Origin of the sequence: Gordonia aurantiaca (genome assembly GCF_039939235.1) — a bacterium.
Taxonomy (GTDB): domain Bacteria; phylum Actinomycetota; class Actinomycetes; order Mycobacteriales; family Mycobacteriaceae; genus Gordonia.
Genome location: NZ_JBDUUF010000012.1, coordinates 57,672 through 147,773, shown reverse-complemented (window position 1 = coordinate 147,773; position 90,102 = coordinate 57,672). Strand labels below are relative to the sequence as shown.

The following is a 90,102-nucleotide window of genomic DNA, read 5'->3' as shown; positions in this document are numbered from 1 at the left end:
CGGAGGACTTCGCCTAGACCGGCCCCAGGGGGGGTGGAGGCTCAGAAGATATGAGCCTCCACCCCCGGGGGCATCGCCTCGCGCCACAACAGATCCACCCGCGCAGCCTCAGCGCGAGAACGGCCCTCAGCCACAGCCCGCACCTCAGACAGCGACGGCACCCACAGACCAGACAACACACGCTCAACAGCAGACATACCACTCACGGTAACCGCCGACACAGCGGATCGGCTACGCCGATCCGCAAGAGTTACGAGAATTCGAACGCCGCATGGCGTTCGTGCGAGTCAACGAACTCGACCGAAACCCCGACCTGGTCACCGGCGACTTCGACTTCCCACATTTGCAGCGGATCCGTTTCATGTGGTGCACTTGGCCGCCGACAAGCTCACGGTGTGTCGTCAACGCGTGCAACAGGATACGTGCGGACACCGCGGCCGTAGCGGGGACCCGCTCTACGGCATCCGCCGCCCCCTGCTCACCCGAATCGGCTTGTTGACCGACAAGCAGAAGACCCGCATCACCAACGGCCTCCAAGCGCGTGAGGAACATCTGGCGGTCGCGGTCACCTACGCCGTCTATCAGGACCTGATTGACGCCTACGACCAGCCGCACAAGCGTGACGGGAAGATCGCGATGTACAAGCTGCTCAAACGCATCCACACCGGCGTGCCGAAAGAACTCGCCGAACTCGCCCAACTCGGCCGCTCGCTGTGGGCTCGACGGACCGAGATCCTGGCCTACTTCGACACCGGTGCCTCCAACGGCCCGGTCGAAGCGATCAACGGACGCTTGGAACACCTACGCGGGATCGCGCTCGGCTTCCGCAACCTCAACCACTACATCTTGCGGTCACTCATCCACTCCGGCGGCCTGGCAGAACGCTTGCACGCACTCTGAATCAGGAAGAGCCTCGAAACTACCCAAGGTCGCGGAGCATCTCGACGCAGCGCGAGCGGACCTGCTGGCGTTCACCGCGTTTCCGAAGCAGATCTGGCGGCAGATCTGGTCGAACAATCCGCAGGAGCGGCTGAACAAGGAGATCCGGCGTCGCACCGATGTGGTCGGGATCTTCCCCGACCGGACTGCATTGATCCGACTGGTCGGAGCGGTGCTCGCCGAACAGCACGACGAGTGGATCGAAGGGCGTCGCTATCTCGGACTCGACGTCCTTGCCCGTTCCCGCAGCAACACACCCGCTCAGACCGTCACCGAACCGACGGAGGAGGTGACACCGGCGTTGACTGCATAACCCGACGACGAGGAATCACGCGAGGACCTCGCACACCACCTCACGGGACTTGACCCTTCGCGAGGCGGGCGCCACTACACGCGGGTAGTACCGGTGATGGGCAGATCGATAGTGAAACGTGCTCCGCGCCCGGGACCGTCACTGGCGGCCCGGATCCGGCCTCCGTGTGACTCGACCAGCGCGCGAGTGATGGTCAGGCCGATGCCACTGCCACCGTGGCGGCGGTTGCGGGCGAGGTCGGCTCGGTAGAAGCGGTCGAAGAGGTGGTCGAGGTGTTCGGCGGCGATCCCTTCTCCGGTGTCGGCGACGACAATCTCGGCGTGGGTGGGACCGGCCTGCCGGCAGGTAATGGTGACGGTGCCCCCGTCGGGGGTGTGGCGCAGCGCGTTGTCGAGCAGGTTGCCCAGTACCTGTCCGAATCGGTCCGGGTCGACGGTGACCGGCACGGATCGGTCGATGCGGGTCTCGAGGGTGACGCCATTGTCGTCGTATCGCGTTCGGGCCGCTTCGACGGCGGCGTTGATCAGGGTTGCGGTGTCGGTGGGCACCGGGGTGATGCGGGTGAGATGTTCCTCGGCGCGGGAGACAGCGGTGATGTCCTGGGCGAGCCGGTCGAGTCGATGGGTGGCGGAACGCAGGATTTGCAGGGTGTCCTCGTCCGGGCTGCGGACGCCGTCTTCGAGGGCTTCGAGGTAGGAATCGAGAGTGGCGATCGGGGTGCGCATCTCGTGGCCGAGGTCGGCGAGCATCCGGCGTCGGGTGGTTTCGGTGGCCTCGAGACGGCGGGCGAGTTCGTTGACGGTCACGGTCAGCTGGTCGAATTCGCGGCCGAGGCCGGGGCTGTGCATGCGGGTGTCGTAGTGGCCGGCGGCGATCTGCGCGGTGGATGTGGTCACCGCGGTCAGCGACCGTTGGACGCGCCGGGTGATGTACCAGCTCACCGCCAGTGACAGCAGCACCGCGATGGCAATGGCCAGCCCCCAGGCGAGGATGATCGCCCAAGTGAAGGCTTCTTCGACGTGACCGGCCTGGCTGGAGTTGTGGTCGATTCCGGCCTGCCCGAGATGATCGTGAAAGATGCCGGGCGCGAGCGCGGAGGCCACGATCCAGGCGCTGACGGCGCAGCCGAGCACCACCACGGTCAGGGCGAGGAACAGTCGGGTACCGAAACTCGAGGCACTGGCGGTGCGGCGCAGGGACCCACCCGGTGCGGATGATCGGCCGGTCATGATCCGGTGCCCATTCGGTAGCCGACACCGCGGACGGTGCGCACGTACCGGCCGCGTGCGGCATCGTCGCCGAGTTTGCGGCGCAGGTGCCCGATGTGCACGTCGACCAGGTGTTCGTCACCGACCCAGCTCGGCCCCCACACCGCCTCGATCAGCTGGGCGCGGGTGAGGACCACGCCGGGATCACGCGCGAGGGCGGCGAGGATGTCGAATTCGGTGCGGGTCAGCGCGACCGATTGCCCGGCGACAGTGACCTCGCGGCCGTTGACGTCGAGGCTCAGGTCCCCGAAACGACGCGGTGGCGACACGGCGGTGGCTGGGGCTGCGGCGGTGGTGGAGCGGGGGCGGCGCAACATGGCCTGGATGCGGGCGGTCAGTTCGCGGGGGCTGAACGGTTTGGTCATATAGTCGTCGGCGCCGACGGACAGTCCGATCAGGGTGTCGATCTCTTCCGTGCGGGCGGTGAGCATCACGACGTAGGCGTCGGAGAAGGTCCGCAACTGCCGACACACCTCCACCCCGTCCAAGCCTGGCAACCCCAGGTCGAGGACCACCACATCGGGATCGACCTGCCGGGCGAGGGGAACGGCCTCGGAGCCGTCACCGGTGATCGCGACCTCGAAACCGTCCCGCTCGAGATAGGAGCCCACCAGATTCGCCAAAGACGGTTCGTCCTCGACGACCATCGCCCGCAGACCGGTCGAGGGTCGCGCCGGTGTCGCCGGGTCGCTGCCGGATGCGGGTGGGCGAGCAGGGGAGGACGTCATGGGGTCCATCATCGCCAGCACCGTCCCGGCGCCGGCGCCGCGGCGGGCTTCTTGAGCAAATCTTCATACGACCTCCACCGAACCTGGGGGTGGGTGCCCGAGGCTGAAGGTACGAAACCGAAGGATGGAGGCGACCATGATGGGTTGGGTCGGTGACGTCGGGTGGGCGGGATGGGCCGTCATGACGGTGTGCATGCTCGTGTTCTGGGCGGTGGTGATCTATCTGGTGGCCACCTTGTTCCGTACCGACCGCGCAGACGGTCCTGCCCACACCGAGCAGCAGGACGATCCACTTCGGACGCTCGAAAAGCGTTTCGCCCGTGGCGATATCACATCCGATGAGTTCGTGTCCCGTCGACGGACGTTGACGCAGTCCGGTGGCGCCGCCTCGACCGGTGAGCAGCAGGAGCAGGCCCGTGGTTAGGGTTCCCCGCCGGGCCTTTCTGATCGGCTCGATCCTCACCGGTGCTGGGGTTCTCGCCTCCTGTTCCGCGTCGGGAGCCGCGACCGGCGTCCCGGTGACCGCCACGTCACCGGCGGTGCGTCGTCTCGAACAGCAGCGCCGCTCCCCGGGCCAGCAGGTGGCCTCGGCCCGGTTGACACCGCGTCCGGTCGAGGTGGACCTGGGCGGCCGCATCGTGTCTACCTGGTCCTATGACGACCAGGTGCCGGGGCCACTGCTCCGCGCCCGCGCCGGGGATCTGCTGCGGGTGGAGGTGGACAACCAGCTGCCGGTGGAGACGAGTGTGCACTGGCACGGGCTGGCGTTGAGCAACGATATGGACGGGGTGCCGGGGCTGACGCAGGACCCGATCGCTGCCGGAGACAGGTTCGTCTACGAGTTCACCGTCCCTCATGCGGGCACGTACTTCTATCACTCGCATTCGGGTCTGCAACTCGACCGCGGGCTCTACGGCGCGCTGATCGTCGATGATCCGGCCGAGCCGGGCGACTACGAGCACGAGTGGATCGTGGTGCTCGACGATTGGCTCGACGGCACCGGACGTACCCCCGACGACGTGGCCCGCGAGCTCGGCATCGGCACCGGAATGGGCGGGATGGATCACGGCGCCATGGACATGGGCGGTATGGACATGGGTGAGGAAACGATGCTCTCACCGCTCCTCGGCGGTGCCGGGGACGTGAGCTATCCCCACTTTCTGGTCGGCGGGCGCGTGCCGGATGATCCGATGGTCTTGACCGCCGCACCCGGACAGCGGGCACGGATCCGGTTCGTCAACGCCGCCGCCGACACCGCCTTCCGGGTCGCGTTGGGCGGTCACCGGATGACGGTCACCCACACCGACGGGTTCCCGGTGGTACCGCAGGACACCGACGCACTGCTGATCGGCATGGGCGAGCGATTCGACGTGCTGGTTACCCTCAGCGACGGGGTGTTCCCGCTGTTCGCTCAGGCCGAGGGCAAGACCGGGTACGGACAGGCGGTGGTGCGCACCGCCTCCGGCGAACTGCCGATCCAGCCTCGCCCCGACGAGCTGGATCGGCGGGTGCTGCTCGGCACCGATCTTGCGCCCCGGGAGTATGTGCGTCTGGCCGAGCGTGATCACGATCTGTATCACAGTGTGGATATGGGCGGGACGATGTCGCCGTACCGCTGGACCCTCAACGGCCGCGCCCACCCGAACAGCGCGCCGCTGAACGTCAACGAGGGACAGCGGGTGCGCATGCGGATGCGCAACATGTCGGACATGTTCCACCCGATGCACCTGCACGGACACACTTTCGCGCTCACCGACACCGGTCTGCGCAAGGACACCGTCACCATCGGGCCGATGCGCACCGTCGAGATCGAATTCGACACCGACAACCCCGGCCAATGGGCACTGCACTGTCACAACGCTTATCACCAGGAGGCCGGAATGATGACGACCGTGTCCTACCTGGCGTGACCCGGGCCCGCCGTCCGGCGGTGCCGAGCTGCGCCATCACGATGCCTGTGCTTGTCCGAGAAAGGAACACCCCTTGATGAACAAGAAGACCCTCGCCGTCGGCGCCACAGCCCTGGCCGTGGTATTCGCTGCAACCGCGTGCAGCGATTCCGACTCCGACACCGGCACCACGGTCGCGACCTCGACCGCGCCGGCCTCGGCGGGCACACCCGCCGAACAGGCCACAGCCCACAACGACGCCGATGTGATGTTCGCGCAGATGATGCTCCCGCACCACAGCCAGGCCATCGAGATGAGCGACATGCTCCTGGCCAAGGACAACATCCCCGCCGAGGTCACCGCCCTGGCCGAGCAGATCAAGACCGCCCAGGGCCCGGAGATCGACCAACTCGAGAGCTGGCTCGACCAGTGGGGCGAACCCACCAAGATGCCCGAGAGCGACCACGACATGCCCGGCATGGACGGCGGTATGGCCGAGATGGAGGGGATGATGAGCGAGGAAGACATGCAAGCGTTGGCGGATGCGCAGGGCACCGACGCGGCCCGCCTGTTCCTCGAGCAGATGATCGCCCACCACGAAGGCGCCGTCGACATGGCGCAGACCGAGATCGAGGACGGGCAGTTCCCCGACGCGGTGGCGATGGCCCGCACCATCGTCGATACCCAGCAGCAGGAAATCGACACCATGCGCCAGCTGCTGACCACCCTGTAACCGGCCGACCCCCGGCCGGTTCCTCTCGGCCCGCCACCCAGGAGGCTTTCGATGTCGCACCCGGAGCACGGACACACCCGCCCGGCTCAGGCGCCCACCGGGCACGAGCACAGCGCCGACGTACAGAGCCCGCCCCCGCAGCCGCACGATGCGCACGCCGGATACGGCGAGCATCTCGCGCATGTCGGGTCGGACCCTCATGCCGGCCACGGCGATCATGGTGGGCACGGCACGCACGGAGAGATGTTCCGACGGCGTTTCTGGGTGTCGCTGATCCTGTCGATCCCGGTCGTGGGATTCAGCCACATGGTTGCCGAGTTGCTCGGCTACCCCATGCCGGACTTCCCCGGCGCCATGTGGATCCCGCCGGTGCTGGGCACGGTGATCTTCGTCTACGGCGGCATGCCGTTCCTCACCGGAGGCTGGGCCGAACTGCGCTCGCGCCGACCGGGAATGATGCTGCTGATCGCGATGGCCATCAGCGTCGCCTTCGCCGCCTCGTGGATCACCACCCTCGGCCTCGGCGGTTTCGACCTGGACTTCTGGTGGGAACTGGCGCTGCTGATCGTGATCATGCTGCTCGGGCACTGGCTCGAGATGCGCGCCCTCGGCTCGGCCTCGGGAGCCCTCGACGCGTTGGCGGCGATGCTGCCCGACACCGCCGAGAAGGTCACCGACGACGGCACCGAGGAGGTGCCGTTGTCGGAGTTGGCCCTCGACGACGTGGTGCTCGTGCGGGCCGGGGCCCGGGTGCCCGCGGACGGCACCGTCGTCGCCGGCCGCGCCGAGGTCGACGAATCGATGATCACTGGCGAATCGAAGACCGTCACCCGCGGAAGCGGCGACACGGTGGTCGCCGGTACCGTCGCCACCGACAGCGCCCTGCGCGTGCGGATCACCGCCGTCGGTGAGAACACTGCCCTGGCCGGTATCCAACGCATGGTCGCCGACGCTCAGGCGTCCTCGTCGCGGGCGCAGGCGTTGGCGGACAAGGCCGCGGCGTTCTTGTTCTACTTCGCCGCGATCAGCGGTCTGCTCACCTTCGTGGTGTGGGCGTTGCTCGGCAACGTCGACGAAGCGGTGGTGCGCACGGTCACCGTGTTGGTCATCGCGTGTCCCCACGCCCTGGGGTTGGCGATCCCGCTGGTGATCGCGATCTCCACCGAACGCGCCGCCAAGGCCGGTGTGCTGGTGAAGGACCGTCTCGCCCTCGAACGCATGCGCACCGTCGAGGTGGTCCTGTTCGACAAGACCGGCACCCTCACCCAGGGCCGGCACCAGGTCACCGGCGTCACGACCGCCCACGGAATCAGCGAATCGTATCTGCTGGCCCGCGCCGCCGCAGTCGAAGCCGACAGCGAACATCCCGTCGCGCACGCGATCGTGGCCGCGGCGGGCACCAGTGTCCCGACGGGCGAGAAGATCACCGCCACCGACTTCCGATCGCTGCCCGGCCGTGGCGTGCGCGCGGTCGTCGACGGCACCGAGGTCACCGTCGGCGGACCCGCGATGCTGACCGACCTGTCGTTGTCGGTACCGGCCGAGGTCACCGCCGTCACCGAACAGTGGGTGCAGCGCGGAGCGTCGGTGCTGCACATCGCCGAAGGTGATCGGGTGCTCGGTGCCGTGGCGCTCGAGGACGCGGTCCGTGAGGAGTCCCGCCAGGCGATCGACGCCCTGCACGCCCGCGGAGTCAAGGTCGCGATGATCACCGGTGATGCCCGGCAGGTCGCCGACGCGGTGGCCGCCGATCTCGGCATCGACGAGGTCTTCGCCGAAGTGCTGCCCGAGCACAAGGACGCGAAGGTCACCGAACTGCAGCAACGCGGGCACAAGGTCGCCATGGTCGGCGACGGCGTGAACGACGCCCCGGCCCTGGCTCGGGCGGATGTGGGAGTGGCCATCGGTGCCGGCACCGATGTGGCGATCGAATCCGCCGGGGTGGTGCTGGCGGCGAACGATCCGCGGGCGGTGCTGTCGATCATCGAACTCTCCCACTCCAGTTACCGGAAGATGTGGCAGAACCTGGTGTGGGCGACCGGCTACAACATCATCGCCGTGCCCCTGGCCGCCGGTGTGCTCGCCTTCGCCGGGGTGGCGATCTCCCCGGCGGTGGCCGCGGTGCTCATGTCGGTTTCGACCATCGTCGTTGCCCTCAATGCACAACTGTTGCGCCGCCTCGACCTCGACCCCGCCCACCTGGCCCGCACCTGACCTGCGTGGCCCTGCCCCAGAGAGAAAGTTCTTCTGCGTCCATGTGGATATCGTTCGCGCGCCCCTGCCGGGGTGTGCTCGTCGCCGCTGCCCTGACCGTGCTCGTCGGATGCTCGACCCAGCAGCCCGGTACGACACCGACCCGATCGGGGTCTGTCCCGACCGCGGAGGTGCCCGCGGTGGCATTGACCCCTGCCCTCGATCACCTGCACGGGCTGCACCTCGGTGCCGACGGCACGATCCTGGCCGGCACCCACACCGGCCTGGTCACCCTCGGCATTGACGGGCACACCAGCCGGGTCGGCACCTCCGACGACGACTTCATGGGACTGACCGGGGTGCCCGGCACCGATCGGCTCTTCGCCTCCGGGCATCCCGGACCATCGAGTTCGGCACCGAACCCGCTCGGATTGATCGACAGTACCGATGGTGGTCGCACCTGGACCCCGAAATCCCTTGCCGGAGAAGTGGATTTCCACGCTCTGGCCACCGACGGGACGGTGCTCGTCGGTTTCGACGGGACCACCGGGCTGTTGGTCTCCACCGACGCTGGCGCCACCTGGAGCGCCGGAGCCCCGCTGGCCGCCGCAGCCCTGGCCGTTACCGACGATGGTGTCTGGGCGGCCACCGCCGACGGGTTGCAGCACAGCACCGACGGTGCCCGGACCTTCACCGCCGTTCCCGAAGCCCCCACGCTGGTGTTGCTCTCCGCCGCCGGTGACGGCTCCCTGTGGGGTGTCGACACTGAGGGTGTCGCCTGGCGCAGCCACACCGGCCGAACATGGGAACAGAAGGCCGTGGTCGGTCCGGTCGAAGCGTTGCTGGCCGTCGATGCCGACACCGCCTATGCCGCCACCGCGCACGATCTCTACGCCCTCGAGTGATCCGGCACTGCCGGGCGCGTCCCGACACTCAGCGACACCGACCGAGTAGGGCGGTAGCAGCTGCGGGGCCGCGTCGGCCTCGGTGAGTCAGTGGAGGACAACAGGCGCCACCCTTTCGAAAATGTCGGTGCGGTACTACTACTTCAGATGGCGATACAGCGTCGTGCGACCGACTCCGAGGATCTCCGCGATTTCGGTCTGACTCATCCCGTTGTCGCGCATCAACCTGGCCTGCTTGATCTTCTTCGGCGTCATCTTCGGCGGCCGCCCCCCGACCCGACCGCGAGCCCGGGCTGCGGCGAGGCCGGCCGAGGTGCGTTCGCGGATGAGGTTGCGTTCGAACTCGGCGAGCGCGCCGAAGATGGAGAAGATCAGCTTGCCGCCGGCGGTGGTGGTGTCGATCGATTCGGTCACCGACCGGAAGCCGATGCCGCGCTCTTCGAGGTCGGTGACGACCTGAAGCAGATGTGGCAGTGAGCGGCCGAGTCGATCGAGTCGCCACACCACCAGGGTGTCCCCAGGCCGAAGGTGAGAGAACAGGTCATCGAGTTGCGGCCGGGCAGTGGTGGCACCGCTGGCGGTCTCGGTCCAGATCCGCGAACTACGCGACAAGCGAGTCGAGCTCGAACAGATCAAGTCGGCTATCGCCGCCGAAGCGAGCACACCCGAAGCGCAGGCTGCGCGTGCAGCCGCAGCCGAACGACTCAAAGTCGCCGGCCGTCAACCCGGCTGGTCGCTGCAGTGGAACCCGACCAACTACACAGTCGAGGAAGCCGGCCTCAACTCCCGCGAGGAGTACCGCGTCGCGGCGCAACGCATTGAGGAAAGTCGCGCCGCCGCGTACGCGGCAGAGAAGAACCAAGCGGAAGCTCAACTGCACGTCCCCGCCGCACAGTTCGACGGCCTCCCCGGCGCCCGGCAACCCATGACCCCGGCACAACGTGCCGCAGCAGTCGCCTCGCGGGGAATCGCACGCACCTCGCCAGTGGCCGGAGCACGACCGGCACCAGGTGCTGCAACAGACCGCCGTGATCCCCATCGGCAACGAGATCACAACGGCCCCTCCCGGTAGTACCACGGTCTGCCCATCTGGCCCCGTCGAGACAACGATCTCGGCGGGGCCAGATGCATTTCACGGCCCCAGGCCGGCATAGGCCGCCGGCCCCTGCCCTCACCGCCACCTGTGGTGAGCCGAGAGCATCACCCGAACCCCCCGTTACCTTCTTCGTAGTCCCGCACCGCGGGGCCACGAAGAAGGTAACGGGGGGTCAGCGCTCGGGTGAATGCTGCGCTCGTTCGTCGGGACTCCTGAATGCGGTGAGGGTGATCAAGATGGCAGCGCCGCCGACGATGAATGTGTCAGCGAGGTTGAACGTTGGCCACCAACCGGTGTGGAGATAGTCAGTGACCACTCCGTCGGGGAACCGATCGATGAGATTGGCGCTTGCCCCGCCGAGGATCGCTGCTAACCCCAGCCGCCCGAGGTGCCCGGTGCCTGGCGCCATCCGCCAGGAGGTGACCGCGACGATGAAGGTGATGATTCCGGTGACTGTGGGCAGCACCCATGCCGGGGCATCGGCGGCGATCGAAAACGCCGCGCCCGGATTGAATGCCAGCCGCAGCTGCACCGGCCCCGTTCCGATGACTGCGCCGTCCGCGAGCGCGCTTGTGGCCCATGCCTTGACGGCCAGATCGGTGGCCGCGAGTCCGACAGCGACGGCCAGCAGCCCGCACCGCCGTGTGAGGCGTACGCGGCGGTGCGCCACCGGAACCGCGGTGATCACTGCCCGACCGTCACTACGGACGGAGTCCGCTGGCCAGTTCCGGTCCTCGCCCGGGCTAGCGCTTTGACCCGGCCGGCGCGGACTCCGTTGGCGATGACGACGATCTCGGCGAGTTCGTGGACGGCGACGACGGCGGCGAGGCCGAGTATCCCGAACAGCGCGAGAGGGATGAGGATCGCGATCAGGGCGAGGGACAGGCCGACGTTCTGCAGCATGATCTTCCGGGCGCGGCGGGCGTGATCGAGTGCCTGCGGGAGGGTGCGGAGGTCTTCGCCCATGAGGGCGACGTCGGCGGTTTCGATCGCTACGTCCGATCCCATTGCGCCCATGGCGATGCCGAGGTCGGCGGTGGCCAGGGCGGGAGCGTCGTTGATGCCGTCGCCGACCATCGCGGTGAACGAGTTCGTTCGGAGGTCGCCGATGATGCGGGCCTTGTCTTCGGGGCGGAGGTCGGCGTGTACGTCGTCGATGCCGGCGATCTTCGCCAGCGCGTTGGCGGTGGCGGTGTTGTCGCCGGTGAGCATCGCGACCGTGGCGCCGATGCGGTGCAGGTGCTCGATTACCGCGCCGGCTTCGGGGCGAAGCTCGTCACGGACGGCGACCGCGCCGATGACCTGACCGTCGTGTTCGATCAGGACGGCGGTGGCGCCGTCGGCCTGCATGGCCGCGACCCGCTCATCGAGCGGGCCGGGCTCGATCCAGTCGGGACGGCCCAGCCGCGCGGGCCGTCCGTCGACGAGGCCGGTCAGGCCGGCCCCGGGAACAGCCTGCACATCGCGCGCGGCGGTGGTCTCGCCGTGGGCGGCGAGGATCGCGCGGGCGAGCGGGTGTTCGCTGTGCGCTTCCAGCGCCGCGGCGACGGCGAGCACCCGCTCCTGGCCCGGAGTGCGGTCGCCCAGGCTGCTCCCGGTGCTAGGAGCAGCGGTGTCGGTGGGGGTGGTGGCGATGTCGACGACGGTGGGCCGGTTCGCGGTCAGAGTGCCGGTCTTGTCGAGGGCGACGGTGCGGACCCGGCCGAGGGCTTCGAGGGCGGCACCTCCTTTGACCAGGACGCCGATCTTGCTGGCGGCGCCGATCGCCGCGACCACGGTCACCGGCACAGAGATCGCCAGCGCACACGGCGACGCGGCGACGAGCACGACCAGGGCCCGTTCGATCCACGTGGCCGGGTCACCGAGCAGGGAGCCGAGGATCGCAATGGCGGCGGCGAAGATCATGATCGCCGGTACCAGGGGCTTGGCGATCCGGTCGGCGAGGCGTTGCGCGTCGCCCTTGCGGGACTGTTCGGCCTCGACGATCTGCACGATCTTGGCCAGCGAGTTGTTCTCCGCCGTGCTGGTGACATGCACGCTCAGGGCGCCGGTGCTGTTGATCGACCCGGCGTAGACCTGCGTGCCGGGTCCGGCTTCGACAGGCACGGATTCGCCGGTGATCGCCGAAACATCCAGTGCGGTGCGGCCTTCGGTGATGGTGCCGTCGGTGGCGATCCGCTCGCCGGGTTTGACCAACATCTGGTCCCCGACGGCCAATTCCGCCGGGGAGACGGTGACCGGGGTGCCGTCGCGGAGCACGGTCGCGGAGTCCGGGACCAGATTTAGTAGCGCCCGCAGCCCGCGGCGGGTGCGGGCGACGGCGTACTCCTCAAGGCCTTCGCTGATGGAGAACAGCACAGCGAGCATCGCGGCTTCGCCGACCTCGCCGAGGATCACCGCGCCGACCGCAGCAATCGTCATCAGGGTGCCGACGCCAATTTTGCCCTTCGCCAACCGGCTCAGGGTCGAGGGGACGAATGTCCACGCCCCGATCAGCAGCGCCACCCACTCCAGGGCGAGCGCGACCGGTTCGGGGCCGCCGGACCAGCTGGTGATGTACGCGGCGAGCAGGAACACCGCGGCCGCGGCGGCAGCCTGCAGCTCCCGCACCTGCCACCAGTGCTCCGGAGCCTGCTCGTCCTCACTGGCCGGTTCGTCGTGCCCGCATCCGCATGCGTCGCTCATCGCCGCACCCCCGCCTTCGTGTCGCCCGTTGTGCAGCAGGAGGTGGTGGCGTCGGTGCCGTAGTTCGGGCACAACACAACCGCGTTTCCGGTCGCTGCCAGGAGGGTTTCGGCGGCGGCGAGCACGTCCATCAGCTCCGGTCGGGCCAGGCTGTAGAACACCTGCCGCCCCTGCGGGCGGCCTTCGACGAGCCCACAGTCCCGTAAGCACGCCACGTGCGCGGAGACCGTCGATTGCGCCAACCCCAGCTCCGCCATCAGATCCGCCACCCGGGCCTCGCCACCGTGCGCGAGGCGGGTTGCGATTGCCAGACGGGTCCCATCGGAGAGGCTGTGGAACAACGCCACCGCGGGATCGAGGTCCGCCCCAGTCGCCACCGAGCACTCATTCATCGTCATATGACGATGATAGCGGCATTGTGTGCTGTAATCGAATCATCACGAAGAAGTGGCAGCAGGCGCGGCCGGGCGAGAGGTGGGAGCTGTTGGTATGCCGTCGATGTCGACGATCGAGTCTCTGTTCTGCCGCAGCGCACCGTGGCAGGCGGCCACCGGCAGGTGGGTACTCCCGTGGGCGCTGCAAGGCATCCATCCCCGAGGCCGGGTCCTTGAAATCGGTGGCGGCGCCGGCGCGATGACCGAGCAGATCCTCACCACCAACCCCGACGAACTCGTGGATGTGACCGTCACCGACTTCGACCCGGTCATGGTCGCCGCCGCCAGCGATCGGCTGCAGGGTTTCGGGGCCCGCGCTCACGCCCAGGTCGCCGACGCCACAGCCCTGCCGTTCGAGGACGGAAGCTTCGACACCGTCGTCTCGTTCATCATGTTGCACCACGTCATCGACTGGGAACGCGCACTCGCCGAGGCCGCCCGAGTGCTCGCGCCCGGCGGAATGCTGGTCGGCTACGACCTGCTCGGCAGCGCACCGGCGCGGCTGCTGCACAACCTCGAAGGGGCACCGCACCGGTTCATCCCCCGTGGCGAACTCCGCCTGCGCCTGACGTCTTTGCCTCTGACCGACATCACGGTCCGCGAGAACCCTGCGCTCGCCCGGTTCCGTGCCCGCCGTGCCGGTGACCGATGACCACGCCACCACTGCACGGGCATCACCATGGCCCTCCCTCGGACGAGCTCGCCGAGCTCGAGCAGCGTGACGTCGCGGTGGCGTTCGTCGACCTCGCCGGATACAGCGTGTTCACCGAGTTCTGCGGCGACCAGGAAGCCGCAGAACTGGCCATACGGTTGGCCTCTCAGACCTGGCAGGCAGGCTCTATGACCGGGCACGCGGCTGGTCAAGGCCATCGGCGATGCGGTGATGCTCACCGCCGACGCCCCCCAAGTGATCCTCGCCACGATCACCGCCCCCGCGGCCGCGGCCGCCGGTCAAGACGGATTCATCGCCCTACGCGCCGGGATCGATCCACTACGGCAGCGCAGTCGTCCGCGACGGAGACCTGTTCGGGCACGCGGTCAGCGTCGCCGCCCGCATCACCGCCCTCGCTGGCGCCGGCCACGCCGTGATCACCGATCCGATCTGCCCGCCACCAGCCGAGCTGGATTGCTCGCCATGCTCGCTGACCTGCTGAAAGACACCGGAGTTGGCCTGCCAAAAGGACACCCGGATAAGGCTCGCTCAGTTCGTGCCGTCGCCGTTCAACAGCAACCCGTCGTAGCGCTGAGAACGTTGCGTAGTGCTTCCAACGAGTCCGGTTGCGCTCGGTAGTAGACGTTCATGCCGCGGCGCTCGGGGGTGACCATGCCGGCTTTGCGGAGCTGCCCCAGGTGGTGACTGGTGGTGGCTTCGGTGAGGCCGACCGCGGTCGCGAGGTCGCAGGTGCAGGTCCCGTCACCGGTGTCGGTAAGCAGGATTGAGACGAGTTTGATCCGAACGGGATCGGCCAGGGCCTTGAGTCGCAGAGCGATTTCTAGGGCGGTGTCGTCATCGAGCGGAGCCGCGGATACCGGTGCGCAGCAGATCGGGGCGCTGATGTCGACCATCGGCAAGGGCTTCGGCATGACCAGATCGTACGCCCCTACTTGACATATGTCGAAAAGGTGGCACCCTGCATGTGTCAGTAGTTCGATATATGTCTCACAGGTGAAGGTGATGGTCATGTCCCGTATGCAGCTCGCGCTCAACGTCGATGATCTCGATACCGCGATCGAGTTCTACTCCAAGCTGTTCAACACCACCCCGGCCAAACGCAAGCCGGGATACGCCAACTTCGCGATCGTCGAGCCGCCCCTGAAACTGGTGCTGCTAGAGAACCCCGGCCAGGGCGGCACGATCAACCACCTCGGCGTCGAGGTCGAATCGAGCGAGAAGGTGCACGCCGAGATCGCCAGGCTGTCCGGGGAGGGCCTGTTCACCCAGGAGGAGATCAACTCCACCTGCTGTTTCGCAACGCAGGACAAGGTCTGGGTGACCGGACCGGCGAACGAGAAGTGGGAGGTCTACACCGTGCTCGCCGACTCCGACACGTTCGGGACCAGCCCGAAACTGTTGGAGCAGAACGCCAACGATGACGTCGAGCAGGGTTCGGTGTGCTGCGGTGGCAGCGCCGCCGAACCGGCTGAGGTGCGCACTGCTTGCTGCTGAGGGGTCGTGGCTTGCGCTCTCGCCTACCGCGCGATGCGGTCGGCGAGGGCGCGGATCCGGTTGGTGATGTCGTCGCGGATTAGTCGCATCCGTTCGATACCGTCGATGCCCCGTTCGGAGGGTTCGTCGGTGTTCCACACTTCGAGGGCGACGCCGTCGGGTGGGGTGACGTCGGCGGTGCCGACCACCACGACGAGATCTGCAGTTTGCATCAGTTCGTCGGTGAGTTGCCGCGGCTGATGCCCGTCCACGGTGGCGCCGACTTCGGCGAGCGCCTGGGCGGACAGGTCGTTGACCTGGCCGCCGATTTTCGCGCTGGTGCCGGCCGAGGACGGGGTGATCCGGTCGGTGACTGTCGGTGTGAGGTGTTCGGCCATCACCGATTTGCCGCGGTTGGACACGCACACGAACAGCACCTGCGGTGGTGTGCTCACTGGCCGACCTGCTGGTTAGCGGGGAGCAGTTCGTCGAGGAGGTCCGCGACCAGTGCGCGGATCTGATCGCGGATCGGGCGGACCGCGTCGATGCCTTGGCCGGCGGGGTCGTCGAGGGCCCAGTCGCGGTAGCTGACGCCGGGGAATACTGGGCATGCATCGCCACAGCCCATGGTGATCACCACATCGGAGGATTCGACGGTGTCGGGGGTGAGGACCTTGGGTGACTGTGCCGAGATGTCGATACCGACTTCAGCCATCGCCTCGACCGCGGCTGGATTGATTGAGTCGGCGGGCGCAGATCCGGCGGAGCGGACCTCGACACTGCCCTGGCTGAGCGCGGTGAGGAACCCCGCGGCCATCTGTGAGCGGCCGGCATTGTGGACGCACACGAACAGCACGCTAGGTCGAGAGGAAGACATGAGACACAGTCCCTTTCAGCTGTGGAGGAATGCTCGGAAAGTCACAGATGGTTGGCCGTGAGCTCGGCAAGGAGCTCGCGAACCCGGGCGTCAAGGTCATCGTGGATCGCGCGAACCTCGCCAAGTGGACGGCCTTCAGGATCGGAGACCGTCCAATCGAGATACCGCTTGCCGGGATAGATCGGGCACGCGTCGCCGCAGCCCATCGCTACGACCACGTCAGCGGCGGCGACCACATCGTCGGTGAGTGGTTTGGGGTACTCGGTACCCAGGTCGACGCCAATTTCTGACATCGCTTCGACGACGGTCGGGTTGATCGAATGAGCCGGCACCAATCCGGCCGAGCGCACATGTACCCGACCTGTGGCGTGGTGGGTCATCAATCCGGCAGCCATCTGCGAGCGGCCGGCGTTCTGGAGGCAGATGAACAGGACTTCGGGCACATCCTTGGGTACCGCCCCCTCAGCCTGGGCGAGGGCGCGTAACCGATCGGCAGCGAACCGGCCCGCCAAGGTCGTCAGATGCGTATGCACCCGGGAGGTGCGCCGTAACGCGGTGTAGGACTCGAAGACACAGCGTTCTACCGTCTGTCGAGACACCACCCCTTCGTACTTGGCGGCCAAGTCAGCTGCGGTACGGGCGAGCACGGTATGCGGCATCAGCAGCTCGGGTTGGGCGCGGTGTTCGCCGCGACTCAGCTGTTCGTCCAACACATTCTCAGACATCGCGAACAGGCTCCTTCGACACATCTGGGCTGGAGGCGGTCGTCGGACTGGTGAAGCGTTTCCGCAACGCCAGAGACACATAGACCAGCGCGACGAGGACGGGCACCTCGATGAGTGGGCCGATGACTCCGGCAAGAGCCTGACCGGAGGTCGCACCATAGGTCGCGATCGCAACGGCGATGGCGAGCTCGAAGTTGTTGCCGGCAGCGGTGAACGCCAGCGTGGTGGTCCGTGCGTAACCCAGCCCCATCACGGCGCCGAGGACGAATCCGCCACCCCACATCACCGCGAAGTAGATCAGCAGCGGCAGCGCGATCCGCACGACGTCCCACGGGTGAGAGGTGATCTGCTCCCCCTGCAAGGCGAACAGGATGACGATGGTGAACAGCAGACCGTAGAGGGCCCACGGCCCCAATCGCGGGAGGAACGAGGACTCGTACCATTCGCGGCCTCTGGCCCGTTCACCGATGCGGCGGGTGAGATAGCCGGCAACCAGCGGGATTCCGAGGAAGATCAGCACCGACTTCGCGATCTGCCACGGCGAGGTGTCGATGGTCGTCTGTTCCAGGCCGAGCCATCCGGGTAGCACCGAGAGGTAGAACCAGCCCAGCACGGCGAACATGATCACCTGGAACACCGAGTTCAGTGCGACGAGGACGGCAGCGGCTTCACGGTCGCCGCACGCCAGGTCGTTCCAGATGATGACCATCGCGATACAGCGCGCCAGACCGACGATGATCAGCCCGGTCCGGTACTCCGGTAGGTCGGGGAGCAAAAGCCAGGCCAGCGCGAACATCAACACGGGTCCGACGATCCAGTTCAGCAGCAGCGATCCCAGCAGCAGGCGACGATCGCCGGTGACCGAGTCGAGTCGGTCGTAGCGCACCTTCGCCAGCACCGGATACATCATGATCAGCAGTCCGAGAGCGATCGGCAGCGAGATACCGTCGATCTCCACGGCCGCCAGGGCGTCTCCCAGGCCGGGAACGTTGCGGCCCAGCAGCAGGCCGGCGACCATTGCTGCGCCGATCCACACCGGCAGGAATCGGTCGAGCATCGACAACTTCGCCGCGACCGCGGTGTCGGCGGTGGTCACTGGTCGGCCTCGCACGAACGAGTTTCCCCCACAACCATGGCGAGATCGCCCAGCAGGACCGACAGTTGTTGCAGTGCTTCGGTGTTCACACGGTAGTACACCCAGGTCGCGCGGCGTTCGCTCGTCACCAGACCCGCCTGACGCAGCACCTTGAGATGATGCGAGATCGTCGGCTGCGACAGCTCGAACGGCCCGGAGATGTCGCACACGCACGCCTCACCTCCCGGATGCGCGGCGACCTCCGACAGCAACCGCAGCCGAACCGGATCCGCGAGCGCCTTCAGCAGCGGGGTAACCGCTCCGGTCTCGTCACCACTCAGGCCGCGGCCTGGCAAGAGAAGCAAGTTCTTATTCGACACCCGTCAATATTGACATACATCGATTCAACGGGACAAGGCCCTCCGATACCCGGGAGCGCACTTGCGTTCCCGCATTGAGATCCACGCTGCGCAACGTCGTCGGCGGCATGACCCTCGAGGACACCCTGACCTCCCGCGACTCGATCAACGCCCAGTTGCGCGGCGTGCTCGACGAGGCGACCGGGCGCTGGGGCCTGCGCGTCGCCCGCGTCGAACTGAAGTCGATCATGCCGCCGCCGTCGATCCAGGAGTCGATGGAGAAGCAGATGAAGGCCGACCGCGAGAAGCGGGCGACCATCCTCGCCGCGGAGGGCCAGCGGGAATCGGCGATCAAGACGGCCGAGGGCAACAAGCAGTCCCAGATCCTCGCCGCCGAGGGCGCCAAGCAGGCGGCCATCCTGGCTGCGGAGGGTGAGCGGCAGTCCCGCATCCTGCGTGCCCAGGGTGACCGGGCCGCCGCCTATCTACAGGCACAGGGCGAGGCGAAGGCCATCGAGAAGACCTTCGCGGCCATCAAGACGGCCAAGCCCACCCCGGAACTCCTTGCGTACCAATACCTTCAGCAGCTGCCGGAGATGGCGAAGGGGGAGGGCAGCAAGGTCTGGGTGGTGCCGAGCGACTTCGGGTCGGCGCTGCAGTCCTTCGCGAAATCCTTCGGCGTGCAGGGCGAAGACGGGGTGTTCCGCTACGAGCCGTCGGACTCCGAGCCGTCGGAGGTCGACGAGGAGGAAACCGAGGACTGGTTCTCGCTGGCCCCGGATCCCGAGGTCGCACAGGCCGTCGCCGAGGCCGAGGCGGTCGCGCGCACGCCGGTGGCCCCAGAGATCGCGACCGCCGGGCAGCCGGAGATCGGCGGCGGCGCACCGGATCAGGCGTCGCTCGACGCCGGGCGCCACGCCGCCGGAACGCCGGCCCGGCCGCATCAGCCCGGGTCGTAGCCGCACAGGATCGCGAGTTCACCCGCCCAATCGCGGGTTCCGGCCTGCGATTCTGCGCTCAACCTGCGATTTTGGGGTGCTCGGGTGCTCGGGTGCTCGGGTGCTCGGTGCACGGACGGGTCAGTGGGTGAGCAGGTGCTCGACGCCGGCCATGCCGATCGCCCACAGGACCGACACGAAGGTGCCCATGATGAACTGCTCCGACGCCTGCGGCGCACGCAGCTCGGGATAACGCGCGAGGCCCTTGACGGCGAGGATGATCGCAAGTCCTTCGGGCCACGACGCCATCAACGTCGACACGACCGCGAGGCGTTCCAGGTAGCCGATGACCCGGCCGCCGCGCAGGGGACCGGCCTCGATACTCGGCGTGCCCTCGTCCGTGCCGGCATCGGCGTGGTCGTCGCCGGGGTCCGCGGCGGCGTCGCCGTTCTCGCTTGCACCGTTCTCGTCGGCGCCGCTCCGGCTCTCTCCCGGGCGTGCCGCAGGGGTCGGTCGCACCCCGCCGAACCTCAGCACCGCGCGCACGATCGGTCCGCCACCGGTCACCGCGGCCACGGCCGCGATCACCGGCGCGGTGTGCGCCCAGAACCCGGCCACCGGTCCGGCTGCGGTCGCGACGATCGCGGTCGCCGCGGCGAGACCCAGCAGCAGCGCCAGGCCGACGCCGCGCAGCAGGGTCGCGGTCTCGGAGAACCCGAAGACCGTCCGGCCGTGGGCGGCCCGATCCGCCCCGAACCACACCACCGGCGCGAGCGCGGTGAGCACGAACAGGGTGAGGGCGGAGACGGTCATCGTGTCGCTCCCGAGGTGGTGGCGCGGTCGGCTTCGGCCAGGGCGTCGGCCAGCAGGTCGAGGGAATCGGCCTCGAGGTCCCATCCCGCCGCGCGCAGCCGCTGGCTCATGGCCTGCGGAGAGATGCCCAGGCGTTCGGCCGCCTCGGCCTGGGTCAGTCCCCGGCGCATCAACGTCACCGCCTCGACGCCGGCCTCGCTGCGACCGGCGACCACGTCGGCGATGAGCCGCCCGGCCGTCTGGGCGTGACGGCACCAGCGGGTGTCGGGTCCGCGGACACACAGCGGGATGCGTTGGCGTTTGGCCGCCTCGACCGCGTCGCGCGCGTGTATGAACGCGGGCCCGCGGCCGGCGCGGGTGGAGTCGGGGAGCGGCCGCTCGACGTCACCGGTGCCGATCCCGACGCTCCAGTGCCCGTTCGCGGTCAACTCGACCGCGAGCTGCGCGCACACCGTCGGGTCGTCGAGGACGCCCTGGACCTCGTCGCCGGCGGTCCGCTCGAACCGCCGCACGGTGTCGACGGCGGAGAGCCCGGACAGCAGGGCGTCGACGCGGTCGACGTCCTTACGGCTCCCGCGCTGGTCGACGGTCATGACGAACATGACTCAAGGCTAAAGACTTGAATGCATCGTATCAAGCCTTTTGGCTGGATTGATCAAGGTTTGAATCTTGATTGTCCGCGATCAGGTCTCCGGGCTTGTCGGCGGGTGCCGGTGTGGAGACCGGCAGCCGGGCGTCGAGGACGAGACCCGCGATGCCGACGGCGAAGAGCGCGCCGCTCACCACCAGTTGCAGCGGGTGCGTCTCACCGGTGAGCGAGTCGCCCAGCATCACCACCGCGGCGGTGCCCGGGGCCATGCCCAGGACGCTCGCCACGGTGTAGGGAAGCGCACGCACCGACGACAGCGCCGAGCAGTAGTTTGCGACCGAGAACGGGCACGCCGCGATCAGTCGCAGGGATCCGACCGCGAGCCATCCACGGCGTTGCAGGCGATGGTCGACGGTCCGCACGACCGGCTTCTTCAGGAACGGCTGCACCCGGTCGCGTCCGAGGGCACGCACGAGGCCGAAGGCCGCGACCGCCGCGATCGTCGACGCGATCATCGCCCCGGCGAAACCCACCAGCGGGCCGAACAGGATTCCGGACATCACCGTGAACGTCGACCGTGGGATCGGGAAGATCGTCACCACCGCGTACGCGGCGAAGAACGCCCACACGAACGCCGGGCCCAGGTCGTCGCCCCAGGCGCGAACGCTGGCGATCGAGGGGAGCGGGACCAGGTAGGAGCAGAGGAGCACCACCGCGACGGCCGTCGCGGCGACAAGTGCACGGCGCACCACCCGACGGTCGAAGGAGACGCGGCCGAGGGTCACCCGCCGGAAGGATGCGGGGGGCGCCGCGACCTCGGTCATCTCGTCGGCGGGGGCGGGCTCGGGCACCCGGACACTCTACTCCGCGGCTCCCCCGGTCGAGCCGGACATTCCCGACGTTCCTCACACCCGGAACCCGTGGGTGGCGTAGGTCACCCAGGCCGCGTTGTCGGGCCGAGCGAGCGATCGGCTAAGGTCGTGTACGCGCTCGCACAGAGCACTCACGGAGGTGTGCTTCCCCACATGCCACAGCAAACTGACCAGTCCCGTTCCGGGTCGGATCTCGCCACGACCGACATCGACCAGGCCTATCAGGCATGGTCGAAGGCCGCCGCGGCCGTGTTGGCCAAGGCGCGTCGCGTCGAGGTCGACGAGCTCCCCGACACCCCGGAGGCCCTGCTCTCGACCACGACCGAGGACGGGCTGACCATCCGGCCGCTGTACACGCGTCGTGACGAGACCGATGAGCCCGGCCTGCCCGGCAGGTTCCCGTTCGTCCGCGGCGCCGACCCCAAGCGTGACGTCACCGCCGGCTGGCGCGTCACCGAACGGTTCGGCGACGACACGACCGGTGCGGCCGACGTCAACGAACTCGTCCTCGAGGCGATGGCCAACGGCACCAGCGGACTCTGGCTGTCCGTCGGCAAGCCCGGCGGCGCGCTCGGTGTCGCCGACCTGGCCACCGTCCTGCGTGGCGTCTACCTCGACCTCGTGCCGGTCACGCTCGACGCCGGTGCGGAGGGCATCGCCGCCGCTCGTGAGCTGCTCGCCCTCAAGGAGAAGGCCCAGGCCGCCCCGGTCGCGGCCGAGCCGACCGCGGCCACCACGATCTCGTTCGGCCTGTCGCCGCTGACCGCCGCGTACTCCGGCCGTCCCACGGTCGACGCCGACGAGGCCACCGCGCTCGGCGCGTCCGGCCTGCCCGCCGGCGTGCGCGCGTTCCGCGTCGACGGCAGCGACTTCGCGACCGCCGGCGCCGACAACGCGCTCGAACTCGGCCTCATCGCCGCTGCCGCCGTCGCCCACCTGCGCGATCTCACCGCGGCCGGCCTGTCCGTCGAGGCGGCCCTCGGCCAGATCAGCTTCGGGGTCTCCGCCGACGACGACCAGTTCGCGACCATCGCCAAGTTCCGCGCGCTGCGCAAGATCTGGGCCCGGGTTGCGCAGGTCGTCGGCGCACCCGACGCCGGCGCCGCACTGACCCACGCCGTCACCGACCTGTCGATGTACACCCAGCGCGACCCGTGGGTGAACATGCTGCGCAGCACCATCGCCGCCTTCGGTGCGGGTGTCGGCGGCGCCGACCAGCTCACGGTGCTGCCGTACGACGTCGCGATCCCCGCCGACAAGCGCACCTCGAGCCCGTCGTTCTCGCGACGCATCGCGCGCAACACCCAGCTGCTGCTCCTCGAGGAGTCCAACATCGGCCGCGTCCTCGACCCGGCCGGCGGCTCCTGGTACGTCGAGTCGCTCACCGACGATCTCGCCGCCAACGCGTGGTCGGTGTTCACCGAGGTCGAGGCCGCCGGCGGCTACCGCGCCGCCCTCGACAGCGGCTGGATCGCGGAGAGGATCGACGCCGCGCTGGCCCGTCGCGACGAGGAGGTCGCGCACCGGCGCGTCTCGGTCACCGGTGTCAACGAATTCCCGAACATCGACGAGCGCGTGCTGTCGGACGCGCAGGGCGCCACCGCGTCCGGTGTCACCGACGTCGTGACCGGCACCCCGAGGCTCGCCCGCGTCGGCCGTGCCTTCGAGGCGCTGCGCGACCGCTCCGACGTCGTGCTCGCCGAGACCGGCGCCCGCCCGTCGGTGCTGCTCATCCCGCTGGGCAGCATCGCCGAGCACAACGCGCGCACCACCTTCGTGACCAACTTCCTGGGCGCCGGCGGCATCGCCGCCGTCAACCCGGGTCCGCTGGCCGCCGACCAGATCGCCGACGCGGTCGCCGGGGCGAAGAGCCCGATCGCCGTCATCTGCGGCACCAAGGCGCGTTACGCCGAGGACGGTCCCGCCGCCCTGGCCGCCGCGCGTGCCGCAGGTCTGGCGACGGTTCTGCTCGCGGGCCCGGAGAGGGAATGGCCCGACTCCGACGATCGTCCCGACGGTTCGCTGCGCATCGGCATCGATGCCGTGGGCACCCTCGGTGAACTCCTCGATCAGCTGACCTCGACGGGAGCGACGGCATGACGCAGACCGAACCGAATCCCACCCAGTCGATCCCGAGCTTCGCCGGGGTCGATCTCACCCCCGAGGTGACCCCCGAGCCGACCGGCCCGGGCACGAAGGTCGCCGAGGAACTCGCCGCCGCGCACGGCTATTCGGTCGACCAGGTCACCTGGAACACCCCCGAGCAGATCGACGTCGTGCCGGTTTACACTCGCGCCGACCGCAACTCGATCCTCGACGACCCGGAGCACCCGTACCCGCTCGACTCGGTGCCGGGTCAGGCGCCGTTCATCCGCGGCCCATACCCGACGATGTACGTCAATCAGCCGTGGACGATCCGCCAGTACGCGGGCTTCTCGACCGCGGCCGAGTCGAACGCCTTCTACCGCCGTAACCTGGCCGCCGGCCAGAAGGGCCTGTCGGTGGCGTTCGACCTCGCGACGCATCGCGGCTACGACTCCGACCACCCGCGCGTGGCCGGTGACGTCGGCATGGCCGGCGTGGCGATCGACTCGATCCTCGACATGCGTCAGCTCTTCGACGGCATCGACCTGGGCAACGTCTCGGTGTCGATGACGATGAACGGCGCGGTGCTGCCGATCCTGGCGCTCTACGTCGTCGCGGCCGAGGAGCAGGGTGTGCCGCCGGAGAAGCTGGCGGGGACCATCCAGAACGACATCCTCAAAGAGTTCATGGTCCGCAACACCTATATCTATCCGCCGAAGCCGTCGATGCGGATCATCTCGAACATCTTCGAGTACACCAGCCAGAAGATGCCGAAGTTCAACTCGATCTCGATCTCCGGCTACCACATCCAGGAGGCGGGCGCGACGGCCGACCTGGAGCTGGCGTACACCCTCGCCGACGGTGTCGAGTACATCCGCGCCGGCCTCGACGCCGGCCTGGACATCGACAAGTTCGCGCCGCGTCTGTCCTTCTTCTGGGGCATCGGCATGAACTTCTTCATGGAGGTCGCCAAGCTGCGCGCCGCCCGCCTGCTGTGGAGCGAGCTCGTCGCCGGGTTCGACCCGAAGAACCCCAAGTCGCTGTCGCTGCGCACCCACTCGCAGACCTCGGGCTGGTCGCTGACCGCGCAGGACGTGTTCAACAACGTCGCCCGCACCTGCATCGAGGCGATGGCCGCGACCCAGGGGCACACCCAGTCGCTGCACACCAACGCGCTCGACGAGGCGATCGCGCTGCCGACCGACTTCTCGGCCCGCATCGCGCGCAACACCCAGCTGCTGCTCCAGCAGGAGTCGGGCACCACGCGCCCGATCGACCCGTGGGCGGGCTCGAACTACGTCGAGTGGCTCACCCACCAGCTGGCGCAGAAGGCGCGCAAGCACATCCGCGAGGTCGAGGAGGCCGGCGGCATGACGCAGGCCATCAACGAGGGCCTGCCCAAGCTGCGCATCGAGGAGGCCGCGGCCCGCACGCAGGCCCGCATCGACTCCGGACAGCAGCCGCTGATCGGTGTGAACAAGTACCAGGTCGCCGACGACGAGGAGATCGAGGTCCTCAAGGTCGACAACTCGAAGGTGCGCGCCGAGCAGCTGGAGAAACTGAAGAGCCTTCGCGCGCAGCGCGATTCGGCTGCCGTCGAACGTGCCCTGGCCGACCTGACCCGCGCCGCGGCGTCCAGCGAGGGCGGCATGGAGAACAATCTGATGGCCCTGGCCATCGAGGCCGCCCGTCACCAGGCGACCGTCGGTGAGATCTCCGAGGCGCTCGAGAAGGTCTACGGTCGCCATCAGGCGGAGATCAAGACCATCAGTGGTGTCTACCGGAATGAGGCGGGCGAGGTGAGCAACATCGACGCGGCCATGGAGGCGGTGCGCAAGTTCGCCGACGCCGAGGGCCGCCAGCCGCGTGTGCTGGTCGCGAAGATGGGCCAGGACGGCCACGACCGCGGTCAGAAGGTGATCGCGACCGCCTTCGCCGACCTCGGCTTCGACGTCGACGTGGGCCCGCTGTTCGCGACGCCGGAAGAGGTGGCCCGGCAGGCCGCCGACAACGACGTGCACGTGGTGGGCGTGTCGTCGCTGGCAGCCGGTCACCTGACCCTGGTCCCCGCCTTGAAGAAGGCGCTCGAGGAGGTCGGCCGCGACGACATCATGATCGTCGTCGGCGGCGTCATCCCTCCGGGTGACTTCGACGAGCTGTACGCCGCCGGCGCGGCCGCGATCTTCCCGCCCGGGTCGATCATCGCCGACTCGGCCGTGGAGCTCATCGGCAAGCTGTCGGATCAGCTCGGCCTGGACCTGGATCTGTCCGATGCCGGGGTGGCCGCGAACTGATGGCCGACCGACCTCGGCGTCAAGTCGACGTCGACGCCCTGGCCGAGGCCGTGCTGGCGGATAGCCGCGCCGATCTGGCGCGTGCGATCACGCTGGTCGAGTCGAAACGTGCCGACCACCGGGCCGCCGCGCAGGAGTTGCTCCTGAAGCTGACCCCGCACTCGGGCAACTCGTTCCGGGTCGGGATCACCGGAGTGCCCGGTGTCGGCAAGTCGACGACGATCGAGGCGCTCGGCATGCACCTCATCGAACTCGGCCACAAGGTCGCGGTCCTGGCCGTCGACCCGAGTTCGACGCGGACCCGCGGCTCGATCCTCGGTGACAAGACCCGCATGGGTCGCCTGTCGACGCAGAAGAACGCCTACATCCGGCCATCGCCGACGTCTGGCACCCTCGGCGGCGTCGCGAAGGCGACCCGCGAATCCATCGTCCTCGTGGAGGCCGCCGGGTTCGACGTGGTGCTGGTCGAGACCGTGGGCGTCGGCCAGTCCGAGGTGACGGTCGCCAACATGGTCGACACGTTCACCTTCCTGACACTGGCCCGCACCGGCGACTCGCTGCAGGGCATCAAGAAGGGCGTCCTCGAACTCGCCGACGTCATCGTGGTCAACAAGGCCGACGGCAAGCACGTCACCGAGGCGAAGGCCGCGGCGCGCGAACTGCGCAACGCGCTGTCGCTGATCCATCCGCACGACGCGCCCTGGACACCGCCGGTGCTCACCATGTCGGCGATGGAGAACACCGGTGTCGACGAGTTCTGGAACACCGTCGTCAAGCACAACCAGACGCTGCGCGAGGCGGGCGAATTCGATGCCCGGCGCAATCAGCAGCAGATCGACTGGACGTGGTCGATGGTCCACGACATCGTCCTCAGCCGCCTGAACGAGTCGCCGTCGGTCCGCGACATCCGCGACGACGTCGAACAGCGGGTGCGTGAGGGCACGCTGACCCCGGCGCTGGCCGCGCAGCAGATCGTGGACGCCTTCGACCGACGCTGAGTGGCCGGGCCGGCGCGTCGCGGGCTCAGCCGACGAGCGGCGCCAGGGTGTCGCCCAGCAGCGACACCCGCCCGGGGACATGGCCGTTGGCGGCGGCGTTCACCGTGAATCCGTCCACCCCGGCGGCCAGGATGTCGGCGTAGCGCGCCGCGACCTCGTCGGGGTCGCCGATGATCATCTGCCCGCGGCGCACCTCGGCCGCCGGTGTGCGGCGCACGTACTCCTCGAACTCCGCGACCGCCTCGTCGTGGGTCGGGGCCATACACACGTAGGTCTGCACGGTCACGGTGATCTCCGAGCGATCCCGTCCGAGTCGGTCGCAGTGCTCGGCGAGGGCGTCGAGCTTGCGCGGGATGTCCGCGGGCGCGCACAGCAGATTCGACTCGTCGGCGTACTGCGCGACCATCCGCAGCGTCTTCTTCTCCCCGCCACCGCCGATCATGATCGGGATCGTCGACAACGGTGCGGGCACGTTCAGCGCCTCGGACACGTGGTAGCGCCTGCTGTCCAGGGTGGGTCTTTCGCCGGCGAGCATGCCGCGGATGATCTGCAACGCCTCCTCGAGCTTCTCGAACCGGTCGGTGAAGGTGCCGAACTCGAAACCGAGCGAGTCGTGTTCGAGCTCATACCATCCCGCACCGATTCCGAGCTGGGCGCGGCCACCGGACACGATGTCGAGTGCGGTGACGGTCTTCGCCAGCAGCGCGGGGTTTCGGTAGGTGTTGCCGGTGACCAACGCCGACAGACGCACCGTCGTGGTGTGCTGTGCCAGCGCCGACAGCAGGGTGTAGCACTCGATCATCGGATCGTCGGGTTCCCCGAGCATGGGCAACTGATAGAAGTGGTCCATCACGAGGACCGTGTCGAAACCGGAGGACTCGGCTTCCTTCGCCTGCGCCACGACGGTGGCGAACAACTGCCCGTCGGGAACGTCCGGATAGGTGAAGTTGGCGATCTGGTAGCCGAGTCGGGTCACGGGTCGACCCTAGTGCGGACCTTGATGATTCGCAGCCGCACCGGTCCGGGGCGGGCGTCCGGAGGCGCTGACGGGCGAGCGCGCGTACGTCCCGATCCGCTCGATCAGGTCGTCGAACACGGCGTCGACGTCGGTGACGGTGGCGATCCGGGCGTTCGGGCCCGTCGGCATCCATCGCTCGTCGGCGACCGTCATGCCGCGCGTCAGCGTCCCGGTCAGTTCGACCCCGACATGTGCCGGGATCGTCTCCACCAGAGCCGGATTCAGCGCCACCATCGCCGCGAACGGGTCGTGCAGATGCGCGATGTAGCCCTCGTCGTGGTCGTGGTGGAACTCGAAGTAGTACCGCAGCGCGTCGGTGAGGTGCCGGACGATCTCGTTGGCGGCGACCGACCGCAGCCCGCGCTCGTCGTCGGCGTCCGGGCATTCCAGGGGAGTACTCCCGGCCGCGGCGGCCAGCCGCACGACGTGGTCGGGGGTCATCACGATCTGTTCGGTGAGATCGAGCGCGCACACGATCGGCGCCGGCGCGGTGCCGGTCCCGAACGCGGCGAACACCTCCGCGGCGGCCTCCGGGTCGACGGCGACGTTCCATTCCGACACCGGGGTCGTGTTCCCATGGGCGTGGAAGGCGCCGCCCATGATCACCAACCGGCGCAGGCGCGACGGCAGCGCGGGGTCGCGTCGGATCGCGATGGCCAGGTTGGTCATCGGTCCGGTCACCAGGCCCACGAGTTCGCCGTCGTGGTCCCGGGACGCCGCGATCCACCCCTCCGCGGCGTCCGCATGGTGCGGGACGATCGTCGGGGTGGGCAGCTCGGCGTAGCCGACGCCCAGCGGCCCGTGGGTGTCCTCGGTGGTCATCAGCTCGGCGACGAGGGGAGCGGCCGACCCCACGTACACGGGGATCTCGGGGCGGCCGCACAGTTCCAACCACGACAGGTTGTTGGCCGTGACCACGTCGACCGGCACGTTGCCCGCGCTCGACGCGACACCGACCAGGTCGACATCCGACCGCGCCAGCAGGTACAGCAGTGCCACCGAATCGTCGATGCCGGTGTCGCAGTCGAGGAACAGGCGCTGGGTCACGGTGCCAATTGTGCCGTCTACGCCGGTACGGGCCGCATCAGGGCGTGCGCGCCCCTACGATCTGTTCGTGATCTCACACCACCTCTCACCGGCACGTTCCCTCGCCGCCATCGGGGCCTGTGCGGCGCTCCTGCTCGCCGCGTGCGGCAGCGGCGACGACTCCGGAGGGGTGTCGTCGGTCCCCACGCCCGCCGCGCCGGTGATCACCCCGGTGGTCGGGAACGTGATGTTCGCGCCGACACCGTTCGCGGGATCGGATGGGAAGAACCACCTGGTGTACGAGTTGTCGCTCACCAACTTCATGCCCGCCCCGGTGACCATCACCGGGGTGACCGTGACCGGCGTCGACGCCGACGACAAGTCCTCGTCGGTGCTGGAGCTCGACGAGGCCGGGGTCGCCGGCCGGCTCAAGCCCTCCGGCGCGCCCGTCGAGCCGACCCCTGGTGCGCCCGAGGGGTATTCGGCGGTTCTCGGGCCGGGCCAGAACGGCGTGCTGTTCCTGCACGTCGCCTTCGACGGCGATGCCCCGGTCAGCCTGTCGCATGAGATCGAGGTCCACGCCGACGCCGCACCGCCCGGTCAGCGCGACACCACCGAGCACATCGCCGAGGTCGAGGTGGGCGACGGCCTGGTGCCGGTGCTGGGCCCACCCCTGGACGGCGAGTACTACATCGCCGCCGACGCCTGCTGTGACGCGGTGCGCCACACCCGCGCGGTGCTGCCCCTCAACGGCCGGACGGTCATCGCCCAGCGGTACGCGGTCGACTGGGAGCAGGCGGGGCCGGACGGCAAGATCTTCGTCGGCGACCCCAAGGACCCGGCGAGCTACCGGATCTACGGTGACGACGTCCTCGCCGTCGCCGACGGGACCGTCGTCGCGAGCCGCAACGACCTGCCCGAGCAGGTGCCGGGTCGGTTCCCGGAGAATCTCCCGATCGGCGACGCCGACGGCAACAACCTCGTCCTCGACATCGGGGACGGCTTCTTCGTCAACTACGCCCACATGCAGCCGGGTTCGGTGCGGTTCAAGCCGGGCGACGTGGTCAAGCGCGGCGACGTCATCGGCAAGGTCGGCAACACCGGCAACTCCGTTGCACCGCACCTGCACGTCCACGTGATGAACGGGCCGTCGTTCCTGGTCTCGCAGGGAGTGCCCAGTGTCACCGACCTGTTCGAGGTCACCGGCCGCGTCGCCGACACCGAGGCCTTCGACGCCTCCGAGGCGACCGGGGTGCCGCTGAGGATGGCGCCGGGTGTGGCGGTTTCCACACAACAGGACCGGATGATCCTCGACCAGAGCGTCGTCACCTTCCGCACCGGCCGCTGACCGGTCCCCGGCGCGTGGGTCCCTCGACAGGATCGGCTGCGTCCGTACGGTCGGGGGCATGACCCCTTCGAATCCCGTCCTGCCCGTCCGGCCCGCCTCGTCCCTGGCCTTCGAATGGACCGAGGCGAACCGCGAATGGCTCGTCGAGAACCCGATCCGGATCGTCGCGTACGTCCTCGCGGCGCTTGTGGTGCGCTACGCGGTCCACCGCGCCATCGACCGCGCGACGCGTCCACGCGCGAAGGACGGCGAGAAGGCGCGCAGCGCGGGCCTGATTCGCTCGCTGCGGCCCAAATCCGCACCGTCGGAACGCAATGCGCGGATCGCGGCCCGACGCGCCCAGCGGGCCGCCACGATCGGTTCGGTGCTCAAGTCGACGGTGTCGATCGTGTTGCTCGTCTGGGTGGTGCTGTCGGTGTTGAGCGTCCTCGGGGTGAACATCGCGCCGTTCATCGCCTCCGCCGGGATCGTCGGCCTCGCCGTCGGCTTCGGCGCGCAGAACCTCGTCCGTGACTTCGTGACGGGGGTGTTCATGCTCCTCGAGGACCAATACGGGGTCGGCGACATCGTCGACCTGGGGGAGGCCGTCGGCGAGGTCGAGACGGTCGGGCTGCGTGTCACCACGCTGCGCGACGTCGACGGGACGCTCTGGTATGTCCGTAACGGCGAGATCGCGCGCGTCGGCAACATGAGCCAGGAGTTCGCGGTCGCCCGCGTCGACGTCCCGGTCGCGCCCGGCGCGGACATCGACGAGGCGCAGCGGGTGGCGCACGAGGCCGCACGCCAGGCGGTCGCCGACGACGACACCGACGTCCTGGGGCCGGTCGAGATGCTGGGCGTGCAGGAGGTGGCGTCGGATCAGATCGTGCTGAGGCTGACGGTGAAGACGAAGCCGAACGGGCAGTGGGCGGTGCAGCGCCGTCTGCGCCGGGCGATCCTGCGGGCGTTCGTGGAGAACTCCGTCGACCTGCCGTACGCGCGGGCGTGGGCGGCGATGGAACCGGCCGGGAGCTGACCACCTGACCCCGGTGCGGAGCGGTGAAACGAGAGAACCCCGGCCGGAGCCGGGGTTCTTTCTCTGTGGTGTCCGAGGGGGGACTTGAACCCCCACGTCCGTTAATAGGACACTAGCACCTCAAGCTAGCGCGTCTGCCATTCCGCCACTCGGACTTGCTCTTGCCTCCTCGATCCGGCGGGGGTTTTCCCCTGCCCTCTCGCGGCAGCGGGATAACAGTAACCGAGGTTGCCCGTGTATCCCAAATCCCGTAGGAGTGAGGGGTGTCTTCACAGCGTGCGACCGAGGAAGTCGTCGAGCTCGTCAGCCAGCTGATCAGGTTCGACACCACCAACACGGGCGAGCCCGAAACCACGAAAGGCGAGGCAGAGTGCGCCAAATGGGTGGCGCGGCAGCTCGAGGATGTGGGATTCGCCACAGAGTACGTCGAGTCGGGTCGTCCGGGCCGCGGGAACGTCTTCGCGCGGCTCGCGGGGCCGCCTGATTCCGACCGCGGGGCGCTGCTGATCCACGCGCATCTCGACGTGGTCCCGGCCGAGCCGGCGGACTGGAGCGTGCACCCGTTCTCCGGTGCGGTGAAGGACGGCTACATCTGGGGCCGCGGTGCGGTCGACATGAAGGACATGGCCGGCATGGCGCTGGCCCTCGCGCGACAGTTCAAGCGCGACGGGACGGTCCCGCCCCGCGAGATCGTGTTCGCGTTCCTCGCCGACGAGGAGGCCGGCGGTGCATGGGGCTCCCACTGGCTCGTGGAGAACCGCCCGGATCTGTTCGAGGGCGTCACCGAGGCCGTCGGGGAGGTCGGCGGCTTCTCGCTGACCGTGGACCGCCCGGACGGCACCCAGAAGCGCCTGTACCTCGTCGAGACGGCCGAGAAGGGCCTCGGATGGATGCGGCTCGTCGCCGACGCCCAGGCCGGTCACGGCTCGTTCCTGCACTCCGACAACGCCGTCACCGAGGTGGCCGAGGCGGTCGCGCGCATCGGCCGCCACACCTTCCCGCTCGTCATGACCGACTCGGTGAGCCAGTTCCTCGCCGAGGTCAGTGCCGAGACCGGCCTGGACTTCGACCCCGGGTCACCCGACCTGGAGTCGTCGCTGTTCAAGCTCGGCAACCTGGCCCGCATCATCGGCGCGACCCTGCGCGACACCGCCAACCCGACGATGCTCAAGGCCGGCTACAAGGCGAACGTCATCCCGCAGAAGGCGGAGGCGGTCGTCGACTGCCGCGTCCTGCCGGGCCGGCAGAAGGCCTTCGAGCGGGAGATCGACGAACTCATCGGCCCCAACGTGCGCCGCGAGTGGATCACGCATCTCGACTCGTACGAGACCAGCTTCGACGGGCATCTCGTCGACGCGATGAACAACGCGATCCTCGCCCACGACGAGAACGGCAAGACCGTCCCGTACATGCTGTCCGCGGGCACCGACGCCAAGGCTTTCGCCAAGCTCGGCATCCGCTGCTTCGGCTTCGCGCCGCTGCAGCTGCCGCCGGATCTCGACTTCGCCGCGCTGTTCCACGGCGTGGACGAACGGGTCCCGGTGGACGCGGTCCTGTTCGGCACGAAGGTGTTCGAGCACTTCCTGCTGCACAGCTGAGCGCTCACCTAGAGTGAGCATCGGAATGTCCGAAGTGTGAAACGTGAGAAAGGTGAACCGATGCCGTCGTCCTTCGACCCGTACTCCCCGCTACCGAGCCTGCCGAGTTTCACGCTGACCTCGGAGAACCTGACCGACGGCGCGCAGCTGGCCAACGGTCAGGTCAGCGGGATCATGGGGGCGGGTGGCGAGGATCTCTCGCCGCAGCTGTCGTGGTCCGGATTCCCCTCGGAGACCAGGTCTTTCGCGGTCACCTGCTACGACCCCGATGCCCCGACGGCATCGGGCTTCTGGCACTGGGCGGTCGCCGACATCCCGGCATCGGTCACCAGCCTGCCGGAGGGCGCCGGTGACGAGGCCGGCTCCGGTCTCCCGGAGGGCGCCGTGACCTTGACCAACGACGCATCGTTGCGCCGCTACATCGGCGCCGCGCCGCCGCCCGGACACGGTCCGCACCGCTACTTCTTCGTCGTCCACGCCGTCGACGTCGAGTCGCTGAACCTGCCCGAGAACGCCACCCCGGCCTACCTCGGCTTCAACCTGTTCTCGCACGCGATCGCCCGCGCGACGATCATCGGCACCTATGAACAACCGGGCGAGAACGTCTGACCCTCGAGAAGTTCTCGTACGCACCTCGACAGAACAGAAGCGCCGGGCAGCTCGCCCGGCGCTTCTGCTGCGCTCTGCACGTGCGGACCCGGCGGTCAGGACTGTGCGCGCGCCGCGGAGCCGACCGCCTCGGCGATCGACGCGAAGCCGGCCGCGCGAACGCGCTCGGCCAGACCCGCGTTCAGCTGGTACAGCCACAGCGGTCCGCCGTAGATGAAGCCGGTGTACACCTGCAGCAGATCCGCGCCCGCGCAGATACGCTCCCACGCCTGGTCCACGGTCTCGATGCCGCCGACGCTGACGATCGCGATCCTGCCGCCCACGCGCCCGTAGAGGCGCCTGAGCACGGCGAGGGACCGCTCGGCCACCGGTGCGCCGGACAGGCCGCCCGCACCGATCGCCTCCACCTCGCCGGCCGGGGTGATCAGGCCGTCCCGCTTGATGGTGGTGTTGGTCGCCACGATGCCGGCCAGCCCGAGCTCCACGGCCAGGTCGGCGACCGCGTCGACGTCCTCGTCGGCGAGATCCGGGGCGATCTTCACCAGGACCGGCACGTGTACCTCGGCCTGCACGGCCTGCAGGATCGGCCGCAGCGAGTCGACGGCCTGCAGATCCCGCAGGCCGGGGGTGTTGGGCGAACTGACGTTGACGACCACGAAGTCCGACAGCGGGCCGAGCAGGTGGGCGGACAGCCGGTAGTCGTCGATCGCGTTCGCCAGCGGAACGACCTTGGTCTTGCCGATGTTCGCGCCGATCGGGATCGCCACCGGACCGCGTCGCACCTCGGCGAGATGCCTGGCCGCGACCGCCGAGCCCGGGTTGTTGAAGCCCATCCGGTTGATCAACGCCCGGTCGGCGGGCAGGCGGAACAGCCGCGGCTGCGGGTTGCCCGGCTGGGCCTGGCCGGTGATGGTGCCGACCTCGGCGAAACCGAAACCGAGCTGGCCCCATGCGTTCACGGCCCCGGCCGTCTTGTCGAACCCGGCCGCCAGGCCGATGGGTGCGGGGAAGTCCACCCCGAACACGCGGCTGCGCAGCACCGGATCGTGATGGGCGAGCAGCTTGGCCACCGGGTAGGACAGGACCGAGAACCTGCCGACGGCACGCAATGCCGCGAAGACGATGTGGTGGATGCGTTCCGGCGACACCAGGAACATCAGCTTGAGCAGCAGGGGATAGCACCACCGGTTGAGGGCGATCAGAACCTTGGTGGCGGTCGGGGTCTTCAGCATGCCTGGGCACTCCGAGGGTCGTGGCCGTCGTCGAGGTCGCCGGTCGAGAGCTCGCCGGCGGAGAGATCGCTGTCGAGGGGCCGGGCGCCGCGCGGCGGGCGGCGGCGCTTGAGCAGGACCTTGCGGGTCCCGTCGGAATAGAGGCGCACCCGGGACAGCTCCCAGCCGCCGAACTCCGCCTCGATCGCCAGCCGCATCGACGCGGTCACCCGCGTGACGTCGGGAGGAAGCCGCAACAGGATGCACTCGAAGTCCTCGGAGGTGACCTCCCATCCGCGCGGATAGCGCGAACCCAACCGGGCGAACGTGCGGGAATGGCGTGGTGGGAGGTGATGGGTCGGGCGACGATCAGAAGTCATCGTCACCGACCCGGCTCGGCAGGGCTGACACCCAATGGTGTGTCGGACTGCGGAACGACCTGCAGCAGGCCGTCGCGGGCGGACAGGACGTAGACCGTGCCCTTGTCGTCGACCGTGATCCGGTCGGGCTGGACGACGGATGCGAACCGCTGCTTCTCCGTGGGTTCGCCGTCGGCCAGGTCATACGCCACCACCTCGTTGTTGCCCGTCGTCGACACCCAGAGCACGTTGCGGGTGTCGTCGTAGTCTACGGCGTACGGGCCGTCGGCGACCGGATAGCGGAACCGCATGACCAGGGGCGACCCATAGAATCCGAGGATCTCGCCGTCGCGGGTGTTGGCCACGAGGATCCGCCCGAACCGGTCGACGGTCGACGTGGTGGCGCCGTTGCCGGCACGCAGCGCCGGCCCGGGGTCGCCGTCGGCCGGGTCGATCGGGGTCACCGAGGACTGCGCGCGGTCGAGGACGACGACCTGGCCGTCGAGGCCCTCCGCCGATGCGGGTGCCGCGGTCAGCGAGTCGACGCGGACGAACTCCCGCGCGTCGTGCTTCTTCTGGAAGTCCTCGTCGTAGATCAGGATACGGCCGTCGGAGGTGCCGACCACGATCTGCCCACCGGCCGCGCGGACGATCGCGGTCGGGGAGTCGGTGTCGAGGTCCCCGATCCGCACCTGGCCCGTGGCGTCGACGACGACCAGCGTGCCGGGGCCGGCCGCGAGGTAGCCGCCGTCGGCGTCGGGTGCCAGCGCGGTCAGGCCGGGCACGCCGATCGGCGTCGGCGGCGCGGTGATCGACGCGGTGTCATAGCGCAGCAGCTGGTTGCCGTCGGGGGAGACGACGGCAACGGTCGAGCCCGACGACGCGAGGGCACGGGCTCCGGCCGGTGCGGGCACGGTGGTGCCGACCGGATTCGACGCCGCCGGGGCCTCGACGGCGGTCGCGGGGCTCACCGTCGCTACGTCGGGGGTCCCGGAGTCGTCGGAGCCGCACGCCGTGATGATCGCCACACCCGCGGCGAGTGCGGCCGCCGCCGCGACGGGTCGCCGCAACCGTGCGAGACCTCTCGGGGGCTGGTGACGGGGGCGCGATCGTCTCGGCGAGTGCATGAATCCATCTTGCGCGACCGCCCGGACACGGTCGGCGGCCGGGTCGACGCGGTGAGGGGCGGGCGCCGATACCGATAGCATCGGGCGCCGTGACCGACACCATGACATGGACCCAGTCGATCGTCCTCGGGGCGTTGCAGGGTCTCACCGAGTTCCTGCCGATCTCGTCGTCCGGGCACCTGCGCATCGCCTCGGAGCTCATGTTCGGCGACGACGCGGGCGCCTCGTTCACCGCGGTCACCCAGCTGGGCACCGAGGCCGCCGTGCTGGTCTTCTTCGCCCGCGACATCGTGCGCATCATCGCCGCGTGGTTCCGCGGCCTGTTCGACGCCGGGCAGCGCAACCTCGACTACCGGATCGGCTGGTACGTGATCTTCGCGACCATTCCCATCGGGCTGATCGGTTATCTGTTCAAGGACCAGATCCGCACCACCGGCCGCAACCTGTGGCTGGTCGCGATCATGCTGATCGTCTTCGCCGGCGTGTTCTGGCTCGCCGAGCGGTACGGCAAGAAACAGCGGCCCCTCGACCGGCTGACCCTGCGTGACGGGCTCACCATGGGCGCCGCGCAGTGCCTCGCGCTCATCCCCGGCGTCTCCCGGTCGGGCGCCACGGCCAGCGCCGGACTGTTCCTAGGCCTCGAACGCGAGGCCGCGTTCCGGTTCTCGTTCCTGCTGGCCATCCCCGCGGTCACCGCGTCGGGCCTGTTCAGCCTGCCCGACGCGTTCAACCCGAGTGGCGAGGGCATGGAGGCCACCGGGCCGCAGCTGCTCGTGGCCACCCTGGTCGCGTTCGTCGTCGGGTACGCGGCGATCGCCTGGCTGCTGCGGTTCGTCAGCGCGCACTCGATGAACTGGTTCGGGGCCTACCGCGTGATCCTCGGCGTCGCGTTGCTCATCATGCTGTCGACCGGCTACATCCCGGCGACCTGACGTCGCAGGTGGGGCGGCCCCGCCCGCTCGCCGTGTGCGGGGTCTCCGTTCGCATGCCTAGAGTTGTGGAATGACCGTGATCCTTCTCCGGCACGGCCGTTCCACGGCGAACACCTCAGGCCTGCTCGCCGGTCGCAGCCCCGGAGTCCACCTCGACGACCGGGGCCGTGCACAGGCCGACGACCTGGTGAGCCGACTCGCCGACCACCTCGGCGAGATCCGGGCCGTGGCCCGTTCGCCGCTCGACCGCTGTGCGGAGACCGTCGCGCCGCTGCTGGCGGCGCTCGGGACCAACGGCGACCGGCCCCCGGAGATCGTCGTCGACGACCTGATCGAGGTCGACTACGGCGGCTGGACCGGCCGTCCCATCAAGGAACTCCTGGCCGAACCGCTGTGGAAGGTGGTGCAGCAGCAGCCGTCGGCGGCGGTGTTCCCCGACGGCGAGGGGCTGGCCGACGTGCAGGCGCGAGCGGTGCGTGCGATCCGCGAACTCGACCGTATCTACGGCGGGCCCGACGGCTCGGGTGTGTGGGTGGCCTGCTCGCACGGCGACGTCATCAAGTCGGTGATCGCCGACGCGATGGGCAGTCATCTGGACTCGTTCCAGCGCATCGTCGTCGAACCGGCGTCGATCAGCGTCATCCGCTACGGTTCGTCGCGTCCGTATGTCCACACCATCAACCACACCGCGAAGCTCTCGGTGCCCCGGCCGCGCCGCGAGGAGACCGGACCGGCGTCCGACGACGCGGTCGTCGGCGGTGAGACCGGCGCCGATTCCGGTGCATCTGCGACCATCCCGGCGCCGTCGGGATAATGAACACAACAGTCGAGGAGGTGTGATGTCCCGAGCGATCCACGTGTTCCGGAGTCCGGACCGGTTCATCGCCGGCACCATCGGGCAACCCGGTGACCGCACGTTCTACCTCCAGGCCGTCCACGAATCCCGCGTCGTCAGCGTGATGTTGGAGAAGCAGCAGGTCCAGATCCTGGCCGACCGCATCGGCGCGCTGCTCGACGAGATCCACCGCCGGTTCGGAACGCCGGTGCCGCCGCCCACCGATCGGGTCGGCGACCTGAGCCCGCTGGTGATGCCGGTCGACGCCGAGTTCCGCGTCGGCACCATGGGTCTCGGCTGGGACGCCGAATCGGAGGCGGTCGTCGTCGAACTCCTCGCCATCACCGAGGGCGAGTTCGACGAGAGCGTGGTCCTCGACGACACGGACGAGGGCCCCGACGCGGTGCGCGTGTTCCTGACCACCGCCGCGGCCCGCGAGTTCGCGGCGCGCTCGGCCAAGGTCATCTCCGCCGGCCGGCAACCGTGCCCGCTGTGCAACGAGCCGCTCGATCCGTCCGGGCACCTGTGTGTGCGCACCAACGGCTACAAGCGCGACGCGACGCTGAGCAAGTCGCTCGACTTCATCGACCCCGCGGTCTTCAACAGTCTTGCCACACAAGCCGATCCGAGTTTCTACGTCGACGACGAGGACGACGAGTCGGATGACGGTGACGACACGGGCGACGCCGGGCCCTCCGCGCGACCATGAGCCGGGGGCGCGGGCGGTGACGCCCCGGGAGGACGCGGCGCCGGACGACCCCGTCGCCGAAACGGTTTCCGATGCCGCCGTCCCGGAGGTCCTGCGTGAGGGCGAGCTGACCGTCCTGGGGCGGATTCCGTCGGCGAGCAACGCGACGCTGGTGTGCGATGCCGTCCTCGGCGAGACATCGATGCGGTGCGTCTACAAGCCGGTCCGCGGCGAGGTCCCGCTGTGGGACTTCCCGGACGGCACGCTCGCCGGGCGTGAGGTGGCGTCGTACCTGATCTCCGAGGCGCTCGGCTGGGGTGCGATCCCGACCACGGTGCACCGCGACGGGCCGGTGGGGCCGGGCATGGTGCAGCGCTGGATCGACACGCCGGACAACACCGACCATCCGCGCACCGACGACCGGCAGCCCCGGGTCGACCTGGTGGACCTGTGTCCCGCCGACACCGTCCCCACCGGATTCTTCGCGGTGCTGGAGGCCTACGACCACCGCGGCGAACCCGTCGTGCTCGTGCACGCCGACGATCCGCGCCTGCAACGGCTCGCCGTGCTCGACGTGGTGCTCAACAACGCCGACCGCAAGGGCGGACACGTCCTCGAGGGTCTCGACGGCGGCGTGTACGGCATCGACCACGGCATCTGCCTGCACTCCGAGGACAAGCTGCGCACGGTGCTGTGGGGCTGGGCGGGGGAGCCGGTGCCCGCGCACCTCGTCGCCGACGTCGCGACCCTCGTCGAACAGCTCGAGACCGGGTCGTCGGAACTCCGGGAACAGCTGCGGCAGCTCATCACCACCGACGAGATCGACGCGCTGACGCTTCGCGCGGCCGTGATCGCGGAGAACGCGACCATGCCCTTCCCACCTGGTCGCCGTCCCATTCCGTGGCCTCCCTTCTGAGCGCGGTCGACCACATCCGACCGGGCCCGAATCGGACAGCCCCGGAAAACCCCGCGCGTGTCGCGGGCAATACAGTGGACGCCATGCAGTCGTGGCCCGAAGTGGAACTCCCGGTGGTACCCGGCGGTGGACCCGCCCTCCGTCTCTTCGACACCGCCGACCGTGCCGTGCGCCCCGTGGCACCGGGACAAACGGCCACCATGTACGTCTGCGGGATCACCCCGTACGACGCCACCCACCTGGGCCACGCCGCCACCTACGTGACCTTCGACCTGATCAACCGCGTGCTGCGCGATCAGGGACACGACGTGCACTACGTGCAGAACGTCACCGACGTCGACGACCCGCTGTTCGAGCGCGCCGACCGCGACGGCGTGGACTGGCGCGACCTCGGCGCCCGCGAGACCCAGCTGTTCCGCGACGACATGACCGCGCTCCGCGTGCTCCCGCCCCGGGACTACGTCGGCGCCGTCGAGTCCATCGGCGAGGTCATCGAGGTCGTCGAGAAGCTCCTCGCCTCGGGCGCCGCCTACGTCGTCGACGACGCCGAGTACCCCGACGTCTACTTCCGGACCGACGCCACCGAGCAGTTCGGCTACGAGTCCGGCTACGACCGCGAGACCATGGCGCGCTTCTTCGCCGAACGCGGCGGCGACCCCGACCGTCCGGGCAAGCGCGACCCGCTCGACGCGCTGCTGTGGCGCGCGAAACGCGAGGGCGAGCCCTCGTGGGATTCGCCGTTCGGTCCGGGTCGCCCCGGCTGGCACATCGAGTGCTCGGCGATCGCGCTCAACCGCCTCGGCATCGAGTTCGACATCCAGGGCGGCGGCAACGATCTGATCTTCCCGCATCACGAGTTCTCCGCGGCCCACGGCGAGGCGCTCACCGACTCGCGTCGATTCGCACGGCACTACGTGCACACCGGCATGGTCGGCCTCGACGGCGAGAAGATGTCGAAGAGCCGCGGCAACCTGGTGTTCGTCTCCCGGCTGCGCGGCGACGGCGTCGACCCGGCCGCCATCCGCCTCGCGCTACTCGCCGACCACTACCGCGGCGACCGCATGTGGACGCAGGCCGTGCTCGACACCGCTGTCGAACGGCTCGGGCGCTGGCGCACCGCCTTCGCCGCGACGGCCGGACCCGACGCCGCCGACACCATCGCCCGCGTGCGGCAGCACCTCGCCGACGACCTCGACACCCCGAAGGCGCTCGCCGCCGTCGACGCGTGGTGTGAGGACGTCCGCACCGGCATAGGGTCGTCGACCGGCGCGCCGGCCGAGCTGGCCGCAGCCGTCGACGCCCTGCTCGGCATCCCGGCCACGCCGCAGGCCTGATCGCCGCGACGAGACTCTGGGTAAAGTGCTCTCGTGGCGCGTGTGCAAGAGATCCGACCTGACACGGACTCCGGGGTGTTCACCGTGGTCACCCGGACGTCCACGTATCTGCTCGACTTCGACGAGATGACGCTGTTGCGTGCTCCCGGCGTCGGGGGCACGGAGAGCGAGGAGTGGACGGTGAGCCGGCTGCGCCGCGACTCCGAGGACATCCCGCTGCTCGGGGTCAAGTCCTGCCGGCTGGGCGAATCCGCCCAGTTCTGGGTGCGCGCGGCCGACGACCCGGACGTTCGCACGTGGCGCATCACCACGCCGGTCGTCTCCATCGAGAAGATCGGCTGAGCTAGCCGCGGATCCGCTTGCGCAACGCGTTCAGCGCGTCGACGTAGAGCGCCGGCCGCTGTCGGTGGATGTCGTGTCCCGAGGGGATGCGGTCGATCAGCAGGCAATCCGGCATGAGCGTGTGCGCCCGGATCGCGTCGTCGGAGGTCATCGCGCCGAGCAGGACGCCGTCCTGCTGGTGGGTCGTCGCGTGTAGGAGCGTCGTGGGCACGAGGACCCGTCCGAGCGTCTCGGCCTGGTCGTAACCGGCGAGCCAGGCGCCGTCGTAGAACAGGTCCCCGTAGCGCAGGTCGTAGTCGCCCGTCCCGTCCTGCAGGCATGCGGTGAGCGCGATCGCGCGGTTGAGCGTCGGCGGCAGCCACCACAGCTTGGGGAGCACGTGCGGATCGCGGTCGAGGCGTCTCTCCACCGGCCCGCGGACGAGCCTGTTCCACGCGCGGTCGCCGAACATCGTCCGCAGGTGGCTGTTGCGGAGCCAGAACCGGGTCCAGCCGGCCGCGTCGGTCGATGACGCGGCCTCGAGGTACCGGTGGATGTTGCGGAAGGTGTCGCGCCAGGCGTAGGTCGCCCGTGCGCGGTCGGGTTCGGTCCCGAAGAACGGCGCATCCTCGATCAGCACGGCCTGCACGCGGTCGGGGAAGTCGGCCGCCAGACACGTCGCCAGGAGTCCGCCCGAGCAATGGCCCGCCACGACCACCGGTTCACCGATGACGTTCTCGACGAACCAGGCCAGCGCCCGGGTCTGCGGCAACGCCGGATAGAGCGCCGGCTCCTTGGCCGACGCCCCGTGACCGAAACAGTCGACCGCGAACACGTGCCAGTCGCGGGTCAGCGCGCCCAGCACCGCGGCGTAGTCCGCCCACGACACCTGCTGGCCGTGGACGAGCAGCAGCGCCGGACCGCGGCGCGGACCCTCCCCGTAGCCGATGACGGCACCGTCGGGCATGCCGACGGCACGCGCGTGCATCCCGCTCGACGCGAGCCGGGCGGCCTCGCGGGTGTCGTAGGTGAGATTGCGTGCGGCGTACATCGCCGTGCCGGCTCCGAGTGCGGCGACGCCCGCCGCGAGCCCGGCGCCGGCCCGTCGCCCCGCCGTCGACCGGTGGCCGCTCAACCTCCGAACGGCCCCTGTCCGCGACGACGCAGATAGCGCTCGAACTCGGCGGCCAGCGCGTCCCCGTCGATCTTCGCCATCACCTCGTCGGGATCGAGCTCGGCGTCGCCGCGCTCCTCCAGGCCGCGGACGTACTCGGCGATCTCCTCGTCGTCCTCGGTCATCTCGGTGACCGCGCGCTCCCACTCCTCGGCCTGCTCGGGCAGCGTGCCGAGCGGCACCTCGATGTCGAGGACCTCCTCGACCCGGGTCAGCAGGGCGACGGTCGCCTTCGGGTTCGGCGGCGTGGACACGTAATGCGGAACCGCGGCCCAGAACGACACGGCCGGCACGCCCGCCTGGACGAAGAGGTCCTGCAGCACGCCGGTGATCCCGGTCGGACCCTCGTAGCGGCTCTCCGTCAGGTGGTAACGGGCGGCCGTCTCACTGCTGTACGCCGACCCGGTCACGGGGACCGGACGGGTGTGCGGGGTGTCGGCGAGGAGCGCACCGAGCATGACCGTCGTCTCGACCTCGAGGCGCTGGGCGAGTTCGACGATCTCGGCGCAGAAGGCGCGCCAGCGCATGTTCGGCTCGATGCCGCGTACCAGCACGATGTCGCGGTCGGCGCCGCGCGGGCTGCAGTAGGAGACGGAGGTGGTGGGCCATTCGATGCGCCGGGTCACGCCGTCGATCAGCTTGATGGTGGGCCGGTTGACCTGGAAGTCGTAGTATTCATCGGAGTCGATGTCGACGAGCGGTACGGCGTCCCACTCGAGTGCGAGATGCTCGACCGCGCTGCTGGCGGCGTCCCCGGCGTCATTCCATCCCTCGAAGGCTGCGAGCAGAATGGGTCTGCGCAGCCGGGGAAGGTTGGACATCTGCTCAGCGTTCACCGAACCAGCCTACGACCGAACACGCAGAGAGGGCGAACTACGCTGTCAACCATGTCCTTCGAAAACTCCGGCCACCGACCGCCCGACTTCGACACGACGTTCATGTCGGCGATGTCGCGGCGCGTCCTGATCGGTGACGGGGCGATGGGGACGATGCTGCAGGCCGCGGACCTGACCCTCGACGACTTCCGTGGCCTCGAGGGTTGCAACGAGATCCTCAACGACACCCGTCCCGACGTGCTCGAGGGCATCCATCGTGCCTACTTCTCGGCCGGCGCCGACGCGGTGGAGACCAACACCTTCGGCTGCAACCTGTCCAACCTCGGTGACTACGACATCGCCGACCGCATCCGCGAGCTGTCCTACAAGGGCACCGCGATCGCGCGCGGCGTCGCCGACGAGATGGGCAAGACCGCCGACGGGTTCGACCGGTATGTGCTGGGTTCGATCGGTCCGGGTACCAAGCTGCCGAGCCTCGGACACACGACCTTCGCCGCGATCCGCGACGCCTACCTCGAATGCGTCATCGGCATGCTCGACGGCGGCGCCGACGCGGTGCTCATCGAGACCTCCCAGGACCTTCTGCAGGTGAAGGCCGCCGTCATCGCCGCCAAGCGCGCGATGGACCGGGTCGGCCGCCGCATCCCGATCATCACCCACGTCACCGTGGAGACCACCGGCACGATGCTGCTCGGGTCGGAGATCGGCGCCGCGCTCGCCGCGATCGAGCCGCTCGGCGTCGACGTGATCGGCCTGAACTGCGCCACCGGCCCCGCCGAGATGAGCGAGCACCTGCGTTACCTGTCCAAGCACGCGCGGATCCCGGTGTCGGTGATGCCGAACGCCGGCCTGCCGGTGCTCGGCCCCAACGGCGCCGAGTACCCGCTGACCCCCGAGGAGCTGTCCGAGGCGCTCGCGCAGTTCGTCGGCGAGTTCGGCCTGCAGTTCGTCGGCGGTTGCTGCGGCACCACGCCCGAGCACATCCGACAGGTCGCGGAGGCGGTCGCCGAGGTCACCCCGACCACTCGCAACCCCGAGCACATTCCGGAGACCTCGTCGCTGTACACGGCGGTGCCATTCGACCAGGACGCCAGCTTCCTCGTCATCGGCGAGCGGACGAACACCAACGGTTCCAAGGCATTCCGCGAGGCGATGATCGCCGGCGACTACCAGAAGTGCCTGGACATCGCGAAGGACCAGACCCGCGACGGCGCCCACATGCTCGACCTCAACGTCGACTACGTGGGCCGCGACGGCGCCGCCGACATGACCGAGCTGGCCCGCCGCTTCGCGACGTCGTCGACGCTGCCGATCATGCTGGACTCGACCGAGCCGGAGGTCATCCGCGCCGGTCTCGAGACGCTGGGCGGCCGTTGCGCGGTGAACTCGGTGAACTACGAGGACGGCGACGGCCCGGACTCGCGGTTCCACAAGATCATGGAGCTCGTCGTCGAGCACGGCGCGGCGGTCGTCGCGCTGACCATCGACGAGGAGGGCCAGGCCCGCACCGCGGACTGGAAGGTGCGCGTCGCCGAGCGTCTCATCGCCGACATCACCGGCAACTGGGGCCTCGCCGAAGAGGACATCATCATCGACACCCTGACCTTCCCGATCTCCACGGGTCAGGAGGAGGTGCGGCGCGACGGCATCGAGACCATCGAGGCGATCCGCCGGCTCAAGCAGGCGCACCCGGACGTCCACTTCACGCTCGGCATCTCGAACATCTCGTTCGGCCTGAATCCCGCTGCGCGTCAGGTCCTCAACTCCGTGTTCCTGCACGAGTGCGTGCAGGCGGGTCTCGACACCGCGATCGTGCACGCCTCGAAGATCCTGCCGATGGCCCGCATCCCCGAGGAGCACCGTCAGGTCGCGCTCGACCTCGTCTACGACCGTCGTCGTGAGGGCTACGACCCGCTGCAGAAGCTCATGCAGCTCTTCGAGGGTGTGTCCGCGGCGTCGGCGCGCGAGTCGCGTGCGCAGGAACTGGCGAGGCTGCCGCTGTTCGAGCGTCTGGAACGGCGCATCGTCGACGGCGAGCGCGACGGCCTGACCGACGACCTCGACGAGGCGATGACGCAGGTGCCGCCCCTGGAGATCATCAACGAGACGCTGCTGTCGGGCATGAAGACCGTCGGCGAGTTGTTCGGCTCCGGACAGATGCAGCTGCCGTTCGTGCTGCAGTCCGCCGAGGTGATGAAGGCCGCGGTGGCACACCTCGAACCGCACATGGAGTCGACCGGTGAGGACGGGAAGGGCCGCATCGTGCTCGCGACCGTCAAGGGCGACGTGCACGACATCGGCAAGAACCTCGTCGACATCATCCTGTCGAACAACGGCTACGAGGTCGTCAACATCGGCATCAAGCAGCCGATCTCGACGATCCTCGAGGTGGCCGTGGACAAAAAGGCCGACGTCATCGGTATGTCGGGGCTGCTGGTGAAGTCGACCGTCGTGATGAAGGAGAACCTCGAGGAGATCAACTCCCGGGGCCTCGCCGACGAGTACCCGGTCCTGCTCGGCGGTGCCGCGCTGACGCGCACCTACGTCGAGAACGACCTGTCCGAGGTCTACGAGGGCGACGTGCACTACGCACGGGATGCCTTCGAGGGTCTGCGCCTGATGGACGAGATCATGGCCCGCAAGCGTGGCGAGGGCCCGGATCCGGACAGCGAGGAGGCCAAGGCCGCCGCCGCCAAGGCCGCCGAGCGCAAGGCGCGTCACGAACGGTCCAAGCGGATCGCGGAGAAGCGCAAGGCCGCCGAGACCCCGGTCGAGGTGCCGGCACGCTCGGACGTGGCCGCCGACAACGAGATCCCCACGCCACCGTTCTGGGGGACCCGGATCGTCAAGGGCATCCCGGTCGCCGACTACCTGCAGTTCCTCGACGAGCGTGCGCTGTTCCTCGGCCAGTGGGGCCTGCGCGGCGCCCGCGGTGGCGAGGGCCCGTCGTATGAGGAGCTCGTCGAGACGGAGGGCCGTCCGCGGCTGCGGTACTGGATCGATCGCCTCGCGACCGAGAACATCCTGCAGCACGCCGCGGTGGTGTACGGCTACTTCCCGGCTGTCAGCGAGGGCAACATCGTCCATGTGCTCGCCGAGGCCGACCCCGACGCCGAGGTGGTCCACAGTTTCGAGTTCCCGCGTCAGCAGCGGTCGCGTTTCCTGTGCATCGCGGACTTCATCCGGTCCCGCGACGCGGCCCGCGAGGCCGGCCGCGTCGACGTGATGCCGTTCCAGCTGGTGACCATGGGCCAGCCGATCGCGGACTTCGCCAACAAGCTGTTCGCCGAGAACGCATACCGCGACTACCTCGAGGTCCACGGCATCGGCGTGCAGTTGACCGAGGCGCTCGCCGAGTACTGGCACCAGCGGGTGCGCAGCGAACTGCGGTTCGACGATCGCAGCGTGGCCGCCGAGGACCCGGATCATCCGCAGGGCTTCTTCGACCTCGAATACCGCGGTGCGCGTTTCTCGTTCGGCTACGGCGCCTGCCCGAACCTCGAGGACCGCGCCAAGATGGTCGCGCTGCTCGAGCCCGAGCGCATCGGCGTCGAGTTGTCCGAGGAGTTGCAGCTGCATCCGGAGCAGTCCACCGACGCCTTCGTGCTGCATCACCCCGAGGCCAAGTACTTCAACACCTGATCTGGCGGCGGTGAGCACCATGGGAGTGATCGAACGGTCGCAGGGGCCGGTCCGGATCATCGGAATCGACCGGCCGGATCGTCGCAATGCCGTCGACCGGGCGACCGCGGAGGCACTCGCCGAAGCGTTCCGCCGGTTCGACGCCGACGGGTCGGCGTCGGTCGCCGTCCTCTACGGCGAGGGCGGGACCTTCTGTGCCGGGGCCGATCTCAAGGCCATCGCCGAAGGCGATGCCAACCGGGTGGAGTTCGACGGCGACGGTCCGATGGGTCCGACGCGGATGAAGCTGTCCAAGCCGGTGATCGCCGCGATCTCCGGTCACGCCGTCGCGGGCGGCCTCGAGTTGGCGCTGTGGGCCGACCTGCGCGTCGCCGACGAGGACGCCGTGTTCGGGGTGTTCTGCCGGCGGTGGGGTGTGCCGCTCATCGACGGCGGCACGGTCCGGTTGCCGCGGCTGATCGGCGAGAGCCGTGCGATGGACCTCATCCTCACCGGCCGCCCCGTCTCCGCCGACGAGGCCCTGCGGATCGGTCTGGCGAATCGGGTGGTCCCGTCCGGCACCGCCCTCGACGCCGCCGTCGAGATCGCCGAACAGATCGCCGCGTTCCCGCAGACCTGCCTGCGCGAGGACCGGGCGTCGGTGCGCGAGCAGCACGGCATGGACGTCGACTCGGCGATGGTCAACGAACTCCACCACGGGATGGTGTCCCTGAAGGCCGACACCGTGGCCGGCGCAACACGTTTCGCCGGGGGAGCGGGCCGCCACGGCACCTTTTCGCCCTGAGGTGCGGACGCCGCGCCCTGGACCACCAGATGGTTGTAGATCTACGATGGTTGTATGTCTGCAACCAACCCGGCGCGCGCCGGCACCCCGACGGCGACCGAGGTCTGGTTCACGATGAACAGCCTGGTCCGGGACCAGTCGCGGGAGTCGCGAGCCCGGATCACCGAGGTCATCGACATCCCGTTCAGCCGGTTCCGCGCGCTGCGTCGCGTCGCGGTGCAGCCGATGACCCAGCGTGAGCTCGCGCAGCGGATGGGCGTCGACAAATCGGCGATGAGCGGGATCGTCGACGATCTCGTCGAACACGGGCTCGTGACCCGTGAGGACGACCCGGACGACCGTCGCTGCCGGCGCGTCACCATCACCGAGGCGGGCCGGCGGGTGGTCACCGCGGTGACCGACAATCCGGCCACCGCGCCGGACATGTTCGACGCCCTCACCGACGCCGAGCTCCGGCAACTCGCGGGACTGCTCGAGAAGCTCCGCCGGGCGGCGGAGTCGTGAACGGCGCGGTGTCCGCACTCCATGCCCGATCCGCAGGCGGCACCCTGACCCGCCGCGACCGGGTCGTCATCCTCGCGACGTGCTGTCTGAGCCTGTTCATCGTCGGACTCGACGTCTCCGCGTTGAACGTCGCCATCCCGTCCATCGGTCACGACCTCGACGCCACCGAGTCGCAACTGCAGTGGGTGCTCGACTCGTACGCACTCGTGATCGCGAGCCTGCTGATCTTCGGCGGCACGCTCGGCGACCGCTTCGGCCGCAAGCGGATCTTCCGTGTGGGCCTGCTGGTCTTCGGGGTGGCGTCGGTTCTCTGTTCGCTCGCGCCCAGCGCCGAGTTCCTCATCGGCGCCCGCATGGTGCAGGCGATCGGCGGATCGATGCTGAACCCGGTCGCGCTGGCGATCGTCACCAACGTGTTCGTCGACCCGCGGGAGCGGGCACAGGCGATCGGCGTGTGGGGCACGGCCTTCGGTCTGAGCATGGCGTTCGGCCCGGTGGTGGGTGGCGCGCTCGTCTCCGGGATCGGCTGGGAGGCCATCTTCTGGCTCAACGTGCCGGTCTGCCTTCTCGCGCTCGCACTCACCACTCGGTTCGTCCCCGAGTCCCGCGCCGAACACGCACGACGCGCCGACCCGGTCGGGCAGGTGCTGGTCCTCGCCTTCCTCGCGACCCTCACCTTCGCGATCATCGAGGGCCGTCCGCTCGGCTGGACGTCGCCGACGGTGCTCGGCTGCTTCGCGGTCTCCGCGGTCGCGCTCGTCGTTCTGGTCTGGTACGAGAACCGCCGCGACGAACCGCTGCTCGACCCGCGGTTCTTCGGCAGCGCGCCCTTCACCAGCGCCGTCGCATGCGCGGTGATCGCCTTCGCCGCGACGGGCGGATTCCTGTTCCTCAACACGCTGTACCTGCAGGAGGTGCGCGGGCTGTCGCCGATGAACGCGGGCCTGATGACCCTCCCGATGGCCGCCGCATCGGTCGTCTGCGCACCCATCGCGGGTCGCCTGGTGGGCAACCGCGGCACGCGGTTGCCGATGATGGTCGGCTCGTTCGCCACCATCGCCGGGTCGCTGATGCTCATCGGCCTGGGCGACGACACCTCGTATGTCTACGTCGGTGCATCGTATCTGGTCTTCGGCCTGGGCTTCGGGTTCCTCAACGCGCCGATCACCAACGGCGCCGTGTCCGGCATGCCCCGCACCCAGGCGGGTCTAGCCTCTGCGATGGCGTCGACCGGGCGACAGGTCGGCACCGCGCTCGGCGTGGCCGTGTTCGGCGCGATCGCGTTCGCCGGGATCGACGGCCCGATCGCCGAAGGCCTGTCCGGCGCGGCGCGGCCCGTGTGGATCGCGATGGCGGTGTGCGGGGTCATCCTCGCGGTGATCGTCTACGTCTCCACGGGCGAGTGGGGCCGTGCCACCGCGGAACGCACCCGGACGCGAATCGAGTCGACCACCGGGGCCTGGAAGGCCTGATCGTCAGGCGGATTCGGTCGCGCCCTCGCGCAACGGGTCGGCCCCGGTGTGCGATCGCCACCACTGCGCGATCCGCCGGGCCACCACCTGCGGTGTCCGGCTCCAGCCGAGATGCGTCGCGTTTCCCTCGGGGGGACAGAGGGAGTCGTCGTACACCCAGCGGGTCAGGGCGTCCTGCGCGAAGGCCGTCTCGAAAGCGGCCGCGGCGGGATCGGTGACGAGTTCGTCGTCCCCGAGCCGGACCATGAGCGTCGGCACGCGGACCGAACCGTCGAGATCGAAGGGCGGACGTCCGGTCAGCACCATTCGCGCCCATTGCCGCATGAGCGTGCGCGGTGTCGGACCCGCGAATCCCTGTCTCGGCCAATGACCGACGACGGCGCCGATCGGCGCGACCGAGGCGGCGAGCGCCGCGAACGGCACGGCGCGGACCCCGTAGAACCGGAACCACGGCACCGATGCGCCGATCGCGACGATGCCGTCCGGCGCCGCACCGGACCGCTGTGCCGCCAGCGCGGCGAGCTGGGCGCCGAGGCTGTGCCCGATCACGACGACCGGTCCGCCGGTGGCCGCCCGGGATTCGGCGACGGACGCGGCGAGATCGTCCGCCTCGTCCTCATATGACCAGTCGGTGCCGCGCGACGGCGGGGGAGACCCCTCTTCGAGCCCGCGTCGCGGTACGAGCCGGACGTCGAATCCGTCGTCGGTCAGTGCCTCCGAGAATCGCCGGTACACCCGTGCCGGCACGCCCATCGCCGGGGAGATCACCGCGGTTGGCGTTCGGTTCTCGCTCGCGTGGTCCATGTCCACAGGGTGACGAGTGACGGTGCGACACGCCACTACCCGTCAGGTAGTGGTTTGAGAATGCCGGAATCCGGTAATCGTCCGGTCATGTCCGATGTGAGTGACTTCTCCGGCACCTGCGAGCGGATCGCGAAGGCCGTCCTCGACCGCGACGAGCACATCGCCGTCGCCGAGTCCCTGACCGGCGGCAACCTGGCCAGCGAGCTGAGCAAGGCCCCGCAGGCCGGGACCTGGTTCCGCGGCGGGGTCATCGCCTATCACCCGGACGTCAAGTACTCGCTGCTCGAGGTGCCGGAGGGGCCCGTCGTCAGCGAGGCCGCCGCGCGTTCGATGGCCGCTGCCACCGCCCGGCTCTTCGACGCCGAGATCGTCGTCGCGGTGACCGGCGAGGCCGGGCCCGAACCCGACGAGGCGGCGCCCGGCACGGTCTGGTTCGGGCTCGATCACCGCGGCCGGGTGAGCGCGACCCGCAAGGAGTTCGACGGTGAACCCGAGGAGGTGCTCGCACAGACGATCGGGTACGCCCTCGAACTGATCGAGGGCTGTCTACGATGACGCCATGACCGTCGAGGTGGGGGCGTTGCTGCGGCAGTGGCGTTCCCGGCGCTCGATCAGCCAGCTCGACCTCGCCTACGCGGTCGGGGTGTCGCCCAAGCACCTCAGCTTCGTCGAGACCGGCAAGTCCCGACCCGGCCCGGAGTTGCTCGACGCCCTCGCCGAAAAGCTGGACATCCCTCTGCGCGAACGCAATTCGCTTCTCGTTGCCGCCGGGCACGCGCCGCGCTACACCGAGGAGCCGCTCGATGCCGAGACGATGGCACGGGTGCGCGCCCAGATCGTCCGTCTGCTCGACGCCCACCAACCGAATCTCGGCGTCGCACTGGATCGGACGTGGAACGTCGTGCTGGCCAACGACACCGCGGTCGGCTTCTTGGGCCTGTTGCCGGAGGAATTCCAGGCCGCGCCGGTCAACCTGTTCCGGGTGTCGCTGCATCCCGACGGCTTCGCGAAGCTGACGCACAACTTCGACGAGTGGGGCGGCTACCTCGTCGACCTCCTGCGACGGATGGCCCGCATCACCGGCGACGAGCGGCTGCTCGCGCTCGAGCGGGAGGTGTCGGCGTACGAGACCGTCGTCGGGCTCGACGAGCGCCGGGTGGCGGGGGAGCGGCCGCACGATCCGTCCCGGCTGCTGGTGCCGTTCGAGATCGTGCTGGGCGAGCAGAAGCTGTCGTTCTTCACCACCCTGACCACCTTCGGGTCACCGCGCGACGTCACTCTCGAGGAGCTGACCATCGAGCTCTTCTACCCGGCGGACGAGCCGACCGAGGAGTGGGTTGCGATGATGCAGGGGTGACCGACGCAGTCCTCGCTCCCTCCCGACTCCCCGCCGCCGTCCTCTGGGACATGGATGGCACCCTGCTCGATTCCGAGCCGATCTGGGAGATCGCGGTGCGTGAGCTCGCCGAACGCCACGGCATCGAGTTGACGCCACAGCTGCGCGAGTCGACGCTCGGCAACGCGCTGCCCGACGCGCTGGCGAAACTCCACGACGCCGTCGGCCTCGCGCCGGAGGACCGCGACCCGGCCGCCGACGGGCGCTGGACCCTCGACCGGGTGACCGAGCTCTTCGGCGACGGACTGCCGTGGCGACCGGGTGCGCTCGAGGCGCTGGAGCTGGTCGCCGGCGCGGGAATCCCGATGGTGCTGGTGACCAACACCGTGCGTGAGGTGGCCGACGTTGCCCTGGAGACCATCGGACGGCACCGGTTCACCGCCACGGTGTGCGGTGACGAGGTCGCCGTCGGCAAACCGGCCCCGGATCCGTACCTGCGGGCCGCGGAACTCGTCGGCGCCTCGACCGCCGACTGTCTCGCGGTGGAGGACTCGCCGACCGGTGCGCAGGCGGCGACGACGGCCGGGGTGCCCACGCTGGTCGTGCCGTCGGCGGCCCCCGTCGAGCCCGGCCCGCTGCGTGTGTTCCGCCACACGCTGGTGGGTCTGAGCATCGAGGAGGTCACCGAGGCATGGACCGGCGGGCTCGCGCATATCGCCACATGCAAAAATGGTGACTCGTGAAGACATTCGAGGAGCTGTTCGCCGAACTCAGCGAGAAGGCCGCGACCCGTCCCGAGGGATCGGGTACCATCGCCGCGCTCGACTCGGGTGTGCACACTCTCGGCAAGAAGATCATCGAAGAGGCCGGTGAGGTGTGGTTGGCCGCCGAACACGAATCCGACGATTCGCTCGGTGAGGAGATCTCGCAGCTCCTGTACTGGTTGCAGGTCATGATGATCAAGCGGGGCCTCGAGCTGGAGGACGTGTACCGACATCTGTGACCGGAGGACCCGGCCGCAACGTCACCCGTACGTCACTCCGCTCAGCTGAGTGCAATCCCACGAAAAGGACATCGAAATGTTGCGAGTTGCCGTGCCCAACAAGGGTGCGCTCTCCGAATCCGCGTCGGCCATCCTGCTCGAGGCCGGCTATCGCAAGCGGTCCGACTCCAAGGACCTGACCGTTCTCGACAACAACAACGACGTCGAGTTCTTCTTCCTCCGCCCCAAGGACATCGCGATCTACGTCGCGTCCGGTCGTCTCGATCTCGGCATCACCGGCCGTGACCTGGCCCTCGACTCCGGCGCGGCCGTCGACGAGCAGCTCGCCATGGGCTTCGGTTCCTCGACCTTCCGATACGCGGCGCCCGCCGACCAGGAGTGGACCGTCGCCGACCTCGCGGGCAAGCGCATCGCCACGTCGTACCCGAACCTGGTCCGCGGCGACCTCGACGCCCGCGGCATCAGCGCCGAGATCATCCGCCTCGACGGCGCGGTCGAGATCTCGATCCAGCTCGGTGTCGCCGACGCCATCGCCGACGTCGTCGGCTCCGGCCGCACCCTTCGTCAGCACGGGCTCGCCGCCTTCGGCGAGAGCCTCTGCAACTCCGAGGCCGTGCTCATCTCGCGCCGCGATGCCGACCTCACCAAGGCCGAGAAGCAGTTCATCGCCCGCGTCCAGGGCGTGGTCTTCGGTCAGCAGTACGTGATGATCGACTACGACTGCCCGCGCGCCCTCCTCGACAAGGCGTCGGCGATCACCCCGGGCATCGAGTCCCCGACGGTCGCGCCGATGGCCGACCCCGACTGGGTTGCCGTGCGTGCGATGGTCCCGCGCAAGGACCACCAGAACCTCATGGACGCCCTGAGCGACCTCGGCGCGCGGGCGATCCTGGCGACCGACATCCGGTCCTGCCGCTTCTGACGCAGCGCTTCGGCGCAGGGGGAAGGGGCCACGTCCCCCGGCCCGTGGACGTGGCCCCTTCCCGTCTGCAGGTCTGCATCGTCGTGTTCGGTCGTCAGCCGACCGCGTTCAGCATGACCGTCTGCGCCGACCGCCCGATGTACCCGGTCGTGTCGTAGAGGTCGCCGAGGGTCGCGCCGAAGCCGTCCGGGCCGGCGACCATGTGCGCGTCGATCCCCACCCACGGTCCGCTCGGAACCCGGGTGAGGTGCACGGTGGTGTCGGTGTTCATCCACGACCACTGGTTCGGACGCAGTCGGGTGCCCAGGCCGTTGGCGACGTCGATGACGGTGAAGATCGACTCGAGGTCGCTGGTCTTCTCGCCGTCGACGAGGGGGATCGCCGGGCGCAGCCACACCGCCGGGGTCTGCCCGTAGCGGCCCTCGGTCCGTGCCGACTCGACGGTGCCGATGAAGCCGAGCGTGCCCCAGTCGACGGCCTCGCCGCTGTCGTCGGGGAAGCCGATCTGCGTCTCGAGCTCATCCGGCAGCGGGGTCAGCGGAGCCGGCCCGTTGGCGATCTCGGAGGTGTCCTTGGCGCGGATCCGCCAGCCGACCGACCGGGCCGCCGTCCGGAAGGACCCGTCGGCCTGCTGCACGTCGAGTTCGGTCTCCACCAGGCTGATCTGCCGGCCGGGACGGGCGACGCGGGCGTGGATCCGGTTGACGCCCAGTCCGATCGGACCGAGGATCTCGGTCGTCACGCGGGTGAGGTGCTGGCCGGGATCGGGTGCGCAGCGCAACAGCGACCGCATCATCAGCGCCGACGGGGGACCGCCGTGCTGCATCTGATCAGACCAGACGCTCAGTGTCGCGGGGGTCGGACGGAAGTATTCGTAGGTCGCCGCCGGGTCGGTGTCCGGGCCGGTGTTCGCCGATGCCGGGGCCTCGACGGGTTCGTAGTACGCCTTCTCCACGACGCCAGCCTATGACAATCTGCATAGTCCGTCACCCGGGGGTGGCCGCGCTCCCGGGCGCGGCCTCGAACCCGGGCGGCGGCCCCGGATAGGGCGGGACCCGCCCGCCGAACTCCGGGCACCGCACCTTGTGCTCGCAGAACCGGCAGAGCCCGGACCTCTTCGGCCGGAAGTCGCCCGACGCGACGGCGGTGCGGATCGCCTGCCAGATGGCCCGCAGCGTCCGCTCGAAGCGCAGCAGTTCCTCGCGGTCGGGGTGGTACACGAGCTGCTGGCCGTCGGCTAGGTACATCAGTTGTAACCGCGCCGGCACCACGCCGCGGGTCCGCAGGATCGCCAGCGCGTAGAACTTCATCTGGAACAGGGCCTTGGCCTCGTACGCCTCGCCGGGGGAGCGACCGGTCTTGTAGTCGACGACCCGAATCTCACCCGTCGGCGCGATATCGATGCGGTCGATGAAGCCGCGCATCAACATGTCGTCGGCCTCGATCTCCACGTGCTCCTCGACCGCCGCGGCGTCGAAGGCGGTCGGGTTCTCCATCGTGTAGTACGTCGCGATGAGCTTGTGGGCGCCGGCGATGAACGCCTCCTCGCTGCCATCTCCGATCACCTGTGCGAGCTCCGGGTCGGCCTCGCAGAGGGCCGCCCACGCACCCTCCACCAGCAGCTCGGCCGATTCCTGTGTGCGCAGTTCGGCGGGCAGGTCGAAGAGGTTCTCCAGCGCGGCGTGGACGACGGTGCCGCGGGTCTGCGCGGGTGTGGGGGTCTCCGGGAAGCGGTCGATGGCCCGGTAGCGGTAGAGCAGCGGGCACTGCTTGAAATCCGAGGCCCGCGACGGCGACAGCGCGAGCGGCCGTCCGACGATGCCGCGGCGGCCGGGCTCCTCGACGGAGGCTGCGGACGAAGCGACCGACGACGGGGCGGGGTCCGGGGACGGTCCCGTCGCGGGGGTGTCGGTGCCGGTCATCGTGCTCACGTCTCGCACATTAGGCCCCGCTCCCGACAGTTCGCGTCTCCGACGCGCGATCCGGACACAACCGCCGGTCGGGTATCGTCCTGACCGCCCATCTCCGCACCCTTTGTCCACCCCACTGTCCACTCCACGAGAGGAACCATCAGTGCCCACCACCGGACCGTTCGTCGTCGGCGACCGAGTGCAGCTGACCGATGCGAAAGGTCGCAAGTTCACGGTGCACCTCGAGGAGGGCAAGCTCTTCCACACCCACCGCGGCGCCATCGCCCACGACGACCTCATCGGCGCCCCCGAGGGCAGCATCGTCTCGGCCACCAGCGGCACCCAGTACCTGGCGCTGCGCCCGCTGCTCGTCGACTATGTGCTGTCGATGCCGCGCGGCGCCCAGGTGATCTACCCCAAGGACTCCGCGCAGATCGTGATGGAGGGCGACATCTTCCCGGGCGCCCGCGTCCTGGAGGCCGGTGCCGGCTCCGGGGCGCTGACCTGCTCGCTGCTGCGCGCGGTCGGCTCCGGCGGGCAGGTCGTCTCCTACGAGATCCGCGAGGACCACGCCGAGCACGCCGTCCGCAATGTGGATACCTTCTTCGGCGGCCGCCCGGAGAATTGGACGCTCGTCGTCGACGACCTCGTCAACATCGACACCGAGGAGCGCTTCGACCGCATCGTCCTCGACATGCTCGCACCCTGGGACACGCTCGATGTGGTCCGCACGGTGTTGAAACCAGGCGGGGTCTTGACGGTGTATGTGGCCACCGTCACGCAGCTCTCCCGCGTCGTCGAAGCGCTGCGCGACCAGGAGTGCTGGACCGAGCCCCGCGCCTGGGAGACCCTGTTGCGCGAGTGGTCCGCGGTCGGCCTGGCCGTGCGTCCGGAGCACAAAATGCAAGGCCACACCGCGTTTCTGATCACCGCCCGGCGTCTCGCCGACGGCACCACCACGCTGCGGCCCCAGCGCCGCCCCACACGCGGCTGAGCCGAACATCCTCCGCGCCGCGAAGATCGCGATTACGTTGCGAGTACGCACATTTAACACACCGTCAACACCGTCGATCGCGGGGTGAAGGGCGATTCTTCGTCGGCCCCGGTAGCGTAGTGATACGGCGCGAGCATTCCGATCGAGGGATCGGGTGATTGCCGGGGAGAGGAGTCAGCAATGACCGAATCTGACCGTCACGACGCCACTGGGGACCGCGGGGTCCCCGAGAGCGCGACTGCACCCGACGAGGGCTTCACCCCTGCCTACACACCGCCTCTCGCGCGGAGTGGTTCCGAACGTCCGTCGTTCGGGCGCCAGGCGGACACCAAGGAGCTCCAGGAACGTGTCGAGGCACTGACGGCGCGCAATGCGAAGTTGCTCGACACACTCAAAGAGGCCCGGCAGCAACTGGTCGCACTCCGCGAAGAGGTGGACCGTCTCGGGCAGCCGCCGAGCGGTTACGGCGTGCTGCTCGACACGTACCCCGACGGGACCGTGGACGTCTTCACCTCGGGCCGCAAGATGCGGCTCACCTGCTCGCCGAACATCGAGCCCGAAACCCTCCGCAAGGGTCAGACGCTGCGCCTGAACGAGGCGCTGACCATCGTCGAGGCCTGTGACTTCGACACGGTCGGCGAGATCAGCACGCTGCGCGAGGTCCTCGGGGACGGCAAGCGTGCGCTGGTCGTCGGTCACGCCGACGAGGAGCGCGTGGTCTGGCTGGCCGAGCCACTGCTCGGCGAGGTGGACGGCGAGGACGGCAAGCGCCGCAAGCTGCGTCCCGGTGACTCGCTGCTCATCGACACCAAGGCCGGTTTCGCCTTCGAGCGGGTGCCCAAGGCCGAGGTCGAGGACCTGGTCCTCGAAGAGGTCCCCGACGTCGGCTACGAGGACATCGGTGGCCTCGGCCGGCAGATCGAGCAGATCCGCGACGCCGTCGAGCTTCCGTTCCTGCACAAGGACCTGTTCCGCGACTACCAGCTGCGTCCGCCGAAGGGCGTCCTGCTCTACGGTCCGCCCGGCTGTGGCAAGACGCTCATCGCGAAGGCGGTGGCGAACTCGCTCGCCAAGAAGATCGCGCTGGCCCGCGGCGACGACGCCAAGGAGGCGAAGTCCTACTTCCTGAACATCAAGGGCCCCGAGCTGCTGAACAAGTTCGTCGGTGAGACCGAGCGTCACATCCGGTTGATCTTCCAGCGCGCCCGGGAGAAGGCGTCCGAGGGCACGCCGGTCATCGTGTTCTTCGACGAGATGGACTCGATCTTCCGAACCCGTGGTTCGGGTGTCTCGTCCGACGTCGAGACCACGGTCGTGCCGCAGCTGCTCAGCGAGATCGACGGCGTCGAGGGCCTCGAGAACGTCATCGTGATCGGTGCGTCGAACCGCGAGGACATGATCGACCCCGCGATCCTGCGTCCCGGTCGCCTCGACGTGAAGATCAAGATCGAGCGTCCGGACGCGGAGAGCGCGATCGACATCTTCTCGAAGTACCTGACCGAGGATCTGCCGATCCACGCCGACGACCTCGACGAGTTCGGCGGAGACCGCGCGGCCTGCGTGAAGGCGATGATCGAGAAGGTCGTCGAGCGGATGTACGCCGAGAGCGAGGACAACCGTTTCCTGGAGGTCACCTACGCCAACGGCGACAAGGAGATCATGTACTTCAAGGACTTCAACTCGGGCGCGATGATCCAGAACGTCGTCGACCGAGCCAAGAAGTACGCGATCAAGTCGCAGCTGGAGACCGGTGCCCCGGGCCTGCGGGTGCAGCATCTGTTCGACTCGATCCTCGACGAGTTCGCCGAGAACGAGGACCTGCCCAACACCACGAATCCGGACGACTGGGCCCGGATCTCGGGCAAGAAGGGCGAGCGGATCGTCTACATCCGCACGCTGGTCACCGGCAAGAGCGCGGGCGCGAGCCGTGCGATCGACACCGAGACCAACACGGGGCAGTACCTGTAGCGGTAGCGCACCCTCATCTCCCACCGACGGCCGACTCCTCCGGGGGTCGGCCGTCTGGTGTACAAAGCCGGTTTCCGCGGCCTTTCTCGGTCTAATGTTGGCGGCGATGAACAGTACACCGATGGCGCGAGGACGCGTGGTCGTCGACGGTGGACCGCCCCATCCGCTGGGGGAGTCACCGCGCCTGACGCTGGGCCGCGACCCCGACAACGACATCGTCGTCAACCATCCGATGGTGTCGCGCCGGCATCTGGCGATCGAGTGGCGCGGCTCGGCCTGGTTCCTCGTCGACATGGGAAGCACCAACGGCTTTTTCGCCGGCAGGCAGCGGATGACCGAGTTGATGGTCACCGGTCCGACGCAGGTGCGCCTCGGCGACGCGAGCACCGGCCCGGTCGTCGACCTGCTGGTCGATCCGGCCGGCCACCGTCCCCCGGCGCCCGGCCCGTGGCGGGGAGCGCCCACGCCGGGCGGGTTCCCGTCGGGCCCGCGGACGTCGGGGTTCGCGGCGCCGGGCGGTGGTCACACGCCGTTCTCCGGGCAGATGCCCGCTCCGGCGCGCCCGCCGCGTCCCATGCCGCCGGCGCCGATGCCGCCGGAGCTGCAGAACGCGCCGCACCTGCAGTCGTTGCAGCAGAACGTCTCCGCCGTCTACCGGTTGCCCGGGGCGCCGACTCCGCCGGAGCGCGAATCGATCTCGTTGCGCGGCGTCCAGCGCATCGGTCGTACTCCGGACAACGACATCGTCGTCAGTGACGTCCTCGCCTCGCGCCACCACGCCCAGGTGTCCAATCGCGGCGGGCTGCTCGTCATCGAGGACCTCGGGTCGGTCAACGGCACCTTCGTCAACGGCCACCGCGTGTCCAGCGCGCCGCTTGCCGACGGCGACGTGGTCACCATCGGCAACAGCGACTTCGTGGTGTCCGGCGGCACCCTCATGCGCGGCCAGGAGGGCGCCGCGGTCGCCGATGGCCTGCACGTCCACGGCGTCGGTCTCGTCGTCGACGGCGGAAAGCGCCTGCTCGCCGACGTCGAGTTCAGCGCCGGCCCCGGCACCCTGACCGCGGTGATCGGCCCGTCCGGCGCCGGCAAGTCGACGGTGTCGAAGATCGCCGCCGGCCTCAACTCGCCGACCTCGGGTCTGGTCACCTTCGAGAGCCGCAACGTCCACGCCGAGTACGACGCCCTGCGCACCCGCATCGGAATGGTCCCCCAAAAGGACGTCCTGCACCACAAGCTGACGCTGCGGCAGGCCCTGCGCTATGCCGCCGAACTGCGCCTGCCGCCCGACCTGTCCAGGGAGGATCGCGACCGGGTCATCGACGGCGTGCTCGGTGAGTTGCAGCTCACCGAGCACGTCGACACCCGCGTCGAAAAGCTCTCCGGCGGCCAGCAGAAGCGTGCCTCGGTGGCGATGGAGTTGCTGACCGGTCCGTCGCTGCTGATCCTCGACGAGCCGACCTCCGGTCTCGATCCCGCGCTGGACCGCCAGGTGATGGCGACGCTGCGCCGCCTCGCCGACGCCGGTCGCGTCGTGCTCGTGGTGACACACTCGCTGACCTACCTGTCGATGTGCGACCAGGTGCTGCTGCTCGCACCCGGCGGCAAGACGTCGTTCTGCGGCCCGCCCGCGCAGGTGGAGCAGGAGATGGGCACCTCGGACTGGGCGGAGATCTTCGCCTACGTCGCCGACCAGCCCGACGCCGCACACATGCGCTACCTCGAACGGCACCGCCGCACTCCGGCACCGCCACCGATGCAGCGCCCGCCCGGTCCGTCGATCCCGGTACCGCACACCAGCTTCACCCGCCAGGCGTCGACCATCGCCCGGCGTCAGGTGCGGCTGATCTTCGCCGATGTCGGCTACCTTGTGTTCCTCGTGCTGTTGCCGGTGGTGCTCGGCCTGCTGACCCTGGTGATCCCGGGGTCGAGCGGCTTCGCCCGCCTCGAGGTGATCCCCAACGCGCCACCGCCGAAGGACGGCGCCGAGGCGATCCAGATCCTGGTGGTCCTGGTCGTCGGCGCGGCATTCATGGGAGCGGCGCTGACGGTCCGCGACCTGGTCGGTGAGCGCGACATCTTCGAACGCGAGAGAGCCGTCGGGCTGCGGCCCGGCGCCTACCTCTTCGCGAAGATCGTGGTGTTCTTCATCGCCGCGATCCTGCAGACCGTCATCATGGTCGGCATCACGTTCGCCGGGCGTGGACTGCCCGAGTTCGGTGGGCCCCTGCTGCCGCCACCACTCGCGCTGCTGGTCGCGGTCGCCGTCCTCGCCTGCGTGAGTACCCTCGTGGGGCTCGCCATCTCGTCGGCGGTCAAGTCCAACGAACAGGTGATGCCGCCACTGGTCATCGTGGTGATGGTGCAGCTGGTGTTCTGCGGCGGCCTGTTCAAGCTCGACGGCGTGGTGCTGCAACAGTTGTCGTGGATCTTCCCGTCGTTCTGGGGCTATGTCGCCGCGGCCGGCGCCGTCGACCTCCACGACATCAACGTGGCCGCCCCGCAGCGGATCCCGCTGTGGGACACCTCGGTCGCCCACACCGCACTCGCGTACGGGGTGCTCGCCGTCATCAGCGTGCTGCTGCTGGCGTTCACCTACTCACGGTTGCGGCTGAAGAAGCGCTGACGGCTCACCCCGCCACCGGATACCGCACCAGCCCCAACTCCGCGTCGTGCGAGAGCTGTTCGTGGCGGGGGAGCACCCGCACGGTGTAGCCGAGGTGACCCGACGCGGGCGGGGGGACCTCCACCGCGAACACCACGCGCCCCGAGGAGTCCCGGTCGGCCGGCTCCATGGCGGCGATCACCGGCTCGACGATCTCGCCCTCGTCGTCGACGCGGCCCAGGACGAGCTGGACCCGCAGGTGGCCGGGGTCGAGTCCGCCGAGCGCCACGTGCGCGGTGACCCGCAGCTCGTCACCGAGGTCCGTGTCCTCGACGCCGGCGATCAGCACCGACCCCCATGACCGCTCGAGTAGCTTGCGGTACCGCGCGAGATCCCTTGCGCCCGCGTGATCGTCGGCACAAGCGGCGTCGAAGGCGGTCGCCGCCGGGCAGTACAGCTCGGTCGTGTAGTCCTTGACCATCCGCGACGCCAGCACCTTCGGGCCCAGCCGGGTCAGCGTGTGCCGCATCATCTCCACCCACCGAGCCGGCAGACCGCGCTCGTCACGGTCGTAGAACAGCGGGATCACGGTCTCCTCGAGCAGCGTGTACAGCGCCTCGGCCTCCAGGTCGTCGCGCCGGTTCTCGTCGGCGACGCCCTCCGCCGACGGGATGGCCCAACCGTTCTCGCCGTCGGCCATCTCGTCCCACCATCCGTCGAGGATCGACAGGTTGAGTCCGCCGTTGAGCGCGGACTTCATACCCGAGGTCCCGCACGCCTCCATCGGCCGCACCGGGTTGTTCAGCCACACGTCGCAGCCGGCGTAGATGTGGCGGGCCATGGAGATGTCGTAATCCGGCAGGAAGACGATGCGGTCGCGCAGCCCCGGGTCCTCGGTGAACCGGACCATCTGCTGGATCAGCGACTTGCCCCCGTCGTCGGCCGGATGCGCCTTGCCCGCGATGACCAGCTGCACCGGGCGGTCTGGATCGGTGAGGATGCGGCGCAGGCGATCCGGGTCGCGCAGCATCAGCGTGAGCCGCTTGTAGGTGGCGGCGCGGCGGGCGAATCCGATGGTCAGCACCCCGGGGTCGAAGAGTTCGGCCGTCCAGGCCAGTTCGGCGTCGGTGAACCCGCGGTCGCGTCCGCTGGCGTGAGCCCGCCGGCGCACCTCGTCGACGAGGTCGGCGCGCAACCGCTCGTGCGTCGACCAGATCTCCTCGTCGGGCAGGCCGGCGTACACCTCGGGCGCGGAGTCCTCGTCGCCCGCTGCGAAGTCACGCCACCGTTGCGACACCCACGTCGGGCCGTGGACGCCGTTGGTGACCGCGCCGATCGGGACGTCCGCGGCGTCGAAGCCGGGCCACAGGTCGGCGAACATCTCGCGGCTCACCTCGCCGTGCAGCCGTGACACGCCGTTGCTGCGCTGCCCGAGACGAAAACCCATGTGCGCCATGTTGAACACGGTGGGGTCGGCCTCGTCGCCGAGTTCGGCCACGGTCGCCGCGGGCAGTCCCGGAAGCAGCCGCGAGATGCCCTGTTCGTCGGCGTCCAGGTAGCGGGTCACCAGATCGGTGGGGAAGCGGTCGATGCCCGCGGGGACCGGGGTGTGGGTGGTGAAGATGTTGGACGCCCGTACCACCGCCTCCGCGGTGTCGAAGTCGAGTCCGGCCGCGACGAGCTCCCGAATCCGTTCCGTGCCCAGGAAACCGGCGTGACCCTCGTTCATGTGGAAGACGGTCGGCTCGTCACGTCCGGTGAGGCGAACGTACTCCCGCAGTGCGCGCACGCCGCCGATGCCGAGCAGGATTTCCTGCAGGATGCGGTGCTCCTGGTCGCCGCCGTAGAGCCGGTCGGTGACCGAGCGCAGCGCGTCGTCGGTGTTGGCGGCGATGTCGGAGTCGAGCAGCAGCAACGGGATCCGACCCACCTCGACCACCCACACCTGCGCGGACAGGGTCCGCCCCTCGGGCATCGAGATCTCCACGAGCACCGGCGCGCCGTCGTCGGTGAGCAGCGTCATCGGCAGGTCGCCGGGATTATTGACGGGGTAGCGCTCCACCTGCCGGCCGTCGCGGTCGAGACCCTGCCGAAAATAGCCGGACCGGTAGAACAGGCCGACGCCGATCAGTGGCAGGCCCAGATCCGACGCGGCCTTCAGGTGGTCGCCGGCCAGGATGCCGAGTCCGCCGGAGTAGATGGGCAGGACCTCCGAGACACCGAACTCCATCGAGAAGTACGCGATGCCGCTCGGCACCGGATGGGTTCGCGAGTACTCTCCGAACCACTGCGGCGTGGCGAGATACTCCTGCAGCTCGGCGTGGATCGCGTCGACCTTCGCGCGGAACCCCGCGTCGCCGGCCAGTTCGGCCAGGCGCCCCGGGTCGACGTCGGCCAGCACCCGCAACGGATCACCGGTCGCCGCCCAGCGCTCGGGGTCGACGGCGGCGAACACCTCCTGGGTGGGCACATGCCAGACCCAGCGGAGGTTCTGGGCGAGGGGACCGAGGGCGGCGAGTTCGGCGGGCAGCGGTACCCGAACGGTGAACCGGCGGAATGCTTTCACGGCGACGACGGTACTGCCGTGGCCGCGACCCTGCGAGCGGGACGATGCGAGGTGCTCCCGGCGACCCTCTACCCTCGAAGCATGCAGCGAATCATCGGTACCGAGGTCGAGTACGGAATCTCCGCTCCCGGCGACCCGACCGCGAATCCGATCATGACCTCCACCCAGGCCGTTCTCGCCTACGCCGCGGCGGCCGGGGTCCCGCGAGCCAAGCGCACCCGCTGGGACTACGAGGTCGAGTCACCGCTCCGGGACGCACGCGGTTTCGACCTCGGCCGAGGCTCCGGACCGGCCCCGATCATCGACGCCGACGAGATCGGGGCGGCCAACATGATCCTCACCAACGGCGCCCGGCTGTACGTCGACCACGCCCACCCCGAGTACTCCGCGCCCGAGGTCACCGACCCGCTCGACGCGGTCATCTGGGACAAGGCCGGCGAGCGCGTGATGGAGGCCGCGGCCCGGCACGTCGCGAGTGTCCCGGGCGCGCCCAGGCTGCAGCTGTACAAGAACAACATCGACGGCAAGGGCGCTTCCTACGGCACCCACGAGAACTACCTGATGGCCCGCGAGACGCCGTTCACCGCGGTCATCGCCGGTCTCACCACGTTCTTCGCCTCGCGTCAGGTGATCGTCGGCTCCGGCCGCGTCGGCATCGGCCAGTCCGGTGACGAGGCCGGGTTCCAGCTGTCGCAGCGCGCCGACTACATCGAGGTCGAGGTCGGCCTGGAGACCACCCTCAAGCGCGGCATCATCAACACCCGCGACGAGCCGCACGCCGACCCGGAGCGGTACCGCCGCCTGCACGTCATCATCGGCGACGCCAACCTCGCCGAGACCGCGACCTACCTCAAGGTCGGGACCACCGCGCTCGTCCTCGACCTCATCGAGGCCGGTGTCGACTTCTCCGACATCGAACTCGCCCGCCCGGTCCAGGCCGTGCACACCATCAGCCACGACCCGACCCTGACCGCGACGGTCGCGCTCACCGACGGCCGCGAGCTCACCGGGCTGGCGCTGCAGCGCGAATACCTCGAACGCTGCATGAAGTTCCACGAGCAGGAGCACTCCGACGACGAGCGCGCCAAGCACGTCCTGGAGACCTGGGCCGACGTCCTCGACCGTCTCGAGCGCGATCCCATGGAGTGCGCCGACATCCTCGACTGGCCGGCCAAGCTGCGCATCCTCGAGGGCTTCCGCCAGCGCGAGGGCCTGTCGTGGTCGGCGCCGCGCCTGCAACTCATCGACCTGCAGTATTCCGACGTCCGCCTCGACAAGGGCCTGTACAACCGGCTCGTCGCACGCGGCTCGATGAAGCGGCTCGTCGACGAGAACGACGTGTTGCGCGCCGTACACGAGCCGCCCCACAACACCCGCGCCTACTTCCGAGGCGAGTGCCTGCGGCGTTTCGGCGCCGACGTCGCCGCGGCCAGTTGGGACTCGGTGATCTTCGACCTCGGCGGCGACTCGCTGGTCCGGATCCCGACCCTGGAACCGTTGCGCGGCACCAAGGCGCACGTGGGCAAGCTGCTCGACCAGGTGGACTCGGCGGCCGAACTCGTCGATCAGCTCACCACGTAGACGCGCATGCGCCGACCGTGACGCGGACACGGCGCGGGCTTGTGCTTCGTTTCGCCCCTGTCGTCGCTCCCGCAGGTACTGTGGGAGCACACGATTCCGAGGCCGGATCACACGGATCTCTCCTCCGGTGAGTGCCGGTTGATCCGCCGGGTCGCCCAGACCCGGAGGTGGTCGGTCGCGGGTAGCCCGACACGGGGCGATCGGTTGAAGGAGGCAGCAGATGGCGCAGGAACAGACCAAGCGTGGCGGCGGCGGCGACGACGAGGGCGTGGGCCCCGATTCCGGTGCCGGACAGGAACGTCGCGAGAAGCTGGCCGAGGACACCGACGACCTGCTCGACGAGATCGATGACGTGCTCGAGGAGAACGCCGAGGACTTCGTGCGTGCCTACGTGCAGAAGGGCGGCCAGTGAGCGACAGGTTCGGTTCACTGCCCCCACTCTCACAGTCCCGTACCGGTTTCACCCTGGGCGCCGACATCTCGTCGTTCACCGAGTTCCTGCGGCAGTACGCTCCCGAGCAGTTGCCGCAGGCACAGGTTGACCGCGTGGGTTCGTTCGCAGGCGGCGTGGACGGTGCCGGGGACATCCCCCACGGCACCACGATCGTCGCGGTCTCGTACCCGGGCGGTGTCGTGATCGCCGGTGACCGCCGCGCGACCATGGGCAATCTCATCGCGACCCGCGACGTCAAAAAGGTGTACATCACCGACGACTACTCGGCGGCCGGCATCGCCGGCACCGCGGGCATCGCGATCGAGATGGTCCGGTTGTTCGCGGTGGAGCTCGAGCACTACGAGAAGATCGAGGGCGTCCCGCTCACGCTCGACGGCAAGGTGAGCCGCCTCGCCAGCATGGTGCGCGGCAACCTCGGCGCGGCCATGCAGGGCCTCGCCGCGATCCCGCTGCTCGTCGGCTACGACACCGATCATGACGACCCGGGCGAGCCCGGACGGATCTTCACCTTCGACGTCGCCGGCGACCGGCACGAGGAGTTCGGCGGCTACACCGCCATCGGCTCCGGCTCGGTCTTCGCCAAGTCGTCGCTGAAGAAGCTCTACCGCCCGGATCTCACCGCCGACCAGGCGCTGGAGATCGCGGTCGAGTCGCTCTACGACGCCGCCGACGACGACTCGGCCACCGGTGGTCCCGACCTGGTGCGCAAGATCTTCCCGATGGCGGCGATCGTCGACGCCGAAGGCGCGCGGGAGGTGGACGCGGGCGAGATCGAGAACGTGGCGCGGACCGTCGTCGAACGCCGCGCTTCCCAGCACGAGGGAGGTGCGCGATGACGTTCCCGTACTACGCCAGTGCCGAGCAGATCATGCGCGATCGCTCGGAACTCGCGCGCAAGGGCATCGCACGCGGCCGATCCGTGGTCATCCTGACCTACGCCGACGGTGTGCTGTTCGTCGCGGAGAACCCGTCGAACACCCTCCGCAAGACCAGCGAGATCTACGACCGCATCGGGTTCGCCGCGGTCGGCAAATACAACGAGTTCGAGAGTCTGCGCAAGGCGGGCATCCAGCTCGCCGACATGCGCGGTTACAGCTACGACCGCCGGGACGTCTCCGGCCTGTCGCTGGCGAACACCTACGCCAACGCGCTCGGCAGCGTCTTCACCGAGCAGCCGAAGCCGTTCGAGGTGGAGCTGTGCGTCGCCGAGGTCGCGCGGCCGGGCAAACCGAAACCGTCGCAGCTGTACCGGATCTCGTACGACGGGTCGATCACCGACGAGACGCGGTTCCTGGTGATGGGTGGCAACACCGAGCCGATCGCCGCGGCCCTCAAGGAGAGCTATCGACCCGACATGGAGCTCGGTGAGGCCATCGGCGTCGCGGTGCGGGCGCTGGCGACACCGGCCGACGCGGGCAACGGCGGCACCGCCGCCCCGCGGCAGCTCACCGCCGGCGACCTCGAGGTCGCCGTCCTCGACCGCAACCGTCCGCGCCGGGCGTACAAGCGCCTGACGTCGGCGGCCGTCGAGCAGTACCTGCCGGCGCCGGCCGCACCCGCGGCCGGGGACTCCGGCGACACCCCCTCGGGGGACACGACATCCGACGACTCCGGCGACGGATCGAATCAGTGACGCGACGGCCCGCGGCGGCCGGGTGGCGATACCCGGCCGTCCGCGGGTCCCGCGGGTAGGGTTGGTCAAGTGCAGCGACGAATCATGGGCATCGAGACCGAATTCGGTGTCACATGCACATTCCACGGTCATCGTCGGCTGAGTCCCGACGAGGTGGCGCGGTACCTGTTCCGCCGCGTCGTGTCGTGGGGCCGATCCTCGAACGTCTTCCTGCAGAACGGCGCCCGGCTCTACCTCGACGTCGGTTCGCACCCCGAGTACGCCACCGCCGAGTGCGACAGCCTGATCCAGCTGATCAACCACGACCGTGCCGGCGAGCTCGTCCTCGAGGACCTGCTCGTCGACGCCGAGCAGCGACTCGCCGACGAGGGCATCGGCGGTGACATCTACCTGTTCAAGAACAACACCGACTCCGCGGGCAATTCGTACGGCTGCCACGAGAACTACCTCGTCGTGCGGGCGGGGGAGTTCTCCCGGATCTCCGACGTGCTGCTGCCGTTCCTGGTGACCCGGCAGCTGATCTGCGGCGCGGGCAAGGTGCTGCAGACACCGAAGGCCGCGACCTTCTGCCTGTCGCAGCGCGCCGAGCACATCTGGGAGGGCGTCTCCTCGGCGACCACCCGCTCGCGACCGATCATCAACACCCGCGACGAACCGCACGCCGACGCCGAGAAGTACCGGCGCCTGCACGTCATCGTCGGCGACTCCAACATGTCCGAGATGACGACCCTGCTGAAGGTCGGCTCGGCGGCGCTGGTGCTGGAGATGATCGAGGCCGGGGTCGCCTTCCGCGACTTCGCGCTCGACAACCCGATCCGTGCCATCCGCGAGGTCAGCCACGACCCGACCGGGCGTCGTCCGGTCCGGCTGGCCGGCGGCCGCACGGCCAGTGCCCTCGACATCCAGCGTGAGTACCACGCGCGCGCGGTCGAACACCTCGCCAACCGTCGCCCCGATCCCGAGATGGACATGGTCGTCGACCTGTGGGGCCGGATGCTCGACGCGGTGGAGGCCGACGACTTCGCCAAGGTCGACACCGAGATCGACTGGGTCATCAAGCGCAAGCTGTTCCAGCGTTACCAGGACAAGTACTCGATGGAGCTGTCCGACCCGAAGATCGCGCAACTCGATCTCGCCTTCCACGACATCAAGCGCGGCCGCGGCGTCTTCGACGTGTTGGTGCGCAAGGGGCTCGTCGCCCGTGCGACCACCGACGAGGCGATCAAGAACGCGGTCAACGAGCCGCCGCAGACCACCCGGGCCAAGCTGCGCGGTGACTTCATCGCCGCCGCGCAGAAGGCCGGCCGCGACTTCACCGTCGACTGGGTGCACCTCAAGCTCAACGACCAGGCCCAGCGCACCGTGTTGTGCAAGGACCCGTTCCGCAGCGTCGACGAGCGCGTCGACCGGCTGATCGCGTCGATGTGACGACCCGCGTGCCTCCGCACACCGACCGCACGTACGTTCTAACCTGACGCAGTGGCCACACCGAAAGTCGAGCGACTGCTCAACCTCGTGATCTGTCTTCTGTGGACGCGGCAGTACGTCACCGCCGAGTACATCCGCAAGAACGTCGCGGGCTACTCCGATGAGGGCCAGTCCGACGAGGCGTTCAACCGGATGTTCGAGCGGGACAAGAACGAACTACGCGACCTCGGTATCCCGCTGGTGACCGGACGGTCACCGATGTCCGGCGGCGCCGAGGGCTACCGGATCGACCGCGACACCTACGAGCTGCCCGAGATCTCCCTGGACTCCGAGGAGGCCGCGGCGATCGCGATGGCCGCCGCGCTGTGGGACACCCCGGAGGTGTCGACGCTGTCGCAGAGCGCGATCCTCAAGCTCCGCGCCGCCGGTCTGGACGTGCGCAGCGAGGACGACCTGGGCATCACCGCGGGCGGCACGTCCCGGTCGATGGGCGCCGAGCCGGTGATCGCCGGTTTCCTCAACGCCATCCAGGACAGGCGGGCCGTCGAGTTCACGCACCGCTCGTCGGCGACCGCCACCCCGGCCCCCAGGCGTCTCAAACCGTGGGGTGTCGTGTCGCACCGCGGACGCTGGTACGTCGTCGGGCACGACCTCGACCGGGAGGCCACCCGCACCTTCCGGCTGTCGCGGATCACCGAGATGAAGCCGGTCGGCCCGAGAGATGCGGTGACCGTGCCCGAGGGCACCGACCTGCAGAAGATCGTGTCCACCGCCGTCGACTCCGCCGCCGGTACCGACGGCCGGGCCGCCCGCATCTGGGTCGCCGCCGGACGTGCGGCCGGTCTGCGTCGCGCCGCCGCGGCGAGCGAACCCGGCGAGTTCGACGGGGAGGCCGGCGACGTGCTGACCGTGGAGATCCACTCCCTGTCCACGGTCGCCCGCATGGTGCTCGGCGCCGGACGCGACGCGGTCGTCCTCGATCCGCCCGAGCTGCGCGATCTGGTCATCGCCGGCCTCGACCGCATGACGGGGGTGAGCGCCTGATGGCCGCCGCACAGCCGTCGCGCCTGGCCCGGCTGCTCGCGATGGTCCCGTACTTCCAGTCCCGCAACGGGATCTCCATCGAGCAGGCCGCGCGCGACCTCGGCGTCACCCCGGCGCAGCTCACCAAGGATCTCGAGCTGCTGTTCGTCTGCGGCCTGCCCGGCTATTACCCAGACGACCTCATCGAGCTCGAGTTCAGCGAGGGCTACGTCAACGTCGGGTTCACCGCCGGCATGGACCGGCCGCTGCGGCTGACGACGATCGAGGCCAGCACCCTGCTCGTCGCGCTGCGCGCACTCGTCGAGACACCGGGTGTCGTCGACGTCGCCGCCGCACGCCGCGCGATCGCGAAGATCGAGGAGGCGGTCGGCGCGACCTCGGTCCCCGGTCTGCCCGGCGCCGACGACGGGGCGTCGGCGGGGGAGAACCCGACCTATACCACCGTGCGCGACGCGGTCCGCAACAACCGGGCGCTGCGACTGCGGTACTACTCGGCCAGCCGCGACAGCGTCACCGAACGCACCGTCGACCCGATCCGGTTGCAGGTGATGGACCAGCACACCTACCTCGAGGCGTGGTGTCGGATGGCCGAGGGGGTGCGGCTGTTCCGGTTCGACCGCATCGACACCGCCGAGGCCCTCGACGAACCGGGCACCCCGCCCGCCGACGCGGAGGCGTCGTCGCAGTCGGTGCTGGTCACCGAGAACCCGGACCTGCCGGCCGTCGAACTCGAGATCGACCCCGATCACCTGTGGATTCTCGACTACTACCCGGTGGAACCGATCACCCCGATCGCCGACCGCGACCCGGAGCAGCCGGTCCGTGCCCGCATGGTCTACGGCTCCCCGGAGTGGCTGACCCGCTTCGTCCTCGGGTTCGGCGGATCGGTGCGGGTGCTCGACGCCCCGGCCATCGCCGAGGCGGTCGCGACGGCGGCCGCCGCGGCGCGTGACCGATATCGCCGGTCGGCGGCCGGTACCGACCAGGCATGACTCGGGTAGCATCACACGTATCTGGCTTCGAACCTGAAGGGTTTACTCATGGGCTTCATGTCTCCGTGGCATTGGGCGATCGTCATCATCGTGCTGGTGCTTCTGTTCGGCGCGAAGAAGCTGCCGGACATGGCGCGCGGACTCGGCCAGTCGCTGCGCATCTTCAAGAGCGAGGTCAAGGAGATGCAGAAGGACGACGAGGCGCCGGCCCCCGCCGAGCCGCAGCGCGAGCTGCCGCCGTCCGGTGACACCACCCCGGGTACCACCTCGAACGCCGACACCAAGAAATCGGCATAGGGGCGCTTCGGAGACTCCGAGTGCGCATTCCCTTCGACCCTCGTTACCGCAAGCGCAAACTCAACCCCGACGGCACGATGTCGTTGGTGGAGCACCTCTATGAGCTGCGCACGCGGATGGTCATCTCACTGGTGGCGATCGTCCTCACCACCATTCTCGGCTTCGTCTGGTACAGCTACGGCTTCCTGGGCGTCCCGTCGCTGGGCGACATGCTTCGCGGCCCCTACTGCGACCTGCCCGCCTCGGCCCGTGCCTCGCTGACCGCCGACGACTCGTGCCGGCTCCTCGCGACGGGTCCCTTCGACCAGTTCATGCTGCGTCTGAAGGTCGCGCTCACCGCGGGCATCGTGCTGGCGTGCCCGGTCTGGATGTATCAGACCTGGCAGTTCATCACTCCCGGCCTGCACGACAACGAACGCCGCTACGGCCTGGCCTTCGTCTCGATCGCGACCACGCTCTTCGTCGCCGGCGCCGTCCTGGCGTACCTCGTCGTCGCGAAGGCCTTCGACTTCCTGTTGACCGTCGGCAACGAGGTCCAGGTCACCGCGCTGGCCGGTGACCAGTACTTCGGCTTCATGATCCACATCCTGATCATCTTCGGCGTGAGCTTCGAGCTGCCGTTGCTGATCATCGCCCTCAACATCGTCCGGGTGCTGCCATACGAGCGGCTCAAGAAGTGGCGGCGCGGCCTCATCTTCGCGATGTTCGTGTTCGCGGCCATCGTCACCCCGGGCCAGGATCCGTTCACCATGCTCGCGCTCGCGCTGGCGTTGACGGTCCTGCTGGAGTTCGCCATCCAGTTCGCCCGCCTCCACGACAAGCGTCTCGCCAAGAAGGCCCCGAGCTGGGAGGGCCTGTCCGACGACGAGGCGAGCCCGCTCCCGCCGATGCGCCCGGTGCCGTCGCCGTCGCCGATCGCGACGTCGGCCTCCGGTTCCCCGAACGCCGCCAGGACCTCGACGCGGGACCGCGAGACATTCGACGACGTCCTGTGACCCAACTCGACGCGTTCACCTCACGGCTCGATTTCGCTCTCGACGATTTCCAGCGCCGTGCCTGTGAGGCTCTCGAGGCCGGGCACGGCGTACTCGTGTGCGCGCCCACCGGCGCAGGCAAGACGATCGTCGGCGAGTTCGCCGTCCACCTGGCGCTCGCGGGCGGCACGAAGTGCTTCTACACGACGCCGATCAAGGCGTTGAGCAACCAGAAGTACGCCGACCTCGTCGCCGTGCACGGCCACGAGTCGGTGGGCCTGCTCACCGGCGACTCGTCGATCAACCCCGACGCTCCGGTCGTGGTGATGACCACCGAGGTCGTCCGCAACATGATCTACGCCGAGTCGCGGGCGCTCGACGGTCTGTCGCACGTCGTGATGGACGAGGTCCACTTCCTCGCCGACCGGTTCCGCGGCGCGGTGTGGGAGGAGGTCATCCTCCATCTCGAACCGTCGGTGCGGGTGGTCAGCCTGTCGGCGACGGTCAGCAACGCCGAGGAGTTCGGCGACTGGATCCAGACCGTCCGTGGCGACACCTCGGTCATCGTCGACGAACACCGCCCGGTGCCGCTGTCGCAGCACATGCTCGTCGGCAACCGCCTCTTCGACCTGTTCGACCCCGCCGACCGCGATCCCGAACACCGCAAGGGCACCTCGCGTCCGCGCCTCAACCCCGAGCTGAAGCGGCAGATCCGGCACCGCATCCTGCTCGCCGACGACGAACGCGACGCCCGCGGTCGGGGCCGGGGCCGGCGAAGCGGTGCGCCCCGACGAAGCGGGCGGGGACCCGTGTTGTCCCGCCCGCACATGCTCGGGGTCCTCGACCGCGAGGGACTGCTGCCGGCGATCGACTTCATCTTCTCCCGGGCCGGCTGCGACGCCGCGCTCGCGCAGTGCCTGCGGTCCGGTCTGTCCCTGCTGGCGCCCGACGAGGTCGCCGGGGTCGACGAGGTCGTCGACCGGCACCTGTCGGAACTGTCGCCCGGTGACGCGGACCTCTTGGGCGTTGACGAGTGGCGTGAAGGTCTTCGCCGCGGCCTCGCCGCGCATCACGCGGGCCTGCTGCCGATGTTCCGGCACGCCGTCGAGGAACTGTTCGTCAAGGGCCTCGTGAAGGTCGTCTTCGCGACCGAGACCCTCGCGCTCGGCATCAACATGCCCGCTCGGTCCGTCGTGCTCGAGCGTCTCGTCAAGTACAACGGCGAGTCCCACGTCGACCTGACGCCGGGCGAGTACACGCAGCTGACCGGTCGCGCCGGCCGCCGCGGCATCGACGTCGAGGGGCATGCCGTCGTGGTGTGGACCCCCGAGGTGATCCCGGAGGAGGTCGCCGGCCTCGCCGGGGCCCGCACCTTCCCGCTGCGCAGCTCGTTCTCGCCCGAATACAACATGGCGGTCAACCTGCTCGGCCGGCTCGGACTCGACGGCGCCCGCGAACTGCTGCATCGCTCGTTCGCGCAGTTCCAGGCCGACCGGTCGGTGGTCGGGCAGGCCCGCAAACTGCACGAGTCGCAACGGGCCCTGCGCCGCCTCGACCTCGAACTGGCCCGCGCCGCCGAGGCCCGCGGCATCGAACCGGGTGGTGAGGAGGGCGGCGAGCCGTACACCGGCTTCCTCGGGTACATCACGCTGCGCGAGGAGATCCGTCGCCGCGAGCGGGACCTCAAGTACCGCAAGCGCATCCACACCGAGGATGCGATCGTGTCCGATCTCGCCGCGCTGAAGCGCGGGCACGTCGTCGCCGTCCCGGTCGGTCGTCACCGTGGTCTCGCGGTGGTCGTCGAACCGGCCACTCAGGCCGCCGACCCGAAGCCGCTCGTCGTCACCGAGGACGCATGGTGCGGCCGCGTCGCGTTGCGTGACTTCGTGAACCCGCCCGAGGTCCTCGGCAACATGCGCCTGCCGAAGAACGCCGACCGGCGCACCGGTCGCGGACGCCGCGACCTCGCATCGGCGTTGCGCTCCACCGGCATCGAGATGCCACGCGGGCGCTCCAAGAAGCGCGCCGAGGCCGCCGACGATCCCGAGTTGCGTCGTCTGCGGAAGCTGCTGCGCGAGCACCCGGCTCATCAGCTGAACAACGGCGACGAGCTGTTCCGCCTCGCCGAGAAACGCAATCGGTTGCTGCGCGACATCGTCAACGCCGAACGCGCCATCGGCGAACGCACCTCGACGCTCGGCATCACCTTCGACCACATCGTCGGCGTGCTCAGCGAACTCGGCTACCTCGAGCGGGTCCGCGACTCCTCGGAGTCCACCGGCCACACGATGCGGGTCACCGACTCCGGACAGGTGCTCGCCCGGATCTACAGCGAGAGCGACCTCGTCGTCACCGAGTGCATCCGCGCCGGCGTGTGGGAGCACCTCTCGCCCTCGGACCTGGCCGCGGTGGTCGCCGCGCTCGTCTACGAGAGCCGCCGCGACAGTCATGGAGGCATCGACACGATGCCCGGCAGCCGGTCACTTCGGGAAGCGCTGACCGCGACCGTGGAGATCTGGACGCGCGTCACCGAGATCGAGACCCGTCACCGGGTCACGCCGACCCGCGAACCCGACACCGGGTTCTCGCTCGCCATCGCCACCTGGGCGTCGGGCCGCTCGCTCACCGAGGCGCTGCTCCTCGCCGGCGAGCGTGGACAGTTGCTGTCCCCGGGCGACTTCGTCCGATGGAATCGTCAGGTCATCGATCTGCTGGAACAGATCCGCCTGTGCGTGGGCACCGACACCCGGCTCGGCGGCACGGCCCGCGCGGCGGTGAAGGCGATCCGGCGCGGCGTCGTCGCGGCCGAACTGGGGTGAGGTCGAACCGGGTCGAGGCCGACGCGAAACCGCACGTCGGCGCGGAAATCCGCGCCGGTCGTCACCTGTGTGGACGACGCCGCCGCGCGCCACGTGGATCGATTACCGATACTCGGCATCCGCTGAGGTAACGTTCATCGCGCATTCGGTGTCGGGGTGGGAACGCGCCCGGCGCTGTCGCGTGACGTCGAGGTTCGCCGACGCCCGCCCAGGGGGTCAGGCCGAGTGGGAGGGACTCATGACCGATCCGTACAACCCGAATCCGTCCCAACCCGACCCGGGCGATCCCGGTGCCGGCCGGCCCCAGGAGCCCTACCAGGCGAACCCGTACCAGCAGAACCCGTATGGCCAGCCGCCGCAGGGGCAGGCTTTCGGTCAGCCGCAGGCGCCCCAGAACCCGAATCCGGGATCACCGAACCCGGCCGAGAGCCAGCCGACCCAGGTGGCGTTCCCGACCTCGCAGCCGGGTCAGCCGGGTCCCTACGGCCAGCCCGGTCAGGGCCCGGGCCACGGTGTCCCCAATTACGGCACCCCCAATTACGGCACCCCCAACTACGGCACCCCCAACTACGGCACCCCCAACTACGGCGGGCCGTCGCAGCCCTACGGCCAGCCCGACCCGAATCAGTTCGGCGGGCCGGGCCAGTTCGGCCAGCAGCCCTACGGTCAGCCGCCGCAGGGCCAGGGGCCGTTCGGCGCGCCCGATCAGTTCGCCGGCATGGCGACTCCGCCCAGGTCGAGGAAGAAGCTGATCACGGCGCTGTTCGCCGGTGCCGGTGTGCTGGTGGTCGTCGCCGTGATCCTGGTGATCACCGCGTTCGCGTGGCCGGGCTGGGCCCCGAAGAACCTCGATCAGCAGGCCGCCGAGAAGGGTGTGCAGAAGATCCTGACCGAGGACTACCAGGCCAGCGAGGTCAGCAACGTGAAGTGCCCGTCCGGGCAGCGCGTGAAGAAGGGTGCCTCGTTCACCTGTTCGGTCACCGTCGGAGGGCAGGACCAGCAGGTCACCGTCACCTTCATCGACGACGACGGCAAGTACGAGGTGTCGCGTCCGAGCTGACGCTCAGGGCCACCCCAACGCCTTCGACAACCGCCCCACCGAGGCCCCGATGCCGAGCTCCTCGACGAGCGCGGCCAGTGCCTCGGGGTCGGCCGGTTCCGCGGGCAGCACGTCGGGTCCGCTGTCGATGGTCTCGGCGTCGGTGCGCACGCACACCACGGTTCGCGCCTTGTCCAGGTAGTCCGTCGCCGCGAGGATCGCGTTGCGGGCACGTGTGGGCAGCTTCGACGACGGGTCCGCGGCCGCGGCCTCCAGCGCGTCGAGACTGCCGTACTCGCTGATGAGCTTCGCCGCCGTCTTCTCGCCGATACCGCTCACGCCGGGCAGACCGTCGGACGGGTCGCCGCGCAGCATCGACATCTCGGCATAACCCATGCCGGCGCGCTCGACGGGCACGCCGTACTTCTCGGCGACCTCGACCGGACCCATCATCTCGGCCTTCGCCAGCCCGCGGCCCACGTAGAGCACGCGAACGGGCACCGGGTCGTCGACGACCACCTGCAACAGGTCCCGGTCACCACTGACGACGATCACCGGGTCCCTCGCCTCGTCGTGGGCCAGCGTCCCGATGACGTCGTCGGCCTCGCATCCGACCGCCCCCGACGTGGCGATGCCCGCCGCGGCGAGGACGTCCATGATCATGTCGACCTGCGGGGTCAGGGTGTCGGGGACCTCCTCGACGTCGACCGTGGTGGTGCCGGTCGGATCGGTCGCGCCGTCCTCGACCGCGACGCGATGCGCCTTGTAGGAGGGAATGAGCGCGGTTCGGAAGTCCGGACGCCAGTCGAGGTCGAGGCACACCACCAGTCGCGTCGGGTGTTCGCGGGTCACGAGATTCGCGATGGTGTCGATGAACCCGCGGACCGCGTTGACCGGTCGCCCGTCCGGGCTGGTCATCTTCTCTGGTAGGGCGTAGAACGACCGGAACCACAGGCTCGCACCGTCGAGCAGCATCAACGAATCCGTCACCCACACACTCTCGCATTGACGGCTGCGCCGCGTCACCACGACCCGCGGACCCGGCGGTAGTCTTCGACCATGGCAGCGTCTCAGAGCACCACGCCCACCGCCGATTCGGCCGCCGACGCCGGGGCCCCGCTGTTCGCGCCCGAGGTCTACCGCGACCGCATGCGCCGCGCCGCGGAACTGACCGCCGAGGCGGGACTCGACGCGCTCGTGGTGTCGCCCGGACCGGACCTGCGCTACCTCGTCGGTTCCCGCGCCGACACCTTCGAACGCCTCACCGCGCTCGTCATCCCGTCGTCGGGCACCCCGAAACTGGTCATCGCGCGTCTCGAGGTGCCGTCCTTGTCTGGTTCCGCGGTCGGTGATCTCGACATCGAGGTCGCCGACTGGGTCGACGGCGACGATCCGCACGGGTTGGCGCTGTCGGGGATCGGCTCGAAGCCGGTGATCGCGGTGTCGGATTCGATGCCCGCGCTGCACGTCATCCCGTTCGCCCAGAAGACCGGCGCCACACCGCAACTCGCCACGTCGGTGCTGCGGGAGCTGCGCATGGTCAAGGACGACGCCGAGATCGAGGCCCTGCGCCGCGCAGGCGCCGCGATCGACCGCGTGCACGCGCGCATGGGAGAGTGGCTGCGGCCCGGCCGCACCGAACGGGAGGTCGCCGACGACATCCGCGCCGCGATCCTCGACGAGGGCCACAGCGAGGCCGCGTTCATCATCGTCGGCTCCGGCCCCAACGGCGCCGATCCGCATCACGAGTTCTCCGACCGCGTCATCGAACGCTCGGACATCGTCGTCATCGACATCGGCGGACCCGTCGAACCCGGCTACAATTCCGACTCCACCCGCACCTATTGCTTCCAGGAGCCGCCCGCCGAGATCGCAGACGCGTACGCAGCGCTGCAGGAGGCCCAGCGTGCGGGGGTGGCCGCCGTGCGTCCGGGTGTCACCGCCGAGTCCGTCGACGCCGCCGGGCGGGACCTGTTGCGGTCACGCGGCCTGGCCGACAGGTTCATCCACCGCACCGGCCACGGCATCGGTCTGTCGGTGCACGAGGAGCCCTACATCGTCGAGGGAAACGACCTCGTCCTGCGCCCGGGCATGGCGTTCAGCGTGGAACCGGGGGTGTACTTCTCCGGTCGGTGGGGCGCCCGCATCGAGGACATCGTCCTCGTCACCGAGGACGGCTGCGAATCCCTGAACAACCGCCCGCACGAACTCGTGCAGCTCTGACCCCGCCGTACGGCAGACTCACTCGAACAACGACGCCGACCCCAGCACACGCGTCACCTCGATCTCGATGACGACGCGGCGCGGGTTGGGCTTCGGCTGCCGATACCGGCGCGCGTAGCGTTCCTCGGCCTCCCGCACCCGCTCGGGATCGCGGCTCACCCGGGCAGGTCCCTCGAGCGTCAGCCACCGCGGGCCGTCGACGTTGGTCACCGCCGCATAGCCGCCGCGTTCGGTGTTGCGCACCTTCTGGCTGCCCTCGAAGGTGATGACGCGGGCGAGCTGCGCGTCGGCATCCCAGGTGAACCCGACGGCGACCGAATGCGGTGTGCCGTCCGAGCGCAGGGTCACGAGCGTGCCCAGATGGCGTTCGGTGAGGAATTCGGTGGCGGCGGGCCCGATGTCGGAAGGCGTGCGTGGCATGGGTGCCACGCTAGCGCGACGCGGCGGGCCGGAGGCGGAAGGCCTGATGCGATACTGCTGCCATGGCGTCTCACCGGTCCCCAGGCTCGCTCGTGCTCTTCGGCGGACGGAGCGAGATCGGAGTGGCCACGGCCGAACGACTCGCCGCCGGCCGCACCGTGGTGCTCGCCGCCCGCCGGCCCGACGACCTCGCCGACGAGACCGCCCGGCTCCTCGCCGCCGGTGCCACCGAGGTCCACACCGTCGCCTTCGACGCGAACGACACCGACGGCCACCCTGCGCTGATCGACTCGCTCGTGTCGAGATTCGGGCCGATCGGCATCGCGATCATCGCCTTCGGCATCCTCGGCGACCAGGAGCGCGCCGAAAACGACGTCGCCCACGCCCTGCAGATCGCCCATACCGACTACTACGCCCACGTCAGCGTGCTGATCCCGTTGGCCAAGGCGGTGCGGGAACAGGGATCCGGCACGATGATCGTCTTCTCCTCGGTCGCCGGCATCCGGGTACGCCGCGCCAACTACGTGTACGGCTCCACCAAGGCCGGTCTCGACGGATTCGCGAGCGGCATGGCGGACTCGCTTCACGGCACCGGTGTCCGCCTCCTGCTCGCCCGGCCCGGATTCGTCATCGGTTCGATGACCCGTGAACTCATGGAGTCCGGGGTGAAGCCTGCCCCGATGTCGAAGACCCCCGACCAGGTGGCCGACGCCGTCGCCCGCGCCTATCGCAAGGGACGCGGCGAGGTGTGGATCCCGTGGATGCTGCGCCCGATCTTCTTCGGCATGCGTCTGCTCCCGCGCCCGATCTGGCGGAGGCTGCCCCGATGAGCCGTGTCGGCGCCGGATTCGTCGTCGTCGGCATCGGCGCCGACGGGTGGCGCGGGCTCGGCGACCACGCTCGGGACGAACTCCGTGGCGCCCGCGTGATCTTCGGCGCCGCACGGCAACTCGCACTCCTCGACGAGGCCGCGGCCGAACTGGCCGGCGACCGGATCGCCTGGCGGTCGCCGATGTCGGAACACCTCGCCGCCGTCCTCGCCGGAACGGATGCCGACGCGGCGTCTACCGGGACCGTCCACATCCTCGCCAGCGGCGACCCGATGTTCCACGGGGTAGGCGCGAGCATCGTCTCCCGCGTCGGTGCCGACCGGGTCCGCGTCATCCCCGCGGTGTCCAGCGCCGGTCACGCCTGCGCCCGGCTCGGCTGGGACCTCGCGACGACCCGTGTCGTCAGCGCCGTCACCGCCGACCCCGAGATCGTCCTCACCGAGACCACCGACGGGGCCCGTGTCCTGGTCCTGAGCCGCGATCAGAACACGCCCGCGGCGATCGCGAAGATCCTGGTGGACAACGGTTTCGGCGACTCGACCGTCACCGTCCTGGAACAACTCGGCGGACCCGGTGAACGCGTGTACTCCTCGCCCGCCCACACCTGGTCGTACCCGGAACCCGATCCGCTCAACATCGTCGCGATCGACTGCGCCGGTCCCCGGTCCTCCCGGGCGCCCGGCCGCGACGACGACGCCTACGACCACGACGGCCAGATCACCAAGTCGACGATCCGTGCGGCCACCGTCGCCGCCCTGGAGCCGGCTGGGCCCCAACTGCTCTGGGACATCGGCGCCGGATCGGGCAGCGTGACGATCGAATGGCTCCGCGCCGACGTCCGCGGCCGCGCGATCGCCTTCGAACGCGATCCCGATCGCGCGCGCCGGCTCTCGTCCAACGCCCGACGACACGGCGTCGCCCACCGGCTCACGGTCCGTGGTGCCGCGCCCGACGCCCTCGCCGACGCCCCGACGCCCGACACGGTGTTCATCGGCGGCGGACTCGACGACGAGGTCCTCGACCTCGCCTGGGCCGCCCTGCGCGACGGCGGCCGGATCGTCGTCAACGCGGTCACCGTGGAGAACCAGTCGATCCTCATCCGCCGGCACGGCGAGCTCGGCGGAACGCTGCGCCGTTTGTCGGTGGAAACCCTCGCGCCACTCGGCACGATGTCCACCTGGCGCCCCGCACTGCCGATCGTCCAGTGGGCCGCCACCAAGCCCGCACGCACGACCTCGCCGGAGGATGAGTCGTGACCGTCTATTTCATCGGCGCCGGCCCCGGAGCCCCGGATCTGATCACGCTGCGTGGAGCGCGGCTGCTGGGAGAGTGCCGCACCTGTCTCTACGCGGGCTCACTCGTTCCCGGCGAGCTGCTCGACCTCTGTCCCGACGGTGCGACCCTCGTCGACACCGCCCGGATGCCGCTCACCGACATCGTCGCCCACGTCGCCGCCGCCCACGCCCGCGGCGACGACGTCGCCCGCCTGCACTCCGGTGACCTGTCCCTCTACTCGGCTCTCGCCGAACAGCAGCGCGAGCTGCGCGCCCGAAACATCCCGTACGAGATCGTCCCGGGCGTACCGGCCTTCGCCGCGGCCGCGGCCGCCCTCGACACCGAACTCACCGTGCCCGGCCTCGGGCAGAGCCTGCTCATCACCCGGGTGTCGACCCTGTCGACCGACATGCCGCCGGGGGAGGACCTCGCCGGCCTCGCAGCCACCGGCGTCACACTCGCGCTGCACCTGGCCGCGCATCGTGCCGAGCAGATCGTCGAGGCGCTGACGCCCCACTACGGCGCTGAATGCCCCACGGCCACGGTCGCATTCGCAAGCCGGGCGAACCAGCAGATCGTACGCTGCCCGCTGCGACGGCTGCCCGAGACCCTCGCCGCCGCGGACATCCGGAAGACCGCGGTCATCTTCGTCGGCAAGGTCCTCGACGCCGCGACCCACCCCGGGGTCACCGACAGCTATCTGTATTCGCACGCCCGTATGACCAAGCTGCGCAGCGACTCCCACCCATGACCGAACCGACCGAACCCAACGGGCGGACCGACCCGATCGAACCCACCCCGGAGATCCTCATCCTCGGCGGCACCGGTGAGGCCCGGGCACTCGCCGCCGCGCTCGACGACGCGGGCTACTCGTTCATCAGCTCGCTCGCCGGGCGCGTCGGCAATCCGCGCCTACCCGTCGGGCCGGTCCGCATCGGCGGATTCGGCGGTGTCGACGGACTACGGGAGTGGCTGGCCTCCAACAGGATTCGTGTAGTGGTCGACGCCACGCACCCGTTCGCCGCGACCATCACCCGTAACGCCGCGCAGGCGGCGGCCCGAGCCGGCGTGCCGCTGCTCCGGTTGCGCCGCGACCCGTGGGTGCCCGGCGAGAGGGATCGCTGGGTCCGGGTCCCGGACCTGCCCGCGGCGGCCGATGCGGTGCGACGCCGCGGCACACGGGTCCTGCTCACCACCGGGCGTCAGGACGTCGGCGTCTTCGCCGACATCCACACCGCCTGGTTCCTCATCCGCGTCGTCGACCCGCCGACGTCGGCGTTGCCGCCGCGGCACGAGATCCTGCGCTCGCGCGGTCCGTACGACTACGCCTCCGAACTCGAGCTGCTCCGCCGCAACGAGATCGACCTGCTGGTCACGAAGAACAGCGGGGGATCGCTCACCAAGGCCAAACTCGACGCCGCGGCCACCCTCGGCATCGACGTGGTCGTCGTCGACCGGCCGGCCGAACCCGACGTCCCGACGGTGTCAGACGTCGAGTCCGCCCGCGCTCTGCTCGAGGGGCTCCTCCGCTGAACCGGCCGGCGCCGTGGCGGGACCGGCCGGCGTCGCGCGGCCCATCCCGGTGCCGGTGGCGTCGGCGCCACCGGCGTCGTGGCCACCGACCTCGTAGTGCCGCGGTGTGAAGACCAGCCGACCCGCGGCTCGGGGCACCGCCCTGGTCGCCGACGAGCCGATGATGATCAGCGTCCGCATGTCGACCACCTCCGGATCGAACTCCGCCACCGTGGTCGTGGTCAGCGACTGCTCCGCACCGCCCACGTCGCGACCGAGCACGACGACGCGGTCCGGGGAGACCGTTTGCAGCAGCGTGTGTTTCAGCGCGCCGACCTGCCAGGTGCGGCTGCGCGAGCCCGGGTTGTAGATCGCGATCACCAGATCCGCGGCCAGGGCCGCCTTGATCCGGCGCTCGATCACCGACCACGGCTTGAGCCGGTCGGACAACGAGATCACCGCGAAGTCGTGTCCCAGCGGGGCGCCGACCGCCGCGGCCACCGCGCTCGCCGCCGTCATCCCGGGCACCACGCGGACGCGCACGTCGTGCCATTGCGGCTCCGACGCGACCTCGGCGACCGCGGCCGCCATCGCGAACACCCCGGGATCGCCCGACGACACCACGGCCACCCGGGCGCCCCGACGCGCGAGATCAAGTGCGAATTCGGCTCGTTCGGCCTCGACCCGGTTGTCGCTGGGATGTACCCGCTGACCGGGCCGCGGAGTGACCCGTTTCAGGTAGGTGGTGTAGCCGACGAGGTCGGTAGCCCGCGCGAGCTCGGTGCGCACCTCCGGGGTCGTCCAGCTGTCGTGACCCGGACCCAGGCCGACGACCACGAGCTCGCCGGGCACCGGCGCGGGCTCGAACCGCGGATTGTTCCGCCGGCCGGGGACGATGAGGATCGAGAAGTAGGGCACCTCGGCCGGGTCCACCTCGGCCGCGGGCAGCACCCGCTCGACCGTCGTCGACGCCCGTTCGACGTAGAACGCCTCGTCGAGACGCCCCGCCTGCCGCAACGCCTCCCGCACCCGCTCGAAGGTGCGGCCCAGCTTCATCACGACGATGGCGTCGGCCGAACGGAACCGGAACAGCAGCTCCTCGGTCGACGCGGTGCCGGGCACGACCGTCAGGGTCTCGTCGCCCTCGACGAGCGGCACGCCGGTCGCCGCCGACGCCGCGCTCACCGACGTCACACCGGGCACGATCTCGGCCTCGAAGTGCGGGGACAGCCGCTTGTGCATGTGCATGTACGAGCTGTAGAAGAGCGGATCGCCCTCGGCCAGCAGCACGACGTCGCGCCCCGCGCGCAGGTGCTCGGCCAGCCGCTCGGCGCTCTCCGCGTAGAAGTCGTCGAGCGCCCCCTGGTACCCGCCGGGATGGTCGGTGGTCTCCGTGGTGACCGGATACATCAGCCGTTCCTCGGTCTGCCCGTCCCGCAGATACGGCTCCGCCACCGACCGGGCGATGCTGTTGCCGTGACGCGCACAGTGATATGCGATCACGTCGGCGGCGCCGATGACCCGCGCCGCCTTCACCGTCATGAGTTCGCTGTCGCCGGGGCCCAGTCCGACACCCCAGAGCTTGCCCTGCTTCACACCGTTCTCCGCTGCGGACACGTTCACTCCTTCGGGGTGGCCAGCGCGTTGACCGCGGCGGCGGTGATCGCCGAGCCGCCGCGTCGCCCCTTGACCGTGATGAACTCGAGGTCGGTGCGGGCGGCGAGCGCCTCGCACGACTCCGCCGCGCCGACGAAACCGACCGGGGCGCCGACGATCGCCGCCGGCTTCGGGGCCCCCTCGTCGATCAGGTCGAGCAGTGCGAACAGCGCGGTCGGGGCGTTGCCGATCGCGACCACCGCACCGTCGAGCCGTGGCAGCCAGAACTGGAGCGCTGCAGCGGTTCTCGTGGTGCCCATCTGCTCGGCGAGCTCCGGCAACCCCGGCTCCGAGAGGTGGCAGAGCACCTCGTTGTCGGCGGGCAGGCGCTTGCGGGTGATCCCGGACGCCACCATCGACGCGTCGCAGAGGATGGGCGCGCCGGCCTCGAGCGCGCCGCGTGCGGCGGTGACCACGCCCGGTGTGGCGACGACGTCGCGGGTCAGGTCGGTTTGGCCGCACGCGTGGATCATCCGCACCACCACGGTCGCGACATCCGGGGCGAACGCGGACAGATCCGACTCCGCGCGGATCGTGGCAAAGGACTGTCGATAGATCGCAGCGCCGTCGCGCAAGTACTCGGTCATGGTGCGGTCGAGCCTAGCGGCGTCGCCGCTCGTATTCGCCGTCGGGCGTGGCCTGCACCAACAGGTGTTCGGTGGCGGGGGAGCCGCATCGGCGGTCACACCCCACCCAGTGTTCCCGGTCGGCGATCGGCAGACCGGCCTGCACATGCGCGACGACATCCTCCCGCACGCGGGTGTGCGCCCGGCCGCAGCCGGGGGCGCCCACGCAGCAGCTCAGCCGCGCCCACGGCGACTCCGCGTCGAAGATCAGGCCCATCGGTGCCAGCACGCGCACGACCGTTTCCGCGACGCCCTCGGACAGGTCGCAGATGAGGATCTCCCGGTCGGGGGTGAACACGATCGGCTTCTCGATGGCGGCGAGGAACTCCGCGAGCCGCGCGGGCAGCCGGCCCAACTCGACGACGCAGCCCAGCAACACCGAACCGTCGTCCTGGTCGAACCATCCGACGATCGGCGACGGGGTCTGCGACCGCGGGGCGTCGGCGTCCCCATCCTCGCCGATCACCGGATCATGCCGCGCGGCCAGCAGCTGATGCAGCCGGGCACGGTCCTCGGCTCCCAGATCCCGGACGCGCCACGCGCCGGGGGCGACCTCCTGCAACGTGGTGGCCACCGAGATCAGCGACGTGACGATCCCGTCGACGCCCGACGCCGAGCCCACCGCGGTGCCGTCGACGACGATGTCGGCCGTCAGCGGCTCGGCCGCCCGGAGCAGCGCGCACGCGTCGGGATTGCGGCGCACCATGTCGCCGCGGCCGTCGTCGACGGCGAACAGGAACCGTCCGGAGACGCGGGCCGCATCCGGATGGGCACGCAGCGCATCATCGAGTGCGGCGATCAGATCGGATGCGTCCGCGAGACCGCCGATGCGTCCGGTCAGCGGGCTGACCGCGATGTTTCGCGCCTTGTCGTGTGCGGAACCCGGCGCGAGCCCGGCCGACACGACGGCCCCGGCGACCGCGTCCACGTCGGTGATCCCACGCAGCTGCAGATTGCCGCGCACGGTGAGCTCGAGGAACCCGTCGGCATGTGCCGACGCGGTCTGCGCGAGGGTCGCGAGCTGATCGGCGCGGATCCGACCCCCGGGCAGGCGGATCCGGGCGAGTGCGCCGTCCTGCGCCTCGTGGGTGCTGAACACCCCCGGGCAGCGGTCGGCCGACGTCCTGACCTGAGTCATCCCACCAGCGTACGACCGCCCGGTCACCCGGGGCCGGGGGCAGGTGGCCCCGCATGGGCCGACCGGCGTCGCGTCGCCGTAGGCTGTGACCCGTATCGCGAGGGGGCTGAAGCCGGTGGGAATCCGGCGCGGTCGCGCCACTGTGAGGGGATGCCGGGTCACCCGGACACCCGAGCCAGACCAGCCTCCCCGCACGGACCCGACCGCACCCCGGGCGCGACAACCCGGCGAGGAGACACAATGATCCTGCTGCTCTCGACCTCGGATACCGACCTGCTCACGGCGGCCGCCGCCGACGACGCGAACCCCGAGGTCTCCTACCGCGGCGCCAACCCGGCCCGACTCCTCGTCGAGGACATCGGCGACCTGGCCGCCGACACCGATCTGATCGTCGTCCGCATCCTCGGCGGTGTCCGCGCCTGGGAGGACGGGCTGGCCGCGGTCGAGGCGACCGGCAAACCCCTCGTGGTGCTCTCCGGTGAGCAGCAGCCCGACCCGGACCTGATGGCGCACTCCACGGTGCCGGCCGGTGTCGTGGCGCAGGCCCACGACTACCTCGCCGCCGGCGGGGTGGACAACCTGGTGCACCTGCACCACTTCCTGTCCGACACGGTGCTGTTCACCGGCCACGGCTTCGAACCGCCCCGGCAGACCCCGACGTGGGGAGTCCTGTCCCGCGATCAGCACCACTCCGGGGACGGGCCCACCGTCGCCGTGCTCTACTACCGAGCCCAGCACCTGGCCGGGAACACCCGCTACGTCGAGGCCCTCTGCCGCGCCATCGAGGAGCGCGGCGCCCGGGTGCTCCCGGTGTTCTGCGCCTCGCTGCGCACCGCCCCCGACGAGCTGATCGAGCTGCTCGGCACCGCCGACGCCCTCGTCGTCACGGTGCTGGCCGCCGGCGGCGCCACGCCGGCGACCGCGTCGGCGGGCGGCGACGACGAGGCATGGAACGTCGAACGCCTCGCCGCCCTCGACATCCCGATCCTGCAGGGCTTGTGCCTCACCGGATCCCGCGCCGACTGGGAGGCGAGCGACGACGGGCTGTCACCCCTCGACGTCGCGACCCAGGTGGCGGTGCCGGAGTTCGACGGTCGCATCATCACGGTCCCGTTCTCCTTCAAGGAGTTCGACGACGACGGCCTGCCCTGGTACCAGCCCGACCCCGAGCGTTGCGCCCGCGTCGCCGGAATCGCCGTGTCCCACGCCCGCCTCCGCCGGATCCCGGCCGCGGACAAGCGGATCGCCATCATGCTGTCGGCGTATCCGACCAAGCACTCCCGCATCGGCAACGCCGTCGGCCTCGACACCCCGCGCAGCCTCCTGCGCCTGCTGTCCGCGCTGCGCGCCGCCGGCTACGACCTCGGCCCCGAATCCGGCCCGGATTCGATTCCCGGCCTGGCAGAAGACGATTCCGATGCACTGATCCACGCCGTCATCGCCGCCGGCGGCCAGGATCCGGACTGGCTGACCGAGGAGACCCTCGCGGCCAACCCGATCCGCCTGCCCGCCGCCGAGTACCGGGCCTGGTTCGACACGTTGCCCGCCGAACTCCGCGACGCGGTGACCGAACACTGGGGCGAGGCGCCCGGCGAGCTGTTCGTCGACCGCAGCCGCAACCCCGACGGCGACATCGTCATCGCCGCACTGACCTTCGGCAACATCGCCATCATGGTGCAGCCGCCCCGCGGATTCGGGGAGAACCCGGTCGCGATCTACCACGATCCCGACCTGCCGCCGTCGCACCACTACCTGGCGTCCTACCGCTGGATTGCCGCCCGCCACAACGGTTCCGCGATACCTGGTTCGGGGGTCCACGGTTCCGGGATGCACGGTTCCGGGATGCACGGCTTCGGGGCCGACGCCATCGTCCACGTCGGCAAGCACGGAAACCTCGAGTGGCTGCCCGGCAAGAACCTCGGCATGTCCGCCGCGTGTGGCACCGATGCCGCGCTCGGCGACCTACCGCTCGTCTACCCCTTCCTCGTCAACGACCCGGGGGAGGGGACACAGGCCAAGCGACGTGCCCACGCGGTCCTCGTCGATCACCTCATCCCGCCGATGGCGCGCGCCGAGTCATACGGCGACATCGCCCGCCTCGAGCAACTGCTCGACGAGCACGCCAACATCTCCGCCCTCGACCCGGCGAAACTCCCGGCGATCCGCCAGCAGATCTGGACGCTGCTCACCGCCGCCAAGATGGACCGCGACCTCGGGCTCACCGAACGGCCCGACGAAGAGGTCTTCGACGACATGCTGTTGCACGTCGATGGCTGGCTCTGCGAGATCAAGGACGTCCAGATCCGCGACGGCCTGCACGTGCTCGGCGAACCCCCGCGCGACGACTCCGAGGTCGACCTCGTCCTCGCGATGCTGCGGGCCCGCCAGCTCTGGGGCGGCACCACCGCGCTCCCGGGCCTGCGCGAAGCGCTCGGGCTGACCGAGGACGGTGATGCCGACCGCGCCGCCGTCGACACCGTCGAGGCCCGGGCCCGCGAACTCGTCGCCGCGTGCGCCAAGGGCGACTGGTCGGAGGCCGCCGTCGCCGACGTGACCGCCGGACTGCCCGAGAAGGTCGGCGACGTCCTCCGCTTCGCCGCCACCGAGGTCGTCCCGCGGCTGCGTCAGACCACCGCCGAGGTGCCGCGCATCCTGCACGCCCTCGACGGCGGCTTCATCCCGGCCGGCCCCAGCGGGTCGCCGCTGCGCGGCCTGATCAACGTGCTCCCCACCGGCCGCAACTTCTATTCCGTCGACCCCAAGGCGGTGCCGTCGCGTCTGGCGTGGGGGACCGGTCGCGCGATGGCCGACTCGCTGCTCGAGCGTTACGTCGCCGACCACGGTCACCACCCGGCGTCGGTCGGTCTGTCCGTGTGGGGGACCAGTGCCATGCGAACCGCAGGCGACGACATCGCGGAGGTCCTCGCGCTGCTCGGCGTGATGCCGGTCTGGGACGAGATGTCGCGCCGCGTGGTCGACCTCGAACTCATCGACCTCGCCGAACTCGGCCGCCCCCGCATCGACGTCACCGTGCGCATATCCGGTTTCTTCCGCGACGCCTTCCCACACGTGGTGGCCATGCTCGACGACGCGGTCGCACTCGCCGCCGCCGCCGACGAACCCGACGACCAGAACTTCGTCGCAGCCCACGTCCGGGAGTCGATGGCCGACCACGGCGACCACCGGCGTGCGGTCACCCGGGTCTTCGGATCCAAGCCGGGCACCTACGGCGCAGGGATCCTGCAGCTCATCGACTCGCGCGACTGGCGCAGCGACGAGGACCTGGCCCGCGTCTACACCGAGTGGGGAGGCTACGCCTACGGACGTGGGCTCGACGGTGTCCCCGCGGTCGACGACATGCGCGCCGCCTACAAGCGGATCGCGGTCGCGGCCAAGAACACCGACACCCGCGAACACGACATCGCCGACTCCGACGACTACTTCCAGTACCACGGCGGCATGGTCGCGACGGTCCGCGCGCTGACCGGCTCCTCACCCGAGGCGTACATCGGCGACAGCACCCGCCCCGACTCGGTGCGGACCCGGACCCTCTCCGAGGAGACCGCCCGCGTCTTCCGGGCCCGCGTCGTCAATCCCCGCTGGATCTCGGCGATGCAGCGCCACGGCTACAAGGGGGCCTTCGAGATGGCCGCGACCGTCGACTACCTGTTCGGCTACGACGCCACCACCGACGTCGTCGCCGACTGGATGTACGAGAAGCTCACCGAGTCCTACGTCCTCGACGAGACCAACCGCGAGTTCATGCAGAGGTCCAACCCGTGGGCATTGCACGGCATCGCCGAGCGCCTTCTCGAAGCGGTCGAACGGGACATGTGGCACGAGCCACCCGCCGAGCTCCTCGACGAGTTGCGCACCGTGTTCCTGGACACCGAGGGCGACATCGAGGCGCGCGGGGAGTAGCCCGGGAGCAAAACGGCCCCGTCGTTCGTTGCCCCGTCAAGCCGCATTCGAAAGACAGGTGGAAAGACCATGGCACTGCGCTGGTTCGCCGTATATGCCCTGTTGGAGATCGCCGCGTTCGTCGCGATGGCGATGACGCTCGGTTTCGCATGGGCGGTGCTGATCACCATCGGCGCCGGTGTGCTCGGATTTCTCACCTTGCGCCGGCAGGGCCGCAAGGTCATCGGCGAACTGCGCCGGGCCGCGAACAACGAGGTCGATCCCCGCACCCCGCTCGCCGACACCGCGGTCGTCGCGGCGTCGACCCTGCTCCTGGTCATCCCCGGGGTGGTGTCGACGGTCGTCGGCATGCTGATGCTGTTCCCGCCGACCCGCAGGGTGCTGCGACCGCTGGTCATCGCACTCGGCGCCCGGCGCGTCGCGTCCGCC

82 protein-coding genes, 1 tRNA gene and 3 pseudogenes (1 of these 86 cut by a window edge) are annotated in these 90,102 nt (G+C 69.5%); 54 read left to right on the top strand and 32 right to left on the bottom strand.

Annotation, left to right across the window (positions count from 1 at the left end):
- Window positions 1-351: 351 nt before the first annotated feature.
- Both ABFT43_RS20075 and ABFT43_RS20070 read left to right on the top strand, forming a co-directional pair.
- Window positions 352-900 (top strand): annotated as a pseudogene (locus tag ABFT43_RS20075) (ISL3 family transposase); the annotation flags it as partial.
- 10 nt (window positions 901-910) lie between these two features.
- Window positions 911-1,252, top strand: a pseudogene (locus tag ABFT43_RS20070) (transposase); the annotation flags it as partial.
- Window positions 1,253-1,326: 74 nt separating this feature from the next.
- Here ABFT43_RS20070 and ABFT43_RS20065 read toward each other — a convergent pair.
- Entirely contained in the window at window positions 1,327-2,481 is a 1,155-nt protein-coding gene (locus ABFT43_RS20065) for a sensor histidine kinase (protein ID WP_109239961.1), read from the bottom strand.
- Window positions 2,478-3,167 carry a response regulator transcription factor gene (locus ABFT43_RS20060; RefSeq protein ID WP_040527605.1) on the bottom strand — a complete coding sequence of 230 codons (690 nt, stop codon included), beginning with the start codon at window positions 3,165-3,167 and terminating at the stop codon, window positions 2,478-2,480. Before ABFT43_RS20060 ends, ABFT43_RS20065 begins: the two co-directional genes overlap by 4 nt.
- A gap of 217 nt (window positions 3,168-3,384) precedes the next feature.
- Between ABFT43_RS20060 and ABFT43_RS20055 the strand changes: the two genes are divergently transcribed.
- The 5 genes from ABFT43_RS20055 (at window position 3,385) to ABFT43_RS20035 (ending at window position 8,968) form a co-directional block, all read left to right on the top strand.
- Window positions 3,385-3,672 carry an SHOCT domain-containing protein gene (locus ABFT43_RS20055; RefSeq protein ID WP_258307303.1) on the top strand — a complete coding sequence of 96 codons (288 nt, stop codon included), beginning with the start codon at window positions 3,385-3,387 and terminating at the stop codon, window positions 3,670-3,672.
- Window positions 3,665-5,158, top strand: a complete 1,494-nt coding sequence (locus ABFT43_RS20050) for a multicopper oxidase family protein (protein WP_006902510.1) — start codon at window positions 3,665-3,667, stop codon at window positions 5,156-5,158. Before ABFT43_RS20055 ends, ABFT43_RS20050 begins: the two co-directional genes overlap by 8 nt.
- Before the next feature lie 76 nt (window positions 5,159-5,234).
- Window positions 5,235-5,870: a DUF305 domain-containing protein gene (locus tag ABFT43_RS20045; RefSeq protein WP_006902509.1), complete on the top strand. Its 636-nt coding sequence runs from the start codon at window positions 5,235-5,237 to the stop codon at window positions 5,868-5,870.
- 51 nt (window positions 5,871-5,921) lie between these two features.
- Entirely contained in the window at window positions 5,922-8,084 is a 2,163-nt protein-coding gene (locus ABFT43_RS20040; protein WP_109239963.1) for a heavy metal translocating P-type ATPase, read from the top strand.
- A 41-nt stretch (window positions 8,085-8,125) separates the two neighbouring features.
- The gene (locus ABFT43_RS20035) at window positions 8,126-8,968 is read left to right on the top strand and encodes a F510_1955 family glycosylhydrolase (RefSeq protein ID WP_109239964.1); all 843 of its coding nucleotides are present in this window, start codon (window positions 8,126-8,128) and stop codon (window positions 8,966-8,968) included.
- 138 nt (window positions 8,969-9,106) lie between these two features.
- Here ABFT43_RS20035 and ABFT43_RS20030 read toward each other — a convergent pair whose 3' ends face one another.
- Window positions 9,107-9,613, bottom strand: coding sequence for a recombinase family protein (locus ABFT43_RS20030; protein ID WP_308127725.1), 507 nt, complete (start codon window positions 9,611-9,613; stop codon window positions 9,107-9,109).
- Between ABFT43_RS20030 and ABFT43_RS20025 the strand changes: the two genes are divergently transcribed.
- Window positions 9,531-10,040 carry a hypothetical protein gene (locus ABFT43_RS20025; protein WP_181371914.1) on the top strand — a complete coding sequence of 170 codons (510 nt, stop codon included), beginning with the start codon at window positions 9,531-9,533 and terminating at the stop codon, window positions 10,038-10,040. The genes ABFT43_RS20030 and ABFT43_RS20025 overlap by 83 nt on opposite strands.
- A gap of 196 nt (window positions 10,041-10,236) precedes the next feature.
- Here the strand turns inward: ABFT43_RS20025 and ABFT43_RS20020 are convergent, their stop codons facing one another.
- The 3 genes from ABFT43_RS20020 to ABFT43_RS20010 are packed head-to-tail and all read right to left on the bottom strand — an operon-like array spanning window position 10,237 to window position 13,147.
- The gene (locus ABFT43_RS20020; RefSeq protein ID WP_005193672.1) at window positions 10,237-10,752 is read right to left on the bottom strand and encodes a signal peptidase II; all 516 of its coding nucleotides are present in this window, start codon (window positions 10,750-10,752) and stop codon (window positions 10,237-10,239) included.
- The gene (locus ABFT43_RS20015) at window positions 10,749-12,749 is read right to left on the bottom strand and encodes a heavy metal translocating P-type ATPase (protein ID WP_005193676.1); all 2,001 of its coding nucleotides are present in this window, start codon (window positions 12,747-12,749) and stop codon (window positions 10,749-10,751) included. The genes ABFT43_RS20020 and ABFT43_RS20015 overlap by 4 nt, the downstream gene beginning before the upstream one ends.
- Window positions 12,746-13,147: an ArsR/SmtB family transcription factor gene (locus ABFT43_RS20010; RefSeq protein ID WP_010844639.1), complete on the bottom strand. Its 402-nt coding sequence runs from the start codon at window positions 13,145-13,147 to the stop codon at window positions 12,746-12,748. Before ABFT43_RS20010 ends, ABFT43_RS20015 begins: the two co-directional genes overlap by 4 nt.
- Window positions 13,148-13,238: 91 nt before the next feature.
- On the opposite strand from ABFT43_RS20010, the gene ABFT43_RS20005 reads away from it, so the two are divergent.
- Complete coding sequence (locus ABFT43_RS20005) at window positions 13,239-13,835, top strand: class I SAM-dependent methyltransferase (protein WP_005193680.1); 597 nt, start codon at window positions 13,239-13,241, stop codon at window positions 13,833-13,835.
- A gap of 569 nt (window positions 13,836-14,404) precedes the next feature.
- On the opposite strand, the gene ABFT43_RS20000 is transcribed toward ABFT43_RS20005, so the two are convergent.
- The gene (locus ABFT43_RS20000; RefSeq protein WP_168699653.1) at window positions 14,405-14,767 is read right to left on the bottom strand and encodes an Rv2640c family ArsR-like transcriptional regulator; all 363 of its coding nucleotides are present in this window, start codon (window positions 14,765-14,767) and stop codon (window positions 14,405-14,407) included.
- A gap of 97 nt (window positions 14,768-14,864) precedes the next feature.
- On the opposite strand from ABFT43_RS20000, the gene ABFT43_RS19995 reads away from it, so the two are divergent.
- The gene (locus ABFT43_RS19995) at window positions 14,865-15,350 is read left to right on the top strand and encodes an ArsI/CadI family heavy metal resistance metalloenzyme (RefSeq protein WP_010844638.1); all 486 of its coding nucleotides are present in this window, start codon (window positions 14,865-14,867) and stop codon (window positions 15,348-15,350) included.
- 23 nt (window positions 15,351-15,373) lie between these two features.
- Here ABFT43_RS19995 and ABFT43_RS19990 read toward each other — a convergent pair whose 3' ends face one another.
- Genes ABFT43_RS19990 through ABFT43_RS19970 form a run of 5 tightly spaced genes read right to left on the bottom strand, consistent with a single transcriptional unit; the run spans window position 15,374 to window position 18,386 of the window.
- Window positions 15,374-15,784, bottom strand: coding sequence for an arsenate-mycothiol transferase ArsC (locus ABFT43_RS19990; protein WP_347962037.1), 411 nt, complete (start codon window positions 15,782-15,784; stop codon window positions 15,374-15,376).
- A complete protein-coding gene (locus tag ABFT43_RS19985; RefSeq protein ID WP_006902068.1) occupies window positions 15,781-16,206 on the bottom strand; it encodes an arsenate reductase ArsC in 426 nt (141 codons plus the stop codon). The genes ABFT43_RS19990 and ABFT43_RS19985 overlap by 4 nt, the downstream gene beginning before the upstream one ends.
- A 41-nt stretch (window positions 16,207-16,247) precedes the next feature.
- Window positions 16,248-16,931 (bottom strand): arsenate-mycothiol transferase ArsC, encoded by a 684-nt coding sequence (locus tag ABFT43_RS19980; protein WP_347962036.1) that lies wholly within the window; start codon window positions 16,929-16,931, stop codon window positions 16,248-16,250.
- Window positions 16,924-18,027 carry an ACR3 family arsenite efflux transporter gene (gene arsB, locus ABFT43_RS19975; protein ID WP_347962035.1) on the bottom strand — a complete coding sequence of 368 codons (1,104 nt, stop codon included), beginning with the start codon at window positions 18,025-18,027 and terminating at the stop codon, window positions 16,924-16,926. The genes ABFT43_RS19980 and arsB overlap by 8 nt, the downstream gene beginning before the upstream one ends.
- Window positions 18,024-18,386, bottom strand: coding sequence for an ArsR/SmtB family transcription factor (locus ABFT43_RS19970; RefSeq protein WP_020173050.1), 363 nt, complete (start codon window positions 18,384-18,386; stop codon window positions 18,024-18,026). Before ABFT43_RS19970 ends, arsB begins: the two co-directional genes overlap by 4 nt.
- An 80-nt stretch (window positions 18,387-18,466) precedes the next feature.
- On the opposite strand from ABFT43_RS19970, the pseudogene ABFT43_RS19965 reads away from it, so the two are divergent.
- Window positions 18,467-19,324: pseudogene (locus tag ABFT43_RS19965) on the top strand (SPFH domain-containing protein); the annotation flags it as partial.
- Between the two features lie 120 nt (window positions 19,325-19,444).
- On the opposite strand, the gene ABFT43_RS19960 reads toward ABFT43_RS19965, so the two are convergent.
- Genes ABFT43_RS19960 through ABFT43_RS19950 form a run of 3 tightly spaced genes read right to left on the bottom strand, consistent with a single transcriptional unit; the run spans window position 19,445 to window position 21,556 of the window.
- On the bottom strand, window positions 19,445-20,116 hold the full coding sequence (locus tag ABFT43_RS19960; protein ID WP_347962034.1) for a hypothetical protein: 672 nt from the start codon (window positions 20,114-20,116) through the stop codon (window positions 19,445-19,447).
- The gene (locus tag ABFT43_RS19955) at window positions 20,113-20,718 is read right to left on the bottom strand and encodes a helix-turn-helix transcriptional regulator (RefSeq protein WP_347962033.1); all 606 of its coding nucleotides are present in this window, start codon (window positions 20,716-20,718) and stop codon (window positions 20,113-20,115) included. Before ABFT43_RS19955 ends, ABFT43_RS19960 begins: the two co-directional genes overlap by 4 nt.
- 31 nt (window positions 20,719-20,749) lie before the next feature.
- Window positions 20,750-21,556, bottom strand: a complete 807-nt coding sequence (locus ABFT43_RS19950) for a TVP38/TMEM64 family protein (RefSeq protein ID WP_457590192.1) — start codon at window positions 21,554-21,556, stop codon at window positions 20,750-20,752.
- Window positions 21,557-21,730: 174 nt separating this feature from the next.
- Here ABFT43_RS19950 and ABFT43_RS19945 point away from each other — a divergent pair, with 174 nt between their 5' ends.
- The 3 genes from ABFT43_RS19945 to meaB are packed head-to-tail and all read left to right on the top strand — an operon-like array spanning window position 21,731 to window position 26,954.
- Complete coding sequence (locus tag ABFT43_RS19945) at window positions 21,731-23,677, top strand: methylmalonyl-CoA mutase family protein (protein WP_347962032.1); 1,947 nt, start codon at window positions 21,731-21,733, stop codon at window positions 23,675-23,677.
- Window positions 23,674-25,956, top strand: a complete 2,283-nt coding sequence (scpA, locus tag ABFT43_RS19940; RefSeq protein WP_347962031.1) for a methylmalonyl-CoA mutase — start codon at window positions 23,674-23,676, stop codon at window positions 25,954-25,956. Before ABFT43_RS19945 ends, scpA begins: the two co-directional genes overlap by 4 nt.
- Window positions 25,956-26,954 carry a methylmalonyl Co-A mutase-associated GTPase MeaB gene (gene meaB, locus ABFT43_RS19935; protein ID WP_347962030.1) on the top strand — a complete coding sequence of 333 codons (999 nt, stop codon included), beginning with the start codon at window positions 25,956-25,958 and terminating at the stop codon, window positions 26,952-26,954. The genes scpA and meaB overlap by 1 nt, the downstream gene beginning before the upstream one ends.
- Window positions 26,955-26,979: 25 nt before the next feature.
- On the opposite strand, the gene ABFT43_RS19930 is transcribed toward meaB, so the two are convergent.
- Entirely contained in the window at window positions 26,980-27,930 is a 951-nt protein-coding gene (locus tag ABFT43_RS19930) for a TIGR03560 family F420-dependent LLM class oxidoreductase (RefSeq protein WP_347962029.1), read from the bottom strand.
- Window positions 27,931-27,939: 9 nt separating this feature from the next.
- Window positions 27,940-29,019, bottom strand: a complete 1,080-nt coding sequence (locus tag ABFT43_RS19925; RefSeq protein ID WP_347962028.1) for a nucleoside hydrolase — start codon at window positions 29,017-29,019, stop codon at window positions 27,940-27,942.
- 67 nt (window positions 29,020-29,086) lie between these two features.
- Here ABFT43_RS19925 and ABFT43_RS19920 point away from each other — a divergent pair, with 67 nt between their 5' ends.
- Together ABFT43_RS19920 and ABFT43_RS19915 are read left to right on the top strand one after the other, a co-directional pair.
- On the top strand, window positions 29,087-30,346 hold the full coding sequence (locus tag ABFT43_RS19920) for a M23 family metallopeptidase (protein ID WP_347962027.1): 1,260 nt from the start codon (window positions 29,087-29,089) through the stop codon (window positions 30,344-30,346).
- Window positions 30,347-30,404: 58 nt separating this feature from the next.
- The gene (locus ABFT43_RS19915; RefSeq protein WP_347962026.1) at window positions 30,405-31,361 is read left to right on the top strand and encodes a mechanosensitive ion channel family protein; all 957 of its coding nucleotides are present in this window, start codon (window positions 30,405-30,407) and stop codon (window positions 31,359-31,361) included.
- Between the two features lie 66 nt (window positions 31,362-31,427).
- Here ABFT43_RS19915 and ABFT43_RS19910 read toward each other — a convergent pair.
- Window positions 31,428-31,516: transfer RNA gene (locus ABFT43_RS19910), tRNA-Leu, on the bottom strand.
- 108 nt (window positions 31,517-31,624) lie between these two features.
- On the opposite strand from ABFT43_RS19910, the gene ABFT43_RS19905 reads away from it, so the two are divergent.
- A complete protein-coding gene (locus ABFT43_RS19905; RefSeq protein ID WP_347962025.1) occupies window positions 31,625-32,959 on the top strand; it encodes a M20/M25/M40 family metallo-hydrolase in 1,335 nt (444 codons plus the stop codon).
- A 60-nt stretch (window positions 32,960-33,019) separates the two neighbouring features.
- Window positions 33,020-33,568 (top strand): YbhB/YbcL family Raf kinase inhibitor-like protein, encoded by a 549-nt coding sequence (locus tag ABFT43_RS19900; protein WP_347962024.1) that lies wholly within the window; start codon window positions 33,020-33,022, stop codon window positions 33,566-33,568.
- A 95-nt stretch (window positions 33,569-33,663) separates the two neighbouring features.
- On the opposite strand, the gene ABFT43_RS19895 is transcribed toward ABFT43_RS19900, so the two are convergent.
- Genes ABFT43_RS19895 through ABFT43_RS19885 form a run of 3 tightly spaced genes read right to left on the bottom strand, consistent with a single transcriptional unit; the run spans window position 33,664 to window position 36,208 of the window.
- Entirely contained in the window at window positions 33,664-34,800 is a 1,137-nt protein-coding gene (locus ABFT43_RS19895; protein WP_347962023.1) for a quinone-dependent dihydroorotate dehydrogenase, read from the bottom strand.
- The gene (locus ABFT43_RS19890) at window positions 34,794-35,159 is read right to left on the bottom strand and encodes a DUF5703 family protein (RefSeq protein WP_347962022.1); all 366 of its coding nucleotides are present in this window, start codon (window positions 35,157-35,159) and stop codon (window positions 34,794-34,796) included. The genes ABFT43_RS19895 and ABFT43_RS19890 overlap by 7 nt, the downstream gene beginning before the upstream one ends.
- A 2-nt stretch (window positions 35,160-35,161) precedes the next feature.
- Entirely contained in the window at window positions 35,162-36,208 is a 1,047-nt protein-coding gene (locus ABFT43_RS19885; protein ID WP_347962021.1) for an outer membrane protein assembly factor BamB family protein, read from the bottom strand.
- 146 nt (window positions 36,209-36,354) lie between these two features.
- Between ABFT43_RS19885 and ABFT43_RS19880 the strand changes: the two genes are divergently transcribed.
- The 6 genes from ABFT43_RS19880 to ABFT43_RS19855 all read left to right on the top strand — a co-directional run bounded on the left by ABFT43_RS19880 (window position 36,355) and on the right by ABFT43_RS19855 (window position 41,312).
- The gene (locus ABFT43_RS19880; RefSeq protein WP_347962020.1) at window positions 36,355-37,197 is read left to right on the top strand and encodes an undecaprenyl-diphosphate phosphatase; all 843 of its coding nucleotides are present in this window, start codon (window positions 36,355-36,357) and stop codon (window positions 37,195-37,197) included.
- 70 nt (window positions 37,198-37,267) lie between these two features.
- The gene (locus ABFT43_RS19875; RefSeq protein WP_347962019.1) at window positions 37,268-38,011 is read left to right on the top strand and encodes an MSMEG_4193 family putative phosphomutase; all 744 of its coding nucleotides are present in this window, start codon (window positions 37,268-37,270) and stop codon (window positions 38,009-38,011) included.
- A gap of 25 nt (window positions 38,012-38,036) precedes the next feature.
- Complete coding sequence (locus tag ABFT43_RS19870; RefSeq protein ID WP_347962018.1) at window positions 38,037-38,741, top strand: DUF3090 domain-containing protein; 705 nt, start codon at window positions 38,037-38,039, stop codon at window positions 38,739-38,741.
- A 16-nt stretch (window positions 38,742-38,757) separates the two neighbouring features.
- Window positions 38,758-39,636 (top strand): SCO1664 family protein, encoded by an 879-nt coding sequence (locus ABFT43_RS19865; RefSeq protein WP_457590195.1) that lies wholly within the window; start codon window positions 38,758-38,760, stop codon window positions 39,634-39,636.
- 83 nt (window positions 39,637-39,719) lie between these two features.
- Entirely contained in the window at window positions 39,720-40,970 is a 1,251-nt protein-coding gene (gene mshC / locus ABFT43_RS19860) for a cysteine--1-D-myo-inosityl 2-amino-2-deoxy-alpha-D-glucopyranoside ligase (RefSeq protein ID WP_347962016.1), read from the top strand.
- 33 nt (window positions 40,971-41,003) lie between these two features.
- Entirely contained in the window at window positions 41,004-41,312 is a 309-nt protein-coding gene (locus ABFT43_RS19855; RefSeq protein WP_006899457.1) for a hypothetical protein, read from the top strand.
- A 1-nt stretch (window position 41,313) separates the two neighbouring features.
- On the opposite strand, the gene ABFT43_RS19850 is transcribed toward ABFT43_RS19855, so the two are convergent.
- Both ABFT43_RS19850 and ABFT43_RS19845 read right to left on the bottom strand, forming a co-directional pair.
- Window positions 41,314-42,426 carry an alpha/beta hydrolase gene (locus ABFT43_RS19850; protein WP_347962015.1) on the bottom strand — a complete coding sequence of 371 codons (1,113 nt, stop codon included), beginning with the start codon at window positions 42,424-42,426 and terminating at the stop codon, window positions 41,314-41,316.
- Window positions 42,423-43,301: a PAC2 family protein gene (locus ABFT43_RS19845; RefSeq protein ID WP_347962014.1), complete on the bottom strand. Its 879-nt coding sequence runs from the start codon at window positions 43,299-43,301 to the stop codon at window positions 42,423-42,425. The genes ABFT43_RS19850 and ABFT43_RS19845 overlap by 4 nt, the downstream gene beginning before the upstream one ends.
- 51 nt (window positions 43,302-43,352) lie before the next feature.
- On the opposite strand from ABFT43_RS19845, the gene metH reads away from it, so the two are divergent.
- Genes metH through ABFT43_RS19825 form a run of 4 tightly spaced genes read left to right on the top strand, consistent with a single transcriptional unit; the run spans window position 43,353 to window position 49,703 of the window.
- On the top strand, window positions 43,353-46,943 hold the full coding sequence (gene metH / locus ABFT43_RS19840; protein WP_347962013.1) for a methionine synthase: 3,591 nt from the start codon (window positions 43,353-43,355) through the stop codon (window positions 46,941-46,943).
- 19 nt (window positions 46,944-46,962) lie between these two features.
- Window positions 46,963-47,727, top strand: a complete 765-nt coding sequence (locus ABFT43_RS19835; protein WP_347962043.1) for a crotonase/enoyl-CoA hydratase family protein — start codon at window positions 46,963-46,965, stop codon at window positions 47,725-47,727.
- A gap of 54 nt (window positions 47,728-47,781) precedes the next feature.
- The gene (locus ABFT43_RS19830; protein ID WP_347962012.1) at window positions 47,782-48,231 is read left to right on the top strand and encodes a MarR family winged helix-turn-helix transcriptional regulator; all 450 of its coding nucleotides are present in this window, start codon (window positions 47,782-47,784) and stop codon (window positions 48,229-48,231) included.
- Window positions 48,228-49,703 carry an MFS transporter gene (locus ABFT43_RS19825; RefSeq protein ID WP_347962011.1) on the top strand — a complete coding sequence of 492 codons (1,476 nt, stop codon included), beginning with the start codon at window positions 48,228-48,230 and terminating at the stop codon, window positions 49,701-49,703. The genes ABFT43_RS19830 and ABFT43_RS19825 overlap by 4 nt, the downstream gene beginning before the upstream one ends.
- Window positions 49,704-49,706: 3 nt before the next feature.
- Here the strand turns inward: ABFT43_RS19825 and ABFT43_RS19820 are convergent, their stop codons facing one another.
- On the bottom strand, window positions 49,707-50,507 hold the full coding sequence (locus tag ABFT43_RS19820) for an alpha/beta fold hydrolase (protein ID WP_347962010.1): 801 nt from the start codon (window positions 50,505-50,507) through the stop codon (window positions 49,707-49,709).
- 87 nt (window positions 50,508-50,594) lie between these two features.
- Between ABFT43_RS19820 and ABFT43_RS19815 the strand changes: the two genes are divergently transcribed.
- The 5 genes from ABFT43_RS19815 (at window position 50,595) to hisG (ending at window position 53,768) form a co-directional block, all read left to right on the top strand.
- The gene (locus ABFT43_RS19815) at window positions 50,595-51,062 is read left to right on the top strand and encodes a CinA family protein (RefSeq protein WP_347962009.1); all 468 of its coding nucleotides are present in this window, start codon (window positions 50,595-50,597) and stop codon (window positions 51,060-51,062) included.
- A 4-nt stretch (window positions 51,063-51,066) separates the two neighbouring features.
- Entirely contained in the window at window positions 51,067-51,864 is a 798-nt protein-coding gene (locus ABFT43_RS19810) for a helix-turn-helix transcriptional regulator (protein ID WP_347962008.1), read from the top strand.
- Entirely contained in the window at window positions 51,861-52,586 is a 726-nt protein-coding gene (locus tag ABFT43_RS19805; protein WP_347962007.1) for an HAD family hydrolase, read from the top strand. The genes ABFT43_RS19810 and ABFT43_RS19805 overlap by 4 nt, the downstream gene beginning before the upstream one ends.
- The gene (locus tag ABFT43_RS19800; RefSeq protein ID WP_347962006.1) at window positions 52,583-52,846 is read left to right on the top strand and encodes a phosphoribosyl-ATP diphosphatase; all 264 of its coding nucleotides are present in this window, start codon (window positions 52,583-52,585) and stop codon (window positions 52,844-52,846) included. Before ABFT43_RS19805 ends, ABFT43_RS19800 begins: the two co-directional genes overlap by 4 nt.
- A gap of 76 nt (window positions 52,847-52,922) precedes the next feature.
- Complete coding sequence (hisG, locus tag ABFT43_RS19795; protein WP_347962005.1) at window positions 52,923-53,768, top strand: ATP phosphoribosyltransferase; 846 nt, start codon at window positions 52,923-52,925, stop codon at window positions 53,766-53,768.
- Window positions 53,769-53,862: 94 nt separating this feature from the next.
- Here the strand turns inward: hisG and ABFT43_RS19790 are convergent, their stop codons facing one another.
- Both ABFT43_RS19790 and ABFT43_RS19785 read right to left on the bottom strand, forming a co-directional pair.
- Complete coding sequence (locus ABFT43_RS19790) at window positions 53,863-54,723, bottom strand: thioesterase family protein (protein ID WP_347962004.1); 861 nt, start codon at window positions 54,721-54,723, stop codon at window positions 53,863-53,865.
- 31 nt (window positions 54,724-54,754) lie between these two features.
- Complete coding sequence (locus tag ABFT43_RS19785; protein WP_347962042.1) at window positions 54,755-55,690, bottom strand: RecB family exonuclease; 936 nt, start codon at window positions 55,688-55,690, stop codon at window positions 54,755-54,757.
- Between the two features lie 151 nt (window positions 55,691-55,841).
- On the opposite strand from ABFT43_RS19785, the gene ABFT43_RS19780 reads away from it, so the two are divergent.
- The 3 genes from ABFT43_RS19780 to ABFT43_RS19770 all read left to right on the top strand — a co-directional run bounded on the left by ABFT43_RS19780 (window position 55,842) and on the right by ABFT43_RS19770 (window position 61,266).
- A complete protein-coding gene (locus tag ABFT43_RS19780) occupies window positions 55,842-56,672 on the top strand; it encodes a tRNA (adenine-N1)-methyltransferase (RefSeq protein WP_347962003.1) in 831 nt (276 codons plus the stop codon).
- 180 nt (window positions 56,673-56,852) lie between these two features.
- Entirely contained in the window at window positions 56,853-58,640 is a 1,788-nt protein-coding gene (gene arc, locus ABFT43_RS19775; RefSeq protein ID WP_347962002.1) for a proteasome ATPase, read from the top strand.
- A gap of 121 nt (window positions 58,641-58,761) precedes the next feature.
- Window positions 58,762-61,266: an FHA domain-containing protein gene (locus ABFT43_RS19770; RefSeq protein WP_347962041.1), complete on the top strand. Its 2,505-nt coding sequence runs from the start codon at window positions 58,762-58,764 to the stop codon at window positions 61,264-61,266.
- A 4-nt stretch (window positions 61,267-61,270) separates the two neighbouring features.
- Here ABFT43_RS19770 and glgP read toward each other — a convergent pair whose 3' ends face one another.
- The gene (gene glgP / locus ABFT43_RS19765) at window positions 61,271-63,811 is read right to left on the bottom strand and encodes an alpha-glucan family phosphorylase (protein WP_347962001.1); all 2,541 of its coding nucleotides are present in this window, start codon (window positions 63,809-63,811) and stop codon (window positions 61,271-61,273) included.
- Window positions 63,812-63,892: 81 nt separating this feature from the next.
- Between glgP and dop the strand changes: the two genes are divergently transcribed.
- The 11 genes from dop to ABFT43_RS19710 all read left to right on the top strand — a co-directional run bounded on the left by dop (window position 63,893) and on the right by ABFT43_RS19710 (window position 76,093).
- Window positions 63,893-65,392: a depupylase/deamidase Dop gene (gene dop, locus ABFT43_RS19760; protein WP_347962000.1), complete on the top strand. Its 1,500-nt coding sequence runs from the start codon at window positions 63,893-63,895 to the stop codon at window positions 65,390-65,392.
- Between the two features lie 220 nt (window positions 65,393-65,612).
- Entirely contained in the window at window positions 65,613-65,804 is a 192-nt protein-coding gene (locus ABFT43_RS19755; protein WP_004019064.1) for a ubiquitin-like protein Pup, read from the top strand.
- Entirely contained in the window at window positions 65,801-66,682 is an 882-nt protein-coding gene (gene prcB / locus ABFT43_RS19750; RefSeq protein WP_347961999.1) for a proteasome subunit beta, read from the top strand. Before ABFT43_RS19755 ends, prcB begins: the two co-directional genes overlap by 4 nt.
- A complete protein-coding gene (prcA, locus tag ABFT43_RS19745) occupies window positions 66,679-67,479 on the top strand; it encodes a proteasome subunit alpha (protein ID WP_347961998.1) in 801 nt (266 codons plus the stop codon). The genes prcB and prcA overlap by 4 nt, the downstream gene beginning before the upstream one ends.
- A gap of 69 nt (window positions 67,480-67,548) precedes the next feature.
- On the top strand, window positions 67,549-68,907 hold the full coding sequence (pafA, locus tag ABFT43_RS19740) for a Pup--protein ligase (RefSeq protein WP_347961997.1): 1,359 nt from the start codon (window positions 67,549-67,551) through the stop codon (window positions 68,905-68,907).
- 51 nt (window positions 68,908-68,958) lie between these two features.
- Window positions 68,959-69,951, top strand: coding sequence for a helix-turn-helix transcriptional regulator (locus ABFT43_RS19735; RefSeq protein WP_347961996.1), 993 nt, complete (start codon window positions 68,959-68,961; stop codon window positions 69,949-69,951).
- Window positions 69,951-70,943, top strand: a complete 993-nt coding sequence (locus ABFT43_RS19730; protein ID WP_347961995.1) for a helix-turn-helix transcriptional regulator — start codon at window positions 69,951-69,953, stop codon at window positions 70,941-70,943. Before ABFT43_RS19735 ends, ABFT43_RS19730 begins: the two co-directional genes overlap by 1 nt.
- 48 nt (window positions 70,944-70,991) lie before the next feature.
- Window positions 70,992-71,240 carry a Sec-independent protein translocase subunit TatA gene (gene tatA, locus ABFT43_RS19725; RefSeq protein WP_347961994.1) on the top strand — a complete coding sequence of 83 codons (249 nt, stop codon included), beginning with the start codon at window positions 70,992-70,994 and terminating at the stop codon, window positions 71,238-71,240.
- Between the two features lie 20 nt (window positions 71,241-71,260).
- Entirely contained in the window at window positions 71,261-72,235 is a 975-nt protein-coding gene (gene tatC / locus ABFT43_RS19720) for a twin-arginine translocase subunit TatC (protein ID WP_347961993.1), read from the top strand.
- Window positions 72,232-75,033 (top strand): DEAD/DEAH box helicase, encoded by a 2,802-nt coding sequence (locus tag ABFT43_RS19715; RefSeq protein ID WP_347961992.1) that lies wholly within the window; start codon window positions 72,232-72,234, stop codon window positions 75,031-75,033. The genes tatC and ABFT43_RS19715 overlap by 4 nt, the downstream gene beginning before the upstream one ends.
- Before the next feature lie 238 nt (window positions 75,034-75,271).
- Window positions 75,272-76,093, top strand: a complete 822-nt coding sequence (locus ABFT43_RS19710) for a DUF4333 domain-containing protein (protein WP_347961991.1) — start codon at window positions 75,272-75,274, stop codon at window positions 76,091-76,093.
- Window positions 76,094-76,096: 3 nt separating this feature from the next.
- Here the strand turns inward: ABFT43_RS19710 and ABFT43_RS19705 are convergent, their stop codons facing one another.
- Window positions 76,097-77,047 carry a 5'-3' exonuclease gene (locus ABFT43_RS19705; RefSeq protein ID WP_347962040.1) on the bottom strand — a complete coding sequence of 317 codons (951 nt, stop codon included), beginning with the start codon at window positions 77,045-77,047 and terminating at the stop codon, window positions 76,097-76,099.
- Between the two features lie 84 nt (window positions 77,048-77,131).
- On the opposite strand from ABFT43_RS19705, the gene ABFT43_RS19700 reads away from it, so the two are divergent.
- Complete coding sequence (locus ABFT43_RS19700; protein ID WP_347961990.1) at window positions 77,132-78,295, top strand: M24 family metallopeptidase; 1,164 nt, start codon at window positions 77,132-77,134, stop codon at window positions 78,293-78,295.
- An 18-nt stretch (window positions 78,296-78,313) separates the two neighbouring features.
- Here the strand turns inward: ABFT43_RS19700 and ABFT43_RS19695 are convergent, their stop codons facing one another.
- Window positions 78,314-78,715, bottom strand: a complete 402-nt coding sequence (locus tag ABFT43_RS19695) for a pyridoxamine 5'-phosphate oxidase family protein (protein ID WP_347961989.1) — start codon at window positions 78,713-78,715, stop codon at window positions 78,314-78,316.
- Between the two features lie 62 nt (window positions 78,716-78,777).
- Between ABFT43_RS19695 and ABFT43_RS19690 the strand changes: the two genes are divergently transcribed.
- Genes ABFT43_RS19690 through ABFT43_RS19675 form a run of 4 tightly spaced genes read left to right on the top strand, consistent with a single transcriptional unit; the run spans window position 78,778 to window position 82,353 of the window.
- Complete coding sequence (locus ABFT43_RS19690; protein WP_347961988.1) at window positions 78,778-79,545, top strand: SDR family NAD(P)-dependent oxidoreductase; 768 nt, start codon at window positions 78,778-78,780, stop codon at window positions 79,543-79,545.
- A complete protein-coding gene (gene cbiE / locus ABFT43_RS19685; RefSeq protein ID WP_347961987.1) occupies window positions 79,542-80,801 on the top strand; it encodes a precorrin-6y C5,15-methyltransferase (decarboxylating) subunit CbiE in 1,260 nt (419 codons plus the stop codon). The genes ABFT43_RS19690 and cbiE overlap by 4 nt, the downstream gene beginning before the upstream one ends.
- Window positions 80,798-81,571, top strand: a complete 774-nt coding sequence (locus tag ABFT43_RS19680; RefSeq protein WP_347961986.1) for a cobalt-precorrin-4/precorrin-4 C(11)-methyltransferase — start codon at window positions 80,798-80,800, stop codon at window positions 81,569-81,571. Before cbiE ends, ABFT43_RS19680 begins: the two co-directional genes overlap by 4 nt.
- Complete coding sequence (locus ABFT43_RS19675; protein WP_347961985.1) at window positions 81,568-82,353, top strand: cobalt-precorrin-6A reductase; 786 nt, start codon at window positions 81,568-81,570, stop codon at window positions 82,351-82,353. Before ABFT43_RS19680 ends, ABFT43_RS19675 begins: the two co-directional genes overlap by 4 nt.
- Here the strand turns inward: ABFT43_RS19675 and cobJ are convergent.
- The 3 genes from cobJ to ABFT43_RS19660 form a co-directional block, all read right to left on the bottom strand.
- Window positions 82,306-83,874 (bottom strand): precorrin-3B C(17)-methyltransferase, encoded by a 1,569-nt coding sequence (gene cobJ / locus ABFT43_RS19670; protein ID WP_457590194.1) that lies wholly within the window; start codon window positions 83,872-83,874, stop codon window positions 82,306-82,308. The two genes, ABFT43_RS19675 and cobJ, sit on opposite strands and share 48 nt — an antisense overlap.
- A gap of 77 nt (window positions 83,875-83,951) precedes the next feature.
- Window positions 83,952-84,575 (bottom strand): precorrin-8X methylmutase, encoded by a 624-nt coding sequence (locus tag ABFT43_RS19665; protein ID WP_347961983.1) that lies wholly within the window; start codon window positions 84,573-84,575, stop codon window positions 83,952-83,954.
- A gap of 13 nt (window positions 84,576-84,588) precedes the next feature.
- On the bottom strand, window positions 84,589-85,752 hold the full coding sequence (locus ABFT43_RS19660) for a precorrin-3B synthase (RefSeq protein WP_347961982.1): 1,164 nt from the start codon (window positions 85,750-85,752) through the stop codon (window positions 84,589-84,591).
- Window positions 85,753-85,992: 240 nt separating this feature from the next.
- Here ABFT43_RS19660 and ABFT43_RS19655 point away from each other — a divergent pair, with 240 nt between their 5' ends.
- Entirely contained in the window at window positions 85,993-89,673 is a 3,681-nt protein-coding gene (locus ABFT43_RS19655; RefSeq protein ID WP_347961981.1) for a cobaltochelatase subunit CobN, read from the top strand.
- A gap of 69 nt (window positions 89,674-89,742) precedes the next feature.
- Window positions 89,743-90,102, top strand: partial view of an FxsA family protein gene (locus ABFT43_RS19650; protein WP_347961980.1) — the 5' portion only. It continues 177 nt past the right edge of the window; only the first 360 of its 537 coding nucleotides appear in the window; the start codon lies at window positions 89,743-89,745; its stop codon lies off the right edge, out of view.

Bases quoted from the DNA above. Each gene is read 5' to 3' on its own strand.
- ABFT43_RS19955 (WP_347962033.1), bottom strand. From the start codon at position 20,718: ATGTTCGTCATGACCGTCGACCAGCGCGGGAGCCGTAAGGACGTCGAC.
- ABFT43_RS19665 (WP_347961983.1), bottom strand. From the start codon at position 84,575: ATGACCGAGTACTTGCGCGACGGCGCTGCGATCTATCGACAGTCCTTT.
- ABFT43_RS20065 (WP_109239961.1), bottom strand. From the start codon at position 2,481: ATGACCGGCCGATCATCCGCACCGGGTGGGTCCCTGCGCCGCACCGCC.
- ABFT43_RS19770 (WP_347962041.1), top strand. From the start codon at position 58,762: ATGGCGCGAGGACGCGTGGTCGTCGACGGTGGACCGCCCCATCCGCTG.
- ABFT43_RS19875 (WP_347962019.1), top strand. From the start codon at position 37,268: ATGACCGTGATCCTTCTCCGGCACGGCCGTTCCACGGCGAACACCTCA.
- ABFT43_RS19815 (WP_347962009.1), top strand. From the start codon at position 50,595: ATGTCCGATGTGAGTGACTTCTCCGGCACCTGCGAGCGGATCGCGAAG.
- ABFT43_RS19900 (WP_347962024.1), top strand. From the start codon at position 33,020: ATGCCGTCGTCCTTCGACCCGTACTCCCCGCTACCGAGCCTGCCGAGT.
- ABFT43_RS19945 (WP_347962032.1), top strand. From the start codon at position 21,731: ATGCCACAGCAAACTGACCAGTCCCGTTCCGGGTCGGATCTCGCCACG.
- mshC (WP_347962016.1), top strand. From the start codon at position 39,720: ATGCAGTCGTGGCCCGAAGTGGAACTCCCGGTGGTACCCGGCGGTGGA.
- ABFT43_RS19785 (WP_347962042.1), bottom strand. From the start codon at position 55,690: ATGACCGGCACCGACACCCCCGCGACGGGACCGTCCCCGGACCCCGCC.
- ABFT43_RS20000 (WP_168699653.1), bottom strand. From the start codon at position 14,767: ATGCCGAAGCCCTTGCCGATGGTCGACATCAGCGCCCCGATCTGCTGC.
- cbiE (WP_347961987.1), top strand. From the start codon at position 79,542: ATGAGCCGTGTCGGCGCCGGATTCGTCGTCGTCGGCATCGGCGCCGAC.
- ABFT43_RS20045 (WP_006902509.1), top strand. From the start codon at position 5,235: ATGAACAAGAAGACCCTCGCCGTCGGCGCCACAGCCCTGGCCGTGGTA.
- metH (WP_347962013.1), top strand. From the start codon at position 43,353: ATGTCCTTCGAAAACTCCGGCCACCGACCGCCCGACTTCGACACGACG.
- dop (WP_347962000.1), top strand. From the start codon at position 63,893: ATGCAGCGAATCATCGGTACCGAGGTCGAGTACGGAATCTCCGCTCCC.
- arc (WP_347962002.1), top strand. From the start codon at position 56,853: ATGACCGAATCTGACCGTCACGACGCCACTGGGGACCGCGGGGTCCCC.
- ABFT43_RS19915 (WP_347962026.1), top strand. From the start codon at position 30,405: ATGACCCCTTCGAATCCCGTCCTGCCCGTCCGGCCCGCCTCGTCCCTG.
- ABFT43_RS19960 (WP_347962034.1), bottom strand. From the start codon at position 20,116: ATGACCGTCTCCGCCCTCACCCTGTTCGTGCTCACCGCGCTCGCGCCG.
- ABFT43_RS19895 (WP_347962023.1), bottom strand. From the start codon at position 34,800: ATGCTGAAGACCCCGACCGCCACCAAGGTTCTGATCGCCCTCAACCGG.
- ABFT43_RS20010 (WP_010844639.1), bottom strand. From the start codon at position 13,147: ATGACGATGAATGAGTGCTCGGTGGCGACTGGGGCGGACCTCGATCCC.
- prcA (WP_347961998.1), top strand. From the start codon at position 66,679: ATGACGTTCCCGTACTACGCCAGTGCCGAGCAGATCATGCGCGATCGC.
- ABFT43_RS19690 (WP_347961988.1), top strand. From the start codon at position 78,778: ATGGCGTCTCACCGGTCCCCAGGCTCGCTCGTGCTCTTCGGCGGACGG.
- ABFT43_RS19705 (WP_347962040.1), bottom strand. From the start codon at position 77,047: ATGCTGCTCGACGGTGCGAGCCTGTGGTTCCGGTCGTTCTACGCCCTA.
- ABFT43_RS19710 (WP_347961991.1), top strand. From the start codon at position 75,272: ATGACCGATCCGTACAACCCGAATCCGTCCCAACCCGACCCGGGCGAT.
- tatA (WP_347961994.1), top strand. From the start codon at position 70,992: ATGGGCTTCATGTCTCCGTGGCATTGGGCGATCGTCATCATCGTGCTG.
- ABFT43_RS19810 (WP_347962008.1), top strand. From the start codon at position 51,067: ATGACCGTCGAGGTGGGGGCGTTGCTGCGGCAGTGGCGTTCCCGGCGC.
- ABFT43_RS19890 (WP_347962022.1), bottom strand. From the start codon at position 35,159: ATGACTTCTGATCGTCGCCCGACCCATCACCTCCCACCACGCCATTCC.
- hisG (WP_347962005.1), top strand. From the start codon at position 52,923: ATGTTGCGAGTTGCCGTGCCCAACAAGGGTGCGCTCTCCGAATCCGCG.
- ABFT43_RS19995 (WP_010844638.1), top strand. From the start codon at position 14,865: ATGTCCCGTATGCAGCTCGCGCTCAACGTCGATGATCTCGATACCGCG.
- ABFT43_RS19655 (WP_347961981.1), top strand. From the start codon at position 85,993: ATGATCCTGCTGCTCTCGACCTCGGATACCGACCTGCTCACGGCGGCC.
- ABFT43_RS20015 (WP_005193676.1), bottom strand. From the start codon at position 12,749: ATGAGCGACGCATGCGGATGCGGGCACGACGAACCGGCCAGTGAGGAC.
- ABFT43_RS20055 (WP_258307303.1), top strand. From the start codon at position 3,385: ATGATGGGTTGGGTCGGTGACGTCGGGTGGGCGGGATGGGCCGTCATG.
- meaB (WP_347962030.1), top strand. From the start codon at position 25,956: ATGGCCGACCGACCTCGGCGTCAAGTCGACGTCGACGCCCTGGCCGAG.
- ABFT43_RS19695 (WP_347961989.1), bottom strand. From the start codon at position 78,715: ATGCCACGCACGCCTTCCGACATCGGGCCCGCCGCCACCGAATTCCTC.
- ABFT43_RS20035 (WP_109239964.1), top strand. From the start codon at position 8,126: ATGTGGATATCGTTCGCGCGCCCCTGCCGGGGTGTGCTCGTCGCCGCT.
- ABFT43_RS19985 (WP_006902068.1), bottom strand. From the start codon at position 16,206: ATGTCTTCCTCTCGACCTAGCGTGCTGTTCGTGTGCGTCCACAATGCC.
- ABFT43_RS20040 (WP_109239963.1), top strand. From the start codon at position 5,922: ATGTCGCACCCGGAGCACGGACACACCCGCCCGGCTCAGGCGCCCACC.
- ABFT43_RS19660 (WP_347961982.1), bottom strand. From the start codon at position 85,752: ATGACTCAGGTCAGGACGTCGGCCGACCGCTGCCCGGGGGTGTTCAGC.
- ABFT43_RS19870 (WP_347962018.1), top strand. From the start codon at position 38,037: ATGTCCCGAGCGATCCACGTGTTCCGGAGTCCGGACCGGTTCATCGCC.
- ABFT43_RS19820 (WP_347962010.1), bottom strand. From the start codon at position 50,507: ATGGACCACGCGAGCGAGAACCGAACGCCAACCGCGGTGATCTCCCCG.
- ABFT43_RS19980 (WP_347962036.1), bottom strand. From the start codon at position 16,931: ATGTCTGAGAATGTGTTGGACGAACAGCTGAGTCGCGGCGAACACCGC.
- ABFT43_RS20060 (WP_040527605.1), bottom strand. From the start codon at position 3,167: ATGGTCGTCGAGGACGAACCGTCTTTGGCGAATCTGGTGGGCTCCTAT.
- scpA (WP_347962031.1), top strand. From the start codon at position 23,674: ATGACGCAGACCGAACCGAATCCCACCCAGTCGATCCCGAGCTTCGCC.
- ABFT43_RS19830 (WP_347962012.1), top strand. From the start codon at position 47,782: ATGTCTGCAACCAACCCGGCGCGCGCCGGCACCCCGACGGCGACCGAG.
- ABFT43_RS19835 (WP_347962043.1), top strand. From the start codon at position 46,963: ATGGGAGTGATCGAACGGTCGCAGGGGCCGGTCCGGATCATCGGAATC.
- ABFT43_RS19730 (WP_347961995.1), top strand. From the start codon at position 69,951: ATGGCCGCCGCACAGCCGTCGCGCCTGGCCCGGCTGCTCGCGATGGTC.
- ABFT43_RS20005 (WP_005193680.1), top strand. From the start codon at position 13,239: ATGCCGTCGATGTCGACGATCGAGTCTCTGTTCTGCCGCAGCGCACCG.
- ABFT43_RS19755 (WP_004019064.1), top strand. From the start codon at position 65,613: ATGGCGCAGGAACAGACCAAGCGTGGCGGCGGCGGCGACGACGAGGGC.
- cobJ (WP_457590194.1), bottom strand. From the start codon at position 83,874: ATGACGGTGAAGGCGGCGCGGGTCATCGGCGCCGCCGACGTGATCGCA.
- ABFT43_RS19675 (WP_347961985.1), top strand. From the start codon at position 81,568: ATGACCGAACCGACCGAACCCAACGGGCGGACCGACCCGATCGAACCC.
- ABFT43_RS19700 (WP_347961990.1), top strand. From the start codon at position 77,132: ATGGCAGCGTCTCAGAGCACCACGCCCACCGCCGATTCGGCCGCCGAC.